Raw genomic sequence first — 113,298 nt, 5'->3', positions numbered from 1 at the left:
GGCGTCGAAGACCTCTCGGACAAGATGCTCTCCTTTCTGAGGTTCTGGTGGACCACCCACGTGGCCGACTCCGACAAAAAATTCGCCGCCTACCTCAGAAACGAGGGGTACATCCCCTGACGCTTCACTCCCCTTGAAAAAACCGCGCCCGGTCGGCCCCCACCGCCAGGTGGCCTTTTTTGCCTGCGGTCCACCGGGTGTCGGCCGGTTCAAACACAACCACCCTGTGGGCCCCTGCGGCCCCATGAACCAGGGACCATCCCCCGCAATACTCCACCCGCGTCACCGCAAAGGGAAGTCTCCCCGGAGCGGGCTCCCCGTGAAGCGTCACATGATGGGGCCGGAAAAACAGCACCCCGTTCCCATCCTCTCCCTCTGCAGGTACGACTCTCTCACCCTTCCTCGGTGACAAACCACCCTGCCTGAAGGCGCCCTTCAAGGGTGTTGGAAAGTCCCAGGAACGTCCCGGTAAAAAGGTTCTCCGGGCTCTCGTACAGGGACCGGGGGCTGCCGGTCTGGAGAATCCCTCCCTGCTTCATAACGGCGATGCGGTCCGAAAGGGTCAGGGCCTCCTCCTGGTCGTGGGTCACGTAGAGGGTGGTGAGGGAGAGGCGGTCGTGGACCTCCCTGATCTCCCGACGCAAATCGATGCGAAGTCTTGCGTCCAGGGCCGAAAGGGGCTCGTCCAGTAGCAGCACCGACGGGCTCGGGGCAATGGCCCGGGCCAGGGCCACCCGCTGCTGCTCCCCGCCGGAGAGGGTGGCGGGAAAGTCATCGGCCTTGTCCGTGAGGCGGACCAGGTCCAGGAGTTCCCTCACCCTTGCTTCCCTGCCTGCCTTGTCCATGTGCCTCAGCTTCAGCCCGTAGGCCACGTTGTCGGCCACCCGCATGTGGGGAAACAGGGCGTAGTCCTGGAACACCATGCCGATGCCCCGCTTTTCAGGGGCCAGTCCGGAGATCTCGTCCCCGTTTAAGGCAATGCTTCCGCCGTCGGCGGGTTCCAGCCCCGCCACCATGCGCAGGAGGGTCGATTTCCCGCACCCGGACGGGCCGATCACCGACAGAAACTCCCCCCGGGCCACGGTGAGGTCCACCCGCAACTCAAAATCGCCGTAGGTCCGAAACAGGTCAGTTACGTTCAGGGTCAAGGCTCTCTCCTCCCATCCATTCAAGCAGTAAAAAACAGCCCGCACACAGCCCCATGAGAAGAGCACCCAGGGCACAGGCGGCAAAGTAGCGATACGCCCCGATGAGTCGGTACAGGGCAAGGGGAATGGTCACGGTATCGGCCCGTGCCAAAATCAGGGTGGCGTTGATCTCTCCCATGGAGAGGGCAAAGGCAAAACAGGCCCCGCCAACCAGGCCGGACCGGATCAGGGGCAGCTCCACGGTTAAAAAGGTACGAAAGGGCCCGGCACCCAGGGTACGGGCCGCCTGGGGCAGGGAGGGGCTGATGCGCTTGAGGGAGGCGGACACAGACCGAAGCACAAAGGGGTAGGTCACCACCACGTGGGCCGCCACCACCGCGACCCGGCTTCCGCTGTAATCGGGAAAAAAAAGGGCCAGGCACTTGAAATAGCCCAGGCCGAGGACCACGGAGGAGACCCCCATGGGAAGCATCATGGCCGTCTCCGTGAGCCGCCCCAGAGGCCCCTTGCTCCGGGTGGTGACCCAGGCCGCGGCAAGGCCCAGGGGCAAGGCGGCACAGACGGTAAGCCCTGCAAAGGTGAGGCTGTTTTTCACCGCCGCAAGGGAGAGAGACGGCCCGGTGTCCGTAAAGAGCATCCCGTACCACTTCAGGGTCCACACCAAAGGACCGGAACGGGAGGTCTGGGCCAGGAAGGACCGGCCCACAAGGGCCAGAAGAGGCGAGGCCACCACCAGGACCACCATGAGGATATAAAGGCCCCACACCAGGCGCACCGGTCCCGTCAGGCGCGTGGTGCCGCGCCGGGCGGCCTGGCCCCTTACCACATAACTTGCCCGGTGCTGCATCTTCACGGTGAGAAAAAGAAGGGCCAGGGTGAGCACGGCCCCCACCACGGCAAGGGCCGGTGGGGTGGGGAAGGCCGTGCGGGCAGCCCGGTAGATCTCCACCTCGATGGTGGTGTACCGGGGCCCGCCCCCGGCGCCAAACTTCATGAAACAGAAGAGGTAAATAAGCCCGGCGGCGGAAAAGATGGCGGGCAGGAGCCCGGGCAGGGTCACGGTGAAAAAGGTGCGATAAGGCCCGGCACCCAAGGTGCGTGCCGCCTGGGCCGGGCCGTCGTTGTGCCGTTCCCAGAACGAACCGATGAGCCGCGCGGCCAGGGGAAAATTGACAGGATGATGGCGGAAAATGAGTAGAGAATGGGAAAGGGGGGCCGCTTCAGGTCCAGCATCCCCATGGCGAACCGGTTGAGCACCCCGCTGTTGCCGTAGAAAATCACAAAGGCCAGCACCACGAGAATGGAGGGAAGCACAAAGGGAATGGCGGTGAGGGCTTTGAGCAGCCGCTTACCACGAAAGGAGGCCCGGCCCAGCAGCCAGGCCCCGGGCAATCCAAGAATCAGGGAGACCACCGTACTCACCAGGGCCTGCCACAGGGTAAACCCGATGACCCGGAAGGTGTAGGGGCTTGAGAAGAGACGCACAAAGGGCGAGGGTCCCGCCCCCCCGTCAAGGGCCTCCATCAGGATCACCGACAGGGGGAAGTAAAAAAGAATCAGGGTAGGAACGAGGGGCACGAGCCAGAGAAGCCGCGCCCCCCACCCCCTGTGCGATGACAGGATCATTTCGAGACTGTATCCACCCAGGTAGAGATCCAAGATTCGTTTTTGGTCATGATCTCAACAGGAGAAAGCTGGAGGTTTTTCCCGGGCTTCACCGCGTGGGAGAAGCTCTCGGGAAGGGGGGTGGCGCTGTTGGCCGGGAACATGATGTTGGTTAAGGGAATCTCCTTCTGGAAGGTCTCGGAGAGCATGAAGTCGATAAAGGCCTCGGCGGCCTTGCGATGGGGTGCCCCCTTGAGGATCCCGGCCCCTTCGATCTGCATGTAGTGTCCCTCTTCAAAGGCCGCGGCCTTGTAGCGGTCGCTCTTTTCAAAGGCCACATGGTAGACGGGGCTACTGCTGTAGCTCAGCACCACCGGGGCTTCGCCGTTGGTAAAGAGACCGTAGCCGGAGCTCCAGCTGTCGGTGATGGTGAGGATGCTGGGGGTCAGGCGCTTCCAGTAATCGGCAAAATTGTCGCCGTAGGCCGACACGGTCCAGAGCAGAAAACCCAGGCCGGGGCCGGAGGTGCGGGGGTCCATGAGGATAACGGACTTTTTGAAACGCTCGGAGGTCAGGTCTTCCAGGCTCTTGGGAGGATTCTTGACCACCTCGCTGTCGTAGATCAGGGCAAAGTAGCCGTAATCAAAGGGCGTTACCTGGAACTCGGGGTCAAACCGAAGGGCCTCGGGCACCTGATCGATCCCCTTGGAGCGGTAGGGGGACAGGACATCGGCTTTCCTGGCCTTGGCCAGCAGGTTGTTGTCGATGCCGATGACCACGTCGGCCCTGGGGTGATCCTTCTCCAGCATGGCGCGCTGGAGCACCTGGCCGGAGCTGCCCACGGAGATCAGCTCCACCTTGATCCCGGTCATCTTCTCAAAGGAGGGAATCACCTTGGGGGCCAGGCCCCACTCCGAGGCAAAGGAGTCGTAGGTGTAAATCACCAGTGTGTCGTCATTTTTTTCATCCGCGGCATAGGCGGGCAGTGCGGAAAGGCACAGGCACAGCACGGCCAGCATCACTCGTTTCATCATGGGTACCCCTCGTTTTCTCTTTGAATTCAAAAAGGTTTGCAAAAACGTCTCTAAAACACCCTGCGGGCCATGGACGCCACGGCACGCTTCACGTTTATATTCGAGGCCTTTGTCCTGTCGGCCGGGATCTGTCGGTGGCTGGCTCTTAAGTAGTCGGTGACAGCGGCCCCTGTCAACGGCTTTCTGGTGAAATCCGTACAGGTCCCGGCGGGAAAGGGGCTGCCCCGGATTTCATTTTTCAGAGTCCCCTCCGCCAGGGAAGTATGGTATACATAAAGGATCTGATTCCCCCCGTGACATCGCGTTTCCCCGCTCCATGGCACCCTTTTGCCGCACCGCCCTCCCGTTGTCCTGAAATGCCCTCGCCCCTTTGAAAGTCGTAACATCAAGGGACACAACCGTTATGACCCCTGCCCCCAGACATCGCCGGGGCCGCCCATGGCCCGGGACACGGCCTGCCGTTATGTGGGGCATGGTGCTCCTCCTGACCTGGCTGCCGTCGCCGGTGTTCTCTGTCCCCGGACCGGAGCCGCCCCCCGCGCCTGTCAGGGTGCTTCTCCTCTTCTCCTACCACCAGAGCCTGGTGTGGGAAGAAGAGATCTACAACGCCGTCAAGGAGGGGCTGAAGAACGCCCCCTACCCCGTGGACCTTCACGTTGAGCACATGGATACCAAAAGGACGCCCTACGACCCGTCCTACGAAGCCCAGCTCTCGGACCTGTTCCGGCACAAGTTCTCCCACCGCCCTCCGGACCTTGTCATCGCCTGCGACAACAACGCCTTTGAGTTCATGCGCACCCGCCACAAGGCCCTTTTCCCCAAAACGCCGGTGGTCTTCTGCGGCGTCAACTTTTTCCACGACGAACAGATCGAAGCCCTGCCCCTCTTCACCGGGGTGGCCGAAGCCTTTGATGCCCCCCGGACCCTGGACATCGCCCTGGCCATTCACCCGGATGCCACCCACGTTTACGTCCTCAACGACCACCTGCCCACGGGGGTGGCCTGGGCCCAAACCATCCGAGAACAGTTGCGGCCCTATGAAGAGCGCCTTGCCATCACCTACCTTCCGGACCTGACCATGGAAAACCTGGAAAAGCGTCTGGCCGCCTTGCCCGACACGGCCATCCTCCTTATGGGGGTCTCTCTCGGACGCACAACGGCTCCACGAGCAGGAGCTGGAGCCCTGCGTCGGCTGCCCTCTACCTGCGCCTCCTGGACCTTCTTGCCCTGGGCGGCGGGGCCGCCTCGGGCGACCTGCACATCGACCAGCAGCAGGAGACCGGCAACATTGGCCAAAAAGGTGTTGTCAGGGACGCCCCCCTTTGCCATCCCCGTGGTCAAGAGCGGAGCCAACCGCAACCTGTTCGACCACCGCCAGCTGGAGCGATTCGGAATCTCCGAGCATCTCCTTCCCCGTGAAAGCACCCTGGTTCACCGCCCCTTCTCCTTTTACGCCACCTACAAGACCCTGGTGTGGCTGGTGGGCGCCTACACCCTGCTTATCTCCACGGGCATCTGCCTGCTCCTCGTCCACCTGTCGGGCCGCAGGAAGGTGGCCCGCGCCCTGGAGCAGTCCCGAACCCTTCTGGAGCAGAAGGTCCATGAACGAACCGCCCAGTTCAAACGGGCCAAGGAGGAGGCCGAGGCGGCCAACCGGGCCAAAAGCACCTTCCTTGCCCACATGAGCCACGAGCTGCGGACCCCCCTTAATGCCATCATCGGGTTTTCCGGCCTCATCAAGCAGGAGAAGAACCTCCCGGGCCGTCACGTGGAGAGCCTGGAGATCATCCTGAAAAACGGGGAACACCTCCTGGACCTGATCAACGATGTGCTGGAATTCACAAAGATCGAGTCAGGGGACATCTCCGTGGTCAATGCCCCCTTCCACCTGCAAAACGGCCTGGCCTCCATCCTCCAGGTCGTTTCCCACCGGGCCAAAGAGAAAGAGATCGAATTTCACTGCACCTGGCAGGAGGGGCTCCCCGAGGTTATCGTGGGGGACCGGCTCCGTCTTCGCCAGGTGCTGATGAACCTTCTGGGCAACGCCCTGAAATTCACCAGGACAGGCTATATCCACCTGTATGTCAGCCACCGCCCGTGCCCTGGGGACAAGGACCTGACGGACCTCTTCTTTTACGTTGAGGACACAGGCCAGGGCATCCCGTCAGAAGATCTCGCCGACATCTTCGCCCCCTTTGCCCAGGGCAGGCGCATGCCCCACAACAAGCCGGGCAGCGGCCTCGGCCTCACCATCTGCCGCCAGCTGGCCCGCCTCATGTCTGGCGACATCACTGGCCGGGCCCCCGGCACCCTGCGCTTGCCCTGCGCACCCGAAAGGTGGCCCCCCCTTGTGCCCCGTCCAGGCAGCGGTCCGCCGACGGTAAGGAGATGCCAACGGAGACCCGGCGCATCCTGGTGGTGGACGACAACGCCGCCAACCGCCTCTTCCTGAAACGCCTTCTCGCCTCCGCAGGCTTTGAGGTCATCTGCGCCGTGGACGGCCAGGAGGCCGTTGACCGGTTCCAGGACATCCGGCCCCACTTGGTCTTCATGGACCTGCGGATGCCGGTGATGGACGGCATAGAAGCCACCAAGCTTATCAAGGCCACCCCCGAAGGGGCCGTCACCCCGGTCATCGCCCTGACGGCATGCACCTTCGGCATGGACCGGCAAAAAGCCCTGGAGGCCGGATGCGATGACTTCCTGGGCAAGCCCTTTAAAAAGGCCGCCCTCTTTGCCCTTATGGAGACCTACCTCTCCCCGCCCAAAACCGACTGCCCGGACGAGCACTAAAAAACGCCCTGCTCGGTCCGGGAACCGGGGGCGTTTTTTGGGATAAAACGGAGGTCAACTGAAGGACGGTGCGGTCCATCCAGCAAGGAAAGCCCCAGAAGTTCTGGGTATAGCGGGGCTCCCGGTTATTGAGATAATGATTCACGGCCCGGGCCTGCCTGCGCACGGAGGCACAGGTGGCTATGCATCCGGGTCCCGGGCATCAAAAATGGTTGTGTCGTCATAAACCGGGACGATGACCTGGCCGGGCTTGACCACAAGAAATCGCTCCCGGTCCCAGGGACCGTTCAGGAGATCTGAAAGAAGCCCTTTGTCCCCGGGGATCTCCTCATACTCCCAGCCCTGCCACTGGGCCGCCTCCTGTGTCTTTTGCCGGGCCTTTGCGCTGTCCCCCATGCCCAGGTCCACAAAGGCGGCCCGCCTGTAATGGGCTACGGATTGACGGTCCAGATCAGCAAGGATCCTGGCCTTTTTCTCCCCGTATTTTTCGGTATAGTCACGGATGAGCCGGGCATGGCGCTCCGGCCCGCGCACCTCGCCTCCCTCCACACTCCCCGGCATGTACCAGTAAGTATCGGGGTGCCGTGAAAAATGGCGGCGGTACCGCTCCGCCGAGCCCAGGAAGAGGGTCACGCAGTCGTGGGCCCTGGCGACCACCAGGGGAAGCTCCCCGGCCCGGATCCCCTCCAGCCCCTTGCTGCAGAGGCCGTAGCCCAGCAGGATCACATCCTGGGACGCGTCCACGTTGTCCACGGCCTCCTGAATGGATTCATGGAGCCGTTTCGGGGTGTCGTGGAGCCCCATGTCGATAAACGACAGGGTGGTGAGGTGCCGGCTCAAGGAGGCAAGGCGGGTTGCCTCCTCCTTCATCACGCTGCATCCGATAAACACCTGCCTGCGGGGTTCTGGCGTCTCCATGCCGGGCCTCCTCGGGTTGACATGTTGGTTGGAATGATGCCTTCAGTCTGCCACCCCACCCCCCCACCGGCAACAAAAAAGGCGTGCCCTCACAAGGAAGGCACGCCTTTAAAAAATCACAACACTGTCTGCGTGGGTTTACTCGTCGGCAAGGGACGGGTGATCGTCCAGAAACCGGTAGAGGGTTGCCCGGCCGACCCCCAGGATACGGGCCGCCTTGGCCTTGTTGCCGCCGGTTTTCACCAGGGCTTCCCGCACGGAGGCGTCCTCCAGCTTCCGGGTGGGCCCCCGTTTCACCGACTCTTCCTGCACCACGCCAAGCTCCATGGGCAGGTCCGAGGGCATGACGGTTTTTCCCTTGCACCGGACAATGGAGAACTGGACGGCGTTCTCAAGCTCACGGACGTTGCCGGGCCAGGTATACGCCACCATGCGGCTCATGGCGTCCTTGGAAAAATCGGGGGACTTGCGGCCGTGGCGCATGGTGCACTTGTCGAGGAAATGGTCCACGAGAAGGGGGATGTCGTTGCGCCGTTCACGCAAGGGAGGCAGGATAATGGGAATGACGTTGAGGCGATAAAAAAGGTCTTCGCGGAACCTGCCTGCCTTCACCTCTTTTTTGAGGTCCTTGTTGGTGGCGCTGATGATGCGGACGTCTGAGGTCAGGGTCTTTTCGCCCCCCACCTTTTCAAAGGTCCCCTCCTGGAGAAAGCGCAGGAGCTTCACCTGCATCTCCAGGGAGAGTTCGGCCACTTCGTCCAAAAACACCGTGCCGCCCTCGGCCAGCTCAAAGCGTCCCTTCTTGTCCCGTACCGCCCCGGAAAACGCCCCTTTCACATGACCGAAGAGCTCGCTTTCGATGAGGTTCTCCGGAAGGGCACCGCAGTTGATGGGCACAAAGGGGCCGCCGCCCCGCTGGCTTTCGTTGTGGATGGCCGCGGCCACCAGCTCCTTGCCGGTGCCGGTCTCCCCGAAGAGATGAACGGGAAAATCGTACTCGGCCACGTCCCGCACCTGCTGGAACACATCAAGCATCTTGACGTCGCGCCCGATGATGTTGGAGAAGCTCACCATCTCGCCTGCCTTTCGGCGCAGTTCGAGAAGGTCGGTGAGATCCCGGAAGACGGCCAGCACACCGAAGGGCTGCTCTTCGTCGTCCTTCATCATGGAGACGGTCATCTCCACGGTGCGGGTCTCCCCGCTTCGGGTGACGATGTTGGTCTGGTAGGAGGTGGTTTCGGCCAGGTCCACGGACTCGCCGCAAAAGGAGCACCGGGCACCGCACAGGGGCCCGCCCAGGGCATCGTGGCAATCCCTGCCGATGACGTTTTCCCGGGAGAATCCGGTGATGCGCTCGGCTTCACTGTTGAAGTAAAAGATCCTGCGCTGGAAATCATGGGCAACGATGCCGTCCTTGAGGTTATCGAGGATGCGCTCAAGGTTCTTGACGTTGCCGACTATGTTGTTCAATGACAATCCACTCATAATGAGCTTAGTTAGAATATTATGATAGGAAAGTCAATTACCATCGCAAAGAGATCACGCCGTCACACGCAACGTATCCCGGCCACCCCGGGCCCCGGTTAGTCTCACGCCATGGTGACGGAATAACCCGCCGCGGTGATGGCCCGCCTGACCCTCTCCACGACCCCTTCGTCGTCCACCTCAAAGGTGACGCAGGCCCCTTCGAGGCTTACCATGACGTTGTCGGTCCCGGACACCGCCTCCACGGCCCGGGTCACCGCGCCGGCGCAATGCATGCAGTTCATGCCGGCCACTTTCAACTCACGCCTCTCAGCCATCTTCTCCTCCTCACCCGGCAGCCCGTGAGCTTCCGACGGCGGTCAGGGACCTGTCGCGGAAACGCAGCACCACCTCATGAAAGTCAGCCTCGGTAAAAAGGCGGGAAAACCGCTCTCCGCCGGTGCTTCGGGCCTTGTAAAAGGCCACGCAGTGCCGGACGATATCAAAGGCGGCTTCTTCATCAAAGATCCCGGGCACCTCCATGGCAAGGCGCGGGTGGCGCCCCAATCGCCCGCCCCCAGAAGGACGCGATACCCCCTGCGGAGCCCCACCAGGGTCCCGGGTTTGCAGACCGCAACGCACCTGCCGCAGACCAGGCAGCGCTCCATGTCCAGCACAGGGCCTGTGTCCGACAGGGTCACGGCCTCTTCGGCGCAGGCGGTGACGCAGGCACCGCACTGGGTGCACGGGGTCTCCGAGGTTTCCGGTACCATGGCCCCGATGATGCAGATGTCCCGAATCTGGGGCTGCGAGCAGGCGTTGGGGCAGTCGGCAAAGGCCACGCGCAGCTCATGGTGAAACTTGAGCTTGCCCTTGACCCGCTCCCGGAGAAACCCGAGGATGTCCTCGGCCTCTAAGTGCGCCTTCACCTTCTCCTGGAGCCCCCTGCTCCCGCAGGCCTGCAACCTCCCCGTCGCCGAAACAGGCTTCGCCCCCTGAAAGCCTGCCACTTCATCCTCCATTTTGTTTAAAAACCGCGCCCGGGTCCGGTTGACCTCCTTCAGGGTCACCACGGCCACACCGGCCTCTGCGGCCTCCTCTTCCACACGGGTTTTCACCCGCTTGCGGACAAAAAACGGCACCTTTTTGATCGCTGCTTCTGCTTCTGGAGTCCACTTCATGCTCAATCCATTTCCTTGGAACGGCCGCATCACAACGTGCCGATGGTTTTCGGTTTTTTCACCACAGTCAGCAGCATCTTAAACGGGGTCAGGGCCTCAAGGGCGTGGGGCACGTCTTTGGGCATAACCACCGATTCTCCGGTCCCAGCCTCCAGGACAGCACCGTCGATGTTGATCTTGACGCGCCCGTCCAGCACCTGCACCAGGGCATCTCCGGGGGCGGTATGGGCGCTGATCTCCTCGCCCTCGTCAAAGGCAAACAGGGTGATGACCACCCCGGGGGTGGTGGCCAGGGTCCGGCTCACCACCTGATTCGGCGCATCAAGAGTGACTTCATTACCACGGCACAGGACATCTGAATGTTCTTACCGTCGGCTCCGTGGCTCCATGGGTTTCACTCCTTCGTATGTAAGTAGGCAAACAGCCCGTTTGTCGTCCCCTTATGGGCCCCGATCAACTGGGCTTCGTCCTCATGGACGGGTCGCCAGTGGACCGTATAGAGTCTCTCCTTGCCCACCATGGCCCCTTCGTTGAGGGTGGCCACATCCATGGCGGTCCCTTCCGGGTAATACTCCACCCAGAGCACCTTGTTCAACGTAAGCCCGAACTCCTGACAGATGGACTGGGCAAAATACTGAAAATGGTTCCGCACGTTGAACCCTTTGCCCGTATCGGCAAAAAGGCAGATTACGGGCTTGATATGAAACACCCCGTCCGGCGTGGTGTCGGACAGGTCGACAATTTTCACCCGGTAGGACCCGGGCCACCAGCTGACCGGCCGCTTTCCCGAGCTTGTCTTTCCCGACCAGGAGTAGATGCCGTCATATAAAATCATGGTTTTTTCCTGCATGGGTTGTGCCGCTGGGCCCTGTTGAGACCCAACCGGCGTATTCTAAACCTTGCGGCGGGATGCCCGGTCGGGCATCCCGCTTTGAACAACACTGTCTTCCGGGCACAAGGCGCCCTCCAGCGCCCCTGTGCCCGCGTTTTATCAGGCCAGCTCCCGGCGTGAAGCCATGTCCGTCAAGACACGTTCCCGTGCCTTGTCAATGCCGAGTTCTTTACGTTTTTTGTCGATATGGGCCACCATCATGGCGGCCATCTCATAGGGATCTTTGGTGACGCCCCACTTGCCCAGCCCCTGATTCTCCAAACCGCCAAAGAGGAGGTCGTGGAATTTGGTCTCCTTTACCGTGGGAAAGCCCACCCCGAAGACCGTGAACACGCCCGAGGCCACAAAGTACTGGCCGATGGCAACGGCCTTTTCGCTCATCCACTCGGGCGCGGCTCCGGCCACGGGCAGATCCGCGATGGAGTCCCCCAGGCCGCCCTGGTTCACCATGGCCGTGGCGGCGATGAGAATCCGGGTGTTGTCCACGCAGGAGCCCAGGCCCAATACCGGCGGCATGCCCACGGCCTCGCACACCTCACGGAGGCCCGGCCCGGCAAGGACCGCTGCCTCGGGCACGGTGAGCCCGGCCTTGGCCAGGGCGATCTGCGAGCACCCGGTCTGGATCACCAGCACGTCGTTTTTGATGAGTTCCTTGACCAGCTCCACATGGACCCAGTCCTGTTTCACCCGCGGGTTCACGCAGCCCACGACCCCTGCCACCCCTCGGATGCGGCCGTTGATGATGTTGTCGTTCAAGGGGGCGTAGCTGCTGCGGAAGCTGCCGCCCAGCATGTAGTTGATGTACTCGTGGGAGAAGCCGTTGAACTGCTCGTTGACGATCTTGGGAATCTCCACGTCCACGCCCCGGTCTCCGAAGCGGGCAATGGCCAGGGTGACGATCTCGTCGGTACATTCCCTGGGAACATGCTCGTCGAACTCGATGTGACGGGCCCCTTCGATGTGGCAGCGGGGGTTGGTGGTGATGAGGTGGGTCTTATAGCACTCGGCGGTTTTCACCAGGCCCTGCTGGATGCACTGGATATCCACGGCCATGGCGTCCACGGCACCGGTCACCAGAACGGGCTCGGTGCTCATGAAGTTTCCGGCATGGGGCACGCCGTGGCGGGACATCATCTCCGCGCCGGAGCAGCACATGCCCACCAGGTTGATGCCCTTGGCCCCCTTTTCCCGGGCGATCTTCACCAGGGAGGGGTCACTCACGGACACCAGCATGGACTCAAAAAGGTTGGGTTCGTGGCCATGGACAATGACGTTGACGTGATCCTCTTTAAGGACACCGAAGTTCACGTCGGCCTGGACCGGAGAGGGGGTTCCGAACATGATGTCCCCAAGCTCCGTGGCCACCATGGAGCCGCCCCACCCGTCGGCCAGGGCCGCCTTGCTGATGGCCTTGGTGATGTTCTCGTAGTGCTGGTCGCACCCCATGTGGGTCCGGCTCATGATGCCCAGCACCTCGATCATGGCACCCCGGGGGACGATATCGAGCTTGCGCCATGTCTCCAGGGTCTTTTCAGGAACGCGCTTGGCAAAGGGGATCTCCCCTTCGGTCTGGGTATAGGTCTTCTCCAGCTCGTCGGCCAGGGCCAGGGCCTTCTCCTGGACGGTCATGCCGTCCACGTCCAGGCCCAGCTCCGCGCACAGGGCATCGAGTTTGTAGGGGTCTTTGATGGTGTAATCGGTGATGGTGCCGTTGGCCACGCCCTTGAAGAGTTCCAGGACCGCCATGCCGTGGTCGTTATGGGCCGCAGAACCCGAGGCCACCATGCGAGCCAGGTTCCGGGACTGAATGGTATCGATGGTGGCGCCGCACACCCCCACCTTGCCGTAGGGGTCCCTGGCATTCAAGCGGCAGGGCCCCATATAGCACATCTTGCAACAGGCCGACTCCGCCCCGATGGGGCAGGGTTTCATCTCAGCGGCCCGGTCAAAGGCCACCACCACGCCGTCTCTTCTCGCCTTCTCAAGCATGCGGCCGGTGGCCTCGCACTGGGTCACCTCGTTGATGGGAACGGCCTTCTTGACCTTCTTGTCCAATTTTTCCATAACTCACTCCCCTGGGCAGCCGGCCGATATCGAAGACGGGGATGGAACCTGGACCGGAGTGGCGCGGCCACCGGATCTTGGTGTTGAGCCTGCTTCTGCAGACCGATTGATTGGGAGGGACATGGAAATCAACAAGGGGAGGACAGAAAGGCTGTTTCGGTCTCACGCAGCCAGGATCACCGACCGTCGGCGTCATCGCCGAACCGGCCGCAACCTCCGTATGTCCTCGTTCATCGTTTCCGAGTCCCTGACATCATGTCTCATTCGAAATACAAACCAGATCGAGCGGGAGAACAGGTGAGGCTCAAGGCCTCACCTGTGTCACCGATACGGAGATCTTACCGAAACAATTGCATGATTCGTGCCGATGGGGGTATATTTCACAATACCCCACCGGGATCATTTTCTCAACATGCGTTGCGGCATGGCAGCCCCTGCCTTTGGGACAAAAGGCTAAAAAAGGCCTATGCTTTGATGCGTCCGTCAAGGGCGACGACCACCACTTCCACGGGAACATCCACGCCTGCGAGCTCCATCCCCTTCTTGACGATGGTGGGAAGCCCCGAACAACAAGGCACTTCCATGATGAGCACGGTGACGCTCTTGATGCCGGCAACGGAAAAAATGTCCCGGAACTTTTCGATGTAGCTCTGGGCGTCGTCGAACTTGGGGCAGCCCAGCATCACCTTGCGACCCTTGAGATAGGTGGTGTGAAGGTCAGGGTACGAGACGGGCACGCAGTCGGCGGTCACCAGGATGTCCGCCCCTTTAAGGAAGGGCGCCGTGGGGGGAATGAGACGAATCTGTACCGGCCAGTGAGACAATGCCGAGACACCGGACACCTGATCTTTGGGCACATTGGCCTTCTGGCAGGCCGAGGGGCCCGAAAAGTCCATGAGGGCCGCAGACGGGCAGCCGCCGGGTCGGGGCACGGGCTGGGCAGCCCCTTTGTCCGCGGTCTCTTTTGCGGCCAGGTGGGCGTGCACCGCCTCCTCATCAAAGGCATCGGCCTCGCGGGTGACAATGTGCAGGGCGTCTTCGGGGCACTCCCCGATGCAGGCCCCCAGGCCGTCGCAGAGCAGGTCCTTGATCACCTTGGCCTTGCCGTCGATGATCTCAATGGCCCCTTCGGCACAGGCGGGAACACAGAGCCCGCATCCGGTGCATTTTTCTTCGTCGATTTCGATGATGTTTCGCATGATTTTCATGGTCATTCCCCTTTGTATCGTTACGCCGCTGCCGGCGATGTTATCTTAAGCGTGGTGGTTCTTACGGTCGCACAAGGACCCTGCGGGCCTCGTCCACGGCCCCGGCCGTCTTCAGACGGCGGGCCAGTCCCTCTTCAAAGGCCGCCTCGTCCAGGGGGGCTCCCCCGCACCGGTCCTCTTCATCGGCGATGCGGCGGGCATCCTCAAGGATCATCCGGTTCGCATCCGCCTTGTGGTCAGGGGCATCCCCTTCCAAAAGGGCTGTCACCTCGGTGATGAGCCCCTCCGGTGCGGTGATGGCCCCGAGCACCTCCCGGGCCTCTTCCCGGGAAAGCGCGGCCAGGTACGCCCCGCAGAGCAGGACCGCAAGATCGGCCCCGGCCTCGCGGGTCGCGATCTGCTCGGCATGGGCGGCGAGTCGCGCGGCCCTGCCGATCCTGGCAAAATCCTTTCCACACCGTTTTTTCACTTCAACGGCCACCCGGTCTTTGATCAGGTTCCGTTTTTCCGCCAGCAGCTCCGGGGGTAACGAGCCCAGGCAGGCGTCGGCGAACTGACAATAGGAGGCGCAGCCAAAATCGAGCTTCGGATTGGCCAGCCGCTTGCCGCACCCCTTGCAGGTACGCATGGTGTCGTCCTTGAAGAACTCCACCGTGGTCCCGCACTCGGGACAATCAGCCTCAAAGATGGCACCGTATCCCCAGTACTGGGTATCCTGACCCGGACATTTCATGGCACACCCCCTTTGATTCGGGCGGTTTCCCGCCCGGCGGTCATCTCAAACAAGGCGCCCCGCCCCCTCATCCGGTGCGGGGCGCCTTGGGTCCTGAAGGTGATCGCGTGGTGCGATCACCTGGTTTTGCCTATCCCAAAGCAGCCTTCAGGTCATCCTCAACGGTGCCCGTGGGGGCGATGTTGAAGTTCTCCACCAGTACGTTGAGCACATTGGGGGAGATAAAGGCCGGCAGGGAGGGCCCCAGTTTGATGTCCTTGATCCCCAGGTGAAGCAGGGAGAGCAGGATGACGCAGGCCTTCTGCTCGTACCAGGAGAGGATAAAGGAGAGGGGCAGATCGTTGACCCCGCAGTCAAAGGCCTCGGCCAGGGCCATGGCGATGCGCACGGCTGAGTAGGCGTCGTTGCACTGGCCCACGTCCAGGAGCCTGGGGATGCCGCCGATGTCACCGAGTTTCTTGTCAAAGAAGCGGAATTTGCCGCAGGCCAGGGTCAGCACCACACAGTCCTGGGGAATCTGCTCCACCATCTCGGTGTAGTAGTTTCGGCCCGGTTTGGCGCCGTCACAGCCGCCCACCAGGAAGAAGTGACGGATGGCCCCGCCCTTCACCGCGTCGATGATCTTGTCGGCCACGCCGAGGACGGCGTTTCTTGCAAACCCGACCATGACGGTGTCCTTGTCGGTGTCCGCCGGGAACCCTTCGCTGGCCAGGGCCTTTTCAATCACCGGGGTAAAATCCTTGCTGTCGCCGATGTGGGACACGCCGGGCCATCCCACCAGTCCGGTGGTAAAGATGCGGTCGTTGTAAGTCTCCTTGGGCTTCTGGATGCAGTTGGTGGTCATGAGGATGGCGCCGGGGAAGGCGTCGAACTCCTTGGCCTGGTTCTGCCATGCCGTGCCGTAGTGACCGTAGAAGTGGTCGTATTTCTTGAGCTCCGGGTACCCGTGGCAGGGAAGCATCTCGCCGTGGGTGTAGATGTTGATGCCCTTGCCTTCGGTCTGCTTGAGCAGGATCTCCAGGTCCTTGAGGTCGTGGCCGGAGACGAGGATCGCCTTGCCCGCCTTGGCGCCCAGGGGCACCTCCGTGGGGACGGGGTGGCCGTAGGTGCCGGTGTTGCCCGCGTCCAGCAGCTCCATGGCGCGGATGTTCACCTCACCGCACTTGAGGCAGAGCCCCACCAGGTCGTTGACCCCCAGGGTGCTGTCCAGGGTGGCTGCCAGGGCTTCGTAGACAAAGGCGAAGACCGCGGGGTCCTTCTGGCCGAGGATGGCCGCGTGGTCTGCGTAAGCTGCAAGGCCCTTGATGCCGTACACGAGGAGCTCCCTCAAAGAGCGGATGTCTTCATCCAGGGTCGGGTCCGCATTGATCCCTACGCCTTCGCCCAGGGCCACCAGCTCGGCCTGGCTCTTGCCGGCACAGGTGCAGGAAGCGCCTTCGAGGCTGAGGCCGGTCTTCTCCTTCAGTACCTTGGTGTATGCCTCGCACTCGGCGATGAGCTCCACAAAGCGGGCCGGGTCAAAATCCACGTTGGTGAGGGTGGAAAAGACGGCCTCACAGGTGAAAAGGTCCATCTTCTCATCCCGGTGGCCCATCTCGGCGGCCTTCACCGCGTATAGGGAGAGGCCTTTAAGTGCGTGGATCAAAAGGTCCTGCAGGGCTGCAACCTCAGGCTGTTTTCCGCAGACGCCAATCTTGGTACACCCGGTTCCCTTAGCCGTTTGCTCACACTGAAAACAAAACATGGTGGTCTCCTCGCTCATTTTTTTATGGTTGTTGTCTCTATCGGACCCGAGTCATGCCCGCCGGCATTTTTTCCTTCACCAGGCGTCTGGGTCATTGTTGGTTCGTGTATGCCGAGAAAGCCGCTTTGTCGGCAAAGGGGATTTCTCCGTCGTGATCCCAACCTACCCCACTGCCCGTCCCTGTACCTTGACTTAGGTCAAGGAGCGTGCAAAAACAGAAAAAATCGTGGTCACTGTTTAAATCAGGTCCGACAACACGTGGGCCCTTCACCGCACAAGAGATGTATGCCCATGTCCCGATCCATCCCAGCCATCCTCGCCTCGGTTCCCCTGTTCAGCGGACTGGAGCCCCACGACCTGGACCTCCTGGCCGGCCTGGCCATTCAGAAGCAGTACCGGAAAGGCGAACTCATCTTCTCCGACGGAGACCCCGGAGACGGGTTCTACATCGTGGCCGACGGCCAGGTGAAGGTCTTCAAGGCCTCGGCCGAGGGCAAGGAGCAGATCCTCCACGTCTTCGGTCCGGGGGAGCCCATCGGGGAAGTGGCCGTCTTTGCAGGCATTCCCTTTCCGGCCTCTGCGGCCACCCTGGCCAAGACCACCCTCCTCTTCTTTCCCAGGGAGGCCTTCATCCGCCTCATCGCCAAGGAACCGGCCCTGGCCATGAAACTCCTGGCTGTCTTGTCCATGCGCCTCAAGCAGTTCACCGTCCAGGTGGAGAACCTCTCCCTCAAGGAGGTGCCGGGACGCATCGCCTCCCACCTGCTCTTCCTTGCCGGAGAACAGAACAACCGGGAAAAAGTGACCCTCACCATCTCCAAAGGCCAGCTGGCAAGCCTTCTGGGCACCATCCCCGAGACCCTCTCCCGAATCCAGGCCAAGATGGCCTCCGAGGGACTCATCCGGGTTTCCGGACGCGAGATCACTATTCTGGACGTGGAGCGCCTGGAGGACCTGGCGGAAAACGGCAAGCTGTAGCCAGGGGCCGCGGTCTCTTTCTTTCCAGGGCGATGCCCGGGCCGAACGTCTCCTCCCTTGACGTTTCTTACGCACGATCCGTGCCACACAGAAAGGGCGGCCCCGCATGCGGAACCGCCCTCATGTCTCCGACGTTCCCCACTATCAGAGGGGCCCGGTGCTCATCACTGGGCTCAACGGTTCGATCTTGTTGGCCTTCATACGAAAATCATACAGGTCCTCCATGTCCTTGTAGACCTGGAAGATCTGGAAAAAACCGTGCCAGTGTGCATAGTCCGGCCCGCCCATGGCTGCGCCGTGGCGCGCCCTTCTGCCCGTGTGGTGCCAGAGGTAGTACATCAGCTCCTGGAACCCGTCTTTCCAGGGGTCGTCCTTCAAGAGCCCCTTGGCCTGCAGGCCCTCTTTCATGGCCACGGCCTTGTCCCAGTAGAAGTTGTACAGCTCCACCGTGCTGTCCAGGGTGTCCCGCTGGGCCTTGATATGGCTGGTCCCGTGGCAGTTGGCGCACACCTTCTTCATCATCTCCTCGCCCTTTTTGCCGTCCCCCCGGACCCCGCTCCTGAGCTCGCTGCGCGCATGAACCAGGTCCCACTTGAGCCGCTCGTTCACGTTGTGGGAGGTGGCCAGCTCGCCGATACCGCTCATGTGGCAGGTGGCGCAGGTGGGGGCGGTATAATCCCCGGGTTCCCAGGTATCCGGGGCGCTGTCCCACTCCCATTCATCCCCGTGGGCCAGGAACATCTGCCCGTGCTTGCTCTCGATATAGATCTCGATGTTGGGGTGGTCCGGGCCCAGGTGGCAACTGGCACACGCCTCGGGTTTCCGCGCCTCGGAAATGGAGAAGCGGTGGCGGGTGTGGCAGACCGTGCAGTTGCCGATGCTGCCGTCCGGGTACCGGGTACCGACACCTCCGGGCCAGGTCTCCTTGATGGGCTTGTTGTCGGGTCCCACCTCCACCTGGGTGCCGTGGCACATCTGGCAGCCGCTGGACCGTGCGGCCCGGTTGGAAAAGGAGCCCAGGGGGTTGCCGATGAACTCGGCCCCTTCGTAATGGTACATGAGCTTCAGGAACTTCTCGTTTTCCACCACCGGTGCCGAGGCAAGCTCCGCGTGGCCGCTCTTAAGAAACTGCTCCACCTCCACGGGGTGACAGCGGCTGCAGGTCCCGGAGGAGACCATGGGGGAAATAAAGGTGTCCGTCCCTTTGAGCCCCTCGCACTGGGAGGCCATGGGCGAGCGCTTGGTCACGGTATGGCAGTCGTAACACGAGACCCCGGCATGGGCCATCTTGCTGAGTTTCCAGCCCTCCACCACCCCGGGGGTCTTGGCCGCATGGCATTCGATGCATGCCAGGGCCTCCTGGCTGTAACCCCGGACAATCTTGAACTCCTTGGTCGCCAGGTCCGGATACCCGGTCTCCGCAGCCCCGTGGGCAACCATCCCCGTTAGAAAAGCAAAACCCCACAACAAAACCCGTCTGCCTGAATTCAACATGAACACCTCCTCACATTACTTTGGGTTTGCATCAACACGCGTGTCGTATGAACATTGCGGAGCCGTCCCCAGGGACAACGGCCTTGTGGAGACTGCCCTCTGATTGGCACAGGAAGCCCCCAACGGAGCCGAAAAGCCCATAAGGGAACCATAAAAAAAGGCAACCGTTTCCGGTTGCCTTACATGGCCTTGCCTTTGGAGAAATATCGTTCCACCATATCCAGCATGTCCCGGTGGCCAACATGGGGGTGGCACTTGGAGCATGCCATATCCGTCTCACCGCGCAGCTTGGCCCGATGGGCGATAAAGCCACCCCGCCTCATACCCGGAGGGGTCAGGTCCATGTGGCAGGCCCTGCAGGCGCTGTCAAACGTAAATTCCTGGCGGTTGGCCTCAGCTTTTCCTGCCCAGTCGTAGGTGTAGGGATCAATGGACAGGTGATTATAGATATGACCTGCACCGGTTTTGGCCTTGATCACAAGGTACTGGATGTAGTTGTCGTGGGGGCAGGTGACAGTCCCACGCACTGGGCCACCACGCCCCGCGGGTTGCTGCCACCGTGGACAGAGGCACGCCAGGAATCCCGGAAGGGGTGCATGTAATGACACCGGACACAGAAGGTGTCCGTGTTGGTGGACTCGATCATAAATCCTGAGGCAAGCACCAGAAGCACCGTCGCCATAATGCCGAAGCCTGCTCCCCACCCCAGGATTTTTAAAGGGGTCTTTCCCGTGAGCCACGCGGGTCGGGTCATACCGTGCCTCCTTCATGCATGTCACCGGAAACGCCGTCGCCCGTGATTCAGGCGACACGGCCGGTCTCGTCGTGGATTCAAAAAAACGGCGGACGCATCAAGAACACCGGGAGGCAACGCCGCATAAAATAACGTCACCACCGGCACAAGCAGAAAAACCGGCACCGATTGCAGGGAGTAACACGCCGGAGGGGAGTGGCAGACTATCTCAGGAGGAGGAAGAAGGGGCGTTGGCAGCCGGTTGAGGCATGATTGATAATCATTCTGGAAATTTATCCTTTTTACAGCTTTTTTTCAAGGAGAAGTTCTCCTGTCACGATCCGGATTGCTGTCACCCCAGGCAGCCCTGTTGGGGGACAAAGCCCTTGAAACGTCCGACAAACAAATGTGGTGGCGGCGCAGCCCGAATCGATGGCCTTGCGCTCTGACCCGACGTGAACCATAGGAGGTACTCCTGAATCACTGCTTTATGGGTCTTCAACCGTGACAAACCGCAAAAAAAACACCTGCCCCCTTTCACGTGCCATGGAAAGGAAGCAGGTGCCTTGAAATCCGGATATCCGGGGAGTCACCCTCAACGGGCCGACAGCCCCCCCGGAGCCGTCACTTACTTGCCGTTGGCAAGAAGACGGCCGGAAAGAAGCTTGATGTGCTTCATCTCTTCTTTGATGATGTCGTCGATGCGGGCTTTGCCGCGGTTTCCGGCGACCAGGTCCTTCATGCCGAGGTAAAAGACGATGGAGTCTTTTTCCGCGGTGATGGCGCCTTTGAGGATGCCCTCCATGGAGGAGAGGTCCATGGCCTTGTCATAGAACACGCGGGTGTCGGCAAGGGCCTTGAGGTACTGGGCCGCTTCCCCTTCGGGATCAAAGGTTACCTCGGCCTTGTCGTCGGCGCTCAGCTCTTTTCGCAGGCCGGCAAAGGTCACTTCGTGGTCGTCTTCCATGGCGGCCAGCTCAACGAGGAAATCCTTATCATCTGCGTTGGTTACCGCCTCGGCTGCATCGCGGTAGTATTTGGCTCCGTTGCGTTCAATCTGCTCCGCCATCTCAAAAATTTCGTCTGCATTAAAACCCAGGCCCATCTCTCTTCTCCTTAAAGAATGGTAAATGATCACGTGTCGAAAACGAAGAAACGATTCGCTTCCAAACCGATTAGACGTCTGCTGCATCTCCGGCTTTGTCTGATGACATCGAGTTCCCCGCGACGCTGACAATCTCAGGCCGCCAGGCCCCGGAGCCGGATTTTCTTGTGCTTCACTTCAAGGGACAATTGTTTCAAAATTCGTGCCACCCAATGGGTACGGCGCAGCGGCACGAACCGTCCCGGAAAAAAACGGGGCATCCAAAGCCCCTAATATTCCGTCAGTTAGCCGCCTCTGTTTCAGACACATATATAATTCCTAACCCGAACAAGTCAAGTCAGTGCGCTATTTTTCGCTTTCCGGCGTTACCAAGCAGGGCACCAAAAGCGACGACCTGCCCTGTCCATGAACCATCGCCCCTGTTCCATCCATTAGAAAAATGAGACATTCCAACCGGCCGCCGGTCCCGAGAAGGACGCCTTCCCCCCTGCCCCGCCAAGGGATCCCCGACAGCGTTCTTCTTTAACCCATCCGAAATGTTTAGAAAAAAGACGTATCGCATATGCGACCCGGCCTGTCTCAAAAACGATTCGAGACAGTAGCGTCTCCGGCCCAGCCGGGGTCGCATCACCCCATCCCTTCGAGATTGCAGCAAAAAAAAGCATTTTCCCTTTGCACCCCATGGTATTAAGCCGTATGATTCCCCTGTTGGACAGACGGACCGACCGCTATTCGTTTTTTATCCCAATCCGCGCACCCAACGGTGTGGTTGCTTTTGACCGACCCCAGTTACCGGCGACCGAGCCCCTGCCTGCGCTCATTTTTGGCACATGTTTTGCTTTTCTTCCTGGCACTCGGTTCGCCGACCCGTTTCGTCCCTGTTTGAATGCAGAGGCCCGCACCGTTGACACCGCCGGGCCCACCCACAATGAACGATGGTTTAAGAGCCACTTTCACTTAAGGAGGCACCCATGAACACCACCCAACATTGTCCCGGGCACGAGCCCTTTAAAAGCATTCAACCCATTGAAGTAACCTGCAAAAAATGCGGGACCGTCAATGAGGTCTTCTCGGACGAGGTGGAGAAGACCCACACGTGCCGTTCCTGCAAAGAGGTCCTGGATGTGAAAAACACCGCAGGTTAACGCGCACGAGGACAAACCGACCCGCGACGGCTTCGCATGGCCCCCTTTGGCAAGGCACGCGAAGCCGTCTGTGCGGAGGCGACGTATACACCACTAACTTTAATTATAAAGATTTACCTTGACCTGGACCCGGCTGTAAGGAGGAATTCATGGATGTCGTAATGCTCTCCCGTCTGCAGTTCGCCGCTGCGACCATGTTCCATTTTCTTTTTGTCCCATTGACCCTGGGGCTCTCCGTTCTGGTGGCCATCATGGAGACCCGCTACGCGAAAACAGGGGATGAGACCTGGCTTCGCATGACCAAATTTTTTGGAAAACTCTTTCTCATCAACGTGGCACTGGGGGTGGTCACCGGCATCACTCTGGAGTTCCAGTTCGGCACCAACTGGTCCCGCTACTCCGAATACGTAGGGGACGTCTTCGGCTCCCTCCTCGCCATTGAGGCCACCGCCGCCTTTTTCCTGGAGTCTACCTTCATCGGTATCTGGATCTTCGGCTGGAAAAAGCTTTCGGCCAAAGCCCACGCCACGGTCATGTGGCTGGTGGCCCTGGCCGGCTCCCTCTCCTCGGTGTGGATCCTCATCGCCAACGCCTGGATGCAGAACCCCGTGGGCTACACCATCCGCAACGGCCGCGCTGAACTCACCGACTTCATGGCGGTCATCACCCAGAAGTATGCCTTGCTGGAAATCTCTCACACCCTGTCGGCCGCTTACATGTACAGCGCCTTCGTTGTCATGGGCATCAGCGCCTGGCACCTTCTTAAAAAGCAGAACGTGGAGCTCTTCACACGAGCTTTCCGCCTCGGCCTGATCTTCGGGGTTTTCTCCGCTATCGTGGTGGCCGTCTCCGGCGACATGCACGGGGTCAACGTCACCAACACCCAGCCCGCCAAACTGGCTGCCATGGAATCCCACTGGGAAACCACCACCCGGGCTCCCTCCTTTATCCTGGCCATTCCCGATGAAAAGAACGAACGGAACCTCATCGAGTTTGGGCGCATCCCCGGCCTCCTGAGCTTCCTGGGCAAGCATGACTTCAACGCCGAAATCATCGGCCTCAAGGACATCCCCAAAGACGAACGGCCCCCGGTCCTCATCACCTCCCTGGCCTTCCGCACCATGGTGGGCAGCGCCACCCTGCTGATTTTTCTCACGGTGTGGGCCTTTGTCAAACGCAACAAACTCCTTGAGAGTCGCAGGCTCCTCACGGCCATGGTCCTTGCCATTCCCCTGCCGCTGCTCACCATCGAAGCCGGATGGGTCCTTACCGAGGTGGGGCGGCAGCCCTGGATCGTTTACGGCCTCATGAAGACCTCCCAGGCAGCATCGCCGGTGGCCTCGTCCCAGGTCCTGGCGAGCCTCATCGGGTTTATCGTGGTGTACGGCCTCCTGGGCTTCGTGGGCTTCTGGCTCATGATCAAGCACGCCAAAACCGGCCCGGCACCCGCACAGGAAACCGCCGCTTAAGCTGAAAACGCAGCACACATCTTCAGAATTGAATTAGGGAGGATATATTCATGGTTTTGCAGTCAACGTGGTTTTTTCTCTGGGGGCTCCTCTGGGCCATCTTTTTTATCACCGACGGGTTTGACTTCGGGGTTGGCACTCTCTACCCCTTCCTCGGCAAAAGCGAAACGGACAAACGCACCATGGTGGCCGCCATCGGGCCCCTGTGGGACGGCAACGAGGTGTGGCTCCTCACCGCAGGGGGCGTTACCTTCGCCGCCTTCCCCACGGTGTACGCCGTGATGTTCTCGGCCCTGTACACGCCCCTGATGCTCATCCTGTTTGCCCTGATCATCCGCGGCGTCTCCTTTGAGTTCCGGGACCAGATCGTCAGCCCGGTCTGGACAAGGGTCTGGGACACCACCATCTTCATCGGCAGCTTTGTACCCGCCCTCCTCTTCGGAGTGGCCTTTGCCAACATTTTCCAAGGGATCCCCTTCAACGGAGAGGGTGTCTACGAAGGCAACCTCTTAACCCTGTTGAACCCCTACGGCCTGGCCGGGGGCGTTCTCTTCGTGCTCCTCTTCACCCTCCACGGCGCCCTGTGGCTCTGCATCCGCACCGAAGGGGACCTCCAGGCACGCACCATCCGCACGGCACGGATCCTCTGGCCCATCCTCCTGGTGGCCGCCGTCACCTTCCTGGGCGCCAGCTGGTTTGCAACGGACCTTTACGGCAACTACCTTGCCCAGCCCGCGCTCTTTGTCATCATCGCCATCACCGTGGCGGCCCTTGCGGCCATCCGGTTCTTCATCGCCAAAGAGGCCTGGTTCAAGGCGTGGTTCGCCTCCTGCACCACCATTTTCGGCGCCACCTTCTACGGCATCGTCGGCCTCTTTCCCAGCCTCTTTCCCTCCAGCCTGGACGAGGCCTTCAGCCTCACGGCCTTCAACGCCTCGTCCAGCCCCCTGACCCTGAAGATCATGCTCACCGTGGTGCTCATCTTCATCCCCCTGGTCATCGCCTACCAGGTCTGGGCCTACAGTGTCTTCAGCCACAAGGTCACCGAGGAGGATTTTTACGCCCACTAAGGCCGAAACACATTCCGTTGAAAACGCCATAATAAAAAAGCCCTGCACACGTGCAGGGCTTTTTTTTGCAGGGCTGACGCTTTTAGATATTTTCCCCTCCGACGGCCCTGCCGGGAGCCAAACTTTTGATAAGTTTGACAAACAGGTCTTAAGTCATCATGTCGAGTCTCCGCCGGAGTTATTCCGGTTGAAGTCAAGCGAATCCCAAAAGGTCTGCATCGTGTTTTTAGAAGAATGAAATGGGCCTCTTCTGCAAAGGCGGTTGCCAGATGTCACACATCACGCGAATGCCCCGGTAACGCAGGTAGAATGGCTGCCTTCATGCATTCGCCATAGGGTTTCAAGGTGCCCCCACCTTGCCGCCGGTGGCACGCTTTTTTTGGTTGCAGTTGCCCTTCTCTGTGCTATGAGCCGTAGGTGCCGTCAACTGACCCGGCACCACAGGTGCTGCCAACCCCGAGCCAGCTGAACCAGGAGAGACCATGGACGCCTTGCAGAACCGATTCACCACCATCCGCAACGCCCTTGAGGCCACCATCTGCACGGTACAGGGGGTGGAGGTCATCGAAAAAGCCCTCATGACCCTGGCCGGCCACCCCGAGGTGCTGCGCCTCGCCCCGGAAGCCGAAACCTGGCGCAACCACCTTGCCGAAGCCCGGGTCGACGGAGACACCGAAGAGCAGGAGTATGCCCTGCTGGAGCTCTACCGCACCCTCCACACCGCAGGCGCCGGATACACCGAAGAGGAAAAAAAGCAGCTGGATGAGCAAAAGGGCCTCCATGGCCTCTCCGGGGGCCTCCTGCCCCTGCTCATGACAAAGGAGCTTGTCTCCCCGGACACATGCATGGCCGACCTGGGCGCCGGAAACGGCCTCCAGGGTCTCCTCCTCCAGTGCCTTTGCCCCCACCGCCACACCCTGCAGGTGGAACTCTCCAAAGGACACCTGAGCGCCGGGCGTCTTTTCCAGCGGGTCCTGGGCATAGCCGACCACCGCGTCTCCTGGCGCCACGGGGACCTCTTTGCCACCGATCTTTCCGGCGTCACCCTCCTTTACCTCTACCGCCCGGTAAGGCCTTCGGAGACAACCCTTCCCCTGTACCGAAAACTGGCAGCCACAATAGGTGCCATGGACCGCCCCATCCACCTTGTGAGCGTGGCCGATTGCCTCACCCCTCACCTGGATCCCCCGGTGTCTCCCCTTTACGACGACGGCTTTGTCACCATCACGGCCGTTGAGCCGCAGGCACCCCTAACGAAATGAATCAATTGTTGATTTTTTCATTTGAACGGCGTTTAATAGACCAAATGCAATTCATCCCATTCCTCAGCCGCCCGGGCCACACACTGCCACCGGAGCCTCCCCCCCGCCCATGACATGCCGTGCACACGCGACATGAAAGAAACCGGCTCCCTGTGTCATCCCCGTGCAACACCCGGCGTCGGCCCTTTCAGGGCGATCTTCGGACCCTTCCCGCGTGGGCACCCCACCAACCCAAAATCAGGAGAATGTAGCCATGCGCAGATGGTCCGTTATCCCTTTTTTGGTCATCGTGCTTTTGCTCCCCTTCCTTTTCGGGGGCTGCGACGAGGACATCAAGTACTACCAGTGGAACCTTGTGCAGCTTGAACCCGAGGGAGACGTGGAGTATGTGTGCGGAAACGGGTCCCCTTACAAATTTTTCGTCAACCCGTCTTTGACCAGTGACAATGTGCTTATCTATTTTGAGGCCGGCGGGGCCTGCTGGGACTATCCCAGCTGCTCGGGACAAAGCGGGATCCGGGGTGCGGCCAACCCCAACGGCATCCCCGACGACTACATGGACGGGTTCTCCATCCCCGCCATCATGTCGCCCTTTATCTTTCGCGCCCACCCCTGGGAACGTGTGGACACCCAGGGCTGGACCATCATTTTTGTTCCCTACTGCACCGGGGACATCTTCATCGGAAACAACACCGCCACCTACGAGTCCGAGGATTCCGATGAGAGCCTGGAGTGGCACCACAACGGCTACACCAACACCCAGGGAATTATCAACTGGATGACCAATGGGCCCTTCAAGGACCACTTCGACTCCATTCCCAAGCTCATGGTCAGCGGATGCAGCGCCGGAGGCGCCGGCTCCATCCTCAACTACCACTTCATCCGCAAGGGCCTGGGCGACCGCGTGGGCGAGGCCATCCTCCTCAACGACTCCGGTCCCATCTACTCCACGGCCGAAGACTCTCCCCAGTTCTCGTTGCCCCTGCACACCAAGATCCGCAGTGCCTGGAACGTGGACAGCGTCATCGACATCCTGGGCCAGGACATCCCCGGTGATTTCGACGCCGATGACTACGGCAGCTTAAGCGTGGCCCTGTCTCGCCAGTACCCCGCCGACAAGCTGGCGCACACCCAGTTCACCATGGACGGCAACTACTCGGGCTACTCGTACGAGCGATTCTACGACTACCCGCCCAAAGAAGAGATCCACGCCATGTGGGCCGCGGACCAGGGCTACCTCATGGCCATGTACGACGACCTCTTTGCTGAAAACGGCAACATCGGCTATTTCGTCCCCTACTACCGCCCCTTCAACGACAGCCACTGCTCCTGCATCCTCTCCTTTGACGACACCGACATCACCGGCACGGGCATGAACGTGGGAGACTACGCCGATCGCCTCATCAACGACGGGGCTGGCATGGCCGCCATGCAGTACTACGAAGAGCCCACCGAGGAAGAGCTCAACAGGCCCTACCCCCTCTGGAACCTCCTTGACCTGCTCATGGGCGCTCTGTAAGGCACGGAACAGACAGACAACGTAACGATTCACCTCAGGCCCCCGGCAGCCCTGCCGGGGGCCTGCTTTTTCCCTGATCCCTCTTGTCCCTGTGGCTCCTTCGGCCCTTACCCGTTGGCCTGCTTGGTTTCGATCCGATCCAGGGCCCGCGCTTCCCGCTCCGGAATGGCCTCCAGCCGTTTCTTGAACTGCTCCAGCAAAAATTGATGCTGGGCCAGGTCCCGCTGGCTCATCTCGCCCTTATGCTCCTTTAAAATCCACTCCAGCATGGCGATGCTGTCCCGTGTCAGAAGGGCCTGCTCGTCGTAGTAGCTGTGGACCTCGTCCTCGGAGGCGATGTTGGCGCTGATACGTCCGAAAAGCTCGTTGCGGGACTTTTTCTCCTCCTCCCGCTGCCACCGCTCCTCCTCGGTCTGGGGCGGAATGGCCAGGTTGTCGGGAAGGCTTGCCCGCATGCGGTCCATGTCCGGCATAAAGGGCTCCTGCTTTTCAGACTCCCGGACCACCGGTTTCACTCCGGTTTCACCGCTTTGGGCCTCGGCCGCACTGCCGTGCTGACCGGCCACCGTCTCTTCAAGGGCCGCTGTATCCGTCCCATGCTCCGGGACATCCCCTTTGCCCACGACCATCCGGGCCCCCAAGGTCAAAAGAACACCTGCCACCAAACCCACTGCCACCCAGCCGATACGCGCCATGTTGCCTCCTGTCGTTGTGGTCCGGTCCGTGCCCCTTTGTTTCATGGTCCGCGTACACGCCAAAACCAAAAGGTTGGCAGCCACGGCAGCGCCGATGCCCAGGGCCAGAGTCCAGAAGAAAAACAGCCTGGGCATCAGGTAATAGGAGACATCCAAAGGGGTGTTGAGCCAGAGTTGATTGGAAAAAAGAAGCGGGTGAAACAGGTCCCGCCAGAAGGTGGTAAAAAACGGAAAGATTCCCGAAAGCAATGGGAACAGAACAAGGTTGACCAGGGCACTGCCCCTGAGCAAAGACGGGGTCGCGGCAAAGGCAAGACTGAGAAGGGCTGCCGCCGCGACCACCGCAGCAAGATCCAGCCGGTCCCGGGCTTCTGCCAGGTGACGGCGCTCTTTGGCCGTCCATGCCCCATGGGCAAGGGTCCCGCCATGGGAGAGAAAAGAGGTCAGCTCCCGGACCAGAACCCTTGGCGGCCCGGCTTTCAGGCGCACGCAGCGGCCGTGGATCCCGCAGGCGGCATCGTACCAGAACGGTGTGTAGACAACCGCAGCCAGGGGGACCCAGAAGGTAAGGTAAAACAGAGAGACACCGGTAAGCAAAGCCCGAGCACGCGCCATACCCCTCCTTTCATCCGCTTAACGCACCGGTATCATAGCCCCTTACGACCTGTTTGTCGAGGCCGTATCACGGAGCCTTCTTCCAGAAACGCTTCACGAGAAAAGGAATCGTGCCCACGGCACACAAAAGGAGAAATCCCCCCACAAAGGGCGCAGTTATCCGCCCCTGGAGAAGGTCCAGCAGGGAGCTGGAAAAGAGAATAAAGGCAAGGGTGGCGGGAAACATGCAGACAACGGTGGCCGCCACGTAGTGGGAGAGTCGCACCCGGGTCAGCCCGAATGCGTAGTTGAGGAGAACAAAAGGAAACACCGGCACCAGGCGGGTAAAGGCCACCACCTTCCACCCCTCCTCGGCCACCTTGCGGTCCAGGCGCTCCAGGCCGGTGCCCGCCACCTTCCCGCGCACCCAGTCCCCTGCCAGGTAGCGAGACACAAGAAAAGCCAGGGTGGCACCACCCGTGGCCCCCACCATGGTGCAGGCCAGCCCCATGACCGGACCGAACAGAAGCCCTGCGGCAAGGGTGAGGGGACTTGCCGGAAGAAGCAGGCAGGGCCCGATGCAGTAGAGGGCCACAAAGATAAGGGGCGCGGCAAGGCCGTAGCCTTCCACCCACTGCCTCACCGCCTCCGGGGCCAGAGAATCCGTGAAGCCTGAGATTTTCAAAGCGGCTGCCATGCCGATGAGGGCCATGAGGATCAACCCCTTGACCCACCATGCACCCTTTGGGCCGCCGCCCATGGAGACGTGCCGCTCACGGGTCACCGCAGGCCGGAGTACCTGAACCGCCTTTTGAGCCCCAGGCGGTGAAGATAGGTCAGAGGGCTCCCGGTGGCTTTGGGGATCGTGTTGCCGTCATTAAAAAACAAATCCAGGAGATGCCGGGCGCCTCCCCGGCCGCCGAGACGTGAGGCGCACCCCGAGCAGTAGGTGAGGACCGCCTCTCCGGCCCGCTCCCCTTGAATCCTCTGGCGCCAGGCCTCGGCATGGCCGGGACAGACCGCCCCCACAGCGCCCCCCTCCCCGCAGCAGAGGGTCCGCCTGCCGCTGCGGGCGGACTCCACCAGGGACACCCCGCTTCGCAGGGCCAGCTCCCGGGTCGCCCCGTGGATCCCTTCTTCAAACCGCACCGCACAGGGATCGTGCATCCTCAACGCCCCGCTTACAGATGTTGGGACAAGGTCCGCGTCCCCTGCCATGAGTTCATAGACGCTCTGGGTCTCAAGGCCCGAGCCGTACTGATGAAACACCTTGAAGCAGTTGGGGCAAGCCACCACCACGCGGCGCACGCCCCCAATCCGGACGATGCAGCTCCCCGAAGGCGTTCTCAAAGGCCCCCTGCCGCCCCAGGTCATGGGAGGGCTTGGTGCAGCAGTCCAGAACCAGGCCCGCCTGGGGGACCTGTTCCCTGATGTACTGCCAGACGCGAAAGGTCTTGTGGGACCGTGTTCCCGACAGGCCGCACCCCGGAAAAAAGATCGTATCGCACCCTTCGGGCAGATGGGCCCAGGTAAACCGTTTGGACACCCCCCGGGCCTCATAGGCAAGCAGGCGGAATGGAGAAATCCACCTTGCCGCTCTCCGCCGCTTCCCGCCGCAAGGCAAGAAAAAAGGCCGCGGGATCCGCCCCTTCGGGACAGACCGCCGTGCAGAGCCCGCACAGAGAGCAGAGAAACGCCAGGCGAAGGGCCTCTTCCGGCCGGGTCTCCAACAGCTCCCGAATCTCAAGGGGGCTTCCGTGCTCTTTTAAAAAAGCGCACCCCACCCGGCACTTGCCGCAGCCGGTGCACCGGGGAAGAATGGATTGGGAAGGGTCGGAAAAGGATCGCAGGCTTCCTGTTTTCACGAGAATGGTCTCTCCTGTCATGGTAAGGGAAATTCAGGCGTAAACGGTAGAATGGTGTGGCCGCCCCCCGGATGTCAAAATGATAATATCAATGACATCACCGCCAGCCATTGAGAAAAGCAGACGTCTATGGCAAAGCCAGCATTAAAAGCGTGCCTCCGGCAGCGAGGTGAGCCACCTCGAAAGCATATTGCCCTTGCGCTTTGTCCCTCGTTCCTCGGGCCAAAGCGCAAGGGCCTTCGACTCGGGCTTCGCCCGGCATAAACCCTGATGATTTCTGCGGGCTGAATCACAAGCTTCGACGCAACAGGAACCGTTGTTGTTACTTGTCCATGTTTCTACTTTTCCCCGCTGCTCCGGCGTGCTATCAAAATCAGTATGATGCGACTCTTTCTCCAGCAAGCCTATACCGACGCCGGGCGCGGTGGAAACGGTGCAGGGGTGGCGATTTTCGCCGACGACATGGATGAGGCCGCCATGCAGGCCCTGGCCCGCAACGTGGGGCTCTCGGAAACCGCCTTTGTTTCGGATCTCTTGAGCAGCTGCCCTGTCATCCGCTATTTTACCCCGGTGGCTGAGGTGGATCTCTGCGGCCACGCCACTGTGGCGGCCTGGACTGTCATGGCCCACCTGGGCCTTGTGCGGCCGGGACGACATCGTCAAGGGCTCAGGGAAGAAGAGATCAGCGTTACCCTGGATAACTCCGGGGCGGTGTGGATGGATCAAAAACCCCCTGCCTTCAATCCGATACTTGATCCGGCCCGGGTGGCCCCCATCCTGGGGCTTGCGCCCGAGGAGCTCACCGCAACGGGCCTGCCCATCCAGCCCGTGTCCACAGGCCTCACGGACATCCTTGTCCCCCTGCCCTCACGGGGACTCCTTGAAGCGGTCGTCCCGGACCTCGGGGCCATGGCAGCCTTTAACACCGAAACCGACACCGTGGGGTTCCACCTCTTCTGCATCGAGCCCCGGAACCCCGCCCATACCGCATGCTGCCGGAACTTTGCCCCGGCATACGGCATTGATGAGGAGTCGGCCACCGGAAGCGCCAGCGGAGCCCTGGCCGCCTACCTGTGGATGAACGGGCACCAGCAGGAGCGCTACATCTTCGAGCAGGGACACGCCATGGGCAGCCCGTCCCGCATGGATGTCCTCCTTGCCTGTGATGAGAAAAGACCCACCGGGGTCACCGTGGGAGGATACGGCGGCACCCCTGTGGAAAAGACGGTTCCCCCGCCGACATCGGGTTGACCTTCCGTGGCCGGACAAGGGACGCCACATTTTTATTGGCGTGATCACAACCATTTGATATAGCTTCATCAGGATAATTGATATCTGATACACCAGACAGGAGATCGCAATGCACCCCCTTTTCGACCCCACGACCATCAACGGCATGACCCTTGCCAACCGCTTCGTCCGGTCCGCCACCTGGGAAGGGATGGCCGGACCCGACGGCTGCGTTACCCAACGGCTCATAGACTGCATGGCCACCCTGGCCGACGGCGGTGTGGGCCTCATCATCACGGGCCACGCCTTTGTGGAACTTGAAGGCAAGGCAGGCCCGAAACAATTGGGTATCCACGACGACGCGTTTCTCCCCGGGCTCACCAAGATGGTGGAGGCGGTCCACGCCCGCAACGGGAAAATCGTGGCCCAGCTGGCCCATGCCGGAAGGCGCGCCAACACCGACGAGTCGGGCCGTCCCCCCCGCATCATCTCCGTCACCGGCTCCGAAGAGCCCCCGGTAAAAGAGATGGGCCCCTGCGATTTCAAGCTGGTGGTCACCGCCTTTGCCGAGGCAGCCGTCAGGGCCAAAAAAGCCGGTTTCGACGGGGTGCAGATCCACAGCGCCCACGGCTACCTCCTCAGCCAGTCCCTCTCGCCCCTGGAAAATCGTCGCAGCGACTGGTACGGCGGCCCCGTGGAGCACCGCATGCGCTTACTCCTGGAGGTCACCACCGCCATCCGTGACGCCGTGGGCCCCGACTACCCGGTGCTCATCAAGCTCAACAGCGCCGATCACGTCAAAGGCGGTTTCACCCTGGACGAGGCCTGCGCCGTGGCCGTCCGTCTGGCCCACGAGGGGATCGACGCCATTGAGGTAAGCGGCGGCACTCCAGAAAGCGGGGAGCTTGCCCCCATCCGGCCCCGCATCGACGCCCCGGAAAAAGAAGCCTACTTCCGCGATGCAGGCAAAGCCGTCAAGGAGTCGGTGCAGGTCCCCGTGATGCTCGTGGGCGGCATCCGCGCCCTTGAGACCGCCCTTGCCATGCACGACGAAGGCCGGGCCGACCTCATCAGTCTCTCCCGCCCCCTCATCCGGGAGCCCAACCTCATCGCCAGATGGAAACAGGGTGACACCGCCCCCGCCCAGTGCAACTCCTGCTGTCGATGCTTTGTCCCGGCCCGAAGGGGGGACGGCATCCGCTGCATGGCACGGAAAAAAGGGTAAAAAGACGCCTCCGGCGGCCCTGCCGGGGGCTAAACCTTTAAAAAGTTTAACAAACAGATCTTAAAATTTCGTCTTGAATGGTTTCCGTTATAAACGTTGAATGTGACTTTTCCCGACGGACAAAGCGCATTTGCAACCTGCGTTCAGGGCATTTAATTTAAGTGGTTGCTCCACCCTTGTCACCGGCAATTACTCCGGTAAAACTCAAACGAGTCTGAGAACGCCCGCGTCATGTTTTTAGAAAAATGACATGGGCCTCCCCTGCCTTGACGGTTGCCGGACTTCACCCTTCACGCGAATGCCCTGACAGCGTTCGCATGGCAACGGCCTCCATGCATTCGCCATAGGGTTTCAAGGTGCCCCCACCTTGCCGCCGGAGGCGGTTTTGCCATGCACTTTCACAATAAAAGACATCGCTTTTGGCTTTTACTTTGTGCCCGCTGGGCATCGGATTTAACCGGATTTTGACGGTGTCCACGCCTCATCACCCGCGTCCAGCTCCTGCCGCACGGCTGTGAGCAGGGTGTGCATCTCCACGGGTTTCATCAAAAACGTCCGAACACCGATGGTCTCGGCTGCCTGGCGGGCCCTGCGGTCGTTGTAGCCCGTGCAGAGGATCACCGGTATCCCGGGAGTCATGGCCTTGATCTCCCGTGTCAGGGCCATACCGGTCATGCCGGGCATGGTCATGTCGCTCACCACGATATCGTAGTTGCCCCGACTCGCCCGGTAATGGTCCAGCGCCTTTTTGCTCTCCGTAAACACCGACACCCGGTACCCGGCCCGCCTCAGCATCCGCTTGAGCAAAAAGGCGAGTTCTTCGTCGTCGTCCACCACCAGGACCGTCTCGCGGCCCCTGGGAGGGGCCTCGGCGGAAACGGGCTCCGGAAGCAAGGCCTCCCCTTCCACTTCGAGAAAGCAGAGGGTAAAGGTGCTGCCCTTGCCCGGCTCGCTGTCCACGGTGATGGTGCCGCCGCACTCCCGGACGATGCCGTGGACAACGGAGAGCCCCAGGCCCGTGCCCTTGCCCTCCTCCTTGGTTGTGAAGTACGGGTCGAAGATCCTGTCTCGGCTGGCCGCGTCCATGCCCACCCCCGTGTCCTTCACCACGAGTCTCAGGCAGGGTCCCGAGGGATTTCCCGGAAACGGCGATTCCTTCTCGTTCATGAATACAGTCTCCAGGGCCACCTCCAGGGTCCCGCCCCCCATGCCTTCCATGGCGTGGTAGGCGTTGGTCCCCAGGTTCATGATGACCTGGTGCACATGGGTGGGGTCCCCGAATATCAGACGGCCTTCGGCGTGGAGCCTCTCCCGGATGGCGATGGTGCTGGGCAGGGTGGAGCGCAGAAGAGTCAGGGCCTCCTGGACCACGGCCTGGACATGGACCGGTTTGAGTTCGGACTGATGGCGCCTGGAGAGGGTCAGGATCCTTCGCACCAGGTCCCGCGCCCGCTGGGAGGCCTTGAGGATGCCCGTCATGTTCTCCGCCTCCCGACTGTCCGGGGGCAGCGAAAGCTGGGTCATCTCCGCGTACCCGATAATGGGGGAGAGAATATTGTTGAAGTCGTGGGCAATGCCCCCGGCCAGGGTGCCCAGGGCCTCCATCTTCTGGGAGTTCCGGAGTTGGGCACGCAGCAGCTCCTTTTCCTCTTCGGCCTGGAAAAGACGGGAGATATCGATAAAACTGTCCACGATGCCCAGAAGGCGACCGTCCCGGTCCGTGAGCGGGTTGGCGGCCACCATGCAGGGGATGCCCTCCCGACTCGCCGTGGAAAAAAGGCTCTCCCCCCGAACAGGGGTGACTCCTGAAAGCGCCTGGACCAGGGGGCAGGCGTCGGTGCGGCACATGTCGCTGCGAATCACCTCGTAGCAGTGCTTGCCCACGGCAAGGGAGGCATCCTCACCAAAAAGCTCGCTGAAGGTGCTGTTCATGCGAAGCAGGCGAAACCTTCGGTCAATGATCAGCATGGGGATGGAGGCGTTGAAAACCTGGGTCAGCTCCAGGTTGGCCCGGGCCACCCGCTGCCTGGCCCCCTCCAGCTCCGAGGCCTGGGCCCGAAGGGACTCTTCCGCCCTCCGGCTCAGCCGGGTGGCACGGTCCACGGCGTGCCGCAGGCTCCGGTTCCAGACAAAAAACCCACCGAGGACCGCAACAACCAGGCACACCACCAGGCCGATGGCATAGGTACGAAAAGAAGGGTCCCTGTAGACGGGGTGGGTTTTCAGGTAGAGCCACTTTTTGAAAATATCCCGTTTCTCTTCCGGCGAAATCAAGGAGAGGCCCCGGTTCATGATATCCACCAGCATGGGCTGCTGACGGGAGATGCCCATGCAGATCTCGTAGCTGTAGTGGGTGTATCCCAGGGTCTGAAGCCGCACCAGGCCGTGCTTCTCTATCAGGTAAGAAGTGGAGGCCATATCGGAGACCAGGCCCTCGGCCTCCCGGCGATCCACCTTGAGTAGCCCCTCAAGGGTATAATCCACGGGCTCCACCAGAATCCCCGGATACTTCCTGGACAGGATCTCATGGTCCACGCTCCCTTTCAGCACGCAGACCCGCTTGCCCACCAAGCCCTCCAGGTTAATTCCCCCCGTTGTTTCCGGCCCCGTTACAATGGTGGTGGGCATCTGGAAATAGGTCCGCGTGAACGCCAGGTGCGGCTCCCGGGATGAAAGCCGGGCTATGGAGGGAATCACGTCCACCTCGCCCCGGTACCCGGCCCGGAGAATCTCGGCCCAGGTGGCGTAGCGCACCCGGGTAAACACAAAGCCCAGTTTTTCTTCGATAAGGGAGATGTACTCAGGTGCGATGCCCTGCACCTGCCCCTCATCGTTAAAAAAGGAGGCCGGGGGCCAGTTGGGTTCAAGGCGGGGCGAAGTCGGCCCTTGCGGGCTTCGAGCCACTGGCGCTGCTCCGGGGTCAGGGGATCCGGAACCGGAGGAGAGGCAAAGGAGACCGAAAGATAAACCACCAGGCAAAACAGCACCGCCACAGGGCACAGGCAACAAAAGGCGCATGGGCGTAAACGTCCGGTTCGCCCCCCCGTCTGTCTGCGCATCGTTGATGATGAGAAATTGATCATTCACATGTCCCCTGCGTGTTTCGTAAAAGCACCGCACACCCCACACGGAATGAACGGGGCTCACGCACCGAGCTGCGGCGCAATCCCAAGCCCAAAACAGCCGGTCAATCTCAATGTATTTCAGGCTGATACAAAACACCGAGAGGCGGCCCACATGACGCAGCCGTGTGAATTGTTTCCCCCGAACCCTGACGTCCCCATCAAGCCTTTCCTTAATGTACTTTTCGTCACAGTTGACAAAACCTTTATTCCCAGTTGACGAAAAGACGCACTCCTTGTCCGTGCCCACCCGCGGCATCGGCACCGCCCAGCCCCCTGTAATGCACCAAATGGCGGGGCATCACGCCCATCAATCCCACACCGTGAAGGCGACGTGTCTCTCATTTCGCCTCGTCGCCCTGCCGTCACGGCGATTCGCCGGGCGTGTCCTGAAGGAGGGTGCAACGGGCCCCCTCCACCAGTCCATGGGAGAACCGCTCCAAAAGCGCCGACTTCACATTCCAGACATGCCAGTACAGCGGCACCTTTATCTCCCTGCCCGGGGCCACATCCGTGAGCGCCCCGGCGGCAAGCAGGGGCGAGGCCTGCTGCATGGGCACCATGCCGTACCCCATGCCCTGGACAATGGTGGTCACCACATCTGCACAGGAACAGGGAACGTAATGACGGGGAAAGGACGAGGGAGGATCTGACAACCAGGCCTTGAGAAACCGTCCATGGAGCTCATCCTTGCGATTGAAGAGCACCGCCGGGGCCCGAGCCGTAGCCCCCGAACCTAACCCATCGCCAAACCAGCGCCCGGCAAAGGAAGGGGACGCCACCATGCGGTAAACCATGGCCCCCAGGTAGGCCATGCGGCACCCCTGGACCGGCTCCGCACTGGAGGTGATGCAGCCCACGGTCTCCCCGCTCTTTAGAAACCGCAGGGTCTCGTCCTGATCATCCACGCAGAAATCAAGGAGGACTCGCTCCTTCTCCAGAAACGCGGCAAGCCCGGGCAGGAGCCAGGTCTCCAGGCTGTCTGCGTTGACCCCCACGGTGAGGGTGTGAAGTCCACCGGCCCCCGGGGCAAGGGTCTCCCCCAGGTCCGCCTCCAGGTGGGACACCTTAAAGTAATGGGCCAGGAAGAGCTCACCGGCCCGGGTGGGAGACGGCGGGGCTGTCCGGCTCAACAACACCTGACCGGCCTGCTCTTCCAGGAGCTTGACCCGTTGGGAGACAGCAGACTGCGAGATGTTGAGAACCCTGGACGCCCTTTCAAAGCCCCCCTCCAGGACCACACGTGCCATGGCCTCTATCAGCTTGTAATCGTACATGGCGTGCTCCGAAAAGTTCTTAAAAAGCCGCTCTCAATAGGGCAGGCGAGGCCCCGTCACATTATTCGTTTTTCTTATGATGTATATATATAATTAATTTTACTTTTACAATTGAATCCCCCTACAAAGGGGGCGTCATCATCGCAGGGGCAGGCTGATGCCCCCCGGCTTTCCACAGGAACGACACCGGCAGCCTCAGGCGGCACCGGCATTGACATCACAAGGGACACACGACATCATGATTTCGCCATTTCTCAAAGGGTTCGGCACCAGCGCGGGCCTGATCATCGCCATCGGCGCCCAGAACGCCTTTGTCCTCAGCCAGGGGGTGAAGCGCAACCATCACCTGGTGATCCCCCTTATATGCAGCTTCTTCGACGCCCTGTTGATCACTGTGGGCATCCTCGGGGTAGGCACGGCCGTTGCCGCCCATCCCCTGCTCACCCGGACGGCAGCCTGGGGAGGTGCCGCCTTTCTCTTCTGGTACGGAGCCTGCGCCTTCCGGTCGGCACACCGGGGAGGCAGCCTGGAGGCGGAAGAGGCAGGACGCACCCCCCTTAAAACCGCGGTGCTGGCCACCCTGGCCGTCACCCTGCTGAACCCCCACGTTTACCTGGACACCCTGGTCCTCATGGGGGGCATCAGCGGCCAGTTTCCTTTGGAGCAGCGCCCCTGGTTCGGGTTCGGAGCGGCCACGGCCTCCTTTGCCTGGTTCTTTCTCCTCAGCCTGGGGGGCAACCTGCTGGCCCCGGTCTTTCGAAGGCAAAGGGCCTGGCGCATTCTCGACACCCTGGTGGGCCTCGTCATGTGGGGCATCGCGTTTTCCCTTCTTGTAAACATGGCCTAACACACCGGCAAGATTGACATCCACGAAGAGATCGTTCAAGGTACACCTATCAGGCACCGTTCACCCTCAAGGCATTGTCGCCCTCACCGGGGATGACAAGACCGGTCGACTGCCCTCGGCCGGCGCCCTGAGGCTGTGCCCCAGGCAACACCGTATCAACCCCAGTCATACGTGGAGTCTGTTCAATGGGTCAACACAGGAAGTCACGGTCCGAATCGCTGTTCGATGTCACCCGCATCAACTTCTTGAGCGTGCTGGACCAGCTTGACGAAGGCATTATCATCACCGATCACCAGGGGATCATCGTCTACTACAACGACACCCAGGCCCAGATCGACGGGGCCGATCCCGAGGAGATCATCGGCAAGCATGTCACCGAGGTCTACGAGCTCTCCGACGAGACCAGCATGATTGCCAAATGCATGGACAAAAAACGCGCCATCCGAAACCGCACTTTTTTTTACCGCACCCGGAAAGGCAAGGTGGCCCACACCATCCATTCCATTTTTCCCCTCCTTGATGGCTCCCGCGTCACCGGGGCCATCTGCTTTGTCAAAGACTACAACATCCTCCAGAAGAGCACCCCCATGATCGCCGTTCCCAGTTTCAACAAAAACAAGGGAAACGGCACCCGCTACACCTTCGGGGACATCATCGGAGACAGCTACGACCTTCAGCGGGCCATGGTCACGGCCCGGGAGGCGGCCTCCTCGTCGTCCCCCATCATGCTCATCGGCGAGACCGGCACGGGCAAAGAGCTCTTTGCCCAGTCCATCCACAATCACAGCGCCCGGAAAAACAAGGCCTACACCGCCCTTAACTGCGCGGCCATCCCGGAAAACCTCCTGGAAGGAGTGCTCTTCGGCACCGTCAAAGGAGCCTTCACCGGTGCCCTGGACAAACCGGGCCTCCTGGAGATGGGCAACGGGGGCACCCTCTTCCTGGACGAGCTCCTGGCCATGCCCACCACCCTCCAGGCCAAGCTCTTACGGGTCCTGCAGGAGAAAAAATTCCGGCGCATCGGCTCCCACAAAGAGGTGGAGGTGGAGCTCAAGGTGATCAGCGCCATGAACGGCTCCCCACGGGAGGCCGTGAAAAACGGCCAGCTGAGAACCGACCTCTTCTATCGCCTGGTGTGGTCATCGTCCACTTCCTCCAAACCGGCTCGATGACCTGGAGAACCTCATCAGCCACTTCATCCTCACCCTCAACCACACCTTCGGGACCCACGTCAAAGGGGTCTCCCCCAGGGTGCTCGACCTGTTTAAAGGGTACCGCTGGCCCGGCAACGTCCGGGAGCTGGAGCACCTCATCGAAGGGGCCATGAACAGCGCGGGCCAGAACAAGATCATCGGCCTCCGACATTTTACCTCCGCCTTTGAGACCCTCAACGTCATGGGCGACAACCTTGAAGACACGGCCTGGGAATCCTCGGATACGGGTCCTTTTCACCAGCTCATGCCGGCCGCAGCGCCCCTATCCTCCACAAACAACCTGTCGGAATCCCAGAAGGCCACCGAGCGGCAGACCATCGCCCATGCCCTGACCCACTCCTTCGGCAACGTCTCCAGGGCCTCGAAGATCCTGGGCATCTCCCGGCAGCTCCTCCATTACAAAATGAAGAAACACAAGCTCAACCGAAAGACCTTCGCCGATCCGCCCGCCGGGTAAGGGGCGAGGTGCATCCGCATGCAAATCAAGTCAACACACAGAACTCAAAGGCAAAACCACCACCCAACAAGTCATAATCATGTCGCCTTTCCCCCCGGACCTGTCCGTCCGGGGCAGGGTGAAAAATATTTTGCTAAATTAGAAAAGGTTTTTGACAAAACCGAAAAACCGAAAAAATCCTTTCACCCTGCCCGCCCCCCTTGACACAAAACAGCGTTCAGCACCATCCACCGCAATCACGCACGTTCTCACGTTTTAACCCACCGATGTTACCGCAAAGACAACCCCTTGGCATACCCCTTGCTCTTTAGTGCGGTCATGAGGTTTCCAGTCCGTACCGGGCCGTCCGGCCTCCGCGTACGCATGCAACATCATGGCTAATAAAGGGGTTACACATGTCTCAGACCGATCATCAAAACGCAAGGCCCTTCGATCCGATCATCTTCTGGGTTTCGGCATCCGTCACCGTGCTGTTTATCCTGTGGTCGATCCTCTTTCCGGAGAACATGAACACAACCATCAACGCCGTCTTCGGATGGACCACCCAGAAGTGGGGGTGGCTCTATCTCCTGACGGCGTTTCTGCTGGTGGCCGGCTGCCTCGTCCTCATGGGGGGGACTTACGGCCGCCTGAAACTAGGGCTTCCCGGGGACAAGCCCGAGTTCTCCAACTTCTCCTGGTTCGCCATGCTCTTCGGCTCGGCCATTGCCGCAGGCATCGTCTTCTGGGGACCGGCGGAACCGGCCTACCACTTCATGAGCCCGCCCCCTTACTTCGGCGGTGAAGCCCTCACCCCGGAGACCGGCGCCAACGCCATGACCTACTCCTTTTTCCACTGGGGCCTCTCAGCCTGGGCCATCTACGCCATCCTCACCATCGCCCTGGCCCACGCCTGCTACACCAAGAACCTCCCCTTAAACTTCTCCAGCGCCTTCTACTACGCCATCGGCGACCGTATTTACGGCATCTGGGGAAAAATCATCGACATCTTTGCCGTCTTCGCCACCTTAGGGGGCCTGGCCACCACCACGGGCCTGGTGGCCCTGCAGCTCTCCAGCGGCCTGAAGTACCAGTACGGCCTGGAGCTGGGCACCAACGCCATCTACATCATCATCGCCGTGCTCACCGTCATCTTCACCGTGGCCGTCTACACCGGGGTGGAGAAAGGAATCAAGATCGTCGGCGACGTCAACATGTGGGTCTTCATCGGGGTCTGGTTCTTTATCCTCGTCTTCGGGCCCACCATCTTTCTTATCAACCTCACCACCAACGCCCTGGGCCAGTACCTCGTTCACTTCCTGCCCATGAGCCTCTACACGGCACCGGGCATCGAAGGCAACTGGATCGGCGGCTGGACCGTCTTCTACTGGGCGTGGTGGATGAGCTGGGCGCCCTTTGTCTCGGTTTTCATCGCCCGCATTTCCAAGGGCCGCTCCATCCGTGAGACCATCGCCGCCGTCCTGATCCTTCCCACCCTGGGGAACTTCCTCTGGTACGGCGTGGTGGGCGGCTCGGGCATCAGCTTTGATGTGACCCCCATCCTCAAGGAGCACGGGGTGGAGAGCGCCATCTTCGCCATTGCCCAGCACCTGCCCTTAACCGGCATCCTGGCCATCTTCCTCATCTTTCTCATCACCACCTTTTTCGTCACCAGCGCCAACTCCGCGGCCCTCTCCCTGGCCTGCTTTGTCTCCGGCAAAGAGAACCCGGGACGCAACCTGCGGGCCTTCTGGGGCATCGCCCTGGGCGCCGTGGCCGCGGTCCTGGCCGGTACCGGCAAGCTCAAGGCCATCCAGACCGCCTCCATTGCCACGGCCTTTCCCATGATCTTTCTTCTGCTCATCTGCCTCTGGGGCACCTTCCGGGGGCTGAACAAACACATCAAGGAGACACCCGACGAATAGACCGCACGCGGGGCATGGACGCCGCCCCGTAAAATCGGGGCACCGGCTCCGCCGGTGCCTGTTTTTCACCATGTCCCGGACATGTTCCAACGAAGGAGACCATCGATGTACGACAGAATGCAGGAACTAACCCAAGAGGAGTTTACCCGGATCCATGACAGCGCCATGGATCTTCTCAAGAACACGGGGATTGTCTTCAACGATGAGGAAGCCATCGACATCTTCCGGAAAAACGGCGTAAAAACCGAGGGCAAGACGGTGTTTCTCACCGAGTCGCAGGTGCGAAGCGCCGTGGAAAAAGCCCCGGCAAGCTTCACCGTCGCCGGACGGAACCCTGCGAAAAACGTGGCCATCGGAAAGGACGACTTCGTCTTTGTCCCCGGCTACGGCGCCCCGTACATCATCGATGCCGACGGGGTGCAGCGGGAAGCGGTCATGGAAGACTACGACACCTTCTGCAAGCTCATCCACACCTCCAAGTACATCGACATGAACGGGTGGATGATGGTGGAGCCTTCGAACATGCCGCCGGAGACCGTCCACATGGACATGATGCTCTCCAACTTCCTCCTCTGCGACAAGCCCTGCATGGGCTCCCCGGTCTCGCGCCAGGGCGCCATGGACGGCATCGAGATGGCCTCCATCGTCTTCGGCGGCAAGGACAAGATCATGGACACCCCGGTGTCGGTCTCCCTCATCAACTCCCTGTCCCCCCTGCAGTTCTCCGATGAGATGGTGGGCTCCCTCATCGAGCTGGCCCGCCACGGCCAGGCCTGCGTGGTGGCCTCCCTCATCATGGCCGGTGCCTCGGGTCCCGTGACCTTAGGGGGCGTGGCCGCCCTCCAGAACGCCGAAATCCTGGCCGGCATCACCCTGGCCCAGATGGTGCGGGAAGGGGCCCCGGTGATCTACGGCTCCACCTCCTCTGCCATGGACATGAAGACAGGGGCCCTGTCCATCGGCGCCCCGGCCCTGTCCAAGAACATCAACGTCACCGCCCAGATGGCCCGATTCTACGACCTGCCCAGCCGAAGCGGCGGCGGCCTCACCGACGCCCTCTACCCCGACGGACAGGCTGGCCTGGAATCGGCCCTGGCCCTGTCCACCGCAGCCCGGTCCGGCATCAACTTCATCCTCCACTCCGCGGGCATCCTGGGCTCTTACATCGCCATGAGCTTTGAAAAATTCCTCATGGACGAAGAGCTTGCCGGCATGATCCGCCAGATGCTCAAGCCCATCGGCTTTGACGAAGAGAGCATCGACGTGGAGATGATCAAGCAGACCGGTATCGGCGGGCAGTACCTCACCAATCCCAAGACATTTAAGCTCTGCCGCACCGAGTTCTTCCTGCCCGATCTCATGACCCGCACCAACTACGACGCCTGGAGCGCCGGAGGCAAAAAGCGCATCCACGAGGTGGCCGGCGACAAGATGAGCCAGCGCCTGGCCAAGTACGAGAAACCCGATATCGACCCGACCGTGGAAAAGGAGCTCACCGAGTACGTGAACCGTCGCAAGAACGCTTAACCAAAGAGTTGAAAGGACACACCATGGAATCCGGAGGAATCACCCGCCGCATCGGACGTCACTTAGACACTGCAGTCTTTACAGGATCAGCCGTCCTGGTGGTTCCCTTTGTCCTGCTCGGGGCCGCAGCCCCCGCCCTGCTGAAAAGCATGAGCGGGGCGGCCCTGGGCTACCTAACCCAAAGCTGGAGCTGGCTCTACCTCTCCAGCGTCAACCTCTTCGTCGTCGCGGCCCTGGCCCTGGCACTCTCTCCTTACGGCAGGATACGCCTGGGCCGCGACGACGAAAAACCGGAGTACAGCTGGCTCAGCTGGTTTGCCATGCTCTTTTCCGCGGGTATGGGCATCGGCCTGGTCTTCTGGTCCATTGCCGAGCCCCTCTACCACTATGCCTCCCCCCCGAAGGGGACGGGGGCAACCGCGGAATCGGCCCGTCTGGCCTTCCAGATCTTCTGCCACCACTGGGGCATCCATGCCTGGGGAACTTACGTGGCCGTGGGGCTGCCCCTGGCCTACTTCCAGTTCCGCAAGGGCCTGCCCGGAACCGTCTCCCACTGCCTCTTTCCCCGGGCCGCCGGGAACGGCGGGGCCTCGCGGGGCACGGGCAAACTGGTGGACATGCTTGCGGTCTGGGCCACGGTCATGGGGGTGGTGACCTCCCTGGGGCTCGGGGCCCTGCAGATCACAAGCGGGCTTCACCTCTCCTGGGGACTTCCCGGAGGCACGGGCACCACGGCGGCGGTCATCGGGGTCATCACGGCCCTGTACATCGCCTCGCGCCCTGAGCGGGGTCAAGCGCGGCATCAACGTCCTCCTACTCAACGTGGCCTTCATGGTCCTGCTGCTGCTCTTTTTCATGGTCAAGGGCCCCTTCGGGTTCATCATCAAAACCCTGGGGATCGCCCTGGCCGATTACACAACAGGCATCCTCCCGCTCTCCACGACCTTCAGCCTCTTCGGTAACCGTGCCTGGACCGAAAGCTGGACCGTCTTTTACTGGGCGTGGTGGATCGCCTGGGCCCCCTTTGTGGGAGCCTTCATCGCCACCATCTCCCGGGGCCGGACCATCCGTGAGTTCGTCCTGGGGGTCATGTTTCTGCCGGCTCTCTTCTCCATCCTCTTTTCCACGGCCCTGGGCGGCACCGCCGTCTGGCTGGAGCTGGAGCAGGGAGCGGGCCTGATGAACGCGGTGAGCCAGAGCCTGGAGGCTGCGCTGTTTGAAACCCTGGCGCACATGCCCCTCTACGGGGTGCTGGCCCTTTTGGCCAACCTGCTCATCGCCTCGTTTTTTATCACCTCGGCCGATTCCGCCACCCTCGTGATCAGCCGGTTTTCCACCGGCGGCCACGCAGGGGGGCCGGAATCCCCCGAAGGACGGCTCCTCATCATCTTCTGGGGCCTGCTGCTGGGCGGCCTTGCCATGGTCCTTATCTGGTCCGGCGGGCTCAAGGCCCTGCAGACGGCTTCCATCATCGGAGCCTTTCCCTTTGTCTTCGTCATGCTCTGCCTTCTCGTCTCCCTCACCCGGGAACTGGTCCGGGAAGGGAAACCCAAGGCCTGAGCAGATGGATAACAGGATCACCAACAACCCGACACATAACAATGGAGAGTCATCATGTCTGATTTAAAAACCATCACCGAAACCCTTATCTCCGGCGACGGCGACACCCTCATGGTTCAAGTCAAAGAAGCCCTCGACCAGGGCATCCCCGCTGGTGAAATCCTGTCCGAAGGCCTCATCGCAGGCATGGACATCGTGGGCGAGCGCATGGAGACCGGGGAGATGTTCATCCCCGAAGTCCTCATGTCCGCCCAGGCCATGGGCGAGGCCGTGGAGATCTTAAAACCCCTGCTCGCCGAAGGAGAGACCAGCACCGCAGGCCGCGTGGTCATCGGCACGGTGAAGGGAGACCTCCACGACATCGGGAAAAACCTGGTGGTGATGATGATGGAGAGCGCAGGCTTTGAAGTGACCGACCTGGGTGTGGACGTGGACGCCGACGCCTTCATGAAGGCCATCGAAGAGCTCAACCCCCATATCGTCGGGCTCTCCGCCCTTCTCGACGAGCGCAAGGTCGCCATGCGAGACACCGTGAGCAAAATCGCCGAGGCAGGCAAGAAAGACGCCGTCAAAATCATGGTGGGCGGAGCGCCGGTGAACCAGGCCTTTGCCGATGAGATCGGCGCCGACGCCTACGCCTCCGATGCCGGGTCCGCCTGCAAACTGGCCAAGGCCATGCTCAAATAAACCTGCCGGTTCGGGTGTTCATTTTTCACGGCAATTCATCAATGAAGGAGAGACCATGTTTACCGTCATCGGAGAACGCATCAACACCACCCTGAAAAAGGTCAAGGCGGCCGTCACCGAGAGGATTCCTGGGCTGATCGCAGAGGACGTCAAACGGCAGGAAGCCTGCGGGGCCACCTACATCGACGTCAACGCCGGGGCCCGCATCGGCCATGAAGAAGAGGACATGAAGTAGACTTATCATTCCCGTCATCCAGGGGTCACCAAGCTCCCCTGTGCCTGGACAGCCCGGACCCGGCCATCCTGGAGATGGCCTACGGCCTGGTGGAGCAGACGCCCCTCATCAACTCCATCAGCCTGGAAAAGGACCGGTTCGATCCCATGATGCAGTACCTGAAAGGAAAAGAGTGCCGCATCATCGCCCTGTGCATGGACGACTCGGGCATGCCCAAAAGCGTGGACGACATCTTCGACCGGGCCAAAACCCTGGTGGCCGAACTCGAAGGCATCGGCTTTGCACGTGACGACATCTTCATCGACCCCCTGATTCAGCCCATGAGCGTGGCCGCGGAAAACGGGAACATGGCCATGGACGCCGTGGAAAAAATCATGACCGAACTCGAAGGGGTCCACACCACCGGCGGCCTCTCCAACATCTCCTACGGCCTGCCCCAGCGCAAAATGGTCAACCGCATCTTCCTGGCCATGATGATGGCAAAGGGCTACGACTCGGCCATCATGGACCCCCTGGACAAGGAGATCATGGCCGTGCTGAAAACCGCCGACATGCTCAAAGGCGCAGACAACTTCTGCATGAACTACCTGAAAGCCGTGCGTGCCGGCGACATCGTCGCCTGATCCGCCCCTGCCCGGCAGGGGCGTTCCCCCGACCCTGCCGGAACCGGATCCCGCGCGCGACCCGAAGGGCCCATGCCTGGCATGCGGCCCTTCCCCATTTGCCAGAGGCAAACGCAGGCCGTCACGGGTTAAAATGCATGGAAAAGCCTGCCTCCGGCGGCGAGGGTGAGCCACCTCGAAAGCTGATTGCCGTTGCGTTTTGTCCCTCGTTCCTCGGGCCAAATCGCAACGGCCTTCGGCTCGGGCTTCGCCCGAAACATATGCTGGTGTTGCCCACGCCCCCCTGGTACCGGAGCTATTCCGAGAAGAAAGCAAGTTAATCAGAAAAACCACGACCCTGGCTTTCGACATAATGACATGGGTATCTCCAGCAAAAGCGGTTGCCGAATTTCATCCGTCACGCGAATGCCTTGAGAACATACGCATAACGTCCTCCCCCCATGCATTCGCCATAGGGTTTCCAGGTGCCCCCACCTGGCCGCCGGAGGCATGTTTTTTAAATGAAGGGCTTTTTAAAATGAAACAACACACCCTCACCCTCCTGCCGGGACGACGGGTCATCGTCTGCCGGGACGGGGAATTCATCGCACCGGCCCTGGCATCGGCCGGTATCTTCCTGCGTACGGACTGCGGGGGCAAGGGGGTCTGTGGCAAGTGCCGGGTAACCCTTGAGTCCGAATCCGTGGCCCGGGTCTCAGGCGACGAAGAGACCGGCCTCAGCCGCCTGGCCTGCCGGACGAAAATCCACGGCGACATCGAGCTCACCATTCCGGCAGCCACCCTCATGACAGCCACCGCCGTCACCAAGGCCCCGGCCCTTCTCCCTTCCGGCTACACCCCGGCAGGTGAGGACTTCCGCGAAGACGACCTGGGCGTGGCCGTGGACCTGGGCACCACCACCATTGCCCTCTACCTCGTGAGCCTCTCCAGCAAAAAGCTCCTGGGGTCCCTGTCGGTGAAAAATCCCCAGACCGTCTTCGGGGCCGATGTCATGGCCCGCATCGACGCGGTGCGCAGAAACGACGAGGCCCTTACCACCCAGCGAACCCTTGTGGTGCGAGCCATCGAGTGGGGATGCCGGGAGCTGCTCACCCAGGCAGGCACCCAGGCCGAACAACTCAAAAGCATCGTGGCCGTGGGCAACACAACCATGATCCACATCCTGGCCGGGGTCAGCCCGGCCCCGTTGGGCGTGGCCCCCTACGCCCCGGTCTTCACAGATATCAGGCGCCTGGCCTTTGACGACCGGGTCTTCACCCTGGCCCCGTCCACACGGTGGACCACCCTGCCCCTGCTCTCGGGGTTCCTGGGATGCGACATCATCAGCGCGGCCCTGGCCGTGAACCTGGTGAACGCGCCCGCCGGGACCCTGCTGGTGGACATCGGCACCAACGGGGAGATCATGCTGAAAAACCACGACGGGATCTATGCCGCCTCCTGCGCCACGGGTCCTGCCTTTGAGGGCGGTGCCCTTTCCTGCGGTATGCCCGCGGTGGAAGGTGCCGTGGGCAGCTCAGGCTGACCATCGACCCGGACACCAGCCGGGCGGGCCCGGCCCGGATCGGAAAGCCCGGCACCGGGGCCACCGGCATCTGCGGCTCCGGTATCATAGGCGCCATGGCCGAGCTCCTGCGCACCGGCCTGGTGCTCCCGGACGGCCGCTTCGACACCCGACGCATCCCGGGTGCCGTGGGAACGGATTCCCAAGGGCTCCCCGCCTACACCATTGCCCCGGAAAACAAGGCATCGGGGTTTCCGCCGGTCCTCATCACCCAGAAGGACATCCGGGCCCTGCAGCTGGCCAAGGGCGCCCTCATGGCAGGCATCGAGCTGCTCCTCAAACGGGCGGGCATGGACGCCCCCACCGAGGTGCTCCTGGCCGGGGCCTTCGGCAGCGTCCTGCGGGAAGACGACGCCCTGACCCTGGGCATGCTGCCCCAAGGCAGCCGGGGAAAGATCCGTTTTGTGGGCAATGCCGCAGGTACCGGGGCGGTGCTGGCCCTGTGCGACCGAAAAAAGTTCTCCGCCATGGAGGCCCTGGCCGCCACCACCCGGGTCTTCAACCTGGCCGATGACCCGGCGTTCAACGAACTCTTCATCAACGCCCTCAGCTTTCCGTAAAGCACCGCGAAAAACCAGCCTCCGGGGGCCAGGGAATACATCCCCTGGCCCCCCCGGGTTGCGAATGCGTTATCCCCAGCTAAAACCACTTTCCCCTTGAAACCACAACGCCACCTCCTTTAAAGTTCTTTTCATCCACCATGCCCCACCACCGCTTAAAAAAGGGACGCTGCCATGACGGATCCGGACACTCTCTACAAACGCATCGGCCTCAGCCTGGAGGACCTCACGGGCATCCTGTCCGAAACCGACGACGGGGTCCTCATCACCGACGCCAACGGAATGATCCTCTTTTACAATGAGGCCCTGTCCCGCATCGACAGCACGGAACGCAGCCTTGCCCTGGGGCGACAGCTTACAGAGGTCTACACCGTCACCGAAGAGGACAGCCCCACCCTTGCCTGCCTGGCCACGGGCCGAACCATCATCCACCACACCCAGTTTTACCGAACCCGGCACGGGCGGGCGGTCTTTGCCATGCAAAACGTGTTCCCCCTCTTTGACGGGCCACGCCTCAAGGGAGCCATCTGTTTTGTCAGGGAGTACAGCGCCATTGAACGGGAGGTGGACGAAACCTCGCGGTTCCGCCTCGGAAACAGCACCGACAGAGGCAGGGAGAAGCGGTTTACCTTCGGGGACATCGTCGGCAGCTCCCCTGAGCTGCAACAATGCCTTCACACCGCCAAAATGGCGGCCGATTCCCCGTCTCCCATCATGATCTACGGGGAGAGCGGGACCGGCAAGGAGCTCTTTGCCCAGTCCGTCCACAACGACGCCCCCTGGCGGGACAGCCCCTTTGTGGCCGTCAACTGCTCGGCCATCCCGGAAACCCTGCTGGAAGGCATCCTCTTCGGAACCTCCAAAGGGGCCTTTACCGATGCCCGGGACAAGGCCGGGCTCTTTGAAAAGGCCAACGGAGGGACCCTGTTCCTGGATGAAGTCAACTCCATGCCCTTGGGGCTCCAGGCCAAACTGCTTCGGGCCATCCAGGAGAAAAAAATCAGGCGGGTGGGCTCGGCCACGGAGATCAGCATCGAAGTCAAGGTGATCAGCTCCGTCAACGAGGAACCCCGGAAAGCCATTGAAACCGCCACCCTTCGGCGGGACCTCTACTATCGCCTCGCCGTGGTCCACATCGCCATCCCCCCGCTTCGAGAGCGCATGGAGGACATCCCCCTTCTGGTGGACCATTTCATCGCCAAGTGCAACACCAAGCTCAACCGGGCCATCCGCAGCGTCTCCGACGAAGTCATGGGCCTTTTTCATGCTTACGCCTGGCCCGGCAACATCCGGGAGCTGGAACATGTCATCGAAGGGGCCATGAACCTGGTGGGCGACCTGCACCAGATTGAGCGCATCCACATGCCCAGCCACTTCATGGCGTCGGTGACCCAATCCGACACCCCACCGGTTGAGAGCACTGCGCCCCGGGCCCAGGAGACTCTCCCCCTGCCGCCCATGAAAACCGGTGCTTCGCTGCCTGAACTGCTCAACACCTATGAAAAGACCATCCTGAACCGCCAGCTCGCCGCCCATGACGGCAACGCGGCCAAAGCGGCGCGTTCACTGGGGATTTCCCGCCAGCTCATGTACCACAAGATGCGAAAACTCGGCATCCCGGGAGACCGGCACCGTTAGCCCAGTGCTCACTGCGTCCACCAGCCCACAGCACCGGTGAAACAAACCGACAAATATTTTTTCCTTTTTCCGACAAATTTATTTGTCAGTCTCCACCAAGCACGACAAAAATATTTGTCATTCGGTGTTCCCTGTCCGTAAACCGCCCACCATGTTACAATGCGACACTCCGCCACAAACCACTGAAACACAAGCCTATTTTTTTTAATCGGCCTCCTCTCATCTCTTTTTTCCTGCCAAAAAAGCAAGCATGGCCCTCCTCTTGCAATAAAAAACAGTGCCATTTACGGAAGGTTACCTCCGTGAGGTTTTTGTTTTCCCATGCACCAGGCAATGCCCAACATCACACAGGAGACAAGACAAATGAAAATAACTCGTGTCCAGGCCACGGCAGTCAGCATCCCCTTTGACGCTCCTTATATCTGGTCCGTCGGGGAATACACGGGCATCACGCGCGTCATCGTGGAAGTGGAGACCGATGACGGGATCGTGGGTATCGGAGAGGCGCCGTCCTGGGAGTGCGAAGCAGACATCAACGATCACATGGCGCCCAGGCTTATGGGGGCGGACCCCTTTGACCTGGAAGCCTGCGAGCTCCTCTGTGTCCCGGAGACAAAGGTTCTGGCCAACACGGACGGCAACACCCCCCTGAAATCCTTCGGGGGCATTGAGATGGCCCTCTGGGACATCCGCGGCAAGGCCTGGGACATGCCCCTGTACAAGCTGATCGGGGGCGCGGTCCGCAAGGAGATCCCCTTTACCGAGTACTACGCCTTCCGCCCCCAAAACGGAAACGCCGGGGGCCTGAAAACAGCCGTAGAGATCGCAGATTACTGCGCCCGCATGCGCGCAGAGCACGGCTCCACCTTCTTTGAAGGCAAATGCTCCACGGGCAACCCCGCCCTGGACATTGAGGTGACCCGGGCGGTGCGGGAGGCCGTGGGCGAGGACGCCATGATCCGCCTGGACGGCAACATGGCCTGGACCCTGCCGTCGGCGCAGCAGCTCCTGGCCGGCATCGAGCCCCTCAACATCCGGAACTTCGAGGACCCGGTGCCCACCTTCTGGGAGATGGAAAAACTGCGCAAGCACTCGGCCATCCCCTTTTCCACCCACACTCCGGACCTTGCCCTTGCCACGCGCATCGCTGTCCCGGACACCTTCGTATTGAACCTCACGGCCCTGGGGGGCATCTCCCGGACCCTGCGGTTCATCGCGGCCTGTGAGCACATGGGCATCGGGTTCTGGTTCTACAGCGGGGACACGGGCCTTGCCACCACGGCCTACATGCACGTCACCGCCGCCGTGCGACACATCTGCGAGCCCCACCAGTCCCTCTTCCGCTTCATGACCGAAGACGTCATCGAGGAAGGGCCGTACAACGTCGTCAACAACACCGTGCCCGTCCCCGAAGGGCCGGGCCTCGGGGTGACCCTCTCCCGGGAAGCCATGGAGCGGTGCCACCGGCGGTTTGTGGAGCAAGGCCCCATGGACCAGTACCGAAACCCTGGAAACAACAATACGTACCTGCGTGTGCCCCTGGGATAAAAGAATAACGGCCCAGCGCCAAGTCAAGCCACCACCTCAAGTCAAGGATAAGGACACCGTGAACCAAAAGCTTCAAAAAATCCACGAGGCATCCATGACCATTCTCCGGGACGTGGGCGTTCGCCTCCACCACCGGCAGACCCTGGAGACCTTGGAGAAAAATGGAATCCGCGTGGAGGGAGACACCGCCTTCTTCACCGAGGAGCAGATCATGGAACGGGTTCGCCAGGCCCCGTCCAGCTTCACCCTCCATGCCCGAAACCCGGAACATGACGTCACCGTCGGGGCCGGCACCACAGCCTACATCGGCGGGTACGGCAGCCCGGCCATCATCGAAGCCGACGGGTCAAGGCGCAACGCCACCTTCGCAGACTACCTCCGGTTCATCAAGCTGGTGCACCAGACCCCTGAGTTTCGCATCAACGGGGGGATTCTTGCCCAGCCCTCGGACATCGCCTCGGCCCAGTTCCAGCTCCTCATGACCTACGCGGCCATGCGCTTTTCCGACAAGTGCATCATGTCCCAGCCCGGCTCCGCCCAGGAGGTGGAGGCCGTCATGGAGATGGCCGCCATCCTCTTCGGGGGCCAGGACGCCCTGCGGGAAAAACCGCGCCTCATTGCCCTGATCAACACCCTGAGCCCCCTTCAGATGGACACCCACACCCTGGAGACCCTGTGGGCTTATGCCACCCACCGCCAGCCCGTTATCATCGGGGCCGGGGTCATGTGCGGCACCACCGCCCCGGTGACCCTTGCAGGGAGCCTGGCCCAGGGCAACGCAGAGACCCTGGCCGGTGTGGCCATCGCCCAGATCATCCAGCCCGGCACCCCGGTGGTCATGGCCATCAACACCACGCCGGTGGACATGCGCACCGCCCTCGGTCAACATCATCGGCTCCCCGGATCACGCCCTGGCCGTCACCTACTGCGCGGGTTTGTCCCGCATGTACGGCATCCCCTGCCGCTGCGGCGGCACCAACACCGATGCCAACGGCCCCACGGCCCAAAGCGGGGCCGAAGCCATGATGTCCATGTTCGTCTCGTTGCAGGAAAAGGTCAGCCTGGTCATCCACAGCGCCGGTATCCTTGACGGGTGGGCGGCCATGTCCTTTGAGAAATTCATCGCCGATGTGGACATCATCCGCCGGGTCGAGCGGTTCTTTGCCGACACGCCGGTGGATGACGATACCCTGGCCGTGGACGCCGTGCGGGCGGCAGGTCCGGGGGGGCAATACCTCACCTCGCCCCACACCATGAAGAACTGCCGCAAGGCGTCCTGGATCTCCAACATCGCTCTGAGCGGCCCGCTGCCCGAAGGCACCACGGCCTTTGAGGCATCCATTGGAAAAGTCCACCAGACCATGGAGTCCCTGGTGGGGACCTACAAAGAACCGGCCCTGCCCCCCGAAACACAGGGGGACCTTGAAAATTACCTGAAGGAAAAAGGAGTGGACCTGACCGTTTTGAACCACCTGACCTGACCGGAAACCATCGACCCTTTTTGATGATGTATGCGTCTGTTTCCCGGCCGGTCCGCAGCCCATGCAGCCCCAGGACCTGCCGGGAATGCCTGCCACCGCCTGTGCCCCTGGCCTCAAACGGCCACGGCCCACACGGCGGCAACTGAGAGTAAGGAGGAGTGAGATGAGCAGCATGAGTCAACATGAAAGCACCACCACCCCGCCCACCCCAACCCCAGCCGAGCGTCCCGCGGCCTGGTTCCTTCGCATGGACCGGTTCGTTGTGGGCATGTCCATGGCCGCCATCGTGGGTTTCATGGCCTGGACCCTCATGGCACCGGAAGCCATGAGCAAAGCCATGAAGGCCTTTTTCAACTTTGCTACCCACCAGTTCGGCTGGCTCTACCTGATCACCGGCATCTTTTTCTGCGCCTTCGCCCTCTGGCTGGCCTTTGGTCCCTTCGGCCACGTCAAGCTGGGCAAAGACAATGAAAAACCCCGGTTCTCCTTCTTCTCCTGGTTCAGCATGATCTTCGCCTGCGGCTACGGCATCGGTGTGGTCTACTGGGTGGCGGCCGAGCCACTGAGTTTCTACTCCTCGCCCCCCTTCGGCATCGCCCCCTTGAGCCAGCAGGCCGGAGAGATCGCCCTGGCCTACACCTATTTCCACTGGGGCTGGACCCCCTGGGCCATATACCTCGCCATTTCGGCTCCCATCGGCTACCTGATGTTTCGACGGGAGGAAGCGCCCCGGTTTTCCACCATGCTGCGCCCCCTCATCGGCTCCCTTGCCGACGGCCGCTTTGGCAAGACCCTGGATGCCTTTCTCGTGCTGGGGACCATCTTCGGCATCGCAACCTCGGCCGGCTTCGGCATCATGCAGCTTGCCTCGGGCCTCAACCACTTCTTCGGGCTGACGGTCAACGCCGGGCTTTACCTGCTCATCGCCGGTATCTGGCTCGTCCTCTACACGGCAAGCTCCATCTCGGGCATCGACAAGGGGATCAAAATCCTCAGCAACATCAACATCCCCCTGGCCATTGCCCTGATGGCCATGGTGCTGGTCCTCGGTCCCACCCTTTTCATCTGCGACCTGGGCTTCAACTCCCTGGGCCTTTACATCAATAACTTCTTCAAGTTCAGCTTCCACACCGACCCCATCGCCGCAGGCGGGTTTCCCCAGGGATGGACCATTTTCTACTGGGCCTGGTGGATCGCCTGCGCCCCGGCCACCGGCATGTTCATCGCCTCCATCTCCAGGGGCCGCACCATCAAAGAGGTGGTCCTTGTTCACATGGCCGTGGCCCCTTTTGCCACCTGGATGTGGTTCGCCACCTTCGGCTCCACCGCCCTGCACCAGCAGATCAGGCAAGGCGTCGACCTGGTGGGCCAGATGAAATCAGGCTCCGGCGACATCATCTTTGCGGTCCTGAACAACCTGCCCTTCGGCAACCTCATGGGCGTCATGTTCCTCTTTCTTGTCCTCTTCTTCCTGGCCACCACCGTGGACTCCTTTGCCTATGTCTGCGCCCAGATCTCCACGCGGAAAAACCAGGGTCCGGAAGTGCCACCCAAACCCATCCGTGCCCTGTGGGCCATCTCCATCGGTGTCATCAGCGTCACCCTGGTGCTCTTTGGGGAAGGGATCTCCGGGTTGCAGCTCTCCTCCATCGCCGCCTCCCTGCTGATTATCTTTGTGATGATCGCCATCTGCTTTGCCATGGTCAAGCTGCTCAAAAAACATGAAGTGCCCCGCTAACCGAACCTTTCCGGGCGGCCCTGCCGCCCGGTTTATCATGGAGACCACACCGTGAAAGAGATCATCACAACACCCCGCGCCCCCGAAGCCGTGGGCCCGTATGCCCAGGCCGTTCGCCACGGCAACACCCTCTACCTCTCCGGCCAGCTCGCCATGAACCCCGAGACAGGCCTCTTTGAACGGGAAAGTGTGGCCCGGCAGACCCTTCGCTGCATGGAGAACATCAAAGCCGTCCTGGAGGCGGCCGGGAGTTCCATGGCAAGCCTCCTCTCCTGCACCGTCTTTCTCTCCTCCATGGACCACTTCGATGCCTTCAACGACGTCTATGCCTCCTACTTCCCGGACCATCCCCCGGCCCGGATCACCGTGGCCTCTGCCGGAATTTTCGACGGCCTGGATGTTGAAATCGCTGCCGTGGCAGCCCTGGATTAATCACCCAATCAACGGAGACCTTAATGTGATGTGTGACATGACAGCCCTGACCCAAACCCTCATCGCCGGAGACGGCGACGCCCTCATTGCCCAGGTCAACCAGGCCCTGGACCAGGGCACCGCCCCCAACGACATCCTCTCTTCCGGCCTCATCGCAGGCATGGACATCGTGGGCGAACGCATGGAGACCGGGGAGATGTTCATCCCCGAAGTCCTCATGTCCGCACAGGCCATGGGAGAAGCCGTGGAGATCTTAAAACCCCTGCTCTCCGAAGAGGATGCCACCTCGGCGGGGCGTGTGCTCATCGGCACGGTGAAAGGAGACCTCCACGACATCGGGAAAAACCTGGTGGTGATGATGATGGAGAGCGCAGGCTTTGAAGTGACCGACCTGGGCGTGGACGTGGAGGCCGACGCCTTTATCGCGGCCATCGACGAACTCAAGCCCCATATCGTGGGGCTCTCCGCCCTTTTGACCACCACAATGCCGGCCATGCGGGACACCGTGAGCAAAATCGCTGAGACCGGCAAAAACGAGGGTCTGAAGATCATGGTGGGCGGGGCACCGGTGAACCAGGCCTTTGCCGATGAAATCGGCGCCCACGCCTACGCCGCCGATGACGGATCCGCCTGCAAGCTGGCCAAGGCAATGCTCAGGTAAACCTGCCGGTTCGCGAATTCATTTTTTTACGGGAAGTCATCAGTGTAAGGAGGACCATGTTTACCGTCATCGGAGAACGCATCAACACCACCCTGAAAAAGGTCAAGGCGGCCGTCACCGAGAGGGACGCCCACTACATCACAGAGGACGTCAAACAGCAGGAGGCCTGCGGGGCCACCTACATCGACGTCAACGCCGGGGCCCGCATCGGCCATGAAGAAGAGGACATGAAGTGGCTCCTCTCCGTCATTCAGGGGGCCACCAAGCTCCCCCTGTGCCTGGACAGCCCGGACCCGGCCATCCTGGAGATGGCCTACGGCCTGGTGGAGCAGACGCCCCTCATCAACTCCATCAGCCTGGAGGACCGGTTCGACCCCATGATGCAGTACCTGAAAGGAAAAGAGTGCCGCATCATCGCCCTGTGCATGGACGACTCGGGCATGCCCAAAAGCGTGGACGACATCTTCCACCGGGCCAAAACCCTGGTGGCCGAACTCGAAGGCATCGGCTTTGCACGGGACGACATCTTCATCGACCCCCTGATCCAGCCCATGAGCGTGGCCCCAGGAAACGGGACCATGGCCATGGACGCCGTGGAAAAAATCATGACCGAGCTCGAAGGGGTCCACACCACCGGCGGCCTCTCCAACATCTCCTACGGCCTGCCCCAGCGCAAGATGGTCAATCGCATCTTCCTGGCCATGATGATGGCCAAAGGCTTTGATTCGGCCATCATGGACCCCCTGGACAAGGAGATCATGGCCGTGCTGAAAACCGCCGACATGCTCAAAGGCGCAGACAACTTCTGCATGAACTACCTGAAAGCCGTGCGCGCCGGCGACATCGTCGCCTGATCCGCCCCTGCCCGGCAGGGGTATTCCCCCGACCCTGCCGGTGCCGGATCCCGCGCGCGACCCGAAGGGCCCATGTCACGGCATGCGGCCCTTCCACAAGGGTTAACGCATTTGGACTTTTGCCACCGGCGGCCCTGCCGGGGGCCAAACGTTTGCCAATTTAGATGCCTTGGGTTTGACAAACAGGTTTTGTTTTTTGAGGATGCGTCCCTACAGGGCATTGCCCCTCTTCTTTTTTCATTACCGGAACGTTTTTGCGGAGCTTTTTTCAAAAAGCGACCCGCCGGAGGCAACTGGATTTTTACATGCGTTGGCTCTGGCCTTTCCACGTTTCGGCCTTGCCCTCGGCGCGTTGAGTGTGCTATTTTTTTTTAAAAAAATGACCACGGGTGCTTACAATGGCGTAAGCCCCCATAATCGGCAATGTAGCCCGCTTGAACGTCCTTATGGATGGACCGTTCGCGCGGGCTTTTTTTGTGCATAAAAAAACCCGATGTCCCTAACGGGTCATCAGGTTGTGGAGTCTTGTAACATCATGGGAAACACGGGACGCATCCTTACCATCGATGCACGCATCACGCCGGAAGAGGTCCTTGCCCTGGCCGCTTCGGCATGGTCCGACCAACCGGACGCCCCGGCCGTCGCCGAAAAAATCGTGGGGGAGATGAACCGCATCATCCGCCCCGAGGCCCTGTTCCAATGGTTTGATTTAGAAAAGGTCCTGGACGGGGAGATCATGATCACGGAACCGGTCTCCGGCACCTCGGCCCGTCTCACCACCGGCGGATTTTCCCCGTACTTTCACCGGGCCACCCGTTTCCTGGCCGCCCTGTACACCCTGGGCCCCAAGGTGGACACCCTGCTTCACCGCCTTACGACAAAAGACAGGGAAATGGAGGCCCACTTCGTGAACATGGGCTCCCTGGCCGCCCTCACCCGCACCGCCTCGGTCCTCACCCGGCTGGCCGAAAACCGCGCAAAACAGGAAGGGGTCGGTGTCAGCCCCCCTTTGAGCCCCGGCTCCATCGAAGGGTGGGAGCTCCACAGCCAGCGTGAGCTGTGCGCCCTCTTTCCCATGGACGCCATCGGTATCACCCAGGGAGACGACGCCATCCTCTCCCCCATGAACACCCTGTCGGTGGTCATCGCCATCGGCCCGGGATTCACGGACGCAAAGGCCGGCTCCCCCTGCCGCCTCTGCCGCATGGGGGGAAGCTGCACCCTCACCTGCAGCAACCACAAAGCCACCCTCACCCAGAGGGCGGCCGGATAAGACGCATCAGGGGGTCTGCCCCACCAGAACCAGACCGGCCAGGGCTCCCATCTGCCCGTCTGAGGCACAGCTCTCAGAGGTCACCTTGTTCACCGGCCAACCGGCCAGCTCGCACAGGGCGGTAAAATCCAAGCCGAGTCCCGACATGGAAGGCTTGGAAAGTCCCTCGTGACGGCAGAGCCCCCCTTTGAGCCTCAGGCACTCCTCAAACCCGCTGCAAAAAAGCGTTTTGCACCCGCCCGTGGCCACACCCATGGTCACCACACACCCCGCCCGTCCGGCAAACCGCTCCAGAATCGCTGCGGTCTCGTGGATCTTCCGGGAGACGGGCAACCGCTCATCGGTCATCAACACCGAGACCGGCAGATCGTACTTGAACACCACCGCCTTTTCATACCAGGCAAGGGAAAGCTGGAACTCCCGTGCCGAAGGCCCGTTGGGCGGACAGTGCCCGGAGGTGCCGTAGCTGGGGCACTGGGGCTCACGGCAGTACCGTACAAGCTCCGGGTTGACCGTTAGTGCCGAAGCGTCCACCACCTCAGCCTCCGAGGCGCCGAACTCCAAGGCAATGGCCACCATCTGCTCTGTTATTTCCTGAAGACTCATGGGTCGGGTGTTGGTCATCTCTGCATCCTGATTCGGGTTGGGTTGATTCCCTTTTGTATACCACAGGTGAAAACCAGGGTGCAGTCAAAATACGACCGGTCACGGGGTAAAGGGCTTTCCCCAGGGCCAACGCATGTAACGATTCCGTTGCATCCGGCGGGTCGCTTTTTGAAAAAAGCTCCGCAAAACTATCGGTAATCAAGACACGCCTCTTCAGTCCCGCAGGGTCTGAAGAGGCGTGTCTTGATAAACAAAAAAATGAAACCTGTGTGTCAAACTTTTCAAAAGTTTTGCCCCCGGCAGGGCCGCCGGATGCAAAATCTAAACGCGTTTGCCCTGGGCTTTCTCCTCTTTGGCTACCCATTGTCCAGGACACGACGGGCCCTTCGATACTCCTCGGCTGTCATCTCCCCGCGGGCAAAGCGGTTGTCGAGAATAGCCGACGCCTCGCCCCCCGGGGCCGGGGAGGGGACGCCACCTGAGCCTGCCACGCGCCTGGCCGCCCAGATCACAAACCCGATGAGGGCTGCCCAGAAAAAAAGGTGAACGATCCACCCCCAGGCATGGGGGATCCCCATGCCTGCAAAGCCGAACAAGGTGTTGCACTGCCACATAACGATCTCCTTAACCCGGATATTTCATGAGAAAACAACCCACCAAGAGAAAATGCCATCATTTCGAATTGATAAAACAAAAACGCCAACTATTTTGAACATGCAAAATGTAAATCGACGTTTGCTGTTTGATTTTCTCCCCCTTCGGGCGAGCCGAGTGCACCCATCTTCTGCGTTATCAGAGCTTTGAGGTAAACAACTACATCTGCAGCTCTGATGCCTTGAATATGGGTGCACTCGACTCGTGAAATATCCGGGATAGATTCCGGTGACGCCGAACATCCCGGATCGTGCCCGCAGGCGCCGATCCGGTGTTCGGTTCACGGGTTGTCAAACAGCCTACCAGTTCTTGTGATGACGACCCTGGTTGGGTCCGTCACCCATGCCATGGCCCTGACCGTGCCCCATGCCCAGGCCTTTGAAGTATGGTGGCTGCACGGCTTTTTCACGGAGCTGGTCTTTCAGGGCAACGATCTCTCCGGAGAGCTTGCCGGCCGTCTTGGGGTCGGGGTTCTCACCGGCCATGAGGGCGCGGTACTCGCCTTTCTTTGCCGCAAGGTTCTGGCGAAGCTCGGCGGTGTCCTTCATAAAGGCCTGCCGCGCCTGGATCTGCTCGTCGGTCAGGTTCTGCTGGATGCATCCTCCGTCCCTGTATCCGTGATGTGCTCGTCCTGCAAAGACCTGCGTGGCGGTAAATCCGGTGATGGCTACGGCGATAAGGATAAGTGCGATTTTTTTCATGGTCTGACTCCTTTACTGTTTTATTCCAAAATTAATGATTGTGTTGTTTGGTTTGAAACCTGATGCCGGTTGGAGATGCCGACGTTTGACATGAACATATCCAAGAGCCGTGCCAAGCCCGTCAATTATATTTTAACATATTGAAAATATTATATATTTTATGGAAATTTGCAACATAGAACGACTGCATGGACATTCGCGGTGTGGTATAATGCCCCACCGAGCATGGGGCGAGGTGGGGGGTGTCCAAAAATGCCCCACATCATGCCGGGCAAACAAAAGGCCGCACCTGAAAAAACAGAATTGGTCCCTTTATCTTCCCGGATTGCCCACGCCTGAAAGGCTGAAAGAATATCTTTTATTCCCGGGAAGTTGGTCCTCACCCATGATTTCCTTCTTGCTGAAAAAGCCCTGTGCACTGGCCTCAATGGCCACCTGTACATAAAGGTGGCGTCAATTTTGCATCTTGTTCTAAGCTTGATCTGAACTTGGCTTGGACCTGGCTCCGGGCCTGCAACCGAGGTTGGGATACGGACCGTTCAGTCGGCCTGTATCTCCCACGAATCGACTCGCCGAAAGGCGCTTTTGTCCATCACGCAACAAGGATATGCATGCGGCAATGAAACTGACACTGGAACGATCATCCAAACAGACAACCCACTCCGGAATCTGGGTAGCGGCAGGGGCCGTGATGATCCTCATCCTGGTGGTGCTCCTTCTGGCCGTGCGCAACCATCGCCGTGAGGTGGAAAACGCCCGGGCCCTTCTCCTGGCAAAGGGCGACGCCCTCATCCGGACCATCGAAGCGGGCACCCGGGCCGGGATGTTGCGGATGCGGTGGAAGCGCGGCCAGCTCCAGCACCTCCTGGAAGAGACCGGGCACCAGCCCGGCGTCCTCTTTCTTGCCATCACCACCCCGTCCGGCCGTATCCTGGCCCACAGCGACCGGGACTTTCTGGACCGGAACCTCACGCTCCCGGAAGGAACCAAAGAGGCCAAAGGCCTGCGCATCCTCCAGCGGGAAGAGACCGATGGAAACCTCACCTTCCTTGTCTGGCGGGAATTCCGGCCCCTGAAATCGACAAACGGCCCGGACACATGGGGGACCACATGGACGGAATGCACGGGGGTGGACGACACGGGAACGTGGAAAGACAGAAAAGACCACCGTCTCTTCCCTGAAGAGAGGGACAAGCCCCTCATTGTCCTGGCCCTAGACCGGACCCCCTATGAGGTGGTCCAGCAGGACCCTAGCTTACCCGTGATCTCGGCTCTTGCTCCTTCTGGGTGTCGGGGCATTGCCTCCCTGTTCTGGTTCCAGAACTACCGACTGACACGTGAGAAAGGCAAGGGACACAAGCGCCATGGCCCGGGAGGTGGTCACCTCCCTTCCCGTGGGGCTCATGGTGGTGGACCGTAACGGGGCCGTGGCCTTTATGAACCAGGCCGCCGAAGAGCTCTCCGGCCTCACGGACGAGGAGGTGAGAGGCAAGCCCGCCGCCTTTGTGCTGCCCGGTCTCATGGAGACCGTCAACACCGCCCTTGACGCAGGAAACCCCCTCCACGAGGAAGAGCACCTCTGCCGGTTTGCCGCCCACCGGGTCATCCCGGTGAGCATCAGTGCCTCGGACATCGTCCACGAGGACGGCGGCAACGTGGGACGCGTGGTGATCTTAAGGGATTTGCGGGAGGTCAAGCGCCTGGAAAAAGAGCTTCGCCACAAGGAGAAGCTGGCCGCCATAGGAGACATGGCCGCAGGCGTGGCCCACGAAATCCGCAACCCCTTGAGCTCCATCAAGGGCATCGCCACCTATTTCAAGGGGCTCTTTGACGAATCCCATGACGCCAGGGAGACCGCAGGGGTCATGATCGACGAGGTGGACCGCCTCAACCGGGCCGTCACCGAGCTCCTCACCATCGCCGGGCCCACCCGCCTGGTGACGGCACGCCACGACGTGGGGGAGATTATCCAGCGCGCCGTCCGCCTCGTGGAGGCCGAGGCCGACACCCTGGGCGTGAACCTCACGGTGAAGGCCCCCGAGATCCCGGTTATGGTCCTTCTGGACGCAGACCGCCTCACCCAGTCCCTGCTGAACCTGTTCCTTAACGCCCTTCAGGCCATGAAGGGCCAGGGCGGAGAGTCTGGTCACCCTGGAGAAGATGCCGAAGTGGTACGCCTCTCGGTTTCCGACACGGGCTGCGGCATGGACGAGGCAACCCTTGCGAGCCTCTTTGACCCCTATTTCACCACCAAGGCCGACGGAACGGGCCTGGCTGGATTCGCGCACAGAACATCATCGAAGCCCACGGCGGCACCATTGAGGTGACCAGCCACCCGGGGCAGGGTGCGCGCTTTGACATCGAGCTTCCCCAAGGAGAGTAAATGAGCCGAAAAATAAGGGTCCTCATCGTCGACGACGACCGGGGCCACCGCATCACACTGAACACCCTGCTTACCAGCTGGGGCCACGAAACCGGCATGGCCGAGGACGGCCTCCAGGCTGTGGCCCGCATCAAAGAGGCCTCCTGGGACGCCGTGCTCATGGACGTACGCATGGCCGAAATGGACGGCATCTCCGCCATGAAGGAGATCAAGGCTTACAACCCGGCCATCCCCATTTTGATCATGACCGCCTACTCCTCGGTGGAGACCGCAGTGAGCGCCCTCAAGTCCGGGGCCTACGACTACCTGATGAAACCTTTGGATTTTGACCTGTTGAAGCTGACCCTGGACCGGGCCGTGGAACACGCGGGGTTGAAAGAGGAAAACCGGAAGCTCAAAGCCACCATGGGGGACTCGCCCTTGGATGAGATCATCGGCTCCAGCCCGGCCATGAAGGAGCTCGGGGAGATGCTGATGATGATCGCCCCCTCCGAGGCCACGGTCCTCATCACCGGAGAGAGCGGCACCGGCAAAGAGATGGTGGCCCGGCTCATCCACAGGAAGAGCTCCCGGAACCACAACCCCATGGTGGTGGTGAACTGCGCCGCCCTCACCGACACCCTCCTGGAGTCCGAACTCTTCGGCCACGAGCGGGGCGCCTTTACCGGGGCGGATCGGCGGCGCGAGGGTCTTTTCATGCAGGCCGACGGCGGCACCCTCTTCCTGGACGAAATCGGGGAGACCTCAGCCGCCATGCAGGCCAAGCTCCTCAGGGTGATTCAGGAGCGGGAGTTCCAGGTGGTAGAGCTCTGCCACTCCGCGGTGGACGTGCGCATCATCGCCGCCACCCACCGGGACCTGGCCGAAGAGGTCAAGGAAGGGCGCTTCCGGGAAGACCTCTTCTACCGGCTCAACGTGGTCTCCCTTGCCATCCCCCCTCTGCGAAAACGCCACGGGGACATCCCCCTGCTCGTCCAGCACTTTGCCGACACCTACGCTGAAAAAAACCGAAAAATAGTCAAAGGCATCACCCCCGAAGCCATGGACCGCCTTGTCCGCCACCCCTGGCCCGGCAACGTCCGCGAGCTGGAAAACACCATGGAACGGGCCGTGATCCTCATGTGCGGCGAATTTATCTCCGAACGGGAACTCCCCATGACCCTCACCGCAGGGAACGCCCCCGTCCCCCACCACGATATCCCCCCCTCCATGGCAGGACGCCCCCTGGCCGAACTGGAAAAGGAGGCCATCGTCGCCACCCTCCGAGAGACCGGAGGCAACAAAAGCGAAACCGCAAGGCGCCTGGGCATCAACCGCAAAACCCTTCACCTCAAAATCAAAGCCTACGGTTTGGAGGGAGGGGGGTGCAGTCCAGAAAGCTGGAGATAAAAGGGAGAAAGGGAAAAAAAGGCCTCCGGCGGCAAGGTGGGGGCACCTTGAAACCCTATGGAAAGGCAGTAGAAGCTGTTAATGACACTATCGCGATCGCGCGCGCATACCAACCGCCTCTGCAGGAGGGACCTGTTTCATTCTTCTTCGTAGTAGTGTCCGGTTAGCTTTTTGCATTAAATTAATCGTAACTATTCAGCCCATCATCGTTCTTGAAGGCCGCTTGTCATGTCTTACGTTCCGGGAACCGAGGACCGTAGGGTGTGCTTGCGCACCATTTGCCTGAAAGACCGCCACCCATCGTCATATCCAAGCAATACGCGGCCTCTGTCACCTCGGCTTCGGTGGGCGATACTGTGCTTCGATGGTGCGCAAGCGCACCCTACGTTTCAACTGAGGAGATCGTCCGTCCAAATTGACCTTATGAAAGATATAGTGGTCAATAAAAAACGATCAAAAAAGCGTAAAAAGCCACGTGCAAAGACCTAACCGGACATCACTGATTCTTCTTGAGGCTTTGTGGTGAATGCGTGGAGGTCGTTGTGATCCACAGCCCCTGTTACGGGCGTAGCCCGTCAGCGAATGTGATCGGCCTGAGGAACGAAGGCCGGGAGCATTCGCGACCCTGGGGTCAAGGGGCTCAGCCCCTTGCCGCCGGAGGCCTGCTTTTTCCACTCACGTTACCATAGAAGGTATGTACGCCCATGACTACCGTCCGAACACGTATCGTCCCGGGGCGGGGCAGCCTTCTCCCGTGCCTGTAAACCGGCCCATGGGCGGGGGAGTCCCCTTTTTCCCGGACCCTGCCAGGAGCCACCGCTGCCAGTCGATCCACCAGGAGCCTTCCTTCACCGGGGTGTCGTGGTACCAGTGGCCCGGGGGCATGTAGCGCTGTCCTTCCCTGATGGTGGCGATGCGGTATCTGCGGCCGGGATGTCCGGGCTCGCTGACGATGCCTGCGTTGTGGCCGCCCCGGGTGAGGACAAAGGTGACGGAGCGGGCGTCCGAAGAGAGGTGGAACTTGTAGACCGAGGTCCAGGGGGCCACGTGATCCTGCTCCGTGGCCACGAGGAAGACCGGTTCATGGATATCGCTGATCACCACCGGGCGTCCTTTGACTTGAAAGCGCCCCTCGGAAAAGTCGTTGTTCAGGAACAGGTCCCGAAGGTAACGGCAGTGCATGCGGCTCGGCATGCGTGTGGCGTCGGCGTTCCAGGTCATCAAATCGTTTAAGGGCTCGCGCCTGCCCATGAGGTAGCGGGTCACCCAGGTACCCCAGATGAGGTCGTAAGCCCTGAGCATCTGAAAGGCGGCGGCCATCTGCCCGGTATCCAGGTAGCCCTGAAAGTGAATGATGTCCTCCAGGAAACTCAACTGGGCATGGCCAATGAAGAGCATCAGCTCCCCGGCCTCGCTGAAGTCGGTCTGGGCGGCAAGGAGGGTGAGGCTTTTTAGGCGGTCGTCCCCATCCCGTGCCATGGCCGAGGCAGCCATGGCAAGGACGGTGCCCCCCAGGCAGTAACCCACGGCATGGGCCTTTTTGCCTGGGATCACCTCCTCTATCTTGTCCACGGCCTCCATAACCCCCAGCTCGATATAGTCCTCCAGGTCGGTCTCCCGGTCCTCGTACCCCGGGTTCTTCCAGGAAACCATGAACACGGTGTGTCCCTGGTCCACCAGGTATTTCACCATGGAGTTTTCCGGGGAGAGATCGAGGATGTAGTACTTCATGATCCAGGCCGGGATGATGAGCACGGGGTTGTCCACAACCTCCCCGGTGGCGGGGCGGTACTGGATGAGCTCCATGAGGCGGTTGCGGTAGATGACCTCTCCGGGGGTGACGGCCAGGTCCCTGCCCACCTCCAGCGCGGGTTCGTCCCGGGGCACGGGCCAGCCCCAGAGGCGCAGCATGTCCTCCGCCCAGAAAAGCCCCCCACGGGCAAGGTTGGCTCCCCCCTCTTCCGCGGTGAGGCGCATGAGCTCCGGGTTGGTCCACAGGTGATTGCAGGGAGAAAAAAAGGCCAGCATCTCCCGGCCGAGAAAGGAGATAAACGCCTTGTGCCTCGGCTTCATGCCCGGCACATCCGTGGCATAGGACTCCCACCACCGGCAGCCCTTCTCGTAGATCACGCGCATGGAGAGGTAGGGTTCCGACTCCCAGGCAGGATCGTCGCATCGGCAGCGCGATCGGTCCCGATCCGAAAGCTCCGTGGCATCGGCCGGGGGACGTGATCTTTCATCTAAGGCCTCGGCGGCCAGCTCCCAGAACCGGAGCCACAACGTGGCCTGGGTCCCGGGTGAATTGGCCAGGTGGAGGAGCCAGTCGCTGAAGGCCAGGCCCGTGGCCACCGGTGAAAAATTCATGGTCCAGCGCCCCTGGATGGCATGCCAGAGGCTGTCCAGCTCATGGAAGGGTCGGGATTCGACTCTCTCTTGCGTCATCGGGTTACCCCCTGATGTCAGGATACGGCGCGCCGCCTTGTGGTCAGCGGCGAGGCCGGGTCCACAGGCACCGGGATGGTCATGGATCTTGTCTATACGAAGGGGAGGTTGTATTGAATCAATCGATTTGAGGAAGAGGGGCGCTTGTGGTAGCTGAATCTCTCACCCTTTATAGTACTATGACGCATACGGAAAAACCATCACTGAAACGCCAAAGGAGGCGACCCGTGAAACGTGGCATCTTTATCCTTGCGGCCCTTCTGGCCTGGACCCTTTCTCCGCTGACAACCGACGTCCAGGCAGACAACTGGAATGCTTTTGCCCCCTTGAAAGGAGAACTTGCCATCTCCGGCGGCACAGCCCACATCCCCGTCATGAAAACCCTGTCCACCGAGATCATGAAGGCCGCTCCGGCCGTGCGGATCTCCATTGCAGGCGGCGGCTCCGGCCTCGGCATCAAGCAGGTGGGCGAAGGCATCGTAACCATCGGCAACTCGGGCAGGTCCCCGAAACCCAACGAGATCAAAAAATACGGCCTGGTCCTCCACCGGTGGGCCGTGGATGGCGTGGCCGTGGCCGTGCACCCGGACAACCCGGTCCGCGCCCTCACCAGCGATCAGCTTCGGGCCATCTACGCCGGTACCCTCGCCAACTGGAAGGAGCTGGGCGGCCCGGACCGTGCCATCAACCTCTACACCCGAGACGCCTCCAGCGGCACCCGGTCGGTCTTCTGGAAAAAGGCCCTGGGCAAGGGGGAGATCCACCCCAGAGCCAACTTCGTCAAGTCCAACGGCGCCATGAAAAGCGCCCTTTCAGGAGACCCCTACGGCATCGGCTACCTCTCCGTGGGCCACCTGGACGCCTCTGTGGCAGGCCTTGCCATTGACGGCACCGCCCCCACCCTGGCCAACGTGAAATCCGGCGCCTACCCCATTGCCCGGGGTCTTTACAGCAACACCAAAGGGGAAGCAACGGGCCTTGCCAAGGCGTTCATCGACGCCCTCTACTCCCCCCGAGGCCAGGAGATCATTGCCGCCAAAGGCTTTATTCCGGTGAAGGGGTAATGACACCACGCCGGAGAGCCCACGAGCTCATCGGTGAAAAGGCGGCCACCGGGGCCGCCTTCATCACCATGGGCCTGACCCTTGCCATCTTCGGGTTCATGGGCTGGCTGGCGTTGCCCCTTCTGAAAACCGAGGCCCTGTCCACCCTGCTGGCCCCGATCTGGCAGCCGGACCAGGGCCGCTTCGGCATCCTTCCCATGGTGGGAGGCACCCTGGCCGTTGCCCTTCCCGCAACGCTCCTGGCCTTTCCCATGAGCCTTGGGTTTGCCTGCTTTGCCACCCACCTGGCCCCTGTTCGCCTTCGCAAGGTCCTCAAGGCCCTGGCCGGTTTCATGACCGGCATCCCCACGGTGGTCTACGGTTTTTCTGCCGTCTTTCTCCTGGTGCCCCTCATCCGGCAGCTGGGGGAGCGGGGCTCCGGCTTCTCGGTGGTGGCCGCCGTCCTCGTGCTGGCCCTGCTCATCAGCCCCACCATGATCCTCATCCTCATCACCGCCTTTGATGCCGTGCCCCGGGCGTGGCTGCGCAGCTTTGCGGCCATGGGCGCCACCCCGGAAGAGACCGTGTGGACCCTTCTTCTGCCCCAGGCCTCCCGGGCCATGGCAGGGGCCCTGCTTCTGGGCCTGGGCCGGGCCGCCGGGGACACCCTCATCGCCCTGATGCTGGCGGGCAACGCCGTGCTGGCACCCACCGACCCCCTGGGACCGGCCCGTACCCTCACCAGCCATATCGCCCTGGTCATGGCCGCGGACTTCGACAGCCCGGAGTTCCGCTCGGTCTTTGCCTGCGGCCTGTTGCTCTACCTGTTGGTCTTTGTCCTCACCCTGCTGGTGAGGCGGCTCTCCCGGGGGCCGGAAGCATGAGCCGTCTCAAACGAGCCCTTTTATACGGATTCGCCCTCGTGGCCACCCTGGCCCTTGTGGGCGGAGCGGGCTGCTTTCTGGGGTACATCGTCCTCAAGGGGTTGCCTGCCCTGAAGGTGTCCCTCATCTTCGGAGACGTGCCCCCCTGGGAGGCCCTCACCCTTGCCACCCGCGTCTTTGACGGGCTCTTCCCGGCCATCTGCGGCACCCTCTGCCTGGTGCTCCTGGCCGTGGCCCTTGCCCTTCCGGCAGGGGTCCTCACCGGCATCTGGCTCTGCCACTTCGGCACCCCTAAGGCCAAAGCAGCCCTTTCCCTGTGCATCGACACCCTGGCCGGGGTTCCGTCCATCGTGGTGGGGCTCTTCGGGTTCTCCTTTGCCGTCCTTCTCCACAAAATCAGCAACGGCCGCCTCGGACCGGGGCTGTGCGTGGCCGCCCTCAGCCTTGCGGTGCTGGTCCTTCCGGGCATCGTGCGAAACACCCAGCTGGCCCTGGCAGCCATCGGACCGGATACCCGGCGGGCCGTCGAGGCCATGGGGGCCACCCAAGTCCAGGCCATCTACAGGGTCTACCTGCCCATGGCCGCTCCGGGTATTTTTCGGGGGGCTATCCTGGCCCTGGGACGATGTGCCGAAGACACCGCCGCCATCATGCTCACCGGGGTGGTGGCCTCGGCCGGGGTTCCCTACGCCCTCTTCGGGCGATTCGAGGCCCTCTCCTTTACCGTCTTTACCATCGCCTCGGAGTATTCAGGCCCTGAGGAGCTTGCCAGGGGCTACGGCGCCGCCCTGATCCTCCTGCTGCTCTGTGCCGGGCTTTTCGGCCTCTCCGCATGGATCGCCAAGCGCCTTGGCACCGAACCCTCCAACACATAAGAAAGCCGCAGACGCCCCATGAAACTAACCATCCGCGACCTCTCCTTTTACTATGGTCCCCATACCATCCTGGACAACGTCTCCATGGACGTCCCCGAGGGATCCCTTACGGCCGTCACCGGCCCCTCCGGGGAAGGAAAATCCACCCTGCTTTCCGTCATCAACCGCCTCTGGTCCGCCGAAGAGGGGCAGGGCCAAGGGCTCGGCCAGGGCCAGCTTTGCCGACGGAGAGGTGAACCTGCTGGGCCGCGGCCTCGACCTGCCCGCCCTGAGGCGCAAAGCGGCCATGGTCTTCCAGGCCCCGACGCCCCTTCCCTTTACCATCTTCAAGAATGCCGCCCTGCCCCTCTCCTTTGCAGGAATCGAAACGAAGAGGTCCGCGAGTGAACGTGCCCTGACCCGGGCAGGGCTCTGGGAAGAGGTCAAGGAGCGTCTGCACACCCCGGCGACACACCTCTCCGGAGGCCAGCAGCAACGCCCTGGCCCGGGCCCTGGTCACCGAGCCGGAGATCCTCCTTCTGGATGAGCCCACCTCCGCCCTGGACTCACAAAGCCGGGACCACATCGAGGCCCAGCTCCTGGCCCTCAAAGGAGACTGCACCATCCTGCTGGTGTCCCACTCCGATGCCCAGGTCGCCCGCCTGGCTGATCGGGTCTACCGGCTCACCGGGGGGCAGCTGGCGTTGTGCACGGAATCCAGGGAAATCCGGTGAGCCCGCCGTACCGGGACGGGTCGGCCATTTTTACAGAACCGCCTTGAAAATGCCTCACCGACTGCTATAATAACACAAACGCTTTATCGCACTGATTCCACGGCAAATAAACGCCAGCGCCCGTCGTATCCCGCCCCTTACGCCAAGGGCATGTTCGCCCTCGCCGGGATCCGGGCTTCTCTTTCATCACCAAAAGAAGGAATCGCCAGATGTTAGCAGTGGGTCTGCAGGGAAGCCCTAGAAAAGGGGGCAACAACAACCACACCCTGGGTCTCTTCCTCAACCGTCTGAAACATCGTGGCTTTCAGACCGAGACCCTTCCCATTCCTCAAATGAAATTCGCGTTCTGCATCGGCTGCGGATCGTGTGAAAAAAGCGGCTGGTGTATCTTTGAAGATGACTACGCCCTGAAAATCGCCCCCCTGATCCGCCGGGCCGAGGTGATCGTCATGGCCTCACCGGTTTACTTTTACGGGCCGTCCGGCCAGTTGAAATCGGCCATGGACCGGGGCCAGATGTTCTGGTCGCGCAAGTACCGGCTCAAGCTGAGCGACCCCGGCAAGAAAAGACGCCGGGGCTATATCCTCTCTTCGGCCGCCACCCACGGGGACGACCTCTTCACCGCCTTTGTCCTCAACTCCCGCTACTTTTTCGATGCCATCGACGCCACCTACGCAGGGGCCCTCACCTTTCGCGGTGCCGAAGGCAAGGGTGCCCTTGCCGAGCGCTCCGACACCGAAAAAAGGGTCCACGCAGCCGCCGACCTCGCCGCAGGTCCCCTGTTCCCCCCGAAACACCACCTTCTTTTCGTGTGCAAGGACGGTGCAGTTAAAAGCCGCATTGCCTGGGCCGTTGCCATGTCCCTTTCGCCATCCACCACCTGGGTGAGCCACGCAGGCACCGAGCCCGCACCCCAGCTCAAGGCCCGATGCGATGCCTGGATGGAACGAAGGAAAACGGACATCCGGTACATCCCTGTTTTCGCCCTCCAGGAGACCCTGGAGACCTTTTCCCCCACCCTCACGGTGGACATGGACGGCTCCCTTAACGACAACCCGGCGATAACCGCCGATATTACCTGGGACCTGCCTTCTGCACCTCCGGAAAACGACGACGAAGCCCTGGCCCTCATCCGCCAGGTGGAAACCAGGGTCCGCAAACTCCTGCCGACCCTTTAAACCCGCAACCACGGGTGTCTCACACGGAGAATGAGACAATTTGACCCATTCGGGAGGTCCTGATACAGAAGGATCCATCCCGGCAACAGGCCGATAAAGCATGCACCGGCCCGAAACCAACGTAAAACCGGCACTTTTTGGTTTTACCAAAAATTTTTGGCACACAAGAAAATGTCTTCAGTGAAATCCCCATGAGCCGCCCCGCTTCACCATCCAGGGGCCCCCGGTGCGTAACGCGCCCAACTGAGACAACGGACACATCATGCAACGATACCTGATCATCGGAAGCGGCATCGCCGGAATGACCGCAGCGGAAACGATTCGGGACAACGATCCCGCCGGCAGCATCACCATGGTGACCGACGAAGAGGCTCCTTTTTACAACCGTATTCGCCTATGCGACTACATCTCGGGGGACCTCCCCGAGACAGAGCTCCCCGGGGTGGACCCGGAGTGGTACGCCGCCCACAGGATCGACCTGACCACGGGCACACGCATCACGCACCTCGACCCCGACAGCCGCACGGCCCTAACGGAAGAGGGCACGACCATCGGCTGGGACAAGGTATCCAGGCTGGGCCCGGAGGGCGCCCCCACATCCCGGACATCGAGGGAGTTCGGAAAAAAGGAGTCGTTACCCTGCGCAGCATTGAGGATGCACGGCGAATCCTTGCCCGCGCCCCGGAGGTCAACAATGTGGTGATCATCGGCGGCGGGCTCCTGGGCCTTGAAGCAGGGCACGCCCTGATCAAACGGGGGAAGAAGGTGACGGTTCTGGAGTATGCCCACCGGATCCTCCCGAGGCAGCTCGACGCAAAGGGCGCCGAACTGCTCATGGAAAAAATGGTGGCACAGGGATTTCAGTTTCACACTGGCACGGCGGCCAGAGAGATCACCGGCCAGCAGCAGGTCACGGGGGTCATCACCTCCTCGGGCACCCTGGTCCCGGCGGACATGGTCCTGATCTCCGCCGGCATCCGGCCGGTCTCAGACATTGCCGAGGCATCGGGGCTCCCCTCACAGCAGGGGATTCCTGTTAACGAGGCCATGGAGACCCCCCTTGACGGGGTCTACGCTGCCGGAGACTGCGCCCTTTTCAACGGCACCGTCCACGGCATCTGGTCCACGGGCCTTGCCCAGGGGCGCATCGCAGGCCTTAACATGAGCGGCCAGGCGGCCAGCTACCGAGAGCCTGCCTTTGCCACCATGCTCAAGGTCACGGGAATCTACCTTGCATCGGTGGGAAGCGTGGACGCCGAAGGCACCGAAGAGTCCATCATCCGAAGCGATGAATGCACGTATAAAAAAATTGTTTTCCAGCAGGGATGCCTGACGGGATGCCAGATGGTGGGAAACATCGACCATTTTAACGAGATACAAACACTCCTTGCCGGGGCTCACCCCTTGAGCCCATCTGAGCGAAGCGACGTGGAGCGAAAACTGAACGGAAACAAAGGAGCAAAAGCAGAAATGAAAACGTTTGTCTGTACGGTATGCGGTTATGTCCACGAAGGAAACACTCCCCCTGAAGCCTGCCCCCAGTGCGGCGTTCCTTCCGACAAATTCAAGGAAGTTGCCGAAGAGAAGGCGACCGCCAAGTGGGGATGCACCGTCTGCGGTTACATCCACGAAGGGGATGTGCCCCCGGACCACTGTCCCCAGTGCAAGGCCCCCAAGGAGAAATTCAAGGAGCAGGGCGCCGGCGGCACCCTGGCCTGGGCCGACGAACACGTCATCGGCGTGGCCAAAGGGGTGGACCCCGAAATCATCGAAGGGCTCCGCGCCAACTTCACCGGAGAGTGCACCGAAGTGGGCATGTACCTCGCCATGAGCCGTCAGGCCGATCGGGAGGGCTACCCGGAAGTGGCCGAAGCCTACAAACGCATCGCCTTTGAAGAGGCGGAGCACGCGGCCAAATTCGCAGAGCTCCTGGGCGAGGTGGTGGCGGCGGACACCCGCACCAACCTTCAGGTTCGCGTGGATGCCGAGCACGGAGCCTGCCAGGGCAAAAAAGACCTTGCCACCCGGGCCAAACAGCTCAACCTGGATGCCATCCACGACACCGTTCACGAGATGTGCAAGGATGAAGCAAGACACGGCCAGGCCTTTGCCGGGCTTTTGAAACGCTATTTTGACAAATAACAGACGTTTTTTTTTTAAACCGAACCACACCCAACCAACAACCCAAGTGAGGTGATCCGATGAAAAAGTACGAGTGCACGGTATGCGGTTATATCTACGACCCGGAAGAGGGAGACGCCGAAAACGGAATTGAGGCAGGAACCGCCTTTGAAGATCTTCCCGAAGACTGGCTCTGCCCCGTCTGCGGTGTGGGAAAATCTGAGTTTGAAGAAGTGTAACAGGTAACACCCCGGGAGTGATCCCCGGGTATCCTCAACCCGGATTCCCTCGGCCATGTTCGCACGGGGATCCGGGTTTTCCATCCGGAAACAAAAAGGACGACAGCAAGCCATGAGACCACTTAAAATCGCCGAAGGCATCTACGATGTGGGTGTCAAGGATTGGAACATCAGAGACTTTCACGGGTACTCCACCTACATGGGGACCACCTACAACGCCTTTCTTATCGTCGATGACGACAAGGTGGTGCTCATCGACACGGTCAAGGAACCCTTCACCCATCAGTTCATGGAGAACATCCGCAAGATCATCGATCCCAAGCGAATCGATATGATCATCAGCAACCATGCGGAGATGGATCACTCCGGCGCCCTGCCCCGGGTACTTCACCTCATCGGAGAAGAGACCCCGGTCTACTGCTCCAAAATGGGAGAGAAAGCCCTTTCCGCCCACTTCAACGGTAAAAAGATCAACCTGAACGTGGTCAAACCGGGCACGGAGCTCAAACTGGGCAAGCGCACCTTGAGCTTCATCGAAACCCGCATGCTCCACTGGCCGGACAGCATGTTCACCTACCTTAAAGAGGACGGCATCCTCTTTTCCAGCGACGCCTTCGGCCAGCACTACGCGTCCCACGAAAACTTTGATGACGAAATGGGCGAAGGGCTCTTCGAGCATGCCAAAAAGTATTTTGCCAACATCCTCCTGCCCTTTGCCCCCAGGGTGGAAAAGCTCCTGGAATCCATTGAGTCCATGGATCTGCCCCTCAACATGATCTGCCCGGACCATGGAATCCTCTGGCGGAAAAACCCGGAGATGATTCTGGACCGCTACGCCTCCTGGGCCCGTCAGGAGAACAGAGAGAAGGTGATCGTCATGTACGACACCATGTGGAACTCCACGGAAAAAATGGCCCGCAAAATCGTGGACGGCACCCGCTCCACCGGTGTCGAGGTCATCCCCATGAGCGTCCGCAACTGGCACCGAAGCGATATCATGACCGAACTCATGGACGCCAGGGCCCTGGTGGTGGGATCTCCCACCCTCAACAACGGGATCTTCCCCACCCTCTGCGATGTTCTGTCTTACATGAAAGGCCTCAAGCCCAAGGGCAAACTCGGGGCTGCCTTTGGTTCCTACGGCTGGAGCGGCGAAGCGGTGAAGCTCCTCAACAACGAGCTGGACACCATGGGATTCGAGCGCATCGACGACGGCCTGCGCACCCTCTACGTTCCCGACCCCGAGGCCTTGAAGGCGTGCTTTGACTACGGTGTCCTCATCGGCGAGACCGTCAAGGCCAAAAGCGCCGAATCATGATCCGCTCGCCTTCGGCGGCCTCGCCGGAGGGGAAGCCTTTTCGAGGAGGTCCCATGACCGACAACGACACCCCCGGTGGACGGGAGATCAAACGCACCCTTCGCACCCTCCTTCTGGAAGGCACGCACGAAAACGTCAAGACGGAACTCCTCAGCCACCCATTAAGGCGACTGGTGAGCCCCCTCATCGGCTTATTCTGTGATCGACAGGAGGAGATCAGATGGCGGGCCGTAACCTCCCTGGGGATGGTTACCGATGCCCTGGCAGGGGAAAATCTGGAAGAGGCGCGTGTGGTGATGCGCCGCCTGATGTGGACCTTAAACGACGAGTCCGGGGGGATCGGATGGGGAGCGCCCGAGGCCATGGGAGAGATCACGGCCGTCAACCGGCTGCTCGCCGGTGAGTACCACCGTATCCTCTGCTCTTATGTCAGTGAAGAGGGGAACTTCCTGGAACACGAAATCCTTCAACGCGGGGCCCTCTGGGGGCTCTGCAGGCTCGCCGAAGCAGACCCTGAAAAGGTGAGGCCTGCCCTGGCCGATGTCAGGGGCCACCTCCGCTCCACGGACCCCGTCAAGCAAGGCCTTGCCCTGCTCTTTGCCGCCCGCACGGGAGATGAGGAGGCGCGGCCCCAAGCCCAAGGGCTGGTGGGATCTTCCCACCCCTTTACCCTCTACACCGGCTGGCACCTGACAACCACCACGGTGGGCGATGAAGCACGGAAACTCCTAAGCGCCACCTGACGTCCCCTTTGAAAGATCAATACAAAAAAGCCCCAGGCAAAAGCCGGGGCTTTTTTTCGTTACGCAAATGAGCGCTTGAACAGCTCGTCAATGGCGGCCTTGCCTTCATCGGAAAGGTTCCGGGTCCCGGTGCCGCAGAAGGTGTCCTGGGTGATGACGGGGGTGTCCAGGGCCCAGCGGTTCTCTTTCCAGGTGTACCACTGGTTCTTGTCCTGATCGAAAACGCTGACGGGGCGGTTGAAGAATTTGCCGAGCTCCACGGCCCATCCGGTGCCGCCTTTGACGGTGTTGTCGTCCTGGATCCAGCCAATGGCAAGAACCTGGCAGCCTTTATTCACCATGTGAAAGATCACCTGGAAGACCTTGCGGATCTTGTCGGCCTGGGCGTAGCGTCGTCCCATGCGGGCAGAGACGATCTCCATGCTGACATCGCCCTTTTTGAGGGTCTCTTCGGAGAGGATCTCCACGTTCACCTCACGGGTCAGGGTCTGCCCTTCAAAGGCGTAGGTGGTCTCGGTGATTCCGTATTTTTCTGCCTGCTCGCCGAATGCCGCTTCAGCCCCTTTCAGGCCGCCGCTGAAAAAATGTTTCTTTACCTGAGTCATAATTTGGGTTTCCTTATGTGTATAGACGGTTACGGTTTGGGCTCATGCAGTCATTCACAAAACAGATCTCAGGATCTGCCCAAAGGGGTGATCCCCCATGACGCCGTGCCCTGTTGCCCCTGCCACACCATCTCTTCCGGCATGCAAAACGCACCCCGCGGCTTTCCCGCAAAGGGCCCCCCGACGAATCTGATGCCGTGTCTTCCGGTGCCGCACAATCCATGCAGAAACCCGTCACACGCAGCATACACAATCCGCCCTTCAGCTTCTTCCAAGGCCGTCATACAGAACTCACTTTACGTCTCTGGGCAAAGGTATCGATCCGGATTGGATGAAAGAAAATCACATGAAGAGATTCAGAAGGAACAAACGAGCGGGATAATTATATCAATAATGCATAAAAAGCAACACCTTTCCACAGAGAAAAAGAAGCAAATGCGCAACGGCAACTCATTAGGCAAAGAAAGGAGTTCCCGGTAAACACCCACGGGCCTGTGGAGACACACCGCCTGCCGTACCCCGGCTCCCAAAACGAAAAATCCGGCTGAGCCCACGGAGCTCAACCGGCCGGAGACCTTGTGGTCCCTTTTTCAGGGAACACCACCTGGACAGGACATCAAAAAAGCCCGGTCCCGTTCCCACGCCACCGGCCCCACAACAAAGATCCGACGGGTCAGCACACATTTTACGGGAAATAATTCGGGTCCTGCCCAAAATAGGAAAACCCGGTGACATTGGGGTCATTCTGGTAAACCTTCTGAAGGGAGGCCGGGTACTGGGACGTTGCGGCCGACGGCTCGATGCCGTTCCACCAGTTATGCAGGGAGGTGTTGATGGACTCGCCCTTGTACTGGAACGAGCAGGCAATTCGCTCGCTGTAGCCCCCCACAAGCTGGTACCCGAAATGGGGGCTGTTCCGGTCCAGGCCGATACGGATAAAAAAGCCCGAATGCTGGGCATTGCTCAAGGGGTTGTCCGGCACGGCGTCCACCCACGATTTTCCGTTGGGATTCTTGTAGTTTCGGGACAGGCTGAACTGATCCACGAGGGACATCATGGTGTCCCGTTGATAGATGGCGGGAATGGGGGTCGAGTTAAACTCCTCCCCGAGGTCCGAACCGGCCAGGCTGTTGCCGTCCCCCCCGGTCTGCAGGGCGATCTGCCGGGCCTGGTGAGGCAGCTTGGGGCTATAGATCCCCGTGGCCCGTTTGTAATCAAAGGAGAGGTCGCCTTGCAGGTCGTTGGTTCCCACGATGATGTCCGTCAGCTTTCGGTTGGCCGAGGCAATGTTGTCGTACTTGAGCCGTATCACCAGCCCGTTGATGCGGACCGGCTCGTCCGGGCTGATCCCCATCCTCAGGTTGTCCACGGAAAAATCCCAGTCCAGGTAGTTCCGGTTGCGATAGGGACGGGTGGAAAAGAGCCCGTTTGCGTTGTTGTCCCCTTGCGCCCCGTCCACCCAGCTGTGGGATGGGGCGATGTCCAGAACTTTTTTGTACTTGTACTTGTACAGGTAGTTGTCGTCGTCCACGTAGGGCACATAGACAGTCTCCAAAGAGAGGTCCTTGTCCTCCCCCTTGTGCAGGGTGTACTCCGTGGCCACCTCCCAGGGGGAGTAGATCTTTTGCGAGTCCTCGGTGACCCAGGGGTTCATGACCACCCTGAACCGCTTGCTCTCCCAGGGGGTGTTGTCGTGTGCCGGCACATCGCCGGGATGCCACTCAATCCGGGGGTCACCGTTTTCAAACAGGTGATGATAGGAAACGGGGACCGACCAGGGAATGTATTTTCTCACATAATCCCCCGGGTTCAGGCCTTTTCGGGTGGTGAGCTCGGCCGGAGACTTGTAGTAGTACCCCAGGCGCACCCTGTCCGTTTCCTGATAGACCTCCAGGTACGTGTCCATAAAGATCCGCACCGTGTCCCGCTCGATATCAACCGAGATGGGGCTGGTCTGGGCCGTGATGTCGGACAGGGCACCGTCGCTCATGGGACGTACCGCGCCATGTGCTAGGCGCACCGTTCCTGCCCATGCACAGAACCACGCCAGGGCAAGCACACATGCCAGGGTACGCCGGAAGCTCTCACGCCTGTGGTTTTCACACCCCATGGACCTTCTCCTTTTACGCTCAAGGGCCTCAATCGCGGTCAATGATCCGGTACCCATCTCGCACCGGAACCGGGATACTCCGGTTCGTAGATATGCCAGAAGTCGTAGGTTACCCCGTCCGGCATGATCTTCTTGATATCGTAGAGGTCCCACCGCCCCCCCGTGGGATTCGACGGGTTGCCCAGCTTGCTTAAAAAGTCGAGTTGACCCCGCCCGATGGGGTCCCAGTCCGCCTGGTTGGAGGGAAGGCCGTTGGGATTCATCTCATCGGGCATCTTGCCCGCCTCGTAAAGATAGTAGTGGCGAACCCAGTTGTTGGAATCCGACCTGTCGATGTTCTGTTCCGTAATGGCGTACATCTCTTTTCGACCGGGAATCTCCAGGTAGGTCTTCTTGGCACGCATGCCGTCCAGGATCGCCCCATGCTGGGGCCGAACTGGTTATCGCCCTTGCCAGCGGATGTCCGACGAACCCCTGGAGGTCCTCCACCCGCACCGAGCCGTGGCGCGGCCAGTTGATGGCGATAAAACTCCGCTCGTCGTAAACAGACTCGGCCAGACCCGTGCGGGTAGAAGCTTCTTTGTAATTCCGCCCTGTTCTTCACCTGGATGGTAATCGGACGTTCCGGTATCTCGATGTCATTGGCCATGCTCTGATTGTGGATCTGGTAATCGTTGTCCAGCTTGCCGGGGTCATCGAAATTATTACCGTAATGACGTCCGCCTCGGTCATCTGGCCGTGGTCCAGTACCAGCTTCCGTCCGGAGATGCGGTCGGCAAAATCGATCTGGTTGATGTTCCCGTTGAGCATAAACCCGTCGTACATGTTGTGATAACCGGGTCCCCCCGTATACGGGGACCTCACCAGATTACGCGAGAGCATGACGTGGTCCGGGTTGTAGTCGCTGCCGAAAAAGCCATCCGGGTCGTAGGTGCTGTCCAGGTACTCCGACGGGGCGTCGCTGGCGAAGTAGTCTTTGTCCATGTCCCCCCACCTGTTGTACTGGACATGGAGCTCCTGGCTGAAGCTCTCGCGCATGTGAATCCCCGAGGCCCTCAGGTTGACGAAGGTCTCCCCGCCGATCTCCCGGGAGATGGTGACCTCGTCGATGGTGGTCTTGCTCCGGAGTTCCAGGGCAATGCCCTCCCCTTCGACGTAGCCGTCTATGGTTCCGATGGGGTAGAGGGTCACCCGCTGGCCCAGGTTCTTCACACCGGTCATGGACAGAAGCCCGGTGTCCGCACCCAGCACCCCGGACACAATGCGATCACCGACGTCCTCTCCCATGTCCGTGTACGACCCGATGGCGGAAAAATTGAGATTGCTACTGCTGGACCCCACCGTGAAGGGCTCCTCGCCGTTGTCCATGGAGATCACCACCGCCGTCACCCCCCGGGCCTCGGCCGGAGGGGTAAAGTCACTCCCCTTGTTGATTTCGTATGGGTCCGTGCGTTTGTGCTTGTAGTACCAGTCGATGCCCAGGCCGATCATGCCCGCTTCCCCTTTCCGGACCTTGGCCGTGTCCTTGATGAACCACTGCCGCTGTGGGGCAACATATTTGCACAGCAATGGAGATATCTCCATCTGTGCGGTATACTCCCATGGAGGTGAACTCAAGGTAGTGGTCCGGCTTGTTCTGGTCATCGGGCACAAACCTTGAGCTGCCGCCGGTACTCTCCACCACAAGGTTGTCGAACCCCAGGTTCACCCCGGTCCTGGCTTCAACCCCGCCCAGCTCCCACTCCTTCATAGGCTTTGGGGCTGCCACAGCCCCTGCCGCACCAAAGGCACATAAAAAAAAGGCACAGACGATATAGTGACGGAAATCCCGGGCGGAAAAAGCCATGCCGTCCTCCCTGGCTGGGACTGGTCCCTGGGGTTATCATGTGACCACGCCGGCAACACGCCGAGCGGATGGCCACGGATTCGTTATTCGCACCGTGTTATTTATAGTGAACATTGTTACCATTTTGACAAAACAAAATCAATCCTTTTCCGGTAACTGGCAAATTCACTTAAAGAGGAACGGGCAACAAAACACAACCTAAGCAGCCCCATGGCCCGGCAGCCCAGGCCCTTGAGACGTATCCGGGCTAACGGTCCAATGCGGCCAGTGCGTCGGAAAAATCTTCCAGGTCTTTTTCGGTGTGGTTGGCTGTCAGGCTCAGGCGAATAATGGCCTGGCCCATGGGAACGGTGGGAAAACGGGCGGTAAAGGCAAAATACCCCTGGTCAAAAAGCTTTGTCACCAGCTCCTGGGCACGCTCTTCGCTGCCGATCTGAACGGCAAGGATGTGGGCATCGCCGCAGACGGTAAACCCTCGGTCGGTGAGGAGCCGGGTCAGCTTCCGGCTGAGATAAGAAAGGCGCTCCCTCCGGTCATCGCCCCGCTCCACCTCCGACAGCACGGCCAGGGCGGTAACGGCGTGGGCTTCGGGAAGGGCCGTGGTATAGATAAGGGGGGAGGCAAAATTGAAGAGATACTCCCGATACAGGGAGGGCAGCAGCACAAAGGCCCCGAAAAGCCCCATGGCCTTGCCGAAGGTACCTAAAGCCACGTCAGCCACACCCCGGGCGATGCCCCGTCCTCCGATGCCCATGGCGCCGTAAGCGTGGGCCTCGTCCACCACCGTCAGAAACCCGAGCTCCTCTTTCAGATCGGAAAGCTCGGCCAGAGGCGGTGTGTCCCCGTCCATGCTGAAGATAGGGTTCGCGCCCCGGGCTGGCCCGAGGCGCTCTTCAGCCTTTTTTCCAGATGCCCCATGCTGTTGTGGCGAAAGCCTCTGAACGGGGCGGACCCCAGCTGCATACCTTTGACGGTGCTGGCGTGGACATGCTTGTCAAACAAAAGGGTCTCCTCCGGCCCGAAAAGGGTGGAGAGGATGGCCAGGTTGGCCTGGTACCCGGAAGGGAAAAAAACAGCGTCCTCGTAGCCGAAATAGTCGGCATAGGCTTTTTCCGCCTCACGGATGGCCGAACCGTTGCCCGACACAAGCCGTGAGGACGACGAGGAGGTGCCGTAGCGGGAAAACGCCTCTGCGGCCTTGGTGCGAAGGGCCTCGCAGCGCCCCAGGCCGAGGTAGTCGTTGGAAGCAAAGTTAACAAGGGTACGCCCGTCCACCGTCACCGTGCGCCCGTCCCCGCCCTCCACCACAGGCGGATTGCGGTAAAGCCCCTTCTCTTTCTGGAGGGCCAGTTTCTGTCTCAAGCGCGTGTCAAACATTGAAAAATCTCCTGATAGTGAGGGCTGAGGCGGGCGGCCTCGAAACGGTCGTCATAGGGGGTGGTGCCGATGAGAAGGGAGGCCGTGACGGTCTCGCCCCCAACCTCCGCCGACACCTGGTAGGCCCGGGCATCGGTGGCCGATCCCGTAAGGACAGCGGTGAGGGGTACCACCCCTGTCCCCGCCGGGGCAACGAAAAAGGTATTCGAGTCACCTTCATGAGAAAGGCCTGGCGGGAAAAATCGGTAAGATGCCGCACGTGATAAGCGGCGCACTGGGCCATGGCCTCCAGAAGCCCATGGGGCTCGCCGCCCAGTTCTGCGGAGTCCGCCGTCATGGATTTCTCCTCCACGGACGAAATCCGGGAGAGCATCAAAAAAGGGGTCTCAAGAACCTGGGTCATGGTTGCCACCTGCGCACCACCAGGGCGCTGTTCTGGCCGCCGAAGCCGAAGTTTTCAAACAAAAGGGTCGAAACCCCGTCGGCGCTTCGAGGGCCCGTTACAATATCCAGGGACGGGTCCAGAGGATCGGTGAGGTTGGGGTTGGAGGGCAGCACACCGCTCTTCAGGGCGGCCAGCATCACGGCCAGCTCCACGGCCCCACAGGCCGAGGCCAGATGGCCCAGCCACGCCTTGGGGGCCAGGATGGCCGGTTTCCGGGACGTAAAAACCCGCTTGAAGAGGTCTGCCTCCATGCGATCGTTGAGGTCGGTGGCCGTGCCGTGGGCCGACACCACGTCCACCTCCTCGGGCAGCAGAAACGCCTCGTCCAGGGCCAGGCGAACCGCCTTCTCCGCCCAGGCTACCGAAGGATCCGGGCATGTTGTAGCCGTCCAGGGAAGAGCCGAACCCCAGGACCTCGGCGTGGATCTCGGCCCCCCGCCGCCTGGCGTGCTCCAGCTCTTCAAAGAGGAAAAACGCCCCGCCTTCTCCGGGCAAAAAGCCCTTTCGGATGGCATCAAAGGGAGCGTACTCCGTGGACGGATCGCTGTTGGATGGGCGGGGCCGGGCCATGCCGTAGGCCAAAAGCCCGCCCCGGTTGATCCGGGAATCACCGCCCCCTGCAAGGGCCGTGTCCAGATACCCGTCGCGGATCTTTCGGTACGCCTCCCCAAGGGCTGTCAATGACGCGGCGCAGGCGCTGCCGCAGGTGTGGTTCTCCCCGTGAATGCCGGTGAGGCGGGAGATGGCCGATGCCGCCGTGTTGGGAAGAAAACGGAGCATCCACAAGGCAGAGAGCCCCTCCTCGGAGATCTCGCCATGGTCGATCCTGGCAAACTCCTCCCCCACATCAAAGTTGGGCCCGCTCCCGCAGAACAGACCGGTGTCGGCCCGCTGCTTCTCGGAAAGCCCGGACGCCTCCATGGCCGCTGCAGCCGATGCCACGGCAAACTGCGCCCCACGGTTGAGGTACCGGCCGGCCTTGAAACGCCCGGTGTACGCCTTGAGATCAAAGCCCTCCACCGGCGCCGCCCAGAGCCCCTCCTCCCCGGTAAACACAAACCGGGGCGCCCCAACGGAAAGCCTCTCTCCAATCTCTTCCGGTGTCGCCCCCAGGGATGAAACCACCCCCATGGACGTCACCACCACACGCCTGCGCATGAAGACTCCTTAATTATGCAGCATCACTGCGCCAGGAGACGTAATCAGCGATGTCTTTTACCTTGAGGACGGGGCCGCCGTCCTGATCTGCCAGGATCTCGTCCACGCGGGACGCGGTGAGGTAGGGGTATTTTTCCATGAGGTAGGCCCGGGTGTCGGTGACGTGGTCCCCAGGCTCGCTCAGGTAGACCCGCAGGGTTTTCAGGAAGACCTCGTCGTCGTTGACATCGATGTTGAACTCGGAGCTCAGGCTCACGGCCAGCTCCAGCAAATCAATGGACTCCACGTCCAGGTCCCGGAACAGATAGGTCTCGAATCCGATGCGCTCTTCGTCCACGTCCAGGATATCGGCCAGGGTGGCCTGGATTTTTTCAAAAACAGTCATGGGCTCAGTATCACTCCACATATAAGAGAATAAAGATTCAGCTTGCCTCCGGCGGCCCTGCCGGGGGCTAAACTTTTGAAAAGTTTAACAAACAGATTTTAAAAAACACATGTGGGCCAATTTTATTCAAAAGTGAGTATGATTGGCCCCCGCAGCTTGCTTTCAAAGTGTTTACGCCATAGGCAGTGCGGTTAAATCCATACTGGGCAAGTAGCGACAACGTATCCTGTTGCTTCGAAGCGTGTGAGCCAACCCGCACAAACCATCAGCGTTCATGTCGGGCGAAGCCCGAGCCGAAGGCCATTGCGCTTTGCCCTGAGGCACGAAGGGCAAAGCGCAATGGCAATCAGCTTTCGAGGTGTTTTCGCTATTGTGGCTTCGCCACCCTCGCCGCCGGAGGCTTGTTTTTTGCTCCCGACTTTAACCATAGAAGGCACGCTTTAAGGCCCTACTTGCACGCGGTGAGGCCGCCGTCCATGGTGACCACGGTGGCGTTGATGGGGCGTGCGGCGTCGGAGAGCAAAAAGAGAAGTGTCTCGGCCACCTCGGCGGGGGTGGCGGCGCGTCCCAGGGGGACCCGTTGCCGGATCCGGTCTCCGTGTGTCTCCAGGTAATCGGTGCCGCGGCCTGCCGACACGTAGCCAGGCCGCAGGATGACGCTGGTGATCGCCCCTTTGGCCAGCTCGATGCCCGCGCCCCGGTAGAGGGATTCGCAGGCCTGCTTGGAGGCGGCGTAAAACCCCTGGCCGCCGTTCTGGAGGGCAGCGGCCGTGGAGGAGACGTAGAGCATGCGGCCGAAGCGGCCTGCCATCATGCGACGTGAGGCCCACTTCACAAGGGCTGCGCGGCAGGTGACGTTCTCCTGCATGTAGCGCCCCACAGCCGCCACATCGGCCGTGGCCACGAGGCTTTCGAAGTTGCCGTGGGCAAAGTCCACCAGGTAGTCGGGGCCGCCGTCTTGGAACAGGGCATCCAGCGTTGAAAACCCATCGGGCTCCAGGGCGTCTTGAAGGTCGAACGCGCAGGGCGTGCCGCCTGCATTACGAATCTTTTGTTCCCCTTCCGTTGACCTGAAGGTGGACACAGGCCGAAGGCCGGCCCCTGCAAGGAAGGGAATCAGAGAGAGAGCCATGTCGCAGCTCCCCCCCACGATCAATACGGTTTGTCCGGAAAACGTCATGGCAGCACCATCTCTCCGGTCACGGCCGGAGCCTCATCGGTGAACAGGGTGCAGGTTGCCCGCCCCTTTTCGCAACGGACCGTATACCGATACTCCCCGGGCGGGACAAACACCCTGAACCTGAAATTTTTTGCTGCAACAGGGGCGTGCCCCTCGTCCCTGAGGCGATGATAAAACGCTTCCACCACAAGACTCCCGGGTACCACAGGGTTGCCGGGAAAGTGGCCCTTGTACAGAGGGTCTGAGCCGTCGAACCGGAAGAGTCCGGACAGGACGGCTTCCATTACACCTCTCCCACGATGAGCCCGGCGTCGGCCACCATCTTGAGGTCGTCGTCAAGGGAGCGCCCGGCCGTGGTGAGATAGTTGCCCACCATGAGGCCGTCGGCACCGGCGGGAAAGAGCCAGGACTGAAAATCCCGGAGGGTCACCTCACGACCGCCGCAGACGGTGATGCGCTTTTCAGGGGCGATGAGCCGGAACAGGGCCACGGACTTCAAGGCGTCCAGTCCCGCATCAGGTCCATATGCGGGTACCGGGCACCGGGGTCAGGAAATTCATGGGTATGGTATCGGCATTGAGTGTCCTCAGGGTCAGGGCCAGCTCTACGCGCTGAGCCCAGCTCTCGCCCATGCCCAGGATTCCGCCGGAGCAGACGCCGAAGCCCATCTCAGCGGCCAGCTGGACCGTCTCGATGTCCTCGTCGTAGGTGTGGGTGGTGCAGATGGCGTCGAAGTGGCTGCGGGAGGTCTCCAGGTTGTGATGATACCGCCCCATGCCGCTTGACCGCAGGCGCTCGCCCCGCTTGGCGTCCAGCATGCCCAAAGAGCCGCAGATGGCAAGGTCTGTCTCTTTTCTCAGACGCTCGGTTACCCGGCAGACCCGATCGATCTCGGCGTCGTTCAGGCTGTGTCCGCTGGTGACGATGCCGAAGCGGGTGGCCCCGGCACGGGCCATGGCATGGCCCCGCTCCACCAGGGTCTCCTCGTCCATGAGGGGATAGATGTCCACCCCGGTGTCGTGGCTGGAGGACTGGGCGCAGAAGGCGCAGTCCTGAGAGCATTTGCCCGATTTGGCGTTGACGATGGAGCAGAGGAACACCGTGTCTCCCCGATTCTGGGAGCACCTCACCCGGGCGGCTTCAAACAGGAGAAAGAGGGATTCATGCCCGGCTTCGGACAGAAGCAGGGCCTCTTCCTCCCCTACCTGGTAGGAGGGGTCGGCAATGAGTTGGCGTATCAGTTCATGGGTATGCATGGTGGCGTGTCGCTTTCCTTGAATAAAAAGCCCCGCAAAAAACCGTCTCGGTTGCGCATACTGCCCGGCTGGCGTTTGACCCGGGCCACAGGGCCTTGGTTGTATTTAAAGGCCCGTTATACAGCCATATCCCCCGAGCTGTCAACTGCGTCTCCGCACAGGGTTAACAGATAGGCACTCCCCAGGGGCGCTGGTTGTTGCCTCGGTGCACACAGTCAATCAAGGGATCTTGGCGAGATAAAACGGCGTGGTGTCTGGGTGATGGGATCGATGAAACGCACCTCCTTGGCCAGAAGCTTTAAGGGGCGCTCAAAATCGGGCGGGGCCTCGTCCAGGAGGTCCGGGTAGAGGCGATCGTTTTCAATGGGGGCGCCGATGGCGCACATATGGAGGCGTACCTGGTGTTTCTTGCCGGTGACAGGGGAGATACGAAACAGTCCGCCCGCCCCCTTTGGTTCCATAAGCTCAATGGTGGACTCGGCGTTGCACGGCCCATCCCCTTCGGCCATGCGAAACCAGGGATCTCCCTTGACGAGCCGGTTCGTCACATGAAAGGGGCCGACCCCGTCCGGGCGGCTCAGGGAGAGGGCCTCGTAGACCTTGCTCACCTTTTTTTCCATGAACAGCCCCTGGTAGAGCCCGCGGGTCTCTTTTTGCCTGGAGAAAAGCACCAGTCCTGCGGTCTCGCGATCAATGCGGTTTACGGGGATCAGCTCCGGGTTGTCGAAGCGGTTTCGCAACCGGGTAAGAAGGGTCTCGTTCACGAATCTTCCGGCAGGGATCACGGGCAGAAAGTGGGGCTTGCAGGCGACGATGAGGTGATCATCCACATGGACCACCTCTTCGGCAAAGGGAATGGGGTCTTCATGGGTCACCTCCCGATAGTAGCGCAGCACCATCATGGGGACCACCAGAGCATCCCGGGTAAGGGCCGCGCCCTTTTCATCGGTGACGAGCCCGGAGTCTAAGCGCGCTTCCCAGACGTCCGAAGACACGGCAGGAAAGCGCGCTTCCAGAAACGCCAGGATAGGGGTCCCCGAAGGCACCGCCTCCCCCACCGTCACCGTGGACGCATAAGGGCTCCGGCTCATTCCGCTTCCAGCCCCAGGGCCCGCACCAGGGGAAGAAGGCGCTCGGCCATGGCGTCGGCCTCAGTCTCGATGCAGCACATACGCCCGATGGACGCCACGGGACGAATGCCCGTAATGCGGGCCACGGCCTCCATGTGCTCTGCGATCATCACCGGCTCTGTGGAGCCGTCCCGGTCGATGAAGACCACAAAGGGGTGGGTGATGCCCCGGCTGGCCATGGCCTCCAGGGTAAGCAGGGTGTGGTTGATGGTCCCAAGGCCTGCACGGGCGGCAACAACATGGATAAATTTTTCTTCGGCCAGGAGGTCGATGACGTTCAACCGCTCGGTCACCGGCACCAGGGCACCGCCAGCCCCTTCCACCACCAGGGGGCGGCCCAGGGCCCTCTTTTCCTGGATAAAGGTCTTGAACGCCTCCGGGTCTATTTTTTTCCCCTCTTCCCGGGCCGCGAAATAGGGGGCCTTGGCTTCCCTGAAGCAGTACGAACAGGGGTACTTCCTGGCCTGCGTCACACGCCCGCCCATGAGGGTGAGCACAAAGGAGGGGTCGCTGTACGGGTGCGTGGGGCTGTGGCAACCGGTCTGAAAGGGTTTCAGGTAAAGGGGATCCAGGCCCTGGGCGCGAAGGATTTTCATCACCAGAAGGGAGAGGACGCTCTTTCCGACATCGGTGTCGGTGCCGGTAATGCAGATGTCTCGGATGGGGGACATGACGGTCTCCAAATCACGGGTTGGGGGCCACGGAAAAACGACATGGTAACGGCCCGCGCATCGGACGTGCGGCCCGGAAATCCCGGGGGGCCGCCGTTTCCATAATCCATGCGTGGGGTCCAAAGCCCCTTGATGGCTGACGGAGGGTGTCCCGCCGGGGTTACCCGAAGGTCAGCTTCCGTGGACAGCCTGAAAGACGAATGGGTATAGTGGTACTATGAACAAAAACATATTTCAATCACCTGCGAACCCCATCAGATGTTCCCTGCCCCGGCCGGGAACACAAAAAAAGATCGCACACAAACCTTTTCGTGGATATCCTCCTTGCGAAGGGGAACCTGCGGTGATATGAAGTGTACATTGTTCAAAGAACAATGCAAAAGCCCTGCCATTGGGACTTTTCCTCAGATTCTCACTCGGAGCACACCCACGTATGGCTGGAAAGATAGCACGAACGATCCTATATGCCGTCCCCAACACCCTGAGCCTCTTCCGGCTCGCCTGTTCACCGGTAATCCTCTGGTTTGCCTGGAACGGAGAAGAACGCCCTTTCCTGGCCTTCCTCACCTCTGCCCTGATCTCAGACCTTTTTGACGGAGCCATCGCGCGCATGCTCAAGCACACCACGGAACTGGGCGCCAAGCTCGACAGCATGGCCGACTTCCTCCTGGCCCTGGCGGTCCTGCCCTGCATCTGGTGGCTCTGGCCCCATCTCCTGGAGGCGGAACTGCGCTACTTCATGATCGTGCTGGTGGGGAGCTTTGCCCAGCTCACCTGCGGCTACGTGAAATTCGGGCGAACCCCAAGCTACCACACCTGGACCTCCAAGAGCGCCACCCTGCTCCTCTCCATCTCCCTGCTCGTCCTCCTCTACACCCAGGACATGAGCGGCCCCTTCCGATTCTCCGCCATCCTCCACCTGGCCTCCACCGTGGAGTCCATTCTCATCACCCTCATCCTTCCCAGGTGGAACTACAACGTCCACTCCATCTGGCACGCCCTGGAACACTCAAAAGATAAATAAAAAACGCCTCCGGCGGCCCTGCCGGGGGCTAAACGTTTAAAAAGTTAAACAAGTAGATTTAAAACAAGAACTTCCAGGCTTCGCAGGAATACATTCGACTTTTTCGCTTTATTTGCGGAGCTTTGTTTCAAAAAAGCGACTCGTCATAGTTTTTCTAATTAAAATCAAGCAAATACCCCTCATCGTATTTCCAGAAAAATGAAATGGGCCTATCATGAAAAAGCGGTTGCCAGACATCACACATCACGCGAATGCTCCGAAAACGTTTGCATGATGACTGCATCCATGCATTCGCCATAGGGTTTCAAGGTGCCCCCACCTTGCCGCCGGAGGCACGCTTTTTTAAGCAAACTGAACCGTTAGAATCTGGCCTTCAACCGGATCAGGAAGGCGCGGGCGCCGAAAGCGGCCACCTTGGGGCTGAGCCGGAGGAAAAGGCGGGTAAAGCTCTCCGAAGGGGGAATGTACAGGGGGTTGGGTTCCAGGGAGATGGCCCCTTCCGGGCAGGCGGAGAGGCAGGCGGCGCAGCCGATGCACCGGGTGGGGTCGTAGCGGTGTTCTTTGTTTTCGATGGTGTGAGCGCGGGTGTTGCAGGGGCGCAGGCAGCGGCCGCAGTTCGTGCAGGCTTTGGCATCCACCACGGCCTTGAACCGGGGCTCGGCCATGAGGGCCATGCCGCCGAAGTGGTTGATGGTCTCCAGGCCATGGCAGCAGCACTCGCAGCAGGTGCAGATGGCGTTGGGGCTTTCGTGGGAGACGTTGGCGGTGAGCAGCACAAGGTTTCTCTCCCAGCGTTCCCGGATCACGGCCCGCATCTCCTCGCGGGTGACGTGGTACCCGGTGCCCTGGGGCACCACGCCTTCGGCAAAGGAGCCGAAGAGCAGGCAGCCGTCCTCCACCCGGGCCCGTTTGCAGCGGCCGCCGGCAAAGGCCACGGACTGTCGGCACTGGCAGACGTTCAGGATGGCAAAGGTGTCGTGGGCGACCAGGAGTTTTTCCACCAGGTCGGCGTCGGCCACGGTCTGCTGGTGGGACACATGCTCCTCGATGGGGATGTTGCGGATGGCAGGGGCCCGGACCCAGCCTAAGAAATCCTTCACATACCCCGTGCCGAAGAGCCGGGTGATGCGATCTCCAAAGCCCCGGTGCATGGGGGTCTCTTTGCCGTTCATGAGAAAGTACTCAAAGATGCCCGGGATCAGGGGCATAAGAGAATACCCGGACGACCCGCCATAGATCACCCGCCGCGCGGCAAGGCGTTCCAGAACGGGAAGGGCCTCTGCCTCAGCCATCTGTGCACGCCGGGCAACGGCCTTGAGCCCTTTGGGTACATAAGAGGGAAGCCCCAGGGCCACCCGGGCCTCTTCCGGGTCAAAAAGATGGCAGACCAAGGCTTGCAGTTCGTCTCCCATGGGTGGACCGATGAGCCACACCGAGCTGAAGCGCCGGGCCAGTTTTTTCTGGTGGATGTCGGGGGATATGTCTTCGCGGGGCATCATCATAGGGGTCTCCCAATGCATGTCATGAAGGATGGAACGAGGGTGGCATTTAATTGTCCAGCCAAAATTTGCCTTTACTCTGGCATGGGTTCAAGGGCACACTCAGATGGTTTGTGTACCATCCATATCAACCGAAATCAACGCAAGGTCATCCATGTGCCTTTCATGCACAGCCGCGCCACCTGAGGAGAGCCCATGATCCGGCTTACCGACACCCAACGCATCTTCTTCGCCCTGGTCAGTGAAGCCATCTACGCCAACCCCTTTGCCGAGGAGCGGGAGGCCATCGACACCCGCATTGCAGGGCTCTTTCCCGGCGCCCGTGTGGAGTGCCTCATCGATGAGACCATCCGAGAGGTAAGCGCCCGGCTGGAGGCCCTTGAGCCGTCGGGTCGCCCCCGCATCGACCGGGTGGAAAAAAAAGACAAAACCCTTGTGGAAAACGCCCTGGTCTTTGAATTTTTCTATCTTTTCCGGGAGCGGTTCGACGCCCTGATCCACCGCCAGGTGGAGGCGGGGGACACCTCCCTGCCCGTCCCCTTTGCCGACGAGGCCCGGGCTTTTTTTCAGGACCGGGGGTTCACCACAGACCAGTTCTGCCACTACATGGCCCTGTGTTACCAGTCCGGGTGCCTCTTCCTCTCTTTTGATCGGGACTCCCTGGTGGGGGAGAGCCGGGCCATGCCAACCTCCGGCGCACCCTCGGAGACGCCTCTACCGACGATATCGGCCTTTACGCCCGCTACCTCATCAACCGCAGGCCGGATTCCACCCTGCTCCTGGGAGACTGGCACAGGCAGGGGACCCCCGGCTGCCATCGCCATCGGCCGAAGCGGCTACATCCCCTTTGACCCGGAACGCAAAACCTTCACCGAAAGCTTTACCCGCACCTTTGTCTCCCTGAACCTCTCCCAGTACCCGGAGACCCTGTTGGAGTCGGAACTTTTCGGCCACAAGAAGGGGGCCTTCACAGGGGCCGTGGAGGACCACAAAGGGGTTTTGGAGCGGTGCAGCCCCAACGGGGCCATCTTTCTGGACGAGCTGGGGGAGATCCCGGCCCACACCCAGATCAAGCTCCTCCAGGTGCTCCAGGAACGCGAGTTCACCCCGGTGGGCAGCCACCTCAAGACCCGGTTCAACGGCCGGGTCATCGCCGCCACCAACCGCCCCTTTGAAGAGATCACGGGCAGCGGGGGGTTCCGGGACGATTTTTTCTACCGGCTCTGCTCGGACATCATCACCGTGCCTCCGTTGCGGGTCCGCATCGAAGAGGACCCCGAGGAGCTCACCACCCTCCTGAACCACACGGTGACCCGCATGGTGGGCAAAGCATCCCCCGAGTACACGGACATGGTCCTGGAGGTCATCCACCGCCAGCTCGGCCCCCATTACCCCTGGCCCGGCAATGTCCGGGAGCTGGAGCAGTGCACCCGAAGGGTCCTCATCAAGAAGAGCTACCTCCTCTCCCGGGATACGGACGACACCTCCCTCACCGAGGCCCTTGCCCGGGGAATCCGCAACGGGGAGATGGACCTGAAGGCCCTGACCTGCACCTATTGCGCCATGCTCTACAGGCGTTACGGCACCTACGGCGACGTGGCCCGCATCACGGGGCTTGACCGGCGCACCGCAAAAAAATACATCGAAACATTTGACGCGGACTGACTCAGGAGCCCGCCTTCTCCTGGCGGGCCAGCATGCGCTGCTTCTCCTCTAAACGATGGGCCCTTCGGTAACGGGCCTCTTCGTTTCGGCGGCTGTCCTCCGGGGTCTCCGGGAGCACGGGGAGCAGTTTTTTCACCTTGGAGTCCTCGGCATAGAGGGCCACAAAGGTGAGATACGCGCTGGCCACGTGTTTTTTCTCACCGGTCAAAAGGTTCTCCCCTTCCACGCGCACCCCGATCTCCATGGAGGTACTCCCCACCATGTTGAGGCTCGCCTTCAAGGTAAGCAGCTCCCCGATGAACATGGGCTTGAAAAAATCCAGGCGGTCGATGGAGGCGGTAACGCAGTTGGTGCGGGAGTGGCGCGTGGCCACCACCCCTGCAGCGTTGTCGATGTACTTCATGATCACGCCGCCGTGGACGTTTCCCGCCGGGTTGGCGTCCTGGGGCAGCATGAGATGGGAGAGGATCACACGGCTTTCTGAGACGGGGTGTCCCTGCATAACGACTCCTTGTCAGGTTGGTGAAAATATGATGTTTATGGTGGGCTGACCCATGGATGGGTCGTCGGTCGGCTCCTTTCGGAGTGAAACGGCATAGCCGCAACCACCGGAAAGCGTCCGGCAAGGGCATGGCAAGCTGCCCGCCGTCATGGCACAGGAAACATAATAACCCGGCAAGATCATTGTCAACATATTAAAGGAATTTCCGTGATTCAACACAGTTTCATCCACATGCAGGGGGTGGGCAAAGCCACCGAAGAGAAGCTCTGGCACCGGGGAATCACCACCTGGTCTCTCTACGAGGAGGCCCATGAACGGGGGGAAAAACTTCCCATGCCCGGCACCGTGCTTCCGGGCATCCGCACCTCCCGCCGCCGCTATGAAGAGGGCGACCTCCTCCACTTCGAGGGGCTCATGCCCGCCGGGGAGGCCTGGCGACTCTTTCCGGGCTTTCAAGAGACCACCTGCTACCTTGACATCGAAACCACGGGGGACGGTCCCTGGTGTGATATCACCACCATCGCCCTCTACGACGGCAACACCGTACGGACCTACGTCAACGGAGAGAACCTTGCCGACTTCGGGGAGGCTGTGTCCCCCTTCACCACCGTGGTGACCTACAACGGAAAATGCTTTGACATCCCCGTCATCCGACGCGTTTTAGGGATTCCCATGGAGATGGCCCACATCGACCTGCGCTACGTCCTGGGGAGCCTGGGCATCAAAGGCGGCCTCAAGCGCTGCGAAGAGACCCTCGGCATGGGTCGCACGGACCTGGCCGGTGTGGACGGATCTTCTGCCGTGGTGATGTGGGACCGTTACAAACGGACCGGGGAGCGGCGCTACCTGGAGACCCTTCTGGCCTACAACGTAGCGGACACCGTCAACATGGAGCCCCTCCTGATGGAAGCCTGCCGCATGCGCAGGGACGCACTCCCCGAGGGAGCCAGGTTTTCCCTTCCCACCCCGGGAAGCCCTCACCTCCCTTACGCTCCCGACCATGGAGTCATTGAGGAGATGCGCCGGATTTACCGATCCTCCCACGGGAACCCGTGGTAACCATGATAGATCCTCGCGGCCCATTGTCAGGTGAAGTCAGCGGGAATTGGTAAGCATGCTGACGTGCCCTTCAGTAAAAAAAACGTGCTTCCCCACCGTAACACTCTTGATTTTCATTAAAATTACCCATATAAAGAATAACTGTTTTGCACGCAACCCTTGGAACATCAAGTTTTGGAAATATCTTGCGGGAGCACCGACAATGGCACTTACGAAGACGAACATTGTGGATCAAGTTCAGGAAAGCATAGGGTATTCGAGGAAACGCAGCAGTGATCTTGTGGAGACCCTGATTGAAATCATCAAAGACACCATCGGGTCAGGAGAAGACGTCCTGGTCAGCGGGTTCGGAAAGTTCTGCGTCAAAGAAAAAGGCGCACGAAAAGGGCGCAACCCGGCCACGGGAGACGACATGATGCTGGAAAAGAGAAAGGTCGTCACCTTCAAATGCTCATCGGTTCTTCGGGACAGGATCAACGACCACCGCTGAACACCCCGTGTCTTCAGATTTCAAAAAAAAGCCCCCTTCGAGTCAGATCGAAGGGGGCTTTTTTTTGTATCCCGATCAAACAAACAGAGGCCTTCCATGGTTAAAGCAGGTGAAAAAACCAGCCTCCGGCGGCCAGGTGGGGGCACCTGGAAACCCTGTGGCGAATGCATGGGAGCAGACATCCTGCAAACGATTTCGGGGCATTCGCTTGACTTTAACCGGAAGGATTCGGGGACTTTCGAAAAGTTTGACAAACAGGTCTTGTTTTTTGAGGGTGCGTCCCTACAGGGCATAGCCCCCTCTTCTTTAATTTTATTACCGGAAAATTTTTGCGGAGCTTTTTCCAAAAAGCGACCCGCCGGAGGCAACTGAATGTTTAAATGCGTTGCCCCTGCGGCAGGGCCGCCGGGGCTTGCCTTTGAGGCCAGCACTGGCCATAGAAGCCTTGGCGTTACGACTCGGGATGTTCCGCATCGGCAGCGGGCGCTTCCGGATCTTTCTTTTTTTCGGGCCTGCTCATCCAAAACCCGCCTTCCCCCAGGGAGCCTGCGGCCCACCGGCCCCATCCCACCACCTTCAGGGCCAGCCAGAGAGACCATGCAAGCATCACCAGTCGAAAGCTCCACACCGGCAGGGTCCAGACGGCCGGTTCGGGAACCTGCACGGCCACCCAGTACCACTCACGGTCCAGCGCAGCAGGATGGCGGTGGAGCCGTTGCCGGACACCTGCATGTCCGGGATCCCCAGGAGCCCCGCTCTCACCGCCTCAAAGAGGACCAGCACCACCAACACGCCCCAGGCCACAAGCCCCAGCTGCATGCCGTTAAACACCAGGCGCTTGGAAGGCCGTTTGCGCCGCCTGACCTCCAGGGCGAAAAACCACCCGGCGGCCATCACCACGGCGGGCAGGCTGCGGGTCACAAGCCCCAGCCCCAGAAGGGCCCACTCGGTACCGGACAGGGGCGAAAAGGGGACCCGCCCCAACAGGGCCCCAGCCAGGACCACCAGGGCCACGATGCTCCACATCAGCACGGCAGGGCCCAGCACGGGCCCTTGGGTCCAGAGGATCCATCGATCCCTTGACAGGTGCATGACCAGGTCGATGTTTGAGGTGCTGCGGCCCAGGGAGAGATCGGGCATGGCAGTTTTGCGGGGTACCAGCAGACTGAACAGGGAAAAGCCTTTTGTATCGGAGGCTCGCCAGGAGACCCGGACCTCGGATTCTCCCGGGTCCACGGGTACGGTAAGGGCCCCGCCCTCCTCAGGAACGGGCACCGGCTCTCCTGAGACGGTCACCTCCTTGACGTTGGGGTTGAACCGGCTCGTCACCGCCACCTCCGCCCCCTTGGAGGCGCGAATGCCCGCTTCGAGTTCCATGCGGGTCTCCCCCCTGCCGGGCCGAAGGGTAACACGGGCCCGGTCCACGGTGAGGGTGCGTCCCACGGCACCGGCAAAGCGCGACACGGAAAGGTTCACGGTCTCTCCCCGCCTGGGCAGCCACACCATGCCTTTTCGGTCCGTGCCCCCTGTGGGGGCGATGCCCTTCCAGGCCAGGTGCCAGATGGGATCCAGGTGAAGGGTCCAGGCCTCCACCACGCGCCCGCTGTCCGGGGCCTTGAGGGCAAGGGGCGTGCCCGGGGGAAGCACGCTCTCCCATCGCCTCCTCGTCACCCCGGAGGGAAAGGTCACGGACACGGAGTCCCCGGTGCGATTGACACCTTTGAGGTCGGTTCGGATCTCCTCCCCTGCCAAAAGGTCCAGGGACATCACCACCGGCGGACCGGAGAGATCCCCTCCGTTGCGGGTAACGGTGGTCACCACCCGCCACTCCAGGCCGAATTCCATGCGACGCTGCACGCGGAACCAGCTGAACAGCCGCCCTTTGCCGGTAAGAGGCTTGCCCGTGTCCCCATCTGCGGCCATGCGGGTGGCCCGGATCACCCCGTCCACCTGGAGGGTGTCGGTGAGCCCGGAGACCTGCCAGCCATTGGTCCCCTCCACCCGCACCGTCCCCGGCGCAAGGGGGAACCGGAAGGTCCACTCGCCTCCGCCGCCCTCGGCATTCAGGACCACGGTATGGATCCCGGGGATCACTCGCACCCAGGTCTCCCCGTCCACCTTCAGAAGCTCACGTTTTCTTCCTCGCTTATCGGCCACCGAGGCGATGCGCCAGCTGCCGTCCCCGGACGGAAGGGGAACAGCCACGTGGGCCTGGGCATCCACCTGAAGCACCAGGCGCGCCGGGTCCGACTCTTTCTGCGGCAGGGCCAGCTCGGCCCGGGACAGGGCAGCACAGAAGGGAGCGCAGGGAGGTGGTTCTGTGAGCCGGGAGCGAAGTTCATCAAGGAGAGGTGCAGGGGGAAAGGCGTCGGCAGAAGCTCCCCGCGGAAGCAGGCAGAGACAGACACCCAGCAGCAACAGGGCCTGGGCCCCCTGCCGCCGGAAAAAACCGCCGGGGGGCACCGGGGCCACCCGCAACAAAAGGAGAAGCAGCACAGCCACCCGAACCACATGGAGACCGCGCCGAAGGCTCGGTGGCACAAGGTGCAGGGTCACGCTGTGGGATTCGGCGGCCGGGCCCGTCACTGCGGCCACACGCATCCAGCGCCAGGATGGCAGAGCAGGCCCGGTCTGGGTCTCTCCCTCATCCGGGGGAAGGACCATCCGCGGGCGAGCCCTTTTCTCTGTTTTGGCAAGGCTGGAACGGGACACGACCTCATCCATCTGCATCATGGACTCCATGGCAGATTCCATGGGCCGGGCAGCCCCGTCCGTTTCCATTCCGGCCCCACGGTACGCCCCCCCATGCCGCAGCTCCAGCTGGGGGTACAGGGCCTGACGAAGCTGCTGGGATGCAAACACAAGGGAGACGGCAACAAGAGAGACGAGGACGGCTCCGTGAAGCCCCCTTACCCCCCGGCCCCACAGGCCGGCAAGCCGTCCGTCGCCCTGGACGGCCAGACGCATCAGGGCGGTGGTGATCAGCACCGCCGGCCAGAGAAGGCCCGGTGAAAAGGGCTCCTGCCACACAAGGGCCAGGCCGGGAACAAAGAGGCATCCCCAAATCGGTCCCCAGAGCTTAAAGGCAGCCACCCCCACCACGAGAATCAGAAAAAAATCAAGGAGGGACCAGGCATCCAGAAACACACGCCCCGACTCCACGGCGGCCCCGGCAACGGCCAGAATCCCCCAGCCCACAGGCAGATGAACCACCATGGAGGCCCGGTCAAAGGCAAGGTTCCACCCCACGGGCAGGGCCATGGGGGAGGTGTCCCGGTCCATGCGGGAGACGGCATCAAGGGCAACGGCCCCTTTCTGCACCTCCACCCCGAACCGGTCCCGACCGGAGTCGGCCACCATGCGGTCCCGCCCGTCCAGGCGGATGCGGCCGGGCTGAAAGGGCCCGTCCGGAAGAGAGACAAAACGCCGGGCATTGAGCTCACCGGAGATCCGGTCCCTCACCGTGGCCCCGCCCCCGTCAAAATCGAGCCACACCTCCCGGTCCAGGGTGAGGCGGGATGCGCCCTTCCCCTGGCCCCGCCTCACCTCGGTGACGCCAAGGACATCGTCCTTTTTCGCCAGGTACGCGGGAAAGCGTTTCCAGGCCTCGGGCAGGCGGGTCATGTGGGGATCCACCTGTTTCAAACCCTCCAGGGAGACCAGCCGCATGGAGGATGAGCGCCTGAACACCCAGACCTCCGGGCCAAAAGGGGCTGCAAAGGGAGCAAGGGTGGAAAGGATATCGTCGTACACCGCGGTGACGGTCACCGTCCATTTTCCCGGTTTCACGTCCACTTCAAGGCTTCCGTCCTCCCCCATGCGGGCAGGCAGGTCACTGGACAGGGAGACCGGCGAGGTGTCGGCCAGGAGAATCCCCTCCAGGGTCTCCCGGCGCTTGCCCCCTGAGACCGAAAGGGTAAGGCGTGTGGTGACGGTTGCGGGCAGGACGTCGGCAAAGAGCCGCGCCGCTTCCACGGAGAGCTGGTCGTTCTCCCTGGGCGTCTGCCGTGGGCGGTTCATCCAGAGGCGATGGTCGCCGTCAAGGTAGGGGGCTTCCACCACACCGCCGTCCACGGTCAGGGCAACGGAGGCAGTGGCGGGGGGCACGGAGATGGCGTGGGGACGGCGGGTCCAGCTGAACCGGCCCGAAAGGCTGTGGGTCCCGGCCCCAAGGTAGACCCGGGGCCTGCCGTCAGCCAGGGTCACGGGGATGGGGGCGCCGTCGCCCGTCACCGTGTGGGGCCTCAGGGTGGTGTCCCCGGGAAGGCCCACAAACCCGTCGGCAAAAAGGGTCACCTCCTGACGGAAGCGTCCCTGCGCCTGATCCGCCACCAGGTGAAGGGTTCCCGGCCAGAGGCATAAAACGCGGTCGCTCTCCCCGTTGAGTCCGGGGCAGGCCACCTGCGCCTCACCGTCCATGACCCACCCCTGCCAGGGTGCCAGGGGTTCCGGTACCGTCACCTCATCCGAGGCCCACCCTGCCGCGCTTGCCAGCAACACGAAAAAAACCGTCAACAACCGTTTCATCCCCATCTCCTTAGAACGCTGAGTGCACATGCCCGTTTTCCCCGACTCACAGCCACCCTGGAGCCAGGGCCGAAAAATCCATGCGGATAACGCCTTTTGTCAACCAGGCAACAGGCTGGCCCCTTCAGGGCCGCAGGGGTCGAAGCGACGACCCGTCGCCATCAACCATCCTATTTTTTAAACATTTTATCAACCTCATCCGTCAGGGTGCCATCGTATTGATGGACCTCAAATTAGGGGAGCCTAGGGTTGGAAGGATCCGGGAAGCCTGCCAAGGGAGAGAAGCAGGCGTTTGGGGGGCGCACCGGCATGGGAACGGACCATGCGGAGCCGCAGGGGATAGAGCGTTTTCTGGTGTGCAACAGCCAGCACCTCCTCGCACCGCTCCGCCGGATAGACCAGGTGAAGTAATCTGCAGGGTGCCGAGGTTGGCAAGGGCGGCATCCAGAAGCTGGGGAAGGGAGAGGCTTACTTCATGACGGGCGATGGCTTTCTGGTCCCGGGGGTTCAGACGGCCACAGCCCAAGGGGGTGTAGGGCGGATTGCTGATCACCAGGTCAAAGGGGCCGCCGGGGTAAGGCCCCTGGCACCGGCGCATGTCGGCATGGTGGATAAAGGCCCGGTGGGACACATTGTTTTCCAGAACGTTTCGCCGGGCAAGGCGGGCAAGGGAGGCCTGGAGCTCCACCCCCACCACCTGTTTCAGGCCGGGGTACCGACACGCCAGGACCAGGGGCATCACCCCGCAGCCGCACCCCAGGTCCAGGAGGGATTCCGCGTCTCCGGCCCCGGCAAAATGGGCCAGCAGCACCGAGTCCATGGAGAACCGATACCCCCTCTTCTCCTGATAGAGGACCAGCTCGCCGTCAAAGAGGGTGTCTGCGGTGAGCTCGGTGTCACCCACGCTCATCCTCCGCCACGTGGCCGATGGAAAAACGGATCTCCCGAAGGGTGTCCTCCCCGAGCTGTGCGTTGATCCTGGCCACGATCTCGTCTTTCATCATGGACATACTCCTGGCCACAGAGCTGTCCACGGTGACAAGCAAAAGGGTCCCTTTGAACGCCTTGGGGCGTGTGTGGCGCGCCACCTCTTCACCCACGGCCTCGGTCCAGGTCTTCCAGAGGGAGAGCAGTTCAAGGTCCGCACGCTGGGTCAAAGAGCCCAACTGTTGTGACAGGAGATCCCCCACATGGGTGGCCCCGTCTTTTTTTCCATGTCGTTTCATGGCTCGAAGATTCAACATACCTGCCCCTGCCTGTCAACCTCCGGTGTGGTCCCTCTCGCAACTTTATGCGAGTTTCCACTTTGATCCTTGAAAGTTTTCACGCATTTTATTAGATTTTTAACAGTGTGCCTTCGGCATGAGACCCTTCACGAATCTGCAATCACAAACCACAGGAACCACTATGAATTGGGACTGGGACAAACTCAGAGAACAACAGAGTCAGAAAAAACCCTTCGGTGGCGGCGGAGGATCGGGCGGTGACGGCCCCAACCCCCCGCAGTTGGATGACCTGATGAATCAGTTTAGAAACTTCAGGCTCCCCGGCGGACTGATCCTCATCGTTCTTTTTCTTCTATTTTTCGGCAAATCCATGATCTACACCATCGGTGTCGGTGAAGTGGGCGTTATTCAGCGGTTCGGGCAGTACTCCCGCCAGACCCTGCCCGGCCTTCACCTGAAGCTGCCCATCGGCATCGAAAAACTCACCAAGGTCAACGTCGACATCATCCGGAAAGAGGAGTTCGGTTTCACCGAAAACCAGTATTCCGGTCGGCCCGGCGTGACGCCCAGGGACGATGTGTCCCTCATGCTCACCGGCGATCTCAACGTGGGCCTCGTGCCCTGGCTGGTGCAGTACCGCATTGAAGATCCGGTGAAATACCTCTTTGAGGTGGATCAGCCCGAGAACCTGCTGCGGGACATGGCCGAAGCGTCCATGCGCCTGGTGGTGGGGGACCGCACCATCAACGAGGTGATCATCAAGCGTGACGAAATCGCCATGGCGGCCAAGGAGAGGCTCCAGAGGGAACTCAACGAGGCCAAGACCGGCATCACCATCTCCACCATCGAGATGAAAAAGACCAACGTGCCGGGACCGGTCCAGCCCTCCTTCAACGAGGTCAACAAGGCCCAGCAGGAGAAGGAAACCATGATCTACAAGGCGCGGGAAGCTTACAACACAGCCATCCCCGCAGCCCGCGGCGAGGCCGAACGCACCATCCGGGCGGCCGAAGGCTATGCCCTGGACCGCATCAACCGCGCCAAGGGTGACGCCTCCCGCTTCCTCTCCCTCTATGAAGAGTACGCCAAGGCCAAAGATGTCACCACCCGGCGCATCTACCTGGAAAAAATGGGCGAGATCCTGCCCAAACTCGGCCGGAAGTACATTGTGGATGAAAAACAGCAGAACCTGCTTCCCCTGCTGAACATGGGACCGGGCAAGGAGGCGATGGCCAAATGAAAACCAGATCGGCAGCCCGACCCTGATCCTTGTCTTTGCCGCCGTGGCCGTGCTGGTCATGTCCGCCTACACCGTGGACGAGACCGAGCAGGTGGTCATCACCCGCTTCGGTAAAGTCATCGGCGAACCCACCACGGACGCGGGGCTTCACTTTAAGCTCCCCTTTGTGGACCAGGTCAACCCCTTCCCCAAAAACCTGCAGCAGTGGGACGGGGAGAGCGGTGAGATCCCCACCCTCAACAAGACCTATATCCTGGTCAACACCTTTGCCCGCTGGCAGGTGGTGGACCCGGTCCTCTTCTTCCAGACCTGTCGGGACGTCCGCGGCGGCCTTATCCGCATCGGGGACATCATCGACCCGGCGGTGAAAAACGCCATCGCCTCCTACGACCTCATCGAGACGGTGCGGAACTCAAACCGCCTGGAGAACGTGGACGACCTGGTCCTGGGAGAGATCGGAGAGGAGTACGAAGCCAACCAGACCATCAAGGCGGGCCGTAGCGTCATCACCCACCAGATCATGGAAAACGCCGGGGAGAAGCTCAAGGGCTTCGGCATCAACCTGGTGGACGTCAAGATCAAGCGACTCAACTACCGTGACGACGTGCGAAATTCGGTCTACGACCGCATGATCGCCGAGCGAACCCAGATTGTGGAGAAGTTTCGGTCGGAAGGCCGGGGCGAGGCCCAGAAGATCCGGGGCGAGATGGAAAAGGAACTCAAGAAGATCGAGTCCGAGGCCTATCGAGTCAGCGCTTAAGGGTAAGGCAGATGCGGAAGTCACCAGTATCTATGCCGATGCCTACGGTGAAAATATCTGGAGTTCTACTCCTTCACCAAATCCCTGGAGGTCTACGGGACCGCCCTCAACAAAGAGAGCACCCTGGTCCTCTCCACGGACTCCGAGTTTCTCAAGTACCTGAAAGAGAGACGTTAGGGGATCATCTCCAGAGCAGGCTCAGTGCACGGCCCTTTCGGGGCCGTGCACTTACATCGCGCTTACCAGGCCGGCGCCTGCCCGGCCCTCGGACACAAAAAAAGCACCTGAGCGCAAGCGCCGGTGCTTTTTCTGTTTAAACAAAATCGGGATAGAAACCCTATTTGCCCTTGCGTCGCTGATGACGAGTACGGGCCAACAGTTTTCTATGCTTGTGCTTGCGCATCTTCTTGCGCCTTTTTTTAATCACGCTACCCAACAGACCACCTCCGTTCATAGAGATATTTTATGCAATCATAATCACATTGAATGTGTGTTTTGGTAACCGCCGAAGAATCAAACCGAGCGAAACATAAACGCTGCACGGTCAGGTACACGAAAAGAGCGTCTCTTCCATCATGCACTCACCCTGGGTAAACCCGGGAAAGCATGTAACTTCCTTACCTTTTCATCACTCTACGGCGTTACACAAAACAAGAAATTATCACCTTTACCCTCACTTTGTCCACATGTTTTTCCAGGAGACCATGGACCGACACCTTTTCAACAGCGACGAACTCACCCTGGTCAATCGGGCTGTCTCCGTTTCCGAGGAGCTGGTGAGCGACCATTACAAAATCTCGGAAAGCCAATGGCTTAGAAACCGATTTGACGTCAAGACCGGCAAAGACTTAACGGACCAGGAGCGTGTGAACCAGGATGTCTTCGCCCAGGTCATCCGCTACCGGGGCGTGCCTTCCCCCAACGCGGGCGCCCCCCGGGAGTTCGATCTGTATATGATCTGCCTTCAGGATCACGCCATCCTGAAAGAGGTGGAGACCAACACCGACGTCTCCATCTTCCCCTTCCTCTGCTATATCTTCGTGCATGAGCTGGTCCACATCATCCGCTTCGGGCGTTTTCTCCAGAGTTTCACCACGCCCACGGCCCAGCGGGAGCCCGAAGAGAAACTGGTCCATGACCGGACCCGGGAGATCCTTTCAAGGACGAGCCTTCCCGGCATTGAAAAAATTATGTCCCAACACTGGGCGATCCGGCATTGCAGCAAATAAATCTGGGCCCATACCCCGGGGGATTTTTTTTAAAAGGGATTCTTGACAAGCGTTTTATCCTGATTATATTTCAGACGTTCAAACGCACAGGTCCCAGGCGTCAAGGCCTTTGAGATCTGATTCTTAGAAGCGACGAGGAGGTAACCACCATGCCGATTTATGAGTATGAATGCACCGAATGCGGTGAAGTGGAAGAGGCGGTCCAGAAAATGACCGATCCGCCCCTTACCCGGTGCAAAAAATGCTCCGGACCACTCCGCAAACTGATCTCCCACAGTTCCTTCCACTTAAAGGGTGGGGGATGGTACGCTGACTCCTACAGCAGTACGGGAGGCGGTTCCAGCACATCCGGCGGCTCTTAGGCCGGCCGGGCTTCAAGCAAGGCGCCACGCCTGGGCCCCCAGGCTCTGACGCAACCATGATGCACCTGCAGGACGTCACACAGTAAAAACGCAACGCACCCGCCCCCATGGGGGCGCGGCCTTCAACAAGCCGGGCGGCAGCTGTTTTTTGTGGATCTACTAAGGTGTCGTGGCATATATCGTGTTTATTTAACCAGACATTTCTTCTTCAGATAAACATCTTACACCATTTACGTGGATACAGCGCAAAGGAGAACAGGAATCATGAAAATCAGACCGTTACAGGACCGAGTATTGGTAGAACGTCTGGAAGAGCAAACCACCACCAAAGGCGGCATCATCATCCCCGACACCGCCAAAGAGAAGCCCGCAGAAGGGCGTATCGTGGCCGCAGGCCAGGGTAAAACCAAAGAAGACGGCAGCCTCATCCCCATGGAACTGAAAGTCGGCGACCGTGTTCTCTTCAGCAAGTACGCCGGAAGCGAAGTAAAATTCGACGGAAACGACTTCCTCATCATGGGCCAGGACGACATCCTCTGCGTCGTCGACGAAGCTTAGGCCCCGGTTGCAATCCACGACCTGACTGTAATAGATATTCTAACGACCTGAACTCAACATTTTCAACATACACGGAGGTTCGGTGAACCATGGCTAAACAGATTATTTACGATGCAAAAGCACGCGAAAAAATGCTGACCGGGGTCAAGACCCTTGCTGACGCTGTCGTCGTTACCTTAGGTCCCAAAGGCCGCAACGTTGTCATCGACAAATCCTGGGGTTCCCCCACGGTTACCAAAGACGGCGTCACCGTCGCCAAAGAGATCGAGCTGGAAGACAAATTCGAAAACATGGGTGCCCAGATGGTCAAGGAAGTTTCCTCCAAGACCAGCGACACCGCAGGCGACGGCACCACCACCGCCACCGTTCTCGCCCGAGCCATCTATGAAGAAGGCCAGCGCCTCGTGGTTGCCGGTAACAACCCCATGAGCATCAAGCGCGGCATCGACAAAGCCATCGAAACAGCCGTTAAAGAGCTCGTCAAGATCTCCAAGCCCACCAAGGATCAGAATGAGATCGCCCAGGTCGGCACCATCTCCGCCAACAGCGACGCCACCATCGGCAACATCATCGCCGAGGCCATGAGCAAGGTCGGCAAAGAAGGCGTCATCACCGTTGAGGAAGCCAAGTCCATGGACACCACCCTGGACGTTGTGGAAGGCATGCAGTTCGACCGCGGCTACCTCTCTCCCTACTTCGTCACCGAAACCGAGAAGATGGTCTGCTCCCTCAACGACCCCTTCATCCTCCTCTGCGAGAAGAAGGTCTCCAGCATGAAAGACCTCCTGCCCATCCTTGAGCAGGTTGCCAAGACCGGCAAGCCCCTTCTCATCATCGCAGAAGACGTTGACGGCGAAGCCCTGGCCACCCTCGTGGTCAACAAGCTCCGCGGTACCCTCAACGTCTCCGCCGTCAAGGCCCCCGGCTTCGGCGACCGTCGCAAGGCCATGCTCGAAGACATCGCTGTTCTCACCGGCGGCCAGGTCATCTCCGAAGACCTCGGCGTCAAGCTTGAGAGCATCACCCTGGAAGACCTCGGCAAGGCCAAGAGCGTTGTCATCGACAAAGACAACTCCACCATCGTGGACGGCGCCGGTTCCCGTACCGCCCTGGAAGCCCGCGTGAAGATGATCCGCGCCCAGGCCGAAGAGTCCACCAGCGACTACGACCGTGAGAAGCTCCAGGAGCGTCTGGCCAAGCTCATCGGCGGTGTTGCCGTCATCAGCGTCGGCGCAGCCACCGAGACCGAGATGAAAGAGAAGAAGGCCCGCGTGGAAGATGCACTCAACGCCACCCGTGCTGCTGTTGAAGAGGGCATCGTCCCCGGCGGCGGCGTGGCCCTGGTTCGTTGCATCGACGCCCTCACCAAGATGAAGGTAAAAGCCGAAGAGAAGATCGGCGTCAAGGTCGTGATGCGCGCCATCGAAGAGCCCCTCCGCATGATCGCCAACAACGCCGGTGTCGAAGGCTCCGTCGTTATGGAAAAGGTCAAGAACAGCGAAGGTTCCTTTGGTTACAACGCTGCCACCGACGTTTACGAAGACCTCCTCGAAGCCGGCGTTATCGACCCCACCAAGGTGGTTCGTCTCGCCCTTCAGAACGCTGCTTCCGTAGCCTCCGTCATGCTCACCACCGAAGCGATGATCGCTGATCTTCCTTCCAAGGAAGAGCCTGCAATGCCCGCCGGCGCTCCCGGCATGGGCGGCATGGGTGGCATGGGCGGCATGGGCGGCATGATGTAAGACCGCTTCAGCGAAGGCGCCGCCCGGCGCCTTCCTGAGCCCCTGATATCCGCCCCCTTTTGCCCCACGGGCAAAAGGGGGTTTCTATATGCTTTCAACGGGTTGCCCGACTTTATCCGCCCCACGGCCCTCCACCTCCAGCCTTGACACCCTGCCCCGGCTTGTATTAATATGTAGGCTAAACAGCGGCCGGGCGGTCGTTTCGCACGTTCTTGACACCTCCTTTTTTTTGCCCAACATGGAGACGGCACACATGGCCAACGAGTCTTTAGGTATTTTTCAGATGATCAGCGGGGCCGGCCCCATGGTCAAACTGGTCCTCTTAACGCTTCTCTTCTTTTCCGTGACCTCCTGGACCATCATCATCCTTAAATTCCGAACCATCCGGCGCGCCCACAAGGAGTCCCTTGTCTTTGTGGAGACTTTCTGGAAGAGCAAAAACCTCTCCGACGCCTACTCCCTGGCCAAAGAGCTCAGCTACAGCTCCATCGGCAAGGTGTTTCGCACCGCCTACAGCGAGCTGAAAAAGCTCTCCAGCGCGGGCATCGGCGCCTCAAGTGAGGTGGGCATCGTCATGGGCGGCAACGGCCTGGACAACGTCCGACGCACCCTGCGCAGGGCCACCTCCCAGGAGGTCACCCGCCTCATGCAGCTCACCCCCTTCCTGGCCACCGCCGGCAGTACGGCCCCCTTCATCGGCCTCTTCGGAACGGTCTGGGGCATCATGAACTCCTTCCAGGGCATCGCCTACAAGGGCTCGGCCAACCTCGCCGTGGTGGCCCCGGGCATCGCCGAAGCCCTCATTGCAACGGCCGTGGGCCTCATGGTGGCCATTCCCTCGGTCATCGCCTACAACTATTTTGCCCAGCGCATCCGGATCATCGAGGTGGAGCTCAACAACTTCTCCTCGGACTTCTTGAACATCGTGGAGCGGGATATCCTGCGCAAAGGAAACGGAAAATGATCTCCGGCGGAAACGACAACGAGCTGATGAGCGAGATCAACGTCACCCCCTTTGTGGACGTGATGCTGGTGCTCCTCATCATCTTCATGGTGGCGGCCCCCATGATGACCCAGGGGGTGGACGTCGCCCTGCCCGAGGCAGCGGCGGGTTCCCTTGCCCGGGACGACGACGAGCCCTTCTACGTCACCATCAAGGGCGGCGGAGAGATCTTCATCAACGATTTTCCCGTGGACTCGGACAGGCTCCGGCCCAAGCTCACCGCCCTTCTCAAGGAGCGGCCCGGGACCCGCGTCTTTCTGCGGGCCGACAAGTCCATCAGTTACGGCACGGTGGTTCGGACCATGGCCGAAATCAAGGTGGCGCGGAAAATTAGGCATGGTAACGGAGCCCCTTGAAACCAAGTAATGATCCTCAGCACAGGTCCGGAACGAAGACGCCCCACATGACTTCTGCGCCCAGACAGCACCCCACCGGCGGTGATGACAACCGCCTCCTCACCCTTGCCGTGATCCTCTCGCTCACCGGACACGTCCTGCTGTTCACCCTCTCCCATGTCTTTACCACCAGCGGGTACAAGCCCCACAAGACCCCGCGCTCCATAGACGTGGACCTGATGCAGACCAGCCCGTAAAAAAACCGGCCAAGGTATCCAAGGCCAGCAAACAGACAGCAGCCCCTGCGGCCAAGGCCAAGCGGCCCACCACGCCGTCCAAGAAGGCCTCCCGTAAAAAAAGCGAGAAAAAGGTCCAGACCCCGGTAACCAAAACCATCTCCGGGAACAAGTCGGTTAAGCGCAAGCGCAAGGTGATCACCCCGGACGAGCTGGTGCAAAACGCCCTGGAGAAGATGGCACGGGAGACATCCAACCCCGAGCCACTGTCCGAGCGCATGAACCGCCTGAAACAGGAGGTTGCCGACACCAAGGCCCCTCCGGCCCAGCCCTCATCGGGAACCAGCGACGGCCAGCCCACCGCCGCCCAGATCTCCGTGAAAGAGCGCTACTATCGCACCATTGAAGTCATCATCCGGAAAAACTGGGCTTACCCGATCCAGATGGTGGGTACAGACTCCCAGCTCAAGACCCAGATCATCTTCACGGTCATGCCCGACGGCTCCGTGCGGGACGTCTGGGTTTCCCAGCGGTCCGGCAACGCCAGCTTTGACCGTTCGGCCTTAAGCGCCGTGCACAAGTCCACTCCCCTGCCCCCCTATCCGGCAGGGATCACCGATCGAAAGATGCCTTTTGTCATTGACTTTGACATCAGCGAACTGTTGTAGGTAGCCATGCAAACATTAGTCAGAAGCCTTGGACGTTCCCTTCTCCTTATGATGCTCCTTTTTGTCGCAGCCGCCCCGGCCCAGGCCGAAGAGCGGGTGCGCCTGAGGGTCACCAACCCCTTTGAGAACAAAACCCCGGTTGCCGTCCCCGCTTTCCGGGTCACGGGCAACACGGACCGGGAGGTTGCCCTGGCCGAGGAGGCCGTGGCCCTTCTCCAGGACACCCTTGCCTTTACAGGGTATTTCCGCATGGTGAGCCGTGACGCCTTCCTTGAAGAGCCCGCCCGCACCGGCATCACCGAACAGGACATCCACTTCGACCGGTGGCGCTCCTCCGGTGCGGAGCTCCTTGTGACGGGCAGCCTCACCGTCAGCGCCCAGACCGTCATCGGCGACTTTTACCTTTTCGACATCTACCGCCAGAAGAGCCTCTTCGGGGTCCGCTTCCGCGGTGCCGGCGCAGCGGAGGAGACCCTGCGCCCCCTGATCCTGAAGCTCGCCGACAAGATCATGATGACCTACTCGGGGAAACACGGGTTCTTCGGCAGCCGCATCGCCTTTGTTTCCACGGGAACCAGCGGCATCAAGGAGATCTGGACCTGCGCCTTCGACGGCCACGCCCCGGTACAGGTTTCCAGGAACAACGCCATTACCCTGACCCCCTCCTGGTCCCCGGACGGATCAACCCTGGCCTACACCTCCTATGTCAATAAAAAACCCGATATTTTCATCCAGGGAGCCTGGCCCGGATCCCGACGCGATCTTGTGACGGCAGAGGGCACAACAAACATCACACCGACGTGGCTCCCCGGGGGAAAAACCATGGCGGCATCGTTGACAATTGACGGGGATCAAGCGATTTATCTGTTGACCCAAAAGGGTAAAATACGTAAAAGGTTAACAAGAAAGTGGAGCAAGTGGGGAATAGACGTATCTCCGGTATTTTCCCCTTCTGGCGACAGGATGGCCTTTGTATCCAAGCGATCTGGCACCCCCCAGATTTATGTCAAACACCTGGCCTCCGGCCGCATTGAACGCCTCACCTTCGACGGAAAGTACAACACGAGCCCAGCCTGGTCCCCAACAGGTGACCAGATTGCATACGCCGGATCCAAAAACGGCCATTTTGACATTCATGTCATCAATGCCCGCGGAGGACGCCCCATGCAGCTCACCTACGACTCCGGGGACAACGAGACCCCGTCCTGGTCGCCTGATGGCAGCCTGATTGTTTTCTCCTCGAACAGGAGAGGCAGATCATCCATTTATGTCATGAACGCATACGGCACAGATCAACGGCAACTCGTATCACTGCCCGGTGAACAGACCGCCCCGGTGTGGTCTCCCAATTTAACCCAATGAAATTTGTTGACGAGGAGGAATGATGGGAAAAAACTGGAGAGGAAGCTTAGCGCTCATTACCGTGCTGCTCACCATGCTGGTGGCGGTATCGTGCTCCCAAAAACCCGTGGAAACCGACCCCACAACAGAGGCCGCTTCCCAGGAGACCATGAACCAGGAAGCCGCCGATGCCGCGGCCGCAGCTGATGACGCTGCCATGATCGCCGAAGAAGAACTGATGAAAAAAGAGGCTGCCGCCAGGGCCGAAGCCCGTGCCGCCTTTGAAAACACCCCTGTTTACTTCAACTACGACAGCTCTGCGGTTCAGGACTCCGAGATCGCCGTCCTGGAAGCCAAGGCCGAGTGGCTCAAAGAGAACACCGGCGTCCGCATCACCATCGAAGGACACTGCGACGACCGCGGTACCACCGACTACAACCTCGCCCTGGGCGACCGTCGTGCGGCACGCGTCAAGGCCTTCCTTGAAAGCCTCGGCGTAGACGCCGACCGCATGGTCACCGTCAGCTACGGCGAAGAGCGTCCCATGGACCCCGCCGCCAACGAAAGCGCCTGGGCCAAGAACCGGCGCGCCGAGTTCGTCATCCGATAGGTTCGCTCTCCGGCGCCTTGTGCCCGCAGCAACCTTAGTCTATCCAAGTTACCGAAGGGCGTCCACGGACGCCCTTCGGTCGTTTTCGTTTTCATGCCCAACCACGACTGTATCAGGAGTACCCTGCTATGAAGCCCAAGGTCGTCGCCTGCCTGCTGGCGGGCCTGTGTCTCTCCGGCTGCGCCCTTCAAAAGGATTACGTTGCCATGAACGGACGTATCACCCTCCTTGAAGAGGAGATGCGCCAAAGCCAATCCCTCTCCAAGGGCGTGGAAGAGTCTGTGACCAGCAAAAACGTACGACTGGCCAACAAACTTGAGCAACTGGAAGAGGAGCTCCGGGCCATTCGCGGGGATATGGAGGCAGCCCTCCACCACAGCAGCCAGGCCACCTCCCAGGGAGCCGATACGGAAAAGAACCTCACGGCCATGCAGGCCGGCATTGACGCCCTGGCCGCCAAACTGGCACGCCTCGAAGCCTTCACGGGCTATGAGCCCACGGAGGGCAAGTCCCCGGCACCGGAGACCGAGGCCACCGCCGAAAACACCTACCTCAAGGCCAAGCAGGCCTTTGATGCCGGGGACATGGACACCGCCAAAAAAGGATTCTCCGACGTGGTGGAGACCTACAGCTCTTCGGACAGCGCGGACAACGCCCAGTTCTGGATCGGCGAGATCTACTACAGGGAAAAATGGTTCCAGAAGGCCATCCTCGAGTACCAGAAGGTCATTGAAAACTACCCGGACGGCAACAAGGTCCCGGCGGCTTACCTGAAACAGGGCCTGGCCTTCGAAGCCCTGGGCGAAACCGAAAACGCCCACCTGATCCTGGGTGAACTCTTACGAAAACACCCCGACACCGCCGAAGCCTCCATCGCACGAAAAAAACTGGAGAAGTAGGTTCGGCAGCATCCGTTCTTTTTTCCCGCCCCGCAAAACCAAAGCGGGGCATCGTCAACAAGGCGCCTAAAGCATGGTCACAGTCATGGGGATCGACCCCGGCCTGGCCGAAACGGGCATCGGCGTGGTCAGCGGCGCAGCCCTCACCGTCTCCGACTACTCCTTCGGTCACATCCGCACCACAAAGGACATGAGCACCGCAGCCCGGCTTCACCTTATCCACAGCCGGATCAGCGAAGCCATAGCCATCAAACACCCGGATCTCATGGTGGTGGAAGACGTCTTCTCCCTGGAACGCTACCCCAAATCCGGCATCCTGCTGGGCAAGGTGGTGGGAGTCGTCCTCCTGGCCGCGTGCACTGCGGGTATTCCGGTAAACGAGGTCCCGGTGCGTGAGGCAAAGAAAATTCTTTCGGGCAACGGCAACGCCAGCAAGGCCCAGCTGGAGCGATCTGTCCGGGACTTCCTGAAACACCCGGAGCCCATCAAGCCCGATCACGCCTCCGATGCCCTGGCACTGGCCATGATCGGCCTCTTCCGGCACAACCGTCTTCGCCGCTGATAAAAATCAGCATAAAGCGCACCCCTTAACTTTTTGCGAGGCTACAACACCCCTATGATCGGTTACCTGCAAGGACGACTCCTGAAGAAAGAAGAAGAGAAAATTCTCCTTCTCGTGGGGGGCGTCGGCTACAACATCCTGCTTCCCGCCTCGGTGATGGCCTCCATCGCCTCACGCGAGCCCGGAGACGAGCTCTCCTTTTCCATCTACACCCACCAGACCGAGCGCCAGCCCAAGGCCACCCTCATCGGGTTCCACACCGAAGAGGAGAAAGAGTTCTTCCAGCTCTTCATCTCCGTGGAGGACATCGGCCCCATGAAGGCGGTGAAGGCCATGGGCCTTCCCATCGAGGAGATCGCCGCTGCCATCGAGGGCGCTGACCTAAAAAGCCTCATGAAGCTTCCCGGCATCGGCAAGCGCACGGCCCAGAAGATCATCGCCACACTGGAAGGGAAAACCGCCCGGTTCGCCCTGGAGGCAGTCTCTTCAACCGGTGCCCAGGGCAGACCTCGTGGACCAGGTCATCGACGTCCTCACCCACCAGCTCGGCCACAAGAGCAGCGATGCCAAGGCCCTGGTGGCAGACGCCATGACGCGCAACCCGGAGATCAACAGCCCCGAGTCACTCCTGGACGAAGTCTACCGCGCCCCCAAGGGGTAACGCATCTTGATTTTTGGCCCCGGCAGCCCTGCCGGGGCCAAATGCGTTCACCCCGGAGGCGGCACGCTTCCCGGTTGATTCCACCTTTGGAAAAAGGTATCATCCCCATGTGTGTCGGCCTTAATTCATGCAAGCATCCCTTTACCCGAAGGTGCGCTGCCATGGCGTGTTTGTGCCATGCCGCGGCCATCTCAACCCAGGAGTGTCCCCCACGCGATGAGCGATGATCTTTTCTCTTTTTCATCTTCCGGTTCGTCCCCACGGACCACCCCCCTTGTCTCCGGGAATCCCATCAACCCAGAGAGCGTCTTCTCCCTGAGGCCGGACTCCTTTGCCGACTACGTCGGGCAGCGGGAGACCGTGGAGACCCTTGAGATCGCCATCGAAGCGGCCAAAAAACGCGAAGAGCCCATCGAGCACGTGCTCTTCCACGGCCCTCCGGGCCTCGGCAAGACCACCCTGGCCCACATCATTGCCAACGAAATGGGGGGAGACCTCACCATCACCTCGGGACCGGCCCTTGAAAAGGGAGGAGACCTCGTGGGGCTCCTCACGAACCTCAAGCAGGGGGACATCCTCTTCATCGATGAGATCCACCGGATCCCCAAGGCCGTGGAGGAGTTCCTCTATCCGGCCATGGAGGATTTTTCCATCGACATCGTCTTTGACAAAGGGGTCCACGCCCGGAGCCATCGATTTCGGCTCAACCGCTTTATCCTCATCGGCGCCACCACCCGTATCGATTCAGCACCTGCGGGACCGCTTCGGCATGTTCCGCACCCTGGACTTCTACGACACCGAGGACCTCATCCGTATCGCCAGGCGATCCGCCGCCCTGCTCAACACCCCCCTGACCCCCGAAGGGGCCCGGGCCCTGGCCCTGCGTTCCCGGGGAACCCCCCGAATCCTGAACCGTCTGCTAAAGCGTGTGCGGGATTATGCCGATGTAAGGGCAGACGGCGTTCTTACCGACGAGGTGGTGGAGAAAGCTTTAGCCCTGGAAGGGGTAGACGGTCTGGGTCTCACCAACCTCGACCGGGCCTTTTTGAAAACCATCATCGACTACTACCGCGGCGGCCCCGTGGGCATCGAGGCCATTGCCGCCACCCTTCAGGAGGAGACCGACACCCTTGTGGATGTGGTGGAGCCCTACCTCCTGAAAATCGGATTTCTCGCCCGAACCTCCTCCGGGCGAAAGGTCTCCCAGGACGCCTGCAGGCACTTGGGATACGCGGTTCAAGGACGCCTGTTTTAACCGGAGATATTCGCAGCCTGTCCACC

At 60.7% G+C, this 113,298-nt stretch carries 114 protein-coding genes and 5 pseudogenes (1 of these 119 only partly in view); 67 read left to right on the top strand and 52 right to left on the bottom strand.

The annotated features are described in order from the left end of the window. Positions 1-120: the final stretch of a bacteriohemerythrin gene (locus tag ACOYW1_RS01240; RefSeq protein ID WP_180137027.1), read on the top strand. Its footprint begins 294 nt before the window's first position; only the last 120 of its 414 coding nucleotides appear in the window; its start codon lies off the left edge, out of view; its stop codon occupies positions 118-120. A 4-nt stretch (positions 121-124) separates the two neighbouring features. Here ACOYW1_RS01240 and ACOYW1_RS01235 read toward each other — a convergent pair whose 3' ends face one another. From ACOYW1_RS01235 to ACOYW1_RS01215, 5 genes are read right to left on the bottom strand one after another with little or no spacing between them, the layout of a single operon-like run. Continuing rightward, positions 125-355 (bottom strand): TOBE domain-containing protein, encoded by a 231-nt coding sequence (locus ACOYW1_RS01235; RefSeq protein WP_482421351.1) that lies wholly within the window; start codon positions 353-355, stop codon positions 125-127. A 37-nt stretch (positions 356-392) separates the two neighbouring features. Beyond that, entirely contained in the window at positions 393-1,148 is a 756-nt protein-coding gene (locus tag ACOYW1_RS01230) for an ABC transporter ATP-binding protein (protein ID WP_482421350.1), read from the bottom strand. Next, a complete protein-coding gene (locus tag ACOYW1_RS01225) occupies positions 1,129-2,241 on the bottom strand; it encodes an ABC transporter permease (RefSeq protein ID WP_482421349.1) in 1,113 nt (370 codons plus the stop codon). The genes ACOYW1_RS01230 and ACOYW1_RS01225 overlap by 20 nt, the downstream gene beginning before the upstream one ends. Continuing rightward, positions 2,205-2,774: an ABC transporter permease gene (locus tag ACOYW1_RS01220; RefSeq protein ID WP_482421348.1), complete on the bottom strand. Its 570-nt coding sequence runs from the start codon at positions 2,772-2,774 to the stop codon at positions 2,205-2,207. The genes ACOYW1_RS01225 and ACOYW1_RS01220 overlap by 37 nt, the downstream gene beginning before the upstream one ends. After that, entirely contained in the window at positions 2,771-3,787 is a 1,017-nt protein-coding gene (locus ACOYW1_RS01215) for a thiamine ABC transporter substrate-binding protein (protein ID WP_218950926.1), read from the bottom strand. Before ACOYW1_RS01215 ends, ACOYW1_RS01220 begins: the two co-directional genes overlap by 4 nt. Before the next feature lie 403 nt (positions 3,788-4,190). On the opposite strand from ACOYW1_RS01215, the gene ACOYW1_RS01210 reads away from it, so the two are divergent. Next, positions 4,191-6,239: a sensor histidine kinase gene (locus ACOYW1_RS01210; RefSeq protein ID WP_482421347.1), complete on the top strand. Its 2,049-nt coding sequence runs from the start codon at positions 4,191-4,193 to the stop codon at positions 6,237-6,239. Then, positions 6,176-6,580 carry a response regulator gene (locus tag ACOYW1_RS01205; RefSeq protein WP_482421346.1) on the top strand — a complete coding sequence of 135 codons (405 nt, stop codon included), beginning with the start codon at positions 6,176-6,178 and terminating at the stop codon, positions 6,578-6,580. Before ACOYW1_RS01210 ends, ACOYW1_RS01205 begins: the two co-directional genes overlap by 64 nt. A 180-nt stretch (positions 6,581-6,760) precedes the next feature. On the opposite strand, the gene ACOYW1_RS01200 is transcribed toward ACOYW1_RS01205, so the two are convergent. From ACOYW1_RS01200 to hcp, 10 genes are all read right to left on the bottom strand, one after another. After that, positions 6,761-7,498 (bottom strand): DUF1638 domain-containing protein, encoded by a 738-nt coding sequence (locus ACOYW1_RS01200; protein WP_482421345.1) that lies wholly within the window; start codon positions 7,496-7,498, stop codon positions 6,761-6,763. A 138-nt stretch (positions 7,499-7,636) separates the two neighbouring features. Further along, a complete protein-coding gene (locus ACOYW1_RS01195) occupies positions 7,637-8,968 on the bottom strand; it encodes a sigma-54 interaction domain-containing protein (RefSeq protein ID WP_482414854.1) in 1,332 nt (443 codons plus the stop codon). Positions 8,969-9,087: 119 nt separating this feature from the next. Then, on the bottom strand, positions 9,088-9,300 hold the full coding sequence (locus tag ACOYW1_RS01190) for a heavy-metal-associated domain-containing protein (RefSeq protein ID WP_482414853.1): 213 nt from the start codon (positions 9,298-9,300) through the stop codon (positions 9,088-9,090). Between the two features lie 42 nt (positions 9,301-9,342). Next, positions 9,343-10,143 (bottom strand): 4Fe-4S dicluster domain-containing protein, encoded by an 801-nt coding sequence (locus ACOYW1_RS01185; RefSeq protein WP_482421344.1) that lies wholly within the window; start codon positions 10,141-10,143, stop codon positions 9,343-9,345. Positions 10,144-10,172: 29 nt separating this feature from the next. Then, positions 10,173-10,448 (bottom strand): cupin domain-containing protein, encoded by a 276-nt coding sequence (locus ACOYW1_RS01180; RefSeq protein ID WP_482421343.1) that lies wholly within the window; start codon positions 10,446-10,448, stop codon positions 10,173-10,175. An 89-nt stretch (positions 10,449-10,537) separates the two neighbouring features. Continuing rightward, on the bottom strand, positions 10,538-10,978 hold the full coding sequence (locus ACOYW1_RS01175) for a hypothetical protein (protein WP_482421342.1): 441 nt from the start codon (positions 10,976-10,978) through the stop codon (positions 10,538-10,540). A gap of 156 nt (positions 10,979-11,134) precedes the next feature. Next, the gene (gene cooS / locus ACOYW1_RS01170) at positions 11,135-13,099 is read right to left on the bottom strand and encodes an anaerobic carbon-monoxide dehydrogenase catalytic subunit (protein WP_482421341.1); all 1,965 of its coding nucleotides are present in this window, start codon (positions 13,097-13,099) and stop codon (positions 11,135-11,137) included. A gap of 464 nt (positions 13,100-13,563) precedes the next feature. After that, the gene (locus ACOYW1_RS01165; protein ID WP_482421340.1) at positions 13,564-14,307 is read right to left on the bottom strand and encodes an ATP-binding protein; all 744 of its coding nucleotides are present in this window, start codon (positions 14,305-14,307) and stop codon (positions 13,564-13,566) included. A gap of 61 nt (positions 14,308-14,368) precedes the next feature. Next, positions 14,369-15,040: an HD domain-containing protein gene (locus ACOYW1_RS01160; RefSeq protein WP_482421339.1), complete on the bottom strand. Its 672-nt coding sequence runs from the start codon at positions 15,038-15,040 to the stop codon at positions 14,369-14,371. A gap of 130 nt (positions 15,041-15,170) precedes the next feature. Then, the gene (hcp, locus tag ACOYW1_RS01155) at positions 15,171-16,784 is read right to left on the bottom strand and encodes a hydroxylamine reductase (RefSeq protein WP_482421338.1); all 1,614 of its coding nucleotides are present in this window, start codon (positions 16,782-16,784) and stop codon (positions 15,171-15,173) included. A 291-nt stretch (positions 16,785-17,075) separates the two neighbouring features. Here hcp and ACOYW1_RS01150 point away from each other — a divergent pair, with 291 nt between their 5' ends. Next, positions 17,076-17,762: a Crp/Fnr family transcriptional regulator gene (locus ACOYW1_RS01150; protein ID WP_482414846.1), complete on the top strand. Its 687-nt coding sequence runs from the start codon at positions 17,076-17,078 to the stop codon at positions 17,760-17,762. Between the two features lie 144 nt (positions 17,763-17,906). Here the strand turns inward: ACOYW1_RS01150 and ACOYW1_RS01145 are convergent, their stop codons facing one another. The 4 genes from ACOYW1_RS01145 to ACOYW1_RS01130 all read right to left on the bottom strand — a co-directional run bounded on the left by ACOYW1_RS01145 (position 17,907) and on the right by ACOYW1_RS01130 (position 21,094). Then, positions 17,907-19,256, bottom strand: coding sequence for a multiheme c-type cytochrome (locus tag ACOYW1_RS01145; protein WP_482414845.1), 1,350 nt, complete (start codon positions 19,254-19,256; stop codon positions 17,907-17,909). Between the two features lie 179 nt (positions 19,257-19,435). Then, the gene (locus tag ACOYW1_RS01140; RefSeq protein WP_482421337.1) at positions 19,436-19,783 is read right to left on the bottom strand and encodes a hypothetical protein; all 348 of its coding nucleotides are present in this window, start codon (positions 19,781-19,783) and stop codon (positions 19,436-19,438) included. Further along, positions 19,732-20,010 (bottom strand): NapC/NirT family cytochrome c, encoded by a 279-nt coding sequence (locus tag ACOYW1_RS01135; RefSeq protein WP_482421336.1) that lies wholly within the window; start codon positions 20,008-20,010, stop codon positions 19,732-19,734. The genes ACOYW1_RS01140 and ACOYW1_RS01135 overlap by 52 nt, the downstream gene beginning before the upstream one ends. A 607-nt stretch (positions 20,011-20,617) precedes the next feature. Beyond that, positions 20,618-21,094, bottom strand: a complete 477-nt coding sequence (locus ACOYW1_RS01130; RefSeq protein ID WP_482414843.1) for a ferritin-like domain-containing protein — start codon at positions 21,092-21,094, stop codon at positions 20,618-20,620. 971 nt (positions 21,095-22,065) lie between these two features. On the opposite strand from ACOYW1_RS01130, the gene ACOYW1_RS01125 reads away from it, so the two are divergent. The 5 genes from ACOYW1_RS01125 (at position 22,066) to ACOYW1_RS01105 (ending at position 27,559) form a co-directional block, all read left to right on the top strand. Next, the gene (locus tag ACOYW1_RS01125) at positions 22,066-22,239 is read left to right on the top strand and encodes a hypothetical protein (RefSeq protein WP_482414842.1); all 174 of its coding nucleotides are present in this window, start codon (positions 22,066-22,068) and stop codon (positions 22,237-22,239) included. Between the two features lie 149 nt (positions 22,240-22,388). Then, positions 22,389-23,708 (top strand): cytochrome ubiquinol oxidase subunit I, encoded by a 1,320-nt coding sequence (locus ACOYW1_RS01120; RefSeq protein WP_482414841.1) that lies wholly within the window; start codon positions 22,389-22,391, stop codon positions 23,706-23,708. A gap of 50 nt (positions 23,709-23,758) precedes the next feature. Further along, positions 23,759-24,778, top strand: a complete 1,020-nt coding sequence (cydB, locus tag ACOYW1_RS01115; RefSeq protein ID WP_482414840.1) for a cytochrome d ubiquinol oxidase subunit II — start codon at positions 23,759-23,761, stop codon at positions 24,776-24,778. A 482-nt stretch (positions 24,779-25,260) separates the two neighbouring features. Next, positions 25,261-26,040, top strand: coding sequence for a hypothetical protein (locus tag ACOYW1_RS01110; protein WP_482421335.1), 780 nt, complete (start codon positions 25,261-25,263; stop codon positions 26,038-26,040). 253 nt (positions 26,041-26,293) lie between these two features. Then, a complete protein-coding gene (locus tag ACOYW1_RS01105) occupies positions 26,294-27,559 on the top strand; it encodes a pectin acetylesterase-family hydrolase (RefSeq protein ID WP_482414838.1) in 1,266 nt (421 codons plus the stop codon). Between the two features lie 107 nt (positions 27,560-27,666). Here ACOYW1_RS01105 and ACOYW1_RS01100 read toward each other — a convergent pair whose 3' ends face one another. From ACOYW1_RS01100 to ACOYW1_RS01085, 4 genes are all read right to left on the bottom strand, one after another. Beyond that, positions 27,667-28,869: a hypothetical protein gene (locus tag ACOYW1_RS01100; protein ID WP_482421334.1), complete on the bottom strand. Its 1,203-nt coding sequence runs from the start codon at positions 28,867-28,869 to the stop codon at positions 27,667-27,669. Positions 28,870-28,936: 67 nt separating this feature from the next. Beyond that, positions 28,937-29,632: a TVP38/TMEM64 family protein gene (locus ACOYW1_RS01095; RefSeq protein ID WP_482421333.1), complete on the bottom strand. Its 696-nt coding sequence runs from the start codon at positions 29,630-29,632 to the stop codon at positions 28,937-28,939. Further along, complete coding sequence (locus tag ACOYW1_RS01090) at positions 29,629-30,198, bottom strand: heterodisulfide reductase-related iron-sulfur binding cluster (protein ID WP_482421332.1); 570 nt, start codon at positions 30,196-30,198, stop codon at positions 29,629-29,631. Before ACOYW1_RS01090 ends, ACOYW1_RS01095 begins: the two co-directional genes overlap by 4 nt. Before the next feature lie 206 nt (positions 30,199-30,404). Beyond that, on the bottom strand, positions 30,405-30,713 hold the full coding sequence (locus ACOYW1_RS01085) for a 4Fe-4S dicluster domain-containing protein (RefSeq protein ID WP_482421331.1): 309 nt from the start codon (positions 30,711-30,713) through the stop codon (positions 30,405-30,407). Between the two features lie 378 nt (positions 30,714-31,091). Here ACOYW1_RS01085 and ACOYW1_RS01080 point away from each other — a divergent pair, with 378 nt between their 5' ends. After that, positions 31,092-31,964, top strand: coding sequence for a PhzF family phenazine biosynthesis protein (locus ACOYW1_RS01080; protein WP_482421330.1), 873 nt, complete (start codon positions 31,092-31,094; stop codon positions 31,962-31,964). Between the two features lie 109 nt (positions 31,965-32,073). Then, entirely contained in the window at positions 32,074-33,168 is a 1,095-nt protein-coding gene (locus ACOYW1_RS01075; protein WP_482421329.1) for an NADH:flavin oxidoreductase, read from the top strand. 453 nt (positions 33,169-33,621) lie between these two features. On the opposite strand, the gene ACOYW1_RS01070 is transcribed toward ACOYW1_RS01075, so the two are convergent. Both ACOYW1_RS01070 and ACOYW1_RS01065 read right to left on the bottom strand, forming a co-directional pair. Further along, a complete protein-coding gene (locus ACOYW1_RS01070; protein WP_482421328.1) occupies positions 33,622-36,072 on the bottom strand; it encodes a response regulator in 2,451 nt (816 codons plus the stop codon). A 583-nt stretch (positions 36,073-36,655) separates the two neighbouring features. Continuing rightward, positions 36,656-37,567: a LysR family transcriptional regulator ArgP gene (locus tag ACOYW1_RS01065; RefSeq protein ID WP_482421327.1), complete on the bottom strand. Its 912-nt coding sequence runs from the start codon at positions 37,565-37,567 to the stop codon at positions 36,656-36,658. A gap of 238 nt (positions 37,568-37,805) precedes the next feature. Here ACOYW1_RS01065 and ACOYW1_RS01060 point away from each other — a divergent pair, with 238 nt between their 5' ends. The 21 genes and pseudogenes from ACOYW1_RS01060 to ACOYW1_RS00960 all read left to right on the top strand — a co-directional run bounded on the left by ACOYW1_RS01060 (position 37,806) and on the right by ACOYW1_RS00960 (position 58,367). Then, positions 37,806-38,414, top strand: a complete 609-nt coding sequence (locus ACOYW1_RS01060; RefSeq protein WP_482414831.1) for a LysE/ArgO family amino acid transporter — start codon at positions 37,806-37,808, stop codon at positions 38,412-38,414. Positions 38,415-38,599: 185 nt separating this feature from the next. Beyond that, positions 38,600-39,586 (top strand): sigma 54-interacting transcriptional regulator, encoded by a 987-nt coding sequence (locus tag ACOYW1_RS01055; protein ID WP_482421326.1) that lies wholly within the window; start codon positions 38,600-38,602, stop codon positions 39,584-39,586. Beyond that, positions 39,540-40,085 carry an AAA-type ATPase lid domain-containing protein gene (locus ACOYW1_RS01050; protein ID WP_482423632.1) on the top strand — a complete coding sequence of 182 codons (546 nt, stop codon included), beginning with the start codon at positions 39,540-39,542 and terminating at the stop codon, positions 40,083-40,085. The genes ACOYW1_RS01055 and ACOYW1_RS01050 overlap by 47 nt, the downstream gene beginning before the upstream one ends. A 395-nt stretch (positions 40,086-40,480) precedes the next feature. Next, entirely contained in the window at positions 40,481-41,989 is a 1,509-nt protein-coding gene (locus ACOYW1_RS01045) for a BCCT family transporter (RefSeq protein ID WP_482414829.1), read from the top strand. A gap of 105 nt (positions 41,990-42,094) precedes the next feature. Next, the gene (locus ACOYW1_RS01040; RefSeq protein ID WP_482421325.1) at positions 42,095-43,516 is read left to right on the top strand and encodes a trimethylamine methyltransferase family protein; all 1,422 of its coding nucleotides are present in this window, start codon (positions 42,095-42,097) and stop codon (positions 43,514-43,516) included. 23 nt (positions 43,517-43,539) lie between these two features. After that, positions 43,540-44,280: pseudogene (locus ACOYW1_RS01035) on the top strand (BCCT family transporter); the annotation flags it as partial. Between the two features lie 67 nt (positions 44,281-44,347). Then, entirely contained in the window at positions 44,348-45,076 is a 729-nt protein-coding gene (locus ACOYW1_RS01030) for a BCCT family transporter (protein ID WP_482421324.1), read from the top strand. Positions 45,077-45,130: 54 nt separating this feature from the next. Continuing rightward, on the top strand, positions 45,131-45,763 hold the full coding sequence (locus tag ACOYW1_RS01025; RefSeq protein ID WP_482421323.1) for a cobalamin B12-binding domain-containing protein: 633 nt from the start codon (positions 45,131-45,133) through the stop codon (positions 45,761-45,763). Between the two features lie 55 nt (positions 45,764-45,818). Next, on the top strand, positions 45,819-45,998 hold the full coding sequence (locus ACOYW1_RS01020) for a hypothetical protein (protein WP_482421322.1): 180 nt from the start codon (positions 45,819-45,821) through the stop codon (positions 45,996-45,998). A 74-nt stretch (positions 45,999-46,072) separates the two neighbouring features. Next, entirely contained in the window at positions 46,073-46,621 is a 549-nt protein-coding gene (locus tag ACOYW1_RS01015) for a dihydropteroate synthase (protein WP_482421321.1), read from the top strand. A gap of 517 nt (positions 46,622-47,138) precedes the next feature. Continuing rightward, positions 47,139-48,143: an ASKHA domain-containing protein gene (locus ACOYW1_RS01010; protein ID WP_482421320.1), complete on the top strand. Its 1,005-nt coding sequence runs from the start codon at positions 47,139-47,141 to the stop codon at positions 48,141-48,143. After that, a complete protein-coding gene (locus ACOYW1_RS01005; protein ID WP_482423631.1) occupies positions 48,098-48,742 on the top strand; it encodes an ASKHA domain-containing protein in 645 nt (214 codons plus the stop codon). The genes ACOYW1_RS01010 and ACOYW1_RS01005 overlap by 46 nt, the downstream gene beginning before the upstream one ends. Before the next feature lie 174 nt (positions 48,743-48,916). Next, entirely contained in the window at positions 48,917-50,380 is a 1,464-nt protein-coding gene (locus ACOYW1_RS01000) for a sigma-54 interaction domain-containing protein (RefSeq protein ID WP_482421319.1), read from the top strand. 363 nt (positions 50,381-50,743) lie between these two features. Next, complete coding sequence (locus ACOYW1_RS00995) at positions 50,744-51,928, top strand: mandelate racemase/muconate lactonizing enzyme family protein (protein ID WP_482421318.1); 1,185 nt, start codon at positions 50,744-50,746, stop codon at positions 51,926-51,928. After that, positions 51,912-52,790 (top strand): annotated as a pseudogene (locus ACOYW1_RS00990) (trimethylamine methyltransferase family protein); the annotation flags it as partial. The gene ACOYW1_RS00995 and the pseudogene ACOYW1_RS00990, both read left to right, overlap by 17 nt. An 82-nt stretch (positions 52,791-52,872) precedes the next feature. Then, positions 52,873-53,409 carry a trimethylamine methyltransferase family protein gene (locus tag ACOYW1_RS00985; protein ID WP_482421317.1) on the top strand — a complete coding sequence of 179 codons (537 nt, stop codon included), beginning with the start codon at positions 52,873-52,875 and terminating at the stop codon, positions 53,407-53,409. A 163-nt stretch (positions 53,410-53,572) separates the two neighbouring features. Then, positions 53,573-55,147: a BCCT family transporter gene (locus tag ACOYW1_RS00980; protein ID WP_482421316.1), complete on the top strand. Its 1,575-nt coding sequence runs from the start codon at positions 53,573-53,575 to the stop codon at positions 55,145-55,147. A 51-nt stretch (positions 55,148-55,198) separates the two neighbouring features. Next, complete coding sequence (locus tag ACOYW1_RS00975) at positions 55,199-55,579, top strand: RidA family protein (RefSeq protein WP_482421315.1); 381 nt, start codon at positions 55,199-55,201, stop codon at positions 55,577-55,579. Positions 55,580-55,607: 28 nt separating this feature from the next. Beyond that, the gene (locus ACOYW1_RS00970; RefSeq protein WP_482421314.1) at positions 55,608-56,240 is read left to right on the top strand and encodes a cobalamin B12-binding domain-containing protein; all 633 of its coding nucleotides are present in this window, start codon (positions 55,608-55,610) and stop codon (positions 56,238-56,240) included. Between the two features lie 56 nt (positions 56,241-56,296). Beyond that, positions 56,297-57,094 carry a dihydropteroate synthase gene (locus ACOYW1_RS00965; protein ID WP_482421313.1) on the top strand — a complete coding sequence of 266 codons (798 nt, stop codon included), beginning with the start codon at positions 56,297-56,299 and terminating at the stop codon, positions 57,092-57,094. Between the two features lie 535 nt (positions 57,095-57,629). Beyond that, on the top strand, positions 57,630-58,367 hold the full coding sequence (locus ACOYW1_RS00960; RefSeq protein ID WP_482421312.1) for a hypothetical protein: 738 nt from the start codon (positions 57,630-57,632) through the stop codon (positions 58,365-58,367). 6 nt (positions 58,368-58,373) lie between these two features. Here ACOYW1_RS00960 and ACOYW1_RS00955 read toward each other — a convergent pair whose 3' ends face one another. The 3 genes from ACOYW1_RS00955 to ACOYW1_RS00945 all read right to left on the bottom strand — a co-directional run bounded on the left by ACOYW1_RS00955 (position 58,374) and on the right by ACOYW1_RS00945 (position 60,328). Next, a complete protein-coding gene (locus tag ACOYW1_RS00955; protein WP_482421311.1) occupies positions 58,374-58,991 on the bottom strand; it encodes a DUF2284 domain-containing protein in 618 nt (205 codons plus the stop codon). 338 nt (positions 58,992-59,329) lie between these two features. Next, positions 59,330-59,587 carry an SHOCT domain-containing protein gene (locus ACOYW1_RS00950; protein ID WP_482421310.1) on the bottom strand — a complete coding sequence of 86 codons (258 nt, stop codon included), beginning with the start codon at positions 59,585-59,587 and terminating at the stop codon, positions 59,330-59,332. A 339-nt stretch (positions 59,588-59,926) separates the two neighbouring features. Beyond that, positions 59,927-60,328: a Spy/CpxP family protein refolding chaperone gene (locus ACOYW1_RS00945; protein ID WP_482421309.1), complete on the bottom strand. Its 402-nt coding sequence runs from the start codon at positions 60,326-60,328 to the stop codon at positions 59,927-59,929. A gap of 619 nt (positions 60,329-60,947) precedes the next feature. Here ACOYW1_RS00945 and ACOYW1_RS00940 point away from each other — a divergent pair. The 3 genes from ACOYW1_RS00940 to ACOYW1_RS00930 are packed head-to-tail and all read left to right on the top strand — an operon-like array spanning position 60,948 to position 64,100. Further along, a complete protein-coding gene (locus ACOYW1_RS00940; RefSeq protein WP_482421308.1) occupies positions 60,948-61,748 on the top strand; it encodes a hypothetical protein in 801 nt (266 codons plus the stop codon). After that, positions 61,693-62,655 carry a two-component system sensor histidine kinase NtrB gene (locus tag ACOYW1_RS00935; protein ID WP_482421307.1) on the top strand — a complete coding sequence of 321 codons (963 nt, stop codon included), beginning with the start codon at positions 61,693-61,695 and terminating at the stop codon, positions 62,653-62,655. Before ACOYW1_RS00940 ends, ACOYW1_RS00935 begins: the two co-directional genes overlap by 56 nt. 56 nt (positions 62,656-62,711) lie before the next feature. Further along, on the top strand, positions 62,712-64,100 hold the full coding sequence (locus ACOYW1_RS00930) for a sigma 54-interacting transcriptional regulator (RefSeq protein WP_482421306.1): 1,389 nt from the start codon (positions 62,712-62,714) through the stop codon (positions 64,098-64,100). A gap of 708 nt (positions 64,101-64,808) precedes the next feature. Here ACOYW1_RS00930 and ACOYW1_RS00925 read toward each other — a convergent pair. Then, positions 64,809-66,542, bottom strand: a complete 1,734-nt coding sequence (locus tag ACOYW1_RS00925) for a PHA/PHB synthase family protein (protein ID WP_482421305.1) — start codon at positions 66,540-66,542, stop codon at positions 64,809-64,811. Between the two features lie 227 nt (positions 66,543-66,769). On the opposite strand from ACOYW1_RS00925, the gene ACOYW1_RS00920 reads away from it, so the two are divergent. The 11 genes and pseudogenes from ACOYW1_RS00920 to ACOYW1_RS00870 all read left to right on the top strand — a co-directional run bounded on the left by ACOYW1_RS00920 (position 66,770) and on the right by ACOYW1_RS00870 (position 75,656). After that, positions 66,770-67,606 carry a phosphate ABC transporter substrate-binding protein gene (locus ACOYW1_RS00920; RefSeq protein ID WP_482421304.1) on the top strand — a complete coding sequence of 279 codons (837 nt, stop codon included), beginning with the start codon at positions 66,770-66,772 and terminating at the stop codon, positions 67,604-67,606. Further along, on the top strand, positions 67,606-68,469 hold the full coding sequence (locus tag ACOYW1_RS00915; RefSeq protein WP_482421303.1) for a PstC family ABC transporter permease: 864 nt from the start codon (positions 67,606-67,608) through the stop codon (positions 68,467-68,469). Before ACOYW1_RS00920 ends, ACOYW1_RS00915 begins: the two co-directional genes overlap by 1 nt. Further along, on the top strand, positions 68,466-69,344 hold the full coding sequence (locus tag ACOYW1_RS00910; RefSeq protein WP_482421302.1) for a PstA family ABC transporter permease: 879 nt from the start codon (positions 68,466-68,468) through the stop codon (positions 69,342-69,344). Before ACOYW1_RS00915 ends, ACOYW1_RS00910 begins: the two co-directional genes overlap by 4 nt. A gap of 18 nt (positions 69,345-69,362) precedes the next feature. Continuing rightward, positions 69,363-69,479: pseudogene (gene pstB / locus ACOYW1_RS00905) on the top strand (phosphate ABC transporter ATP-binding protein); the annotation flags it as partial. Between the two features lie 97 nt (positions 69,480-69,576). Next, positions 69,577-69,870 carry an ATP-binding cassette domain-containing protein gene (locus ACOYW1_RS00900; RefSeq protein ID WP_482421301.1) on the top strand — a complete coding sequence of 98 codons (294 nt, stop codon included), beginning with the start codon at positions 69,577-69,579 and terminating at the stop codon, positions 69,868-69,870. 396 nt (positions 69,871-70,266) lie between these two features. Then, a complete protein-coding gene (locus tag ACOYW1_RS00895) occupies positions 70,267-71,235 on the top strand; it encodes a flavodoxin family protein (protein ID WP_482421300.1) in 969 nt (322 codons plus the stop codon). A gap of 262 nt (positions 71,236-71,497) precedes the next feature. Beyond that, a complete protein-coding gene (locus ACOYW1_RS00890; RefSeq protein ID WP_482421299.1) occupies positions 71,498-71,938 on the top strand; it encodes an FAD-dependent oxidoreductase in 441 nt (146 codons plus the stop codon). Beyond that, positions 71,833-73,377 (top strand): FAD-dependent oxidoreductase, encoded by a 1,545-nt coding sequence (locus ACOYW1_RS00885; RefSeq protein WP_482423630.1) that lies wholly within the window; start codon positions 71,833-71,835, stop codon positions 73,375-73,377. The genes ACOYW1_RS00890 and ACOYW1_RS00885 overlap by 106 nt, the downstream gene beginning before the upstream one ends. A 59-nt stretch (positions 73,378-73,436) precedes the next feature. After that, entirely contained in the window at positions 73,437-73,595 is a 159-nt protein-coding gene (rd, locus tag ACOYW1_RS00880) for a rubredoxin (RefSeq protein WP_482414803.1), read from the top strand. A 112-nt stretch (positions 73,596-73,707) separates the two neighbouring features. Continuing rightward, positions 73,708-74,913, top strand: coding sequence for an FprA family A-type flavoprotein (locus ACOYW1_RS00875; protein ID WP_482421298.1), 1,206 nt, complete (start codon positions 73,708-73,710; stop codon positions 74,911-74,913). Positions 74,914-74,966: 53 nt separating this feature from the next. After that, the gene (locus ACOYW1_RS00870; RefSeq protein WP_482421297.1) at positions 74,967-75,656 is read left to right on the top strand and encodes a DVU0298 family protein; all 690 of its coding nucleotides are present in this window, start codon (positions 74,967-74,969) and stop codon (positions 75,654-75,656) included. Positions 75,657-75,715: 59 nt separating this feature from the next. Here ACOYW1_RS00870 and ACOYW1_RS00865 read toward each other — a convergent pair whose 3' ends face one another. The 16 genes and pseudogenes from ACOYW1_RS00865 to bioD form a co-directional block, all read right to left on the bottom strand. Further along, a complete protein-coding gene (locus ACOYW1_RS00865; RefSeq protein WP_482414800.1) occupies positions 75,716-76,261 on the bottom strand; it encodes a hypothetical protein in 546 nt (181 codons plus the stop codon). A 685-nt stretch (positions 76,262-76,946) separates the two neighbouring features. Beyond that, entirely contained in the window at positions 76,947-78,371 is a 1,425-nt protein-coding gene (locus tag ACOYW1_RS00860) for a hypothetical protein (protein ID WP_482414799.1), read from the bottom strand. Positions 78,372-78,409: 38 nt separating this feature from the next. Beyond that, positions 78,410-78,775 carry a hypothetical protein gene (locus ACOYW1_RS00855; protein ID WP_482421296.1) on the bottom strand — a complete coding sequence of 122 codons (366 nt, stop codon included), beginning with the start codon at positions 78,773-78,775 and terminating at the stop codon, positions 78,410-78,412. A 196-nt stretch (positions 78,776-78,971) separates the two neighbouring features. Continuing rightward, positions 78,972-79,940 carry a hypothetical protein gene (locus tag ACOYW1_RS00850; protein ID WP_482421295.1) on the bottom strand — a complete coding sequence of 323 codons (969 nt, stop codon included), beginning with the start codon at positions 79,938-79,940 and terminating at the stop codon, positions 78,972-78,974. A gap of 524 nt (positions 79,941-80,464) precedes the next feature. Next, on the bottom strand, positions 80,465-81,067 hold the full coding sequence (locus ACOYW1_RS00845; RefSeq protein WP_482421294.1) for an aminotransferase class I/II-fold pyridoxal phosphate-dependent enzyme: 603 nt from the start codon (positions 81,065-81,067) through the stop codon (positions 80,465-80,467). Then, positions 81,025-81,594: an aminotransferase class I/II-fold pyridoxal phosphate-dependent enzyme gene (locus ACOYW1_RS00840; protein ID WP_482421293.1), complete on the bottom strand. Its 570-nt coding sequence runs from the start codon at positions 81,592-81,594 to the stop codon at positions 81,025-81,027. The genes ACOYW1_RS00845 and ACOYW1_RS00840 overlap by 43 nt, the downstream gene beginning before the upstream one ends. Continuing rightward, entirely contained in the window at positions 81,576-81,767 is a 192-nt protein-coding gene (locus ACOYW1_RS00835; protein ID WP_482421292.1) for a hypothetical protein, read from the bottom strand. The genes ACOYW1_RS00840 and ACOYW1_RS00835 overlap by 19 nt, the downstream gene beginning before the upstream one ends. A gap of 226 nt (positions 81,768-81,993) precedes the next feature. Next, entirely contained in the window at positions 81,994-82,554 is a 561-nt protein-coding gene (locus tag ACOYW1_RS00830) for a hypothetical protein (protein ID WP_482421291.1), read from the bottom strand. After that, a pseudogene (locus ACOYW1_RS00825) lies at positions 82,544-83,170 on the bottom strand (beta-ketoacyl synthase N-terminal-like domain-containing protein); the annotation flags it as partial. The pseudogene ACOYW1_RS00825 and the gene ACOYW1_RS00830, both read right to left, overlap by 11 nt. Before the next feature lie 40 nt (positions 83,171-83,210). Beyond that, a complete protein-coding gene (locus tag ACOYW1_RS00820; RefSeq protein ID WP_482414794.1) occupies positions 83,211-83,582 on the bottom strand; it encodes an acyl carrier protein in 372 nt (123 codons plus the stop codon). Positions 83,583-84,030: 448 nt separating this feature from the next. Continuing rightward, positions 84,031-84,762 carry an SDR family NAD(P)-dependent oxidoreductase gene (locus tag ACOYW1_RS00815; RefSeq protein WP_482421290.1) on the bottom strand — a complete coding sequence of 244 codons (732 nt, stop codon included), beginning with the start codon at positions 84,760-84,762 and terminating at the stop codon, positions 84,031-84,033. Next, positions 84,759-85,046, bottom strand: a complete 288-nt coding sequence (locus ACOYW1_RS00810; protein ID WP_180137096.1) for an ApeI family dehydratase — start codon at positions 85,044-85,046, stop codon at positions 84,759-84,761. The genes ACOYW1_RS00815 and ACOYW1_RS00810 overlap by 4 nt, the downstream gene beginning before the upstream one ends. Then, positions 85,046-85,261, bottom strand: a complete 216-nt coding sequence (locus ACOYW1_RS00805) for a hypothetical protein (RefSeq protein ID WP_482421289.1) — start codon at positions 85,259-85,261, stop codon at positions 85,046-85,048. The genes ACOYW1_RS00810 and ACOYW1_RS00805 overlap by 1 nt, the downstream gene beginning before the upstream one ends. 16 nt (positions 85,262-85,277) lie before the next feature. Beyond that, entirely contained in the window at positions 85,278-86,018 is a 741-nt protein-coding gene (gene bioB, locus ACOYW1_RS00800; protein WP_482421288.1) for a biotin synthase BioB, read from the bottom strand. Between the two features lie 215 nt (positions 86,019-86,233). Next, a complete protein-coding gene (locus ACOYW1_RS00795) occupies positions 86,234-87,109 on the bottom strand; it encodes a pseudouridine synthase (protein ID WP_482421287.1) in 876 nt (291 codons plus the stop codon). Continuing rightward, positions 87,106-87,819, bottom strand: coding sequence for a dethiobiotin synthase (gene bioD, locus ACOYW1_RS00790; protein WP_482421286.1), 714 nt, complete (start codon positions 87,817-87,819; stop codon positions 87,106-87,108). The genes ACOYW1_RS00795 and bioD overlap by 4 nt, the downstream gene beginning before the upstream one ends. A 433-nt stretch (positions 87,820-88,252) precedes the next feature. Here bioD and ACOYW1_RS00785 point away from each other — a divergent pair, with 433 nt between their 5' ends. After that, on the top strand, positions 88,253-88,843 hold the full coding sequence (locus ACOYW1_RS00785; protein WP_482414789.1) for a CDP-alcohol phosphatidyltransferase family protein: 591 nt from the start codon (positions 88,253-88,255) through the stop codon (positions 88,841-88,843). Between the two features lie 359 nt (positions 88,844-89,202). Here ACOYW1_RS00785 and ACOYW1_RS00780 read toward each other — a convergent pair whose 3' ends face one another. Then, the gene (locus ACOYW1_RS00780; RefSeq protein ID WP_482421285.1) at positions 89,203-90,345 is read right to left on the bottom strand and encodes an ATP-binding protein; all 1,143 of its coding nucleotides are present in this window, start codon (positions 90,343-90,345) and stop codon (positions 89,203-89,205) included. Between the two features lie 192 nt (positions 90,346-90,537). Between ACOYW1_RS00780 and ACOYW1_RS00775 the strand changes: the two genes are divergently transcribed. Continuing rightward, positions 90,538-92,007, top strand: a complete 1,470-nt coding sequence (locus ACOYW1_RS00775; RefSeq protein WP_482421284.1) for a sigma-54-dependent transcriptional regulator — start codon at positions 90,538-90,540, stop codon at positions 92,005-92,007. A 1-nt stretch (position 92,008) separates the two neighbouring features. Here the strand turns inward: ACOYW1_RS00775 and ACOYW1_RS00770 are convergent, their stop codons facing one another. Next, positions 92,009-92,509 (bottom strand): acyl-CoA thioesterase, encoded by a 501-nt coding sequence (locus ACOYW1_RS00770; RefSeq protein WP_482414786.1) that lies wholly within the window; start codon positions 92,507-92,509, stop codon positions 92,009-92,011. A 207-nt stretch (positions 92,510-92,716) separates the two neighbouring features. Here ACOYW1_RS00770 and ACOYW1_RS00765 point away from each other — a divergent pair, with 207 nt between their 5' ends. From ACOYW1_RS00765 to ACOYW1_RS00755, 3 genes are all read left to right on the top strand, one after another. Then, positions 92,717-93,568 (top strand): ribonuclease H-like domain-containing protein, encoded by an 852-nt coding sequence (locus ACOYW1_RS00765; protein ID WP_482414785.1) that lies wholly within the window; start codon positions 92,717-92,719, stop codon positions 93,566-93,568. Between the two features lie 55 nt (positions 93,569-93,623). Beyond that, positions 93,624-94,058, top strand: coding sequence for an integration host factor subunit alpha (locus ACOYW1_RS00760; protein WP_482421283.1), 435 nt, complete (start codon positions 93,624-93,626; stop codon positions 94,056-94,058). Between the two features lie 168 nt (positions 94,059-94,226). Then, the gene (locus tag ACOYW1_RS00755; protein ID WP_482421282.1) at positions 94,227-94,430 is read left to right on the top strand and encodes a hypothetical protein; all 204 of its coding nucleotides are present in this window, start codon (positions 94,227-94,229) and stop codon (positions 94,428-94,430) included. A 79-nt stretch (positions 94,431-94,509) separates the two neighbouring features. Here the strand turns inward: ACOYW1_RS00755 and ACOYW1_RS00750 are convergent, their stop codons facing one another. From ACOYW1_RS00750 to ACOYW1_RS00735, 4 genes are all read right to left on the bottom strand, one after another. After that, positions 94,510-94,665, bottom strand: coding sequence for a hypothetical protein (locus ACOYW1_RS00750; protein ID WP_482421281.1), 156 nt, complete (start codon positions 94,663-94,665; stop codon positions 94,510-94,512). Then, positions 94,665-98,585: a hypothetical protein gene (locus tag ACOYW1_RS00745; protein WP_482421280.1), complete on the bottom strand. Its 3,921-nt coding sequence runs from the start codon at positions 98,583-98,585 to the stop codon at positions 94,665-94,667. Before ACOYW1_RS00745 ends, ACOYW1_RS00750 begins: the two co-directional genes overlap by 1 nt. Before the next feature lie 202 nt (positions 98,586-98,787). Next, positions 98,788-99,489 (bottom strand): tRNA1(Val) (adenine(37)-N6)-methyltransferase, encoded by a 702-nt coding sequence (locus ACOYW1_RS00740; protein WP_482421279.1) that lies wholly within the window; start codon positions 99,487-99,489, stop codon positions 98,788-98,790. Further along, on the bottom strand, positions 99,482-99,829 hold the full coding sequence (locus ACOYW1_RS00735; RefSeq protein WP_482421278.1) for a DciA family protein: 348 nt from the start codon (positions 99,827-99,829) through the stop codon (positions 99,482-99,484). The genes ACOYW1_RS00740 and ACOYW1_RS00735 overlap by 8 nt, the downstream gene beginning before the upstream one ends. Positions 99,830-100,103: 274 nt before the next feature. Here ACOYW1_RS00735 and hflK point away from each other — a divergent pair, with 274 nt between their 5' ends. Both hflK and hflC read left to right on the top strand, forming a co-directional pair. Further along, positions 100,104-101,051, top strand: a complete 948-nt coding sequence (hflK, locus tag ACOYW1_RS00730; protein ID WP_482414781.1) for an FtsH protease activity modulator HflK — start codon at positions 100,104-100,106, stop codon at positions 101,049-101,051. Positions 101,052-101,058: 7 nt separating this feature from the next. Next, complete coding sequence (gene hflC, locus ACOYW1_RS00725) at positions 101,059-101,811, top strand: protease modulator HflC (RefSeq protein WP_482423629.1); 753 nt, start codon at positions 101,059-101,061, stop codon at positions 101,809-101,811. Positions 101,812-102,148: 337 nt separating this feature from the next. Here hflC and ACOYW1_RS00720 read toward each other — a convergent pair whose 3' ends face one another. Further along, entirely contained in the window at positions 102,149-102,247 is a 99-nt protein-coding gene (locus ACOYW1_RS00720; RefSeq protein WP_073474648.1) for a 30S ribosomal protein bS22, read from the bottom strand. A gap of 268 nt (positions 102,248-102,515) precedes the next feature. On the opposite strand from ACOYW1_RS00720, the gene ACOYW1_RS00715 reads away from it, so the two are divergent. From ACOYW1_RS00715 to ruvB, 14 genes and pseudogenes are all read left to right on the top strand, one after another. Then, positions 102,516-103,040 carry a hypothetical protein gene (locus tag ACOYW1_RS00715; RefSeq protein WP_482414779.1) on the top strand — a complete coding sequence of 175 codons (525 nt, stop codon included), beginning with the start codon at positions 102,516-102,518 and terminating at the stop codon, positions 103,038-103,040. 149 nt (positions 103,041-103,189) lie between these two features. Further along, complete coding sequence (locus ACOYW1_RS00710) at positions 103,190-103,402, top strand: FmdB family zinc ribbon protein (RefSeq protein ID WP_180137112.1); 213 nt, start codon at positions 103,190-103,192, stop codon at positions 103,400-103,402. Positions 103,403-103,666: 264 nt separating this feature from the next. Continuing rightward, positions 103,667-103,960 carry a co-chaperone GroES gene (groES, locus tag ACOYW1_RS00705; RefSeq protein ID WP_092207912.1) on the top strand — a complete coding sequence of 98 codons (294 nt, stop codon included), beginning with the start codon at positions 103,667-103,669 and terminating at the stop codon, positions 103,958-103,960. A gap of 89 nt (positions 103,961-104,049) precedes the next feature. Then, complete coding sequence (gene groL, locus ACOYW1_RS00700) at positions 104,050-105,702, top strand: chaperonin GroEL (protein WP_482414778.1); 1,653 nt, start codon at positions 104,050-104,052, stop codon at positions 105,700-105,702. 253 nt (positions 105,703-105,955) lie between these two features. Beyond that, positions 105,956-106,666 carry a protein TolQ gene (gene tolQ, locus ACOYW1_RS00695; protein WP_180137114.1) on the top strand — a complete coding sequence of 237 codons (711 nt, stop codon included), beginning with the start codon at positions 105,956-105,958 and terminating at the stop codon, positions 106,664-106,666. Beyond that, positions 106,663-107,061: an ExbD/TolR family protein gene (locus ACOYW1_RS00690; protein WP_482421277.1), complete on the top strand. Its 399-nt coding sequence runs from the start codon at positions 106,663-106,665 to the stop codon at positions 107,059-107,061. Before tolQ ends, ACOYW1_RS00690 begins: the two co-directional genes overlap by 4 nt. Positions 107,062-107,108: 47 nt before the next feature. Continuing rightward, positions 107,109-107,297: a hypothetical protein gene (locus tag ACOYW1_RS00685; protein ID WP_482421276.1), complete on the top strand. Its 189-nt coding sequence runs from the start codon at positions 107,109-107,111 to the stop codon at positions 107,295-107,297. A 173-nt stretch (positions 107,298-107,470) separates the two neighbouring features. After that, positions 107,471-107,944, top strand: a complete 474-nt coding sequence (locus tag ACOYW1_RS00680; protein ID WP_482421275.1) for an energy transducer TonB — start codon at positions 107,471-107,473, stop codon at positions 107,942-107,944. Positions 107,945-107,950: 6 nt separating this feature from the next. Continuing rightward, positions 107,951-109,306: a Tol-Pal system beta propeller repeat protein TolB gene (gene tolB, locus ACOYW1_RS00675; protein ID WP_482414776.1), complete on the top strand. Its 1,356-nt coding sequence runs from the start codon at positions 107,951-107,953 to the stop codon at positions 109,304-109,306. A 19-nt stretch (positions 109,307-109,325) separates the two neighbouring features. After that, positions 109,326-109,895 carry a peptidoglycan-associated lipoprotein Pal gene (gene pal / locus ACOYW1_RS00670; protein WP_246317695.1) on the top strand — a complete coding sequence of 190 codons (570 nt, stop codon included), beginning with the start codon at positions 109,326-109,328 and terminating at the stop codon, positions 109,893-109,895. 128 nt (positions 109,896-110,023) lie between these two features. After that, positions 110,024-110,794: a tol-pal system protein YbgF gene (gene ybgF / locus ACOYW1_RS00665; protein ID WP_482421274.1), complete on the top strand. Its 771-nt coding sequence runs from the start codon at positions 110,024-110,026 to the stop codon at positions 110,792-110,794. 73 nt (positions 110,795-110,867) lie between these two features. Beyond that, positions 110,868-111,356, top strand: a complete 489-nt coding sequence (locus tag ACOYW1_RS00660; RefSeq protein WP_482414773.1) for a crossover junction endodeoxyribonuclease RuvC — start codon at positions 110,868-110,870, stop codon at positions 111,354-111,356. A gap of 54 nt (positions 111,357-111,410) precedes the next feature. Next, the gene (ruvA, locus tag ACOYW1_RS00655; protein WP_482421273.1) at positions 111,411-112,244 is read left to right on the top strand and encodes a Holliday junction branch migration protein RuvA; all 834 of its coding nucleotides are present in this window, start codon (positions 111,411-111,413) and stop codon (positions 112,242-112,244) included. After that, positions 112,234-113,272, top strand: a pseudogene (gene ruvB, locus ACOYW1_RS00650) (Holliday junction branch migration DNA helicase RuvB). The gene ruvA and the pseudogene ruvB overlap by 11 nt, the downstream one beginning before the upstream one ends. The last annotated feature ends 26 nt before the right edge of the window (positions 113,273-113,298 follow it).

Source organism: Desulfoluna sp. CYM3A (assembly GCF_056829965.1).
The sequence above is the reverse complement of the archived record's forward strand: the minus strand, read 5'-3'. Positions and strand labels throughout refer to the sequence as shown.

Bases quoted from the DNA above. Each gene is read 5' to 3' on its own strand.
- ACOYW1_RS01220 (WP_482421348.1), bottom strand. From the start codon at position 2,774: ATGATCCTGTCATCGCACAGGGGGTGGGGGGCGCGGCTTCTCTGGCTC.
- ACOYW1_RS01215 (WP_218950926.1), bottom strand. From the start codon at position 3,787: ATGATGAAACGAGTGATGCTGGCCGTGCTGTGCCTGTGCCTTTCCGCA.
- ACOYW1_RS01210 (WP_482421347.1), top strand. From the start codon at position 4,191: ATGACCCCTGCCCCCAGACATCGCCGGGGCCGCCCATGGCCCGGGACA.
- ACOYW1_RS01205 (WP_482421346.1), top strand. From the start codon at position 6,176: ATGCCAACGGAGACCCGGCGCATCCTGGTGGTGGACGACAACGCCGCC.
- ACOYW1_RS01200 (WP_482421345.1), bottom strand. From the start codon at position 7,498: ATGGAGACGCCAGAACCCCGCAGGCAGGTGTTTATCGGATGCAGCGTG.
- ACOYW1_RS01190 (WP_482414853.1), bottom strand. From the start codon at position 9,300: ATGGCTGAGAGGCGTGAGTTGAAAGTGGCCGGCATGAACTGCATGCAT.
- ACOYW1_RS01185 (WP_482421344.1), bottom strand. From the start codon at position 10,143: ATGAAGTGGACTCCAGAAGCAGAAGCAGCGATCAAAAAGGTGCCGTTT.
- ACOYW1_RS01175 (WP_482421342.1), bottom strand. From the start codon at position 10,978: ATGATTTTATATGACGGCATCTACTCCTGGTCGGGAAAGACAAGCTCG.
- cooS (WP_482421341.1), bottom strand. From the start codon at position 13,099: ATGGAAAAATTGGACAAGAAGGTCAAGAAGGCCGTTCCCATCAACGAG.
- ACOYW1_RS01165 (WP_482421340.1), bottom strand. From the start codon at position 14,307: ATGAAAATCATGCGAAACATCATCGAAATCGACGAAGAAAAATGCACC.
- ACOYW1_RS01160 (WP_482421339.1), bottom strand. From the start codon at position 15,040: ATGAAATGTCCGGGTCAGGATACCCAGTACTGGGGATACGGTGCCATC.
- hcp (WP_482421338.1), bottom strand. From the start codon at position 16,784: ATGTTTTGTTTTCAGTGTGAGCAAACGGCTAAGGGAACCGGGTGTACC.
- ACOYW1_RS01150 (WP_482414846.1), top strand. From the start codon at position 17,076: ATGTCCCGATCCATCCCAGCCATCCTCGCCTCGGTTCCCCTGTTCAGC.
- ACOYW1_RS01145 (WP_482414845.1), bottom strand. From the start codon at position 19,256: ATGTTGAATTCAGGCAGACGGGTTTTGTTGTGGGGTTTTGCTTTTCTA.
- ACOYW1_RS01135 (WP_482421336.1), bottom strand. From the start codon at position 20,010: ATGACCCGACCCGCGTGGCTCACGGGAAAGACCCCTTTAAAAATCCTG.
- ACOYW1_RS01130 (WP_482414843.1), bottom strand. From the start codon at position 21,094: ATGGGCCTGGGTTTTAATGCAGACGAAATTTTTGAGATGGCGGAGCAG.
- ACOYW1_RS01125 (WP_482414842.1), top strand. From the start codon at position 22,066: ATGAACACCACCCAACATTGTCCCGGGCACGAGCCCTTTAAAAGCATT.
- ACOYW1_RS01120 (WP_482414841.1), top strand. From the start codon at position 22,389: ATGGATGTCGTAATGCTCTCCCGTCTGCAGTTCGCCGCTGCGACCATG.
- cydB (WP_482414840.1), top strand. From the start codon at position 23,759: ATGGTTTTGCAGTCAACGTGGTTTTTTCTCTGGGGGCTCCTCTGGGCC.
- ACOYW1_RS01110 (WP_482421335.1), top strand. From the start codon at position 25,261: ATGGACGCCTTGCAGAACCGATTCACCACCATCCGCAACGCCCTTGAG.
- ACOYW1_RS01105 (WP_482414838.1), top strand. From the start codon at position 26,294: ATGCGCAGATGGTCCGTTATCCCTTTTTTGGTCATCGTGCTTTTGCTC.
- ACOYW1_RS01100 (WP_482421334.1), bottom strand. From the start codon at position 28,869: ATGGCGCGTGCTCGGGCTTTGCTTACCGGTGTCTCTCTGTTTTACCTT.
- ACOYW1_RS01080 (WP_482421330.1), top strand. From the start codon at position 31,092: ATGATGCGACTCTTTCTCCAGCAAGCCTATACCGACGCCGGGCGCGGT.
- ACOYW1_RS01075 (WP_482421329.1), top strand. From the start codon at position 32,074: ATGCACCCCCTTTTCGACCCCACGACCATCAACGGCATGACCCTTGCC.
- ACOYW1_RS01065 (WP_482421327.1), bottom strand. From the start codon at position 37,567: ATGTACGATTACAAGCTGATAGAGGCCATGGCACGTGTGGTCCTGGAG.
- ACOYW1_RS01060 (WP_482414831.1), top strand. From the start codon at position 37,806: ATGATTTCGCCATTTCTCAAAGGGTTCGGCACCAGCGCGGGCCTGATC.
- ACOYW1_RS01055 (WP_482421326.1), top strand. From the start codon at position 38,600: ATGGGTCAACACAGGAAGTCACGGTCCGAATCGCTGTTCGATGTCACC.
- ACOYW1_RS01045 (WP_482414829.1), top strand. From the start codon at position 40,481: ATGTCTCAGACCGATCATCAAAACGCAAGGCCCTTCGATCCGATCATC.
- ACOYW1_RS01040 (WP_482421325.1), top strand. From the start codon at position 42,095: ATGTACGACAGAATGCAGGAACTAACCCAAGAGGAGTTTACCCGGATC.
- ACOYW1_RS01030 (WP_482421324.1), top strand. From the start codon at position 44,348: ATGGTCCTGCTGCTGCTCTTTTTCATGGTCAAGGGCCCCTTCGGGTTC.
- ACOYW1_RS01025 (WP_482421323.1), top strand. From the start codon at position 45,131: ATGTCTGATTTAAAAACCATCACCGAAACCCTTATCTCCGGCGACGGC.
- ACOYW1_RS01020 (WP_482421322.1), top strand. From the start codon at position 45,819: ATGTTTACCGTCATCGGAGAACGCATCAACACCACCCTGAAAAAGGTC.
- ACOYW1_RS01015 (WP_482421321.1), top strand. From the start codon at position 46,073: ATGGCCTACGGCCTGGTGGAGCAGACGCCCCTCATCAACTCCATCAGC.
- ACOYW1_RS01010 (WP_482421320.1), top strand. From the start codon at position 47,139: ATGAAACAACACACCCTCACCCTCCTGCCGGGACGACGGGTCATCGTC.
- ACOYW1_RS01000 (WP_482421319.1), top strand. From the start codon at position 48,917: ATGACGGATCCGGACACTCTCTACAAACGCATCGGCCTCAGCCTGGAG.
- ACOYW1_RS00995 (WP_482421318.1), top strand. From the start codon at position 50,744: ATGAAAATAACTCGTGTCCAGGCCACGGCAGTCAGCATCCCCTTTGAC.
- ACOYW1_RS00985 (WP_482421317.1), top strand. From the start codon at position 52,873: ATGTACGGCATCCCCTGCCGCTGCGGCGGCACCAACACCGATGCCAAC.
- ACOYW1_RS00980 (WP_482421316.1), top strand. From the start codon at position 53,573: ATGAGCAGCATGAGTCAACATGAAAGCACCACCACCCCGCCCACCCCA.
- ACOYW1_RS00970 (WP_482421314.1), top strand. From the start codon at position 55,608: ATGTGTGACATGACAGCCCTGACCCAAACCCTCATCGCCGGAGACGGC.
- ACOYW1_RS00965 (WP_482421313.1), top strand. From the start codon at position 56,297: ATGTTTACCGTCATCGGAGAACGCATCAACACCACCCTGAAAAAGGTC.
- ACOYW1_RS00960 (WP_482421312.1), top strand. From the start codon at position 57,630: ATGGGAAACACGGGACGCATCCTTACCATCGATGCACGCATCACGCCG.
- ACOYW1_RS00955 (WP_482421311.1), bottom strand. From the start codon at position 58,991: ATGACCAACACCCGACCCATGAGTCTTCAGGAAATAACAGAGCAGATG.
- ACOYW1_RS00950 (WP_482421310.1), bottom strand. From the start codon at position 59,587: ATGTGGCAGTGCAACACCTTGTTCGGCTTTGCAGGCATGGGGATCCCC.
- ACOYW1_RS00945 (WP_482421309.1), bottom strand. From the start codon at position 60,328: ATGAAAAAAATCGCACTTATCCTTATCGCCGTAGCCATCACCGGATTT.
- ACOYW1_RS00940 (WP_482421308.1), top strand. From the start codon at position 60,948: ATGAAACTGACACTGGAACGATCATCCAAACAGACAACCCACTCCGGA.
- ACOYW1_RS00935 (WP_482421307.1), top strand. From the start codon at position 61,693: ATGGCCCGGGAGGTGGTCACCTCCCTTCCCGTGGGGCTCATGGTGGTG.
- ACOYW1_RS00930 (WP_482421306.1), top strand. From the start codon at position 62,712: ATGAGCCGAAAAATAAGGGTCCTCATCGTCGACGACGACCGGGGCCAC.
- ACOYW1_RS00925 (WP_482421305.1), bottom strand. From the start codon at position 66,542: ATGACGCAAGAGAGAGTCGAATCCCGACCCTTCCATGAGCTGGACAGC.
- ACOYW1_RS00915 (WP_482421303.1), top strand. From the start codon at position 67,606: ATGACACCACGCCGGAGAGCCCACGAGCTCATCGGTGAAAAGGCGGCC.
- ACOYW1_RS00910 (WP_482421302.1), top strand. From the start codon at position 68,466: ATGAGCCGTCTCAAACGAGCCCTTTTATACGGATTCGCCCTCGTGGCC.
- ACOYW1_RS00895 (WP_482421300.1), top strand. From the start codon at position 70,267: ATGTTAGCAGTGGGTCTGCAGGGAAGCCCTAGAAAAGGGGGCAACAAC.
- ACOYW1_RS00890 (WP_482421299.1), top strand. From the start codon at position 71,498: ATGCAACGATACCTGATCATCGGAAGCGGCATCGCCGGAATGACCGCA.
- rd (WP_482414803.1), top strand. From the start codon at position 73,437: ATGAAAAAGTACGAGTGCACGGTATGCGGTTATATCTACGACCCGGAA.
- ACOYW1_RS00875 (WP_482421298.1), top strand. From the start codon at position 73,708: ATGAGACCACTTAAAATCGCCGAAGGCATCTACGATGTGGGTGTCAAG.
- ACOYW1_RS00870 (WP_482421297.1), top strand. From the start codon at position 74,967: ATGACCGACAACGACACCCCCGGTGGACGGGAGATCAAACGCACCCTT.
- ACOYW1_RS00865 (WP_482414800.1), bottom strand. From the start codon at position 76,261: ATGACTCAGGTAAAGAAACATTTTTTCAGCGGCGGCCTGAAAGGGGCT.
- ACOYW1_RS00860 (WP_482414799.1), bottom strand. From the start codon at position 78,371: ATGGGGTGTGAAAACCACAGGCGTGAGAGCTTCCGGCGTACCCTGGCA.
- ACOYW1_RS00855 (WP_482421296.1), bottom strand. From the start codon at position 78,775: ATGCGTGCCAAGAAGACCTACCTGGAGATTCCCGGTCGAAAAGAGATG.
- ACOYW1_RS00845 (WP_482421294.1), bottom strand. From the start codon at position 81,067: ATGGACGGGGACACACCGCCTCTGGCCGAGCTTTCCGATCTGAAAGAG.
- ACOYW1_RS00840 (WP_482421293.1), bottom strand. From the start codon at position 81,594: ATGTTTGACACGCGCTTGAGACAGAAACTGGCCCTCCAGAAAGAGAAG.
- ACOYW1_RS00830 (WP_482421291.1), bottom strand. From the start codon at position 82,554: ATGCCATCCGAAAGGGCTTTTTGCCCGGAGAAGGCGGGGCGTTTTTCC.
- ACOYW1_RS00820 (WP_482414794.1), bottom strand. From the start codon at position 83,582: ATGACTGTTTTTGAAAAAATCCAGGCCACCCTGGCCGATATCCTGGAC.
- ACOYW1_RS00815 (WP_482421290.1), bottom strand. From the start codon at position 84,762: ATGACGTTTTCCGGACAAACCGTATTGATCGTGGGGGGGAGCTGCGAC.
- ACOYW1_RS00810 (WP_180137096.1), bottom strand. From the start codon at position 85,046: ATGGAAGCCGTCCTGTCCGGACTCTTCCGGTTCGACGGCTCAGACCCT.
- bioB (WP_482421288.1), bottom strand. From the start codon at position 86,018: ATGCATACCCATGAACTGATACGCCAACTCATTGCCGACCCCTCCTAC.
- ACOYW1_RS00795 (WP_482421287.1), bottom strand. From the start codon at position 87,109: ATGAGCCGGAGCCCTTATGCGTCCACGGTGACGGTGGGGGAGGCGGTG.
- bioD (WP_482421286.1), bottom strand. From the start codon at position 87,819: ATGTCCCCCATCCGAGACATCTGCATTACCGGCACCGACACCGATGTC.
- ACOYW1_RS00785 (WP_482414789.1), top strand. From the start codon at position 88,253: ATGGCTGGAAAGATAGCACGAACGATCCTATATGCCGTCCCCAACACC.
- ACOYW1_RS00780 (WP_482421285.1), bottom strand. From the start codon at position 90,345: ATGATGATGCCCCGCGAAGACATATCCCCCGACATCCACCAGAAAAAA.
- ACOYW1_RS00775 (WP_482421284.1), top strand. From the start codon at position 90,538: ATGATCCGGCTTACCGACACCCAACGCATCTTCTTCGCCCTGGTCAGT.
- ACOYW1_RS00770 (WP_482414786.1), bottom strand. From the start codon at position 92,509: ATGCAGGGACACCCCGTCTCAGAAAGCCGTGTGATCCTCTCCCATCTC.
- ACOYW1_RS00760 (WP_482421283.1), top strand. From the start codon at position 93,624: ATGCTGACGTGCCCTTCAGTAAAAAAAACGTGCTTCCCCACCGTAACA.
- ACOYW1_RS00755 (WP_482421282.1), top strand. From the start codon at position 94,227: ATGGGAGCAGACATCCTGCAAACGATTTCGGGGCATTCGCTTGACTTT.
- ACOYW1_RS00750 (WP_482421281.1), bottom strand. From the start codon at position 94,665: ATGCTTGCATGGTCTCTCTGGCTGGCCCTGAAGGTGGTGGGATGGGGC.
- ACOYW1_RS00745 (WP_482421280.1), bottom strand. From the start codon at position 98,585: ATGAAACGGTTGTTGACGGTTTTTTTCGTGTTGCTGGCAAGCGCGGCA.
- ACOYW1_RS00735 (WP_482421278.1), bottom strand. From the start codon at position 99,829: ATGTTGAATCTTCGAGCCATGAAACGACATGGAAAAAAAGACGGGGCC.
- hflK (WP_482414781.1), top strand. From the start codon at position 100,104: ATGAATCAGTTTAGAAACTTCAGGCTCCCCGGCGGACTGATCCTCATC.
- ACOYW1_RS00715 (WP_482414779.1), top strand. From the start codon at position 102,516: ATGGACCGACACCTTTTCAACAGCGACGAACTCACCCTGGTCAATCGG.
- ACOYW1_RS00710 (WP_180137112.1), top strand. From the start codon at position 103,190: ATGCCGATTTATGAGTATGAATGCACCGAATGCGGTGAAGTGGAAGAG.
- groES (WP_092207912.1), top strand. From the start codon at position 103,667: ATGAAAATCAGACCGTTACAGGACCGAGTATTGGTAGAACGTCTGGAA.
- groL (WP_482414778.1), top strand. From the start codon at position 104,050: ATGGCTAAACAGATTATTTACGATGCAAAAGCACGCGAAAAAATGCTG.
- tolQ (WP_180137114.1), top strand. From the start codon at position 105,956: ATGGCCAACGAGTCTTTAGGTATTTTTCAGATGATCAGCGGGGCCGGC.
- ACOYW1_RS00690 (WP_482421277.1), top strand. From the start codon at position 106,663: ATGATCTCCGGCGGAAACGACAACGAGCTGATGAGCGAGATCAACGTC.
- ACOYW1_RS00685 (WP_482421276.1), top strand. From the start codon at position 107,109: ATGACTTCTGCGCCCAGACAGCACCCCACCGGCGGTGATGACAACCGC.
- tolB (WP_482414776.1), top strand. From the start codon at position 107,951: ATGCAAACATTAGTCAGAAGCCTTGGACGTTCCCTTCTCCTTATGATG.
- pal (WP_246317695.1), top strand. From the start codon at position 109,326: ATGATGGGAAAAAACTGGAGAGGAAGCTTAGCGCTCATTACCGTGCTG.
- ybgF (WP_482421274.1), top strand. From the start codon at position 110,024: ATGAAGCCCAAGGTCGTCGCCTGCCTGCTGGCGGGCCTGTGTCTCTCC.
- ACOYW1_RS00660 (WP_482414773.1), top strand. From the start codon at position 110,868: ATGGTCACAGTCATGGGGATCGACCCCGGCCTGGCCGAAACGGGCATC.
- ruvA (WP_482421273.1), top strand. From the start codon at position 111,411: ATGATCGGTTACCTGCAAGGACGACTCCTGAAGAAAGAAGAAGAGAAA.